Consider the following 113,934-nt stretch of genomic DNA (forward strand, 5'->3'; position numbering starts at 1 on the left):
CGCGGACGACTTCGAGCAGCGCCACGGTGTCCCCGTGGAACGACTTTATGTCGCCAAGTTGCTGTTCGGACTGGTCGCTCTGGCCGGAGAGGGCGCCTTCGCGCACGGGACGACCGTCGCGGCCGTGGTCACGGGCCGGCCCTTTCCCTGACCACGGCCCTGCCCCGGCCTACTCCGCCGCCTCCCGATAGGCCGCCGCCTCCTCCAGGTCCAGTCTGCGCAGCAGTGTGCGGAGCATTTCGTCGTCGATGTAGCGCAGGTCCCGCAGCTTGACGAAGACCGTGCGTTCGGCGCCGATCATCTCGCGGGAGAGGCGGCGGTAGGTGTCGTCGACCGTCTCGCCCGTCAGCGGGTTGGACTGGCCGAGGCGTTCCCAGACGGCGTTGCGGCGGCGTTCCAGGACCGTGCGCAGGCGGTCGGCGAGGGGTGGGGGGAGGGCGTTGCGCTCGTCGGCGAGGAGTTCGTCCAGGCGGCTCTCGGCGGCCCGGGAGGCCTGCGCCTGGGCGTTGGCCTCGGCGAGCGTCTCCGCCTGCCGGTCGCGGCCGGGGAGCTTCAGCATGCGGATCAGCGGGGGCAGGGTGACGCCCTGCACGACCAGGGTGCCGATGACCGTGGTGAAGGTGAGGAAGAGGATCAGGTTGCGGCCCTCGAAGGCCGCGCCGTCGTGCAGGGTCTCCGGGATCGAGAAGGCGATGGCCAGCGAGACCACGCCCCGCATTCCGGCCCAGGCGATGACGAACGGCCCCTTCCAGGTGGGGTTCTCCTCACGATCGCGGATCCGCGCGGACAGTATGCGGGGCAGGAAGGTCGCCGGATAGACCCACACGAACCTCGACACGACGACCACGAGGAAGACGGCGACCGCGTACCAGGCGGCACGTCCGCCCTCGTACTCGCCGAGGCCCTTCAGCACGACGGGCAGTTGCAGTCCGATGAGGGCGAAGACCGACGACTCCAGGACGAAGGCGACCATTTTCCATACGGCGTCCTCCTGGAGGCGGGTCGCGAAGTCGACCTCCCACGCGCGGTGTCCGAGGAACAGCGCCACGACGACCACCGCGAGCACCCCGGAGGCGTGGAAGGACTCCGCGGACGCGTAGGCGACGAACGGGATCAGCAGGGACAGGGTGTTCTGGAGCAGCGGCTCCTTGAGGTGTGTGCGCAGCCAGTGGATCGGCACCATCAGCACCAGACCGACCACGACCCCGCCGACCGCGGCGAGCAGGAACTCCCCGATGCCGCCCGCCCAGGAGGCGCCCTCGCCGATCGCGGCCGCGAGCGCGACCCGGTAGGCGGTGATCGCGGTCGCGTCGTTCACCAGGGACTCGCCCTGGAGGATCGTGGTGATCCGGGAGGGCAGCCCCACCCGCCGCGCGACCGCCGTGGCGGCGACCGCGTCCGGCGGTGCCACCACCGCGCCCAGCACGAGCGCCCCGGTCAGCGACAGCCCCGGCACGATCCGGTACGCCGCCCAGCCGACGACGAGGGTCGCGAAGAGCACGTATCCCACCGACAGCAGCGCCACGGGCCGCAGTTGCGCCCGCAGGTCGAGATAGGAGCTGTCGGTGGCCGCGGTGTGCAGCAGCGGCGGCAGGATGATGGGCAGGACCACCTCCGGGTCCAGCGTGTACTCCGGCACCCCGGGCACGTAGGAGATCACGAGCCCCGCGGCGACCAGCAGCAGCGGTGCCGGCACCGGGGTGCGCCGGGCCGCCGCGGCGACCGCCGCGCTCCCCGCCACCAGCAACAGCAGTGGCATCACGTCCATGACCCTCGCCCGCCCTCGTCCATCGTCGTACGCCCACCCTCGTTTTTCCGCGCCGCCATCCGCGCGACCGTCGTAACCTGGCAATCATGAAACAGTGCACGCACGCCGACGCGCTGCCGCACCCGGAACCCGAGCCGCTCAGCGAGACGTGTCCGGAGTGCCTGAGGGACGGCACCCATCCGGTACAGCTGCGCCTGTGCCTCGACTGCGGTCATGTCGGCTGCTGCGACTCCTCGCCGGGACAGCATGCGACGAAGCACCACAAGGACACCGAGCACCCGATCATGCGCACGCACGAACCCGGCGAGAACTGGCGTTGGTGCTTCGTGGACCACGTCCTTGTGTGACCCTGGACCTGCGGGTTCCAGGACGGTTCGACCGTCTGACGTCTGGGTACGTCAACCCGGCGCGCGTTCTTCCCAATTGGAGCCGCAAACCCCCTAGACACGGAGCGTGTCCACAGATTTACTGTGAGTGACGGCATGGGGTTGGGGTCCCGGGACAGAAAAGCCGAGAGCGCGGTAGCGTCACCGCTGAACCACACTTCGCGTTACTCCGGGGGGCGACCCTCGGCCCCCGAAAAGCTTGTACCACCTTGGAGGTGAGGGTGTCCCAGATCGCAGGCGAGCCCGCGACCCAGGACTTCGTGGAAGTCCGGCTGCCGGCCGCGGGTGCCTACCTGTCGGTGCTGCGGACGGCCACGGCCGGCCTCGCAGCCCGTTTGGACTTCACCCTCGACGAGATCGAGGACCTGCGCATCGCGGTGGACGAGGCCTGCGCGATCCTGCTCCAGCAGGCCGTGCCCGGCTCGGTGCTCAGCTGTGTCTTCCGCCTCGTCGACGACTCGCTGGAGGTCACCGTCTCCGCCCCGACCACGGACGGGCACGCGCCCTCGCGCGACACCTTCGCCTGGACCGTTTTGTCGGCCCTCGCGGGCAAGGTCTCGTCGGCCGTGGACGAGGACAGGACCGTGTCGATCAGCCTCTACAAACAGCGCGGCGCGGGACCCGGGCCGGCGTGAGGAACGGGGACGGTCCGGTGCGGGACGAAGAGCGCGGCACACGGGAGCTGCCGGCCGGGGGCGGACACCGCCCTGACCGCCCGGGCGGCACCGACGGCCTGGGCGACGACGGCCCCGGCGGTTCCCGGCACACGGTGGACGGCATCGACGGCATCCCCGAGCAGGCGCGACCGCACCCCGAGGAGACCGTCGGTGACACCACGGCGACCGGCCTCCTGGACGACGGGCAGGGTGATCGGGAAGGTGCCGTGCAGGACACGCCTCCAGCAGGACCGGCCGGGGTCCTCCCGGCGCGGACGGAGGCGAGGGCTCGTGGAAGGGCGACGGGCGGGACGATGAGCGAGCACGAGCGAAACGCAGAGGACGGCGCGGCGGGCGCGAACAACACGCCGGTCCCGCACCATGATCCACAGGACCGCAGCGGGGCACGCGCGCTGTTCGTCGAGCTGCGCACGCTGAAGGACGGCAGCCCGGAGTACGCGGAGCTGCGCAACCGGCTGGTCCGGATGCACCTGCCGCTCGTCGAGCACCTCGCACGCCGCTTCCGCAACCGCGGCGAGCCGCTGGACGACCTCACCCAGGTCGCCACCATCGGTCTGATCAAGTCCGTCGACCGCTTCGACCCGGAGCGCGGCGTCGAGTTCTCGACGTACGCGACCCCCACGGTCGTCGGCGAGATCAAGCGCCACTTCCGCGACAAGGGCTGGGCGGTCCGCGTGCCGCGCCGCCTCCAGGAGCTGCGGCTGTCGCTCACGACGGCCACCGCGGAGCTCTCCCAGCAGCACGGCCGCTCCCCCACGGTCCACGAGCTGGCCGAGAAGCTGGCCATCTCGGAGGAGGAGGTCCTGGAGGGCCTGGAGTCCGCCAACGCGTACTCCACGCTGTCCCTGGACGTCCCCGACACCGACGACGAGTCGCCCGCGGTGGCGGACACCCTCGGCGCGGAGGACGAGGCCCTGGAGGGCGTCGAGTACCGCGAGTCGCTGAAGCCACTGCTGGAGGATCTCCCGCCGCGCGAGAAGCGCATCCTGCTCCTGCGCTTCTTCGGGAACATGACCCAGTCGCAGATCGCGCAGGAGGTCGGCATCTCCCAGATGCACGTCTCCCGGCTCCTGGCCCGCACCCTGGCCCAGCTCCGGGAAAAGCTCCTCGTGGAGGAGTAGAACGCCGGGGCCCGTCGAGGAGCCGACAGCCCGGGCGTCGCGCCCCAGCGGTCACCGCACGCAGGTGTGCCACCGTCAGCGCCGTGGGGGCCGGGTCGCCCAGGACCCGAACGCCTCGGCCGGTCCCGCCTTCCCGGCGGCCGGCCCCGCGGCGTCAGAGGGCCGGGCACCGCCTCAGCGGCCGGGCCCACCCCGGTTCTACGACCGGCCCTCGCCGTCCTGGGTCCGCCCGGGCCCCCTGATTCCCAGTGCCCGGGTGGTCTCGGAGTTGACCAGGAGGATCAGGGCCGCCACCGCCACCACCGCGAGGGCGATGCCCGCCGGGATGGCCACGCTGTCGGCCTTGAGGAGGTTGTAGGCGACGGGCAGGGCCATGATCTGGGTGATGACGGCCGGGCCCCGGCTCCAGCTGCGGCGGGCGAGCAGTCCACGCGCGGCGAGCAACGGCAGCAGGGCGAGGACGATCAGCGTGATGCCCCCGGTGACCGCGGACTGCCGGTCGTCGGGGTCGCCGACGATGCCCTCCACGAGCAGCCAGCCGCCCCCCACGAGGAGTGCGAGTCCTTCCAGTGCGGCCAGTGCGGCGGCGTACGTCAGTCGCCGCGGGCGCGGACCGGGGATCTCGGCGGTCTCAGCGGTCTCTGCGGTCTCGGCGGGAGAAGGGGTGGCCGGGTTCTGCTTGCTGCTCACTCCTGAAGGGTAGCCCTCGGACCCGGGGCCCCCGTGGGTGAGGCGCGGGCAACGCACACCGCGTCTCACGGGTTGCCTCGCGCCTCCGTGGCAAGGCTCACGGACCGGAGTCTTACGTGATCCCTACCTCGAACTGTGCCCGGTACCACCCAGTAGGTACGCTGCAACCCATGCGTGCACTTCTCGTGGTCAATCCGGCGGCAACCACCACAAGCGCACGTACGCGCGATGTCCTGATCCACGCGCTCGCGAGCGAGATGAAACTGGAAGCGGTCACCACCGAGTACCGCGGCCACGCGCGCGACCTGGGCCGGCAGGCGGCGGAGAGCAAGGACATCGACCTGGTCGTGGCCCTCGGCGGCGACGGCACGGTCAACGAGGTCGTCAACGGCCTCCTGCACGCGGGGCCCGACCCCGACCGCCTCCCCGGGCTCGCCGTGGTCCCCGGCGGCTCCACCAACGTCTTCGCCCGCGCTCTGGGCCTGCCCAACGACGCCGTGGAGTCCACCGGCGCCCTCCTGGACGCCCTGCGCGAGGGCCGCGAGCGCACCGTCGGGCTGGGACTGACCTCGGGCACGCCCGGCACCGAGGACGAGGCCGTGCCGGGACGGTGGTTCACCTTCAACGCGGGGCTCGGGTTCGACGCCGGTGTGGTGGGACGGGTGGAGCAGCAGCGTGAGCGCGGCAGGAAATCCACACACGCTCTCTACGTCCGCCAGGCCTTGCGCCAGTTCTTCGGCGAGGCGCACCGCCGGCAGGGGACGATCACGTTGGAGCGGCCGGACGCGGAGCCGGTGACCGGTCTGGTCCTTTCCATAGTCTCGAACACCTCTCCGTGGACCTTCCTGGGCAATCACCCGATGTACGCGTCGCCTAAGGCCTCGTTCGATAAAGGCCTCGACGTACTCGGCCTGAGCCGCATGACAGCGCCCGCGATCACCCGATATGGCACGCAGTTGCTCACTTCGTCCCCCGAACGCGGCCCCCACGGCAAGCACGCGATCTCCCTGCACGACCTGGACCAGTTCACCTTGCATTCGAAGGCGCCTCTGCCCCTCCAGATGGACGGCGACCACCTCGGACTGCGTACGAGCGTGACGTTCACAGGCGTACGCCGTGCACTGCGTGTGATTGTGTGAGCAGAAGGGGCTAAAGTCCTTTCACTCGAACGTTTAGGCCAGGGTCCACCCCATGGAAGTACGGCTGTGACCTAGTCGACACCGAGGAATCAAAAAAAACTTTCCGGAAGGGGTTGTATCCGCCGCTGAGGTTTGCGAGTCTCTACGTGGCGGTCGGGACAGCCCGCAACACCAGCGTCCACAGGCCACCGGAACCCCTCTTCAATCCACAGGACCACGCCGGGGAAGACTCGGCGATCGGCCCTTCACTTGTTGAGGGATTCGTGAAAGCGTTCACATTCACAAGCAACTTGCACGTAATACCAAGGAGAGGTAGCAGCCATGGACTGGCGTCACAACGCCGTTTGCCGCGAGGAAGACCCCGAGCTCTTCTTCCCCATCGGCAACACCGGTCCTGCGCTGCTGCAGATCGAGGAAGCCAAGGCCGTCTGCCGTCGCTGCCCCGTTATGGATCAGTGTCTGCAGTGGGCGCTCGAGTCCGGCCAGGACTCCGGCGTCTGGGGTGGTCTCAGCGAGGACGAGCGTCGCGCCATGAAGCGCCGTGCCGCCCGCAACCGGGCCCGTCAGGCTTCTGCCTGACATACCCGCCCCGCAAAACAGCCTGAGCTTGGCGGCGCGTACACCGCGTACGCTTCTCCCGCCCCCGAGCCGCAGCGCGCAGTACCCCCGATGCGCAGCACACGCTGGCAACGAGCATGTGAGCCCCGGACCCCTGAACGGTCCGGGGCTTTTTGCTGCCCCCGTCCCCGCCGCCGTTCTACTTGTGCGCCCGTACCGGCACGTCCAGGATCACCCGGGTCCCGCCCTCCGGTGCCGGGACCATGTCGAACGTGCCGCCCAACTCCCCCTCCACCAGGGTCCGTACGATCTGGAGCCCCAGGTTTCCGGCGGTGTGCGGGTCGAAGCCCTCGGGCAGGCCGACACCGTCGTCCTGGACGGTGACGAGGAGACGGGCCTCCTTGGTGGTGCCGCCGCGGACGGCCGAGACCTCGACGGTGCCGGTCTCGCCCTCACGGAAGCCGTGCTCCAGGGCGTTCTGGAGGATCTCGGTCAGGACCATCGAGAGCGGGGTGGCGACCTCGGCGTCCAGGATGCCGAAGCGGCCGCTGCGTCGGCCGGTGACCTTGCCGGGCGAGATCTCCGCGACCATCGCGAGCACCCGGTCGGCGATCTCGTCGAACTCCACCCGCTCGTCCAGGTTCTGGGACAGCGTCTCGTGCACGATGGCGATCGAGCCCACGCGGCGGACCGCCTCCTCCAGCGCCTCACGGCCGCGGTCGGACTCGATGCGCCGGGCCTGGAGCCTGAGCAGGGCCGCGACCGTCTGGAGGTTGTTCTTCACCCGGTGGTGGATCTCCCGGATGGTCGCGTCCTTGGTGATCAACTCGCGCTCACGGCGGCGCAGTTCGGTCACGTCCCGGAGCAGCACGAGTGAACCGATGCGGGTGCCCTTGGGCTTGAGCGGGATGGCCCGGAACTGGATGACCCCGTCGTGGGCCTCGATCTCGAACTCGCGGGGTGCCCAGCCGCTGGCGACCTTGGCGAGCGCCTCGTCCACCGGGCCCCGGGTGGGGGCGAGTTCGGCGGTGGTGCGGCCGAGGTGCTGGCCGACCAGGTCGGAGGCGAGGCCCATGCGGTGGTAGGCGGACAGCGCGTTCGGGGAGGCGTACTGGACGATGCCGTCCGCGTCCAGGCGGATCAGCCCGTCGCCGACGCGCGGGGCCGCGTCCATGTCCATCTGCTGGTTGGGGAACGGGAAGGAGCCGGCCGCGATCATCTGGGCGAGGTCCGACGCGCTCTGGAGATAGGTCAGTTCGAGCCGGCTCGGGGTGCGGACGGTGAGCAGGTTGGTGTTGCGCGCGATGACACCGAGGACGCGCCCCTCCCGCCGTACCGGAATCGACTCGACGCGGACCGGGACCTCCTCGCGCCACTCCGGGTCGCCCTCGCGCACGATCCGGCCCTCGTCCAGCGCGGCGTCCAGCAGCGGGCGGCGGCCGCGCGGGACGAGGTGGCCGACCATGTCGTCCTGGTAGGAGGTGGGGCCGGTGTTGGGGCGCATCTGGGCCACGGAGACATAGCGGGCGCCGTCCCGGGTGGGGACCCACAGGACGAGGTCGGCGAAGGAGAGGTCGGAGAGCAGCTGCCACTCCGAGACCAGCAGATGGAGCCACTCGAGGTCGGAGTCGTCGAGTGCGGTGTGCTGGCGGACCAGTTCGTTCATGGAGGGCACGGGTGCGAGCGTACCTGGGGGTATGTGGATGGCGTGAAACCGCCGTACTCTCCCGGCATTCGGCCCCGAGAACACCCGCGGGCCGCGGCGCCTGGGAAGGACCCTCAACCTTCCCGGCACCGCAGCCCGGAGCAATATCGGCCGCGGGGTGTGCGGTCCCGGTCGGCCGAAGGACGAGGACCCGGGGCAGTCAGGGCAGAGAGCTCCGGTTCCTCGATCCCGCCTTCCTGTGCGGGGAAGACGGAAGTCAGGTTTCAATTGTGGACTAGACCACTAGGTGTGTCCATGCGTGGGAGCCTGTTTGTTGTTGGAGCTTTCCCCCACGGGACCCAACTGGTCGGACGCCCTAGCATCCACCACGCAGCCTAACGCGTGTGGGTTCATGTGCGGGGCGAGATGGCCGGGCAATTTCCGCGACGGCCGTCGGGGACGGGCCCGCTCGGCCATCGGAGGGGGACCCGCTCAGTGCGTCTCCGTGACCTTAGCCAGGGCGCGTGGTGCGTCCGGGTCCTGGCCGCGGGCGATGGTGACCTCGTAGGCCAGGAGCTGGAGCGGGATGATCTCCAGCACGGGCTGGACCTCCTCGGCGACGTTCTCGGTGGGGAGGACGAAGCCGGCCGAGGCGCGCTCGACCTGACCGCGGGGGCCGATCACGACCAGGTCCGCACCCCGGCCGCGCAGCCGGTCGAGGACGGGCCGGAGCGCCTCGCCGCCCTTGCCGTCGGTGACGACCGCGATGACCGGGGAGACGTTGTCGACCATGGCGAGGGGGCCGTGCAGCAGATCGGCGCCCGAGTAGGCGAGGGCGGGGATGTAGCTGGTCTCCATCAGCTTGAGGGCGGCCTCCTTGGCGGTGGGATAGCCGTAGCCGCGCGAGGTGATCACCATGCGTTCGGCGAAGCGGTAACGGGCGGCGAGGGCGCGGACCTCGTCCTGGCGGGCGAGCAGTCCGGCGGCCAGTTCGCGCAGGACGTGGGCGGGGCCTCCGTCGCCGCCGCGCAGGCCCTCGACGAAGAGATAGAGCGCGAGGAGGGAGGCCGTGTAGGTCTTCGTCGCGGGGAGGGCCTTCTCCGGTCCGGCCATGATGTCGATGTGGTACTCGGAGACCCCGGCCAGCGGGGAGCCTGGGTTGTTGGTCACGGCCAGGGTGATGGCGCCGGCCTCGCGGGCGGCCCGGGTGGAGGCCACCAGGTCCGGGGAGCCGCCGGACTGGCTGACGGTGACGACCAGGACGTCGGAGAGGTCGGGACGGGCGCCGTAGGCGGTGGTCGTCGACATGGAGGTGAGGCCGCAGGGCAGGCCGAGGCGTACTTCGAGGAGGTACTTCGCGTAGAGGGCGGCGTTGTCGGAGGTGCCGCGGGCGGTGAGCAGGACGAAGCGGGGGGCGCGGGCGGCGATCTCGTGGGCGACCTTGCGGATGGCCGGGGCGCCCTCGTCCAGGATGCGGCGCAGGACCTCGGGCTGTTCGGCCATCTCGCGGGCCATGATCCGGCCGGGGAGTTCGCTGTGCGGGTCGGGTGTCGTGACGGTGGTCATGGCTCCTATTGCACTACCCGTTCCGCTCCCCCGCGAGGAAGAGGATCCGACCTCGGCGTGACGCGGGGGCGGCGGGGCGATGACGCCCGGGAACTCTGGGCCGGGACGCCCGATTCTGTTAGATTGGTCTAAACCACATGGGCTGTGCCGGGTCCGGTCGAGCCCTCCCGGTGCAGAGCGTTTCTCCAGATCAGATCGTTTCCTCAGATCGGCAGGCTCAGCGTGGAAGTTGTCATCGTTCCGGACGCCAAGGCAGGCGGCGAGCTCATCGCCGAGGCCATGGCCCAGCTCCTGCGGCGCAAGCCCGACGCCCTGCTCGGGGTGGCGACCGGCTCGACCCCGCTGCCGATCTACGAAGCGCTGGCGTCGAAGGTGCGGTCCGGTGCCGTGGACGCCTCGCGGGCGCGGATCGCCCAGCTCGACGAGTACGTGGGGCTGCCGGCCGAGCATCCGGAGTCGTACCGCTCGGTGCTGCGCCGGGAGGTCCTGGAGCCGCTGGGGATACCGATGGACTCCTTCATGGGGCCGGACGGGACCGCGGAGGACATCCCCGGCGCCTGTGCGGCGTACGACGCGGCGCTGGCCGATGCCGGGGGCGTGGACCTCCAGTTGCTGGGGATCGGCACGGACGGGCACATCGGGTTCAACGAGCCGTGTTCCTCGCTGGCCTCGCGGACCCGGATCAAGACGCTCACCGAGCAGACGCGGGTGGACAACGCGCGGTTCTTCGAGGGCGACATCTCGCAGGTGCCGCACCATGTGATCACCCAGGGGATCGGGACGATCCTGGAGGCCCGGCATCTGGTGCTGCTGGCGACGGGTGAGGGCAAGGCGGATGCGGTGGCGGCGACGGTGGAGGGGGCGGTTGCGGCGGTGTGTCCTGCGTCGGCGCTTCAGTTGCATCCGCATGCGACGGTGGTCGTCGACGAGGGGGCGGCTTCCAAGTTGAAGTTCGCCGACTACTTCCGGCACACGTTTGTCAACAAGCCTGACTGGCAGGGGATTTAGGGAACTCGTCTGCCGGGTTCTGTTCGTTGCCGGGCGCGGGTTCGTCGTGGCTGGTCGCGCCCACGCGGCGGAGCCGCACATCGATACAGCCCCGCGCCCCTGAATGCCGAAGTGCCGGTCCCTTCGAGAAGGGACCGGCACCTGTCCTGCCGTAACGCCTAAGCCCCCGCGATTACCTCCGCCGCCGCCCTTCCGCACACCCTTGCCGCGCCGTGGGTCGCGATGTGGAGGGCTCCTCGGGGCGGGGCCTGGGGGAGGCCCATTTCGATGACGACGGTGTCGGGGCGGGTGCGCAGGACCGTGTCCAGGGCTGCTGCCATCCACGGGTGGCGGTGTTCGTCGCGGACCACGGCCACGATGCGGCGGGGGCCGGCCGCGGCCAGGGTCGCGAGGCCCGCGTCCTCGCCGGCGAAGCTTCCCGTCTCCGTGCCGGGCAGGAGCCGGGCGAGTTCGGCGGCCAAGCCCCAGGGCGTCTCGTCACCGACGGCGATGTTGGCCACCGGGGTGAAGGCGGCGACATAGGGGGCCGCGGTCAGGGGGGTGAAGCCGGCGCCGGTGAGACGCAACGCCCGCCGGGCCGCGCGCAGTCCCACCTCCTCGTCGGCCGGGAGCCGGGGGTCGGCCGCGCCGGCCGCCGTCCAGTGGGCCAGGGTGCGGACCCGTTCCGCCGCCTGGGCCAGGCGCTCCTCGGGGAGTTCGCCCGAGCGGACCGCGGAGACCAGGGCGTCCCGCAGCCGCCGTACCGTCTCGTCGTCGGCGAGGCCGCCGCCCACGCAGATCGCGTCGGCGCCGGCGGCGATGGCGAGCACGCTGCCGCGCTCGATGCCGTAGGTGCCGGCGATGGCCTGCATCTCCATGCCGTCGGTGACGATGAGGCCGGTGTAGCCGAGTTCGCCGCGCAGCAGGTCGGTCAGGACCGGCTGGGACAGCGTGGCCGGGCGGTCCCGGTCCAGGGCCGGGACCAGGATGTGGGCGGTCATCACCGCACGGGTGCCGGCGGCGATGGCGGCACGGAAGGGCCGCAGTTCGCGTTCCAGGAGGACCGACTCGTCCGCGTCGATGCGCGGCAGGGCGTGGTGGGAGTCGATCGCGGTGTCGCCGTGGCCCGGGAAGTGCTTGGTGCAGGCGGCGACGCCCGCCGACTGGAGCCCGGTGACGTACGCCGCCGTGTGCCGGGCGACCAGGTCGGCGGAGGCGCCGAAGGAGCGGACGCCGATCACCGGGTTGGCGGGGTTGGAGTTCACGTCGGCCGACGGGGCCCAGTTGAGGTTGACCCCGCAGGCCGCGAGACGGCGGCCCAGTTCGGCGGCGACCGCGTGGGTCAGCTCCACGTCGTCCACCGCGCCCAGGGCGTTGTTGCCCGGGAAGGACGAGCCGGAGCGCACCTCCAGGCGGGTGACGTCGCCGCCCTCCTCGTCGATGGCGACCAGGACGTCGTCACGCTCGGTGCGCAACTGGGCGGTCAGGGCGGCGAGTTGTTCCGGGGAGGTGATGTTGCGGCCGAACAGGCCGACCGAGGCGAGGCCCTCGCCCAGGCGGCGCAGCAGCCAGTCGGGGGCGGTGGTGCCGGTGAAGCCGGGCTGGAGGACGGTGAGGGCGTCCCGCGTCAAGGTGTCGGTGCCGCTGGCGAATGTCGTCATCGGGGGGCGTTATCCCTTCACGGCGCCCGCGGTGAGACCCGCGGCCATCTTGCGCTGGACGAGGAGGAAGAGGACCACGATCGGCACGGCCATCATGGTGGCGCCGGCCATCATCGGGGCGTATTCGGTGCCGTGTTTGGTGGTGAAGTTGCCGAGCCAGACGGTCGCGGTCTGGTTCTTCTGGCTGAGCAGCATGAGGGCGTAGAGGTACTCGTTCCAGGCCTGGATGAAGGCGTAGACCGAGGTGGCGACCATGCCGGGGGCCAGGAGGGGGAAGACCACGCGCAGGAAGGCGCCGGTGGGTGAGCAGCCGTCGACCATCGCCGCCTCCTCCAGCTCCTTCGGGATGTTGACGATGAAGCCGCGCAGCGTCCACACCGTGAAGGGAAGGATGAAGGTCAGGTAGGTGATGATCAGGCCGGACAGCTTGTCGTACTGGTCGAGGTCGTTCAGGAGCAGGAAGACCGGGATGATCATCGCGACCAGGGGGACCATCTGGACCGCGAGGATGCCCACGATCACGACCTTGCGGCCGCGGAAGGCGAAGCGGGAGATGGCGAGGGCGGCCAGGGTGCCGACCACGATGCCGATCGCCACGACCGAGAGGGACACGACGAGGCTGCGGCCGACCGGGCCCCAGAAGTCGGCGATGTCCAGCGCGCGGCTGAAGTTGCTCAGCGTCACGCCCGTCGGCAGCAGGCTCGGGTCCGGGTCGATGGCGTCCTTCGCCGGCTTGAACGCGGTGTTGAGCATCCAGTAGACGGGGAAGCCCGCGGTGACGAAGACGAGGAGTCCGAGGAGGTTCCAGCCCAGCCGGGACCTGCCCCGCACAGTGACCGTACTCATTCGACCTCTCCGATCTTCAGCATCTGGCGCATGTACACGGCGACGACCCCGAGCAGCAGGAGCACGGTGATGAGGGCGATCGCGGAGCCCTGCGCGTAGTCGTTGACCACGAAGGCACGGTCGTAGGAGTACGTCGGCAGGATCTGGAACTCCGGCTCCGGGTGGCCGTTGCGCATCACGAACACCTGCGGGAAGACGCCCATGTCCCAGATGACCGACAGGGTCGTCAGCATCACGATGATGGGCTTGAGGATCGGCAGGGTGACGTACCGGAACACGCCCCAGGCGCCGGCGCCGTCGAGACGGGCGGCCTCCTCCATCTCCTTGGGGACCTGGGTGAGTCCGGCGCTCAGGGTGATCACGACGAAGGGCACCGCGCCCCAGACCACGAGGAGCATGATCACGGCCAGGCCCTGGGGGCCGCTGGCGAACCAGTTGTGGCCGATCATCTCGACCCCGGGCAGCTTGCTGAGCAGCGCGTTGAGGATGCCGTAGTCCGCGTCGAAGAGCCACTTGAAGACCGTGGTGGCGACGATGATCGGCATGCCCCAGCTGGCCACCAGCGCGATGTTGATGAGGGTCTTCACCCAGCCGGACACCCGCTGGAGCAGCAGGGCGATCAGCATGCCGGCGACCATCGTGAAGGTGACGCAGCCGGCCGCGAAGACGAGGGTCCGGACGACGACCGTCCAGAACTCGCCGTCGTCCAGCACGGCGGTGAAGTTGTCGAAGCCGACCCACTGGGCGGGCAGGAAACCCCACAGCTGGGACTGGCCGAACTTCTGGAAGGACAGGGTGACCAGGCGGACCAGTGGATAGCCCATGACCAGGCCGAGGATGAGAAGGCAGGGCGCGAGCAGCAGCCACGGCGTGGCGCCGGGCCCACGCCTTCTGCGGCGGGCCGGCGGGGTGGGCGGCGGTGGTACCGACAGCGGCGGCGGCACCTCGGTGGGGGTGGTGGTGTCTGCGGCACTCATGGCGCGCTCCTCAGCGGTCCCTCTGGTCGTACGAAAGCGAAGCGCGCGTTGTCCACGGGGCACAGCCCGCACGCTCGTCTGTGGAGGCGGGGCCCGCACGCTCGTCTGCGGAAGCGGGGCCCGCACGGCCGTCCACGGAGGCGAAGCCGGCACGTCGTGCGGACGGCGAGGTCCGCGCGGACGCACGAAAGGCGATGCCCGCACGGCCGTACGGGAAGCAGGGCCCCGCCGGTGTCAACGGGGCCCCGCCTTGAGGTCACTTGGTGTTGATGACCTTGTCGATCGCCACGTCGGCAGCCTTGGCCGCCGCTTCGACGGACTGCTTGCCGGTGCCGATGTTCTGGAGCATGTTCTGGAGAACCTGCGCCTTCTCGACCTGGCCCCAGCCGGGTGCCATGGGCACGAACCAGTTGGACTCGGCGGCGGTGGCCGGGACCGCCGTCGCCGGGTCCTTCTTCAGGGTGGCGAGGTCGGTCTTGTTGTTGGGCAGGTTGCCCTTGGCCATCAGGCCCTTCTGGCCGGAGGGACCGGTGAAGGCGTTGATCCACTCGGCGGCGACGGCCTGCGCCTTGGACTTCACCGGCACGGCGAGGTCCGAACCGCCCAGGAACACGGGCATGTTCTTGCCGGACGGGCCGGGCATCACGAAGTTCTCGAGGTTGTCCTTGAGCTTGCCGGTCTTGTCGTTCTTCGGGTCGGCGGAGGTCGCGCCCTCCCAGGCCGCGCCGAAGATCATGCCGGACTTGCCCTGGCCGTAGACGATGTAGCGGTCGGACTCGTCCTTGGTCTTGTCGCCGTGCATGTACTTGTCGACGACGTTCTTGAACTCGGTGAGGCCCTTGAGGGACTCCGGCGAGGAGAGGTTGGCCTTCCAGGTGCCGCCCGAGTCCACCGCGATGGAGCCGCCGGCGTCGTAGACGAAGGACATGGCCGCGTACCAGTCACGGGTGGGCTGGTACCAGGCGGAGAACTTGTCGCCCTCCTTCTTCTGGACCTTGTCGAGGGCGGCGGTGAGCTCCGCGTAGGTCTTCGGGGCGGACTTGACGCCGACCGAGGCGAAGAGGTCCTTGCGCCAGTTGCCGACGCGGCCGCCCGCGTAGTACGGGACGCCGTAGGTCTTGCCGTCGTAGGTCACCGAGGCCTTGAGGCCGTCGAGCCAGGCCGCGGAGTTGGTGAACTTCGAGGCGTCCAGGGGCGCGAAGGCACCCTTCACCATGTAGCCCAGCATCTCGGTGTTGCCCATCTCGACCACGTCGGGGGCCTTGTCGGTGGCGAGGACCGCGTCGAGCTTGGTGTTCTTGTCCGGCCAGCCGTAGTACTCGTGGTTGATCTTGATGCCGGGGTGCTTCTTCTGGACCGCGGCGTCCGCGGCCTTCACCAGCTCGGGCCAGTTGTTCTGGGCGTCGACGGTGAGCCAGACGGTCAGCTCCTTGGCGTCCGCTCCGCTGTTGTCCGAACTTCCGCTGTCGCTGCTCCCACATGCCGCGACCGAGACCATCATGCCCGCGATGCCTATCGCGGCTGCCAGCTTGCGCTTCACGCCACCCTCCTCAGGGATGCCCACACCTCCCGCCCACCAGCCGGGACCTGGACCAATGGTGTAGACCAGTAGGGGGAGCTTGGACCAGACCACAGGGCCTGTCAAGAGCCCGGGAAAAGCCCCTGACCAGCTGTTATGCGAGCTACATATGCAGGAACCATTAGTAAAGAAGGCAGCGAAAACAGCTACGGCGGAGTAGTCTCGTCCGCTATACCACTCACCTCTGTGGACTAGACCAAAAGAGTCGGCGACGGTATACAGAAGGGATCACGATGTGACCCGCATCCGGAGCCGGGAAGGCAGACCATGAGCAGCGACGTCAGCAGTGCGGAGACCGAGGGCGGGGCAGGAGTCCGTACCGCGCGCGTGCCGAAGTACTACCGCCTGAAGAAGCACCTGCTCGACATGACGGAGACCCAGTCGCCCGGCACCCCGGTACCGCCCGAGCGCACGCTCGCCGCCGAGTTCGACACCTCCCGCACCACCGTGCGCCAGGCACTCCAGGAACTGGTGGTCGAGGGGCGCCTGGAACGCATCCAGGGCAAGGGCACGTTCGTCGCCAAGCCGAAGGTCTCCCAGGCCCTCCAACTCACCTCCTACACCGAGGACATGCGCGCCCAGGGCCTCGAACCCACCTCGCAGCTCCTCGACATCGGCTACATCACCGCCGACGACCGGCTCGCCGAGCTCCTCGACATCACGGCCGGCGGCCGGGTGCTGCGCATCGAGCGACTGCGCATGGCGAATGCCGAGCCGATGGCCATCGAGACGACCCACCTGAGCGCCAAGCGCTTCCCGGCGCTGCGCAGGTCGCTCGTCAAGTACACGTCCCTCTACACGGCGTTGGCCGAGGTCTACGACGTCCATCTCGCCGAGGCCGAGGAGACCATCGAGACCTCGCTGGCCACCCCGCGCGAGGCCGGCCTGCTCGGCACCGACGTGGGCCTGCCGATGCTGATGCTGTCCCGGCACTCGTACGACAAGGCCGGAGAGCCGGTGGAGTGGGTGCGGTCGGTGTACCGGGGGGACCGGTACAAGTTCGTGGCCCGGTTGAAGCGGCCGGTCGACTAGGACACCGCCGGGGCCGTACCGGCGGCTCCCGCTGATGCTTCACAGAATCGACATGCCGATACGCCGACGAGGTCTTCCCCTCACGTGACGCGTGACCTAGATTGCCTGCGCGTTACAGGTGATCAACGCTGATCAGTGAGGGGTAGGAGCCACGACATGTCGGACGCACCTGAAGTGAGACCACCGGTGGTGACGCCGGTGCGCGTGGTCATCGCACTCTGCCTGCTCGCGCCCTTCGTGGCGATGCTCTGGGTCGGCTCGTACGCCAAGGTGGACCCGGAGTTCATCGGGATCCCGTTCTTCTACTGGTACCAGATGCTGTGGGTGCTGATCTCCACCGCGCTGACGATGATCGCCTACCAGCTCTGGAAGCGTGACCAGCGCGGCCGCCACGGAGGTGCCAAGTGAACGACGGCGTCAACGGGGTGGCACTCACCGTCTTCATCCTCTTCTTCCTGGCCGTCACGGTCATGGGCTTCCTGGCCGCGCGCTGGCGCAAGGCCGAGAACGAGCACTCGCTGGACGAATGGGGCCTGGGCGGCCGGTCGTTCGGCACCTGGATCACCTGGTTCCTGCTGGGCGGCGACCTCTACACGGCGTACACCTTCGTCGCGGTGCCCGCGGCGATCTACGCGGCGGGCGCGGCAGGCTTCTTCGCGGTGCCGTACACCATCCTGGTGTACCCGCTGATCTTCACCTTCCTGCCCCGCCTGTGGTCCGTCTCCCACAAGCACGGGTACGTCACCACCTCGGACTTCGTGCGCGGCCGCTTCGGCTCCAAGGGGCTCTCGCTGGCGGTGGCGGTCACCGGCATCCTCGCGACCATGCCGTACATCGCGCTCCAACTGGTCGGCATCCAGGCCGTGCTGGACGTCATGGGCGTCGGCGGCGGGGAGAACACCAACTGGTTCGTGAAGGACCTCCCGCTGCTGATCGCCTTCGGCGTGCTCGCGGCCTACACGTACTCCTCCGGCCTCAGGGCCCCCGCCCTGATCGCGTTCGTGAAGGACACGCTGATCTACATCGTCATCGCGGTGGCGATCATCTACATCCCGATCAAGCTGGGCGGCTTCGACGACGTCTTCGGCGCGGCGAGCGAGAAGTACACGGCGGCCAAGGCGGGCGGCCTGGTGCCCCCGGAGGCAGGCCAATGGACCTACGCCACACTGGCGTTGGGCTCCGCGCTGGCGCTCTTCATGTACCCGCACTCCATCACCGCGACGCTGTCCTCCCGCAGCCGTGAGGTGATCCGCCGCAACACCACGATCCTGCCGCTGTACTCGCTGATGCTCGGCCTGCTGGCCCTGCTCGGCTTCATGGCGATCGCGGCCGGGGTCAAGGTCACCAACCCGCAACTGGCGATCCCGCAGCTGTTCGAGGACATGTTCCCGGACTGGTTCGCGGGCGTGGCCTTCGCGGCGATCGGCATCGGCGCGCTCGTCCCGGCGGCCATCATGTCGATCGCGGCCGCGAATCTCTTCACCCGCAACATCTACAAGGACTTCATCAGGCCGGACGCGACCGCGGCCCAGGAGACGAAGGTCTCCAAGCTGGTGTCCCTGCTGGTGAAGGTGGGCGCGCTGGTCTTCGTCCTGACCATGGACAAGACGGTCGCCATCAACTTCCAGCTCCTGGGCGGCATCTGGATCCTGCAGACCTTCCCGGCCCTGGTCGGCGGCCTGTTCACCCGCTGGTTCCACCGCTGGGCGCTGCTCGCGGGCTGGGCGGTCGGCATGGTCTACGGCACGTTCGCGGCGTACGGTGTCGCCTCCCCGACCCAGAAGCACTTCGGCGGCTCGGCGAAGGAGATCCCGGGCATCGGCGAGATCGGCTACATCGGCCTGACGGCGTTCGTCCTGAACGTGGCGGTGACGGTGGTCCTGACGTTCGTCCTGAAGGCGGCGAAGGCCCCCGACGGTGTGGACGAGACCAGCCCGGAGGACTACACGGCGGACGCGGGCGACCCGGGGGTGGAGGTGGAGCTTCCGCCCGCGACAGCGGGGTCGAGCCACTAGGCACACCGTTCACGGGCCGTCGGAGAGGTCGTCCGGCGGCCCGTTGCCGTGCACGTCGTGCACACTCACCCGCATGGACATACTGATCCGCCCCGCAGAACCCACCGACTACGAACCCCTCGGCGAGATCACCGCCCAGGCCTACCTCCGGGACGGCCTGCTCGCCTTCGGCGACGAGGACGACTGGTACTTCCAGGAACTCAGGAACGTGGCCAAGCGAGCGGAGGCCGCGGAGGTCCTGGTAGCCGCCGAGAACGGCCGGCTCCTCGGCGGAGTCACCTACGTTCCCCACGGCGGCCCCCTGGCCGAACTCGCCAGCCCCGCAGAGGCCGAGATCCGCATGCTCGCCGTGGCCCACGAGGCCCGGGGCCGGGGCGTCGGCCAGGCCCTCGTCCAGGCCTGCGTAGACCGCGCGGCGGCAACCGGCACCGACCTCGTCCTGTGCACCCAGCCCACCATGCGCTCGGCCCACCGCATCTACGAACGTCTGGGCTTCACCCGCGTCCCGGAACGCGACTGGAAGCCGATCCCCGGCAACGACTTCACGCTCCTCACCTACAAGTTGACGCTCTGAAGTCACCGCGACACAACATATGGGCCTGCTTCCACCACCTGGCACAAGATGTATGCTCATGCTCGCTGTCGTCGCAGGGGAATCCGGTGTGAATCCGGAACTGTCCCGCAACGGTGTACTCATGCGCGCATAAGCGCACATGAGCGTCAGTCCGAGGACCTGCCGACAGTACGCCCGGCCACCGTGGCCCGGGTGTCATGACGTCCGGGCCTCGTGGAATGGGCCGGTGGACGCGACGCCGTGTGCGCTCGTGTGCTGCCCCCTGCCCTCCGCAAGGCCCCGTGCCAGCGAGGGAGAGCCCCACGTGACCATCGCGCCAGCCGATCCGGCCTCAGCGGCGATCGAGCGGACCGAGCAGCGGACCGGGCAGGAGAACGACGGCCCCGGAGCCGCGTTGCTGCGGACCCTGGCCGAGCTGACCGCCGACCTGCCCGACGCCGACCCCGGCCGCGTCGCCGCCGCCGCGCTCCGCGGCCGGTCCGCGCGGGCCGACGAGTCGGAGCTGCGCGAGCTGGCCACCGAGGCCGCCGCCGGGCTCATCTCCGAGGACCCTGCGTACAGCAGGCTCGCCGCCAGGCTGCTGACGATCTCCGTCGCCGCGGAGGCCGCCTCGCAGGGCGTCACGTCGTTCACCGGCTCGGTCGCGGTCGGCCACCGCGAGGGCCTGATCGCCGACCGGACCGCCGAGTTCGTACGGGTGCACGCCGAGCGGCTCGACGCGCTCGTCGACACCGAGGCCGACGACCGCTTCGGCTACTTCGGGCTCCGCACCCTCCACAGCCGCTACCTGCTGCGGCACCCGATCACCCGCAAGGTCATCGAGACCCCCCAGCACTTCATGCTCCGGGTCGCGTCGGGGCTCGCCGAGGACGACACGACCCGGGCCCTGGACGAAGTCGCCGCGCTCTACGGGCTCATGAGCCGCCTCGACTACCTCCCCTCCTCCCCCACCCTCTTCAACTCCGGCACCCGGCACCCCCAGATGTCGTCCTGCTACCTCCTCGACTCCCCGAAGGACGAGCTCGACTCCATCTACGACCGCTACCACCAGGTGGCCCGGCTCTCGAAGCACGCCGGCGGCATCGGCATCGCGTACTCCCGCGTCCGCAGCCGCGGTTCACTGATCCGTGGCACCAACGGGCACTCCAACGGCATCGTCCCGTTCCTGAAGACGCTGGACGCGAGTGTCGCCGCCGTGAACCAGGGCGGCCGGCGCAAGGGCGCGGCCGCGGTCTACCTGGAGACCTGGCACTCCGACATCGAGGAGTTCCTGGAGCTCAGGGACAACACCGGCGAGGACGCCCGCCGTACGCACAACCTGAACCTCGCGCACTGGATCCCGGACGAGTTCATGCGCCGGGTGAACGCGGACGCCGAGTGGTCCCTCTTCTCCCCCGCCGACGTGCCCGAGCTGGTCGACCTGTGGGGCGAGGAGTTCGACGCCGCGTACCGCGCGGCCGAGGGCAGGGGGCTCGCGAAGCGCACCATCCCGGCCCGTGACCTCTACGGCCGCATGATGCGCACCCTCGCCCAGACCGGCAACGGCTGGATGACCTTCAAGGACGCCGCCAACCGCACGGCCAACCAGACGGCCCTGCCGGGGCACACGGTCCACTCCTCCAACCTCTGCACGGAGATCCTGGAGGTCACGGACGACGGGGAGACGGCGGTCTGCAACCTGGGGTCGGTGAACCTCGGCGCGTTCGTCGACACGAGGACCGGCGACGTCGACTGGGAGCGGCTGGACGAGACCGTCCGCACCGCCGTCACCTTCCTCGACCGGGTGGTCGACATCAACTTCTACCCGACCGAGCAGGCGGGGCGTTCCAACGCCAAGTGGCGTCCGGTCGGCCTCGGGGCGATGGGCCTCCAGGACGTCTTCTTCAAGCTGCGGCTGCCCTTCGGCTCCCCGGAGGCGCAGGCCCTCTCCACCCGGATCGCCGAGCGCATCATGCTCGCCGCCTACGAGGCCTCCACCGACCTCGCCGAGCGCAGCGGCCCGCTGCCGGCCTGGGAGAAGACCCGTACCGCTCAAGGTGTACTGCACCCGGACCACTACGCCACGGACCTCGCCTGGCCCGAGCGCTGGGCGGCGCTGCGCGAGCGCATGGCCACGACGGGTCTGCGCAACAGCCTGCTGCTGGCCATCGCGCCCACCGCGACCATCGCCTCGATCGCCGGGGTGTACGAGTGCATCGAGCCGCAGGTCTCCAACCTGTTCAAGCGCGAGACGCTGTCCGGGGAGTTCCTCCAGGTCAACTCGTACCTGGTGAACGACCTCAAGGCGCTGGGCGTCTGGGACGCCCGCACCCGTGAGGCGCTGCGCGAGGCGAACGGCTCGGTGCAGGACTTCGCGTGGGTCCCGGCGGACGTACGGGCGCTGTACCGCACGGCGTGGGAGATCCCGCAGCGCTCCCTGATCGACATGGCGGCGGCGCGGACCCCGTTCCTCGACCAGTCGCAGTCCCTGAACCTGTTCCTGGAGACGCCGACCATCGGCAAGCTCTCCTCGATGTACGCGTACGCCTGGAAGTCCGGGCTGAAGACGACGTACTACCTGCGCTCGCGCCCGGCGACCCGTATCGCCCGCGCGGCCCAGGCCACCGTCCCCGTCCAGCAGGCGGCCCCGGAAGACGCCGTCGCCTGCTCCCTGGAAAACCCCGAGTCCTGCGAGGCATGCCAGTAATGACCACCGAAGCCAAGAACCTTCTCGACCCGGGCTTCGAGCTGACCCTCCGGCCCATGCGCTACCCGGACTTCTACGAGCGCTACCGGGACGCCATCAAGAACACCTGGACCGTCGAGGAGGTCGACCTCCACTCGGACGTCGCCGACCTGGCGAAGCTCAGCCCCGCCGAGCAGCACCTCATCGGCCGGCTGGTGGCGTTCTTCGCGACGGGCGACTCGATCGTGGCGAACAACCTGGTGCTGACGCTGTACAAGCACATCAACTCCCCCGAGGCGCGGCTCTACTTGAGCCGTCAGCTCTTCGAGGAGGCCGTGCACGTCCAGTTCTACCTGACGCTGCTCGACACCTACCTCCCCGACCCCGAGGACCGGGCGGCCGCCTTCGACGCCGTCGAGAACATCCCCTCGATCCGCGAGAAGGCCGGGTTCTGCTTCAAGTGGATCAACGAGGTGGAGAAGCTGGAACGCCTGGAGTCCCAGGCGGACCGGCGTCGCTTCCTGCTCAACCTGATCTGCTTCGCCGCGTGCATCGAGGGCCTGTTCTTCTACGGCGCCTTCGCGTACGTCTACTGGTTCCGCAGCCGGGGTCTGCTGCACGGCCTCGCCACCGGGACCAACTGGGTGTTCCGTGACGAGACCATGCACATGTCGTTCGCGTTCGACGTGGTCGACACCGTCCGCAAGGAGGAGCCGGAGCTCTTCGACGAGGAGCTCCGGCAGCAGGTCACCGACATGCTGGCGGAGGCCGTGGAGGCGGAACTCCAGTTCGCCCGGGACCTGTGCGGCGACGGACTGCCGGGCATGAACACCGAGTCGATGCGGCAGTACCTGGAGTGCGTCGCCGACCAGCGCCTGACGCGGCTCGGCTTCGCGCCGGTGTACGGCTCCGAGAACCCGTTCTCCTTCATGGAGTTGCAGGGCGTCCAGGAGCTGACGAACTTCTTCGAGCGCCGTCCGTCGGCCTACCAGGTCGCGGTGGAGGGCACGGTCGACCTCGACGAGGACTTCTGACCACAAAGTAAGGAACGGCCAGTGGACGGCCCATGGAGCTTCCATGGGCCGTCCATGAGGCTGCTATGGGGCAGCAAAGTTCTCCTCCGGCTTCTTCTCCCGCCTTCACACCCGCCGCTAGCTTCTGGCACGTCATGCTCATGACTGCGTGATCTGCCGCCGCTACGCGCGTCACGGGCCTGCCTGTAACCCCACCGATGGAGGCAGTACCCCATGCGTGAAATGCCCCGACGGAGCCTGCGAAGACTCCTGACCGCAGCAATACCCGCCCTCGCCCTCGGCCTCGCCGGATTCGCGGCCGTACCGGCGCACGCGGCACCGGCGGCCACCCACACCTCCCGGGTGACCCAGAACAGCAAGGCCCTCACCTCCCCCGAGCGGCAGACCTTCCACACCACCGGCAAGGCCGGCCAGAAGGTCCCGACCACCCACCTGTGCGCCACCGCGGCCCCCGGCGAGGCCTCCTGCTTCGCCCAGCGCCGTACCGACATCAAGCAGCGCCTCGCCACCGCGCTGGCCGCCGCGGCCCCCTCCGGCCTCAGCCCGGCCAACCTGCACAGCGCGTACAACCTGCCCTCGACGGGCGGTTCCGGCCTGACCGTCGCCGTCGTCGACGCCTACAACGACCCCAACGCCGAGTCGGACCTGGCCACGTACCGTTCGCAGTACGGCCTCTCCGCCTGCACCAAGGCCAACGGCTGCTTCAAGCAGGTCAGCCAGACCGGCTCCACCACCTCGCTGCCCACCAACGACACGGGCTGGGCGGGTGAGGAGGCGCTGGACATCGACATGGTCAGCGCGGTCTGCCCGAACTGCAACATCACGCTCGTGGAGGCCAATTCGGCCAACGACACCGACCTCGGCATCGCCGAGAACGAGGCCGTGTCCCTGGGCGCCAAGGTCGTCTCCAACAGCTGGGGCGGCGACGAGGCCTCCTCGCAGACCAGCGAGGACACCTCGTACTTCAAGCACCCGGGTGTGGCGATCACCGTCTCCGCCGGCGACTCCGCCTACGGCGCCGAGTACCCGGCGACGTCCCAGTACGTGACGGCGGTCGGCGGTACGGCCCTGTCGACGTCCTCCACCTCCCGCGGCTGGACCGAGTCCGTCTGGAAGACCAGCTCCACCGAGGGCACCGGCTCCGGCTGCTCCGCCTACGACCCGAAGCCGAGCTGGCAGACCGACACGGGCTGCTCGAAGCGCATGGAGGCCGACGTCTCCGCGGTCGCCGACCCGGCCACCGGTGTGGCGGTCTACGACACCTACGGCGGCTCCGGCTGGGCCGTCTACGGCGGCACCAGCGCCTCCGCCCCGATCATCGCCGGCGTCTACGCCCTCGCGGGCACCCCGGGCTCCAGTGACTACCCGGCGAAGTACCCCTACTCCCACACCGGCAACCTGTACGACGTCACCAGCGGCAACAACGGCTCGTGCTCCCCGTCGTACTTCTGCACCGCGACCACCGGCTACGACGGACCGACCGGCTGGGGCACCCCCAACGGCACCACCGCGTTCACCGCCGGCACCAGCACCGGCAACACGGTGACCGTCACCAACCCGGGCAGCCAGTCCACGACGACAGGCGGCACGGTCAGCCTCCAGATCAGCGCCACCGACGGCGCGGGCGCGGCCCTGACCTACAGCGCGAGCGGCCTGCCGACCGGGCTGTCGATCGCCGGCTCCACCGGCAAGATCACGGGTACGGCGTCCACCGCGGGCACCTACCAGGTCACCGTCACCGCGAAGGACTCCACCGGCGCCTCCGGCTCCACCTCCTTCACCTGGACCGTGGGCTCGACCGGCGGCACCTGCACCTCGTCCCAGCTGCTCGGCAACGCGGGCTTCGAGTCCGGCAACACCACGTGGACCGCGTCCAGCGGGGTCATCACCAACGGCACCGGCGAGTCGGCGCACAGCGGCTCCTACTACGCCTGGCTGGACGGCTACGGCTCCGCGCACACCGACACGCTCTCCCAGTCGGTGGCCGTGCCGAGCGGCTGCAAGGCCACCTTCACCTTCTACCTGCACATCGACACCAAGGAGACCGGCAGTACCGCCTACGACAAGCTGACGGTCAGCGCCGGTTCCACCACCCTGGCCACCTACTCCAACGTCAACGCGGCCTCCGGCTACGTCCAGAAGTCGTTCGACCTCTCCTCGTACGCCGGCTCGACCGTCACGCTGAAGTTCAGCGGGGTCGAGGACTCCTCGCTCCAGACCAGCTTCGTCCTCGACGACACGGCCGTCACGACCAGCTGACCCGGATCCAGGAGGAGGTGTCGTACGTCCAAAGGGGGAGAGGAGATCCCCATGCGTCGTACGACCCACCGCAACGCCCTGGCCCTCGCGGCACTCACCCTGCTGCTCGCGGGGTGCGGCACCGAGGCCGGAAGCGAAGGGGGCGGCGGCAGCGACTCCGCGTCGCCGTCGCCGCCCCCCTCCGCGTCCCCGTCCCCGTCCCCGTCATCCGGTTGCACGACGGTCACGGGCGACCTCGAGGCCACCGACAGCGGCGACACCGTGTGCCTGGCCGTCGGGGACACGGTCCGTATCTCCCTGGACGGGACCAAGAGCCGCCCCTGGAAGCCGGTCACGGTCGAGGGCAGCGGGCTGGAGGCCACCAACAGCGGCATCGTCCTGCTGCCCGGTGACGCGAGTTCCGCTTACAAGGCGGTCTCGGCGGGACAGGTGCGCCTGACTTCGACACGCCCGCTGTGCGCCACCGGGACCGGCAAGGTGTCCTGCAAGGGCATTCAGGAGTGGCGGGTGACCGTGCGGGTCACTTGAGCTTGACCGCGTCCCCGGCCGACGCCTTCAGCGAGGTCGTGGTGGTACCCGGGAAGTACCAGCGCCAGCTGCCCGCCTGCGTGGCGGTCACCTTGGTGCTGAGCCGGCCCACGTTGTCCGTCTTCACGGTCTTGACCGTGCGGTAGTGGGCGGCACCGGCGGCGCGGAACTGGAGCCTGACCGACTGGCCCGGGTAGCCGTGGTACTTCAGGTCCTCCCAGTTGGCCCGGGACAGCTTGCCCTTCACGGTGAGCCGGGCACCCTTGGCGACGGGTTCGGGGGTCGCGTCCGTGGTGAGCTGCGCGGCGCGCTTGACCTTGTACTGGGCGATGTCGTCGTAGATCCAGTAGTCGCCGTCATTGGCCTTGACGGTGGCGGCGACCGCCCAGACACCGGCGAGCCGGTTGCTGTCGATGTCGTCGCTGTCGGCGATCCAGGCGGGGTCGACCGTCATCGTGCCGGTGCACACCGAGGTCGTCGAGCTCTTCCTCACACAGGACGAGTCGTCGTTCCAGGTGAAGAAGCCGTAGGGCGTGGTGTGGTTGAACGTGCTGAGGTGCGTGATCTTCTTGGCGCCCGAGTCGTCCTTGATGGTGACCGCGATCGGAAACGTGATCGTCCGCGCTGTACCGACGATGACGTTCCCGCCCCTGTTCACGACGGTCTTGGTGACCCTGACGTCACCCTCGCCCTCGGCGTGGGCCCCGGTGGCCGTGAGCAGGGTCAGGGCTGCCGCCCCGCCTGCCACGGCCCACAGTCTGTGTCTCATGGTCCTCCCCTGTTGTTGATCAGGAGAGGTTAGACCGTTCGAGTCGCCCCGTGTGCGGCCCGGAACTCGCGCGCCCGCCGGATCTGGCGGTCGACGCGCTTGTCGTGGACGATCCCGATCACGGACGGGAGCACCAGCAGGGCGAAGGTTGCGAGAACAATCAGCATTCCGATCAGTCCTTCTGTCTGTGCGGTCGTCATGTCACTACTGTCGCGCCGTAGACTCCTGACAAACAGTGGCAGGACTGCCGCACACCCTCGATTTACTGCCAACCCTGAGGCACACTGGCAGCATGCTGAACAACGTGGCCGCCGTCGTCCTGGACGGCGTGAACCCCTTCGAGCTCGGAGTCGTCTGCGAGGTCTTCGGCACCGACCGCAGCGACGACGGACTGCCCGTGTACGACTTCGCGGTGGCCTCGGCCGAGGGCCCCACCCTGACCTCGCGCTCGGGCTTCTCGCTGGGCGTCGAGCACGGTCTGGAGCGGCTGGAGTCGGCCGACCTGATCGCCGTGCCGGCGGGCGCCTGCTATGAGACGCGGGAGTTCCCGCCCGAGCTGCTGGAGGCCCTGCGGCGCGGGGTCGAGCGCGGCGCCCGGGTGCTCAGCGTGTGCTCCGGCGTCTTCGTGCTGGCCGCCGCCGGACTGCTGGACGGCCGGCGCTGCACCGTGCACTGGCACCACGCGGAGGAACTGGCGCGCACGTATCCCCGGCTGACGGTCGAGCCGGACGTCCTGTACGTCGACGAGGGCCCGGTGATCACCTCCGCGGGAACCGCCGCCGGCATCGACGCCTGTCTGCACATCGTGCGCACCGAGCAGGGCCCCGAGATCGCCAACAAGATCGCCCGGCGCATGGTCGTACCGCCGCACCGGGACGGCGGCCAGGCCCAGTACATCGAGCGGCCGCTGCCCCGGTCGAAGTGCGACACCGTCGGCGAGGTCCTCGTGTGGATGGAGGGCCACCTGGACGAGGACGTCACCGTGGAGCAGCTCGCCGAGCGCGCGCACATGTCCCCGCGCACCTTCGCCCGCCGCTTCCAGCAGGAGACGGGCACGACTCCCTACCGCTGGATCCTGCGCCAGCGGGTGCTGCTGGCCCAGCGGCTGCTGGAGGCGACGGACGAGACGGTGGACGCGATCGCGGGCCGGACTGGGTTCGGCACCGCGGCCGCGCTGCGCCACCAGTTCCTCCGGGCGGTGGGCACCACCCCGAACGCCTACCGGCGCACCTTCCAGGGCCCCGAGGCGGTCGCCTGAGCCGTCACCTGGGCACCGGCCGCACCAGGAGCCGGTTCGGCCGCAGGGTGATGCCGGGGCGTGGGGTGTCGTCCGAGCCGGGCACCTGCTCGAAGCGGTACCTCCGCGCCAGGGCCGCCGTGAGCAGCGTCAGCTGGGCCATCGAGAAGTGGTCGCTGGGGCACTTCCGGTTGCCGGTGCTGAACGGACTCATGGCGTGTTTGGGAACCGCCTTGGCGCGCTCCGGACTCCAGCGCAGCGGGTCGAACTCCGCACTGTCGTCGAAGGACTTCGCGTCCCGCTGGATCGCGTAGGGGCTGTAGACGATGTCGGATCCGGCCGGAATGCGATAGCCACCGAGTTCGGTGTCGCGTACCGCCCGCCGCGTCAATATCCATACCGCGGGCCACAAACGCATGGTCTCGACCACCAGATAGTTCGTGTACGTGAGCGACCGCACGTCCTCGAATGCCGCAGGACGGCCACCGGTGACGGATTCAACTTCCGCGCACACCTTGTCCGCGTGTTCCGGGTGTTCGGCGAGTACCTGAAGCAGCCACATGATCGTGGACGCCACGGTTTCACCGCCGGGGGTGAGTATCGCGACGACCTGGTCGTGGATCTCCTGTTCGCCGATCGGATCGCCATTCGCATCCTTGGCCGCCAGCAATGCCGTCAGCAAATCGTCCGGCTTTTGGCCGGATGCCCGGCGTTCGGCGATGATCTCGTCGACCACGAGATGCAGATCGGCGAGCGCCCGGTTGAATGCGAGGTTGGCCGGAAGGGGCAGTTTGTACAGCGGCCCCGCCGGTATCACCATCCGCCGGTACATGCCCCGGAAGACGGTCGTCAGCGCGACGCACAGCCGCTCGGCGCGCTCGTCCATGTAGTCCCCGCGCAGCAGGCACCGGGCCGCGATGCGCACGGCGACCCGGAACGACTCCAGGGTGGCGTCGACGGTCTCGCCGGGCCGCCAGCGCTCGGCCAGCGCCTCGGCCTCCTCCTCCATGATCGGCCCGTACGCCGGTATCGCGTCGAGCCGGAACGCGGGCTGGATGGTGCGCCGCTGACGCCGGTGCTGCGGGCCGTTGGCGGTGGCCACGCCCTCCTTGCCGACCAGCCCCTCCAGGGACTCCCAGAGCGGCCCGGCGATGATGAAGTCGGGGTTGAGCGCCACCGCTCCGGTCAGTTCCGGGGTGGTGGGCGCGTACACCGTCTTGGGGCCGAGCCTGAGGCGCACGACGTCGCCGTAGGCCCGCAGGCCGGACAGGAAGGTCAGCGGATCGCGTGCGAGTCGCAGGCCGTGCCCGAGGAGCGGCACCCGGCTGCCGGCGAGGGGCGGCTCACCCGGCTCGGGAACCACCGGGGTGTCGGGTTTCACGGATTCGACGGTCATTTCTCACCTGCCGCTTCGTTGTTGACGTACGGGGGCGTGGACCGGTCGTCCCAGCTGTCGACCTGGTAACGGCCGGACTCGTGGTGGAACCAGTAGACGGTGCTGAACCAGTTGCGCATATTGCGGACGCAGGTCCTGACGGCCGCGCTCAGTTCCTTTCCCCGCGCGGTGCCGTCGTCGAGTCCGAGGGCGAACTGAAGGGCGTCGGCCTCGGCCACCAGGAAGGCGTCCACGCATTTGGCGACCAGTCGACGCATTTCCCGGATCGCCTCTTCGAGCGTCAGTCCCTCGTGCTGGATGAGGCTGATTCCGAGATTGTGCACCTCGTCGCCCGCGATTTCCTTGGGGAGCGAACACAGGTCGTTGTACCAGGCGGCGAATTCCTGACTGAGCAGGGCGGCCCGCCGATAGGAGGAGTGTTTCCTGACCGCATCCGGGAGTTCGCATCCGGCGCCGGCCTCCAGAAGGTCCGTCCATATCCAGTGGGCGAACGTCAGGCGGCGCAGTGCCAGATACTCCTGGACCGGGGGGACGACTCCGTCGGCACGATTGCGGAATTCCCGGTCGTAGGCCTCGATCACGTCGTGGAAGTGCCGGGCGAACCGGGTGTTCCACGTCGGCGGCAGGAACGAGTACAGCCGTGTGAGGGTGTCGGCGAAGGCGGCGACCAGCGGATCCTCGTGGTGCAGGTGGTCCCGCGGGGCGTCGAGCGCCGCGTGCAGCCGGCGCCTCAACCGCCGCCAGGCCGCCGGGCGGTGGTGGACGATGTCACGGTCGTGCCGGTCGTCCCAGACGAAGAACCAGGCGCTGAAGTCCGCTATCGCCTGGAGGACCTCGTCGGGGGCGTCGAGGTAGTACCCCGCCATGAGGTCCGTGTAGCACAGTCCGTCGGCATATTCTGCGACCGCGTCCGCCGACATGAGCCGCTTTTTCAGAAGCCAGGTGCGGGTCCTCTCCTGGAGCCTGGGCCAATACGGATGCAGTTGCCTGGGAAACGCTGCCTCGATCACCGGGAGAGAGAGCGACGGTGGAACCGCGATCGCCGTCGGCGACGGCGCCGACGACGTGATGCTGTGTGGGAAAGCAGGCACGAACAAACCCCTTCCAGCCGCCAGTTGACACACGCCCTCCGCTGAACCGGGCGTGCGCCGTTGCGTATCCCCGCACTTCCCATTCAGCACCACAACTGACCGTTTTGAGAACGGATTTGCTTCCTTCACTACCCCAAGGTGCCGAGATTCTCCCCGTGCGCGACCGGAAACGGATCACCGCATGAGCACATCCGATCGAACGTGCGACGCACATGCGAACGGCGCCTGTTGGGGAGGTGCTCCCCGAACAGGCGCCGTGCGGACGGGCGTTGTACGACGTCAGTCGTTCGCGACCACGGGGTAGCGGGGCTCGTTCTCGGCCATCTGCCGCAGCGCGTCCTTGCGTTCGCGCTTGGAGAGACGGTCGATGTAGAGGTAGCCGTACAGGTGGTCGGTCTCGTGCTGGAGGCAGCGGGCGAAGTAGCCGGTGCCGCGCACCTTGACCGGGTTGCCCTTCTCGTCCTGCCCGGTGACCTCGGCGTAGTCGGGACGGGCGAGCGGGGCGTAGGCGGTCGGCACCGAGAGGCACCCCTCGTTGCTCTCGTCCAGCTGGCGCCGGTCGGCGGGCAGGTCGACGAGCTTGGGGTTGCAGACGACACCCACGTGCCGCTTGCCCTCGTCGTCCTGGCAGTCGTACACGAAGACCTTCAGGTCGACGCCGATCTGGTTGGCGGCGAGGCCGACGCCCTCGGCGGTGCGCTGGCTGGCGAACATGTCCGCGACCAGCTGGTCCAGCTCCGCGCCGAACTCGGTGACGTCCTTGCACTCCTTGTGCAGCACGGGGTTCCCGACGACGGTGATGGGCCGCGAGGTGCCGCGCTCACGCCAGGCGTTCTCCCGCTCCTCGGTCTCCTCGGTGTCGACGACGAACCCGTCGTCGTCGACGGGGAGCACGCCCGCGTGCTGCTGATCGGTGTCCTGCTGGGCCATGACCTACGGATGCCTTCCTAAAACAAGAACAGGGGGTGACTGCGCATACAGGGTACGGGGAGCTTGCTTTCAGGGGCGCGGGGAACTGCGCGACCAGCCACGACGGCGCCGCACCCGGCCGACGACCTAGCAGACCTCTTCCAAATCCCGCCAATCACGAGAATCCGGACTGTCCGCAACCCACCCGTCCAGCAACCCCCGTACCAGCGAAGCCGGCGCAGCCACCCCGCACTCCCGCTCCGGCACCCACAGCTGCCCGTCCGTCCGATGCCCCAGCGGCCCGGGATGCCCCGGCTCACTGTGGTCGTGCGGATCCAGATGCTCCCCGTCGCCCTCGTCCGACGGCATCCGGGACTCCGAGCACATCCGGCACAGCAGCCGTACCGACGACGACCAGTCCTCCGCCGCGAACCCCGCGTCCGCGGCCAGCTGCTCCAGCGCGTCCCGGTCCGCCTCGGTGGCCGCCTCGAGCAGCACCACCCAGGTCGGCACCGGCGACGGCGCCCACAGCTCGATCTCGTCGAACACCGGGTAGGCATGGCCGGACGCGGTCGTCCGCTCGCCGTGCGGCACGCCGTCGTGGAGCACGACCTCGCCCCAGCGCCGCCCCGAGGACGGCAGCGGGATCGACAGCACCTCGATGCGGGCGGGGTCCAGCCGCCGCCCCCAGACCACCTCGGCCTCCCCCTCCGGGGACAGCCGTACGGCGGCACTGCCCAGGTCCATCCCCAGCGGCTCACCCGAGGCGGTGGCACCGCCCGGCACCCGCAGCCCGTACGCCTGCCAGGCCCGCCGGGCCAGCGGCCAGTCCTGGAGGGCGGTCGCGGCGATGCCGACGTTCCACCAGTCGGGCGCCCCGGCCTCCCGGTCGAGCAGCGCGACGGCCCGCAGGCCCGCGGCCCGCGCCTGCTCCCAGTCGTGCCGGAACTTGTGCAGCAGGGCGAGGTTGAACCAGGACTCGGACAGCCACGGCTCCAGGTCCGCGGCACGTGTCAGCAGCGCGCCCGCGTCCTCGTACCGGCCGTCGCCGATCAGCGTGAACGCACGGTCCGTGGCCTGCCGCCAGGAGGCGGAGGGCCGGTGCCGTCCCTTGCCGAAGATCCTCACGATTCCCGCCTGCCAGTTCCGTCGAGTGGGCTGGCTGTGCCCCCGGACACCCTCTCTCTCGCATCCAACCACGTGTGGTCGGAAGGGCGCTCATTACCCATGGGTTACCCCGTCACGGGCGAGGTCAGACAGTCTCTCGACAGCACTCTGGCCAGCGCCTCCACGACCTCCGGAGCGTAGTCCCCCGCGGTGCCCAGGCGCAGCTCCTCGAGCGCGGTCAGGGGTCCGCCGGGACCGGCGTCCCGCACCTTCTCCTCGTACGCGTTCACCGCCCGCACGATCCGGGCCGCCGTCGGCTGCTCCCGGCAGGGGTCGGCCTGCCGCTCCACGACCACCGCGACGGCCGGATCCACGCCCGTCTGCCGTACGACGGCCCCGCCGAGCAGGGCGATACGGCGCTGTTCGGCGACGGGCAGCGACGCGGTGGCGCCCGCGGGCACCGCGTCGACGAGACTGAGCTGGCCGATGTCGTGCATCAGGGCCGCGTACTCCAGGACGGTGAGCTCTGGCCGGGTGAGCCCGAGGTCCCGGCCGACCTCCCGGCAGAGCGCGGCGACCCGGCGCGCGTGCCCGGCCGGGGTGTAGCCGGCGATCTCGGTGGCGCGGGCGAGGGAGGCGATGGTCTGCCGGTTGGTGGCCCGGACGGCGGCGTACCGGCGGACCGAGAGCTGGGTGAGCAGCAGCGGCACGGAGAACACGGGCAGCGCCCACAGCCCCGCGACGGCCACCGCGAGCGCCATCACGGCCCCGGTGGCGACGACGGCGGACCCGATGCCGAGCAGCGCCCGCAGCTCGTCCCTGAGCAGCGGGGCGAAGGGCCAGCGGGTGCGGGAGTGCGCGAGCGCGGCGGCGAGCACGGCGTCGCACAGCGCGGTCAGGGAGAGCAGCGCGAGCAGGAGCAGGGCGTAGGCGGGGCCGCCCCAGCGCTCGAACGTCCCCTGGTTGTAGAGGGGTTGGAAGCACACGGCGGCGAAGCCGACGGTGAGCACCCGGCGGGCCAGCTGGTCGGTGGTGGGGCCCTGGCCGCGTCCGACGTGCGGCACGCTGCCGACGAGGGAGGCGGCGAGGACCACGGTCACGACCTGGCCGGCGCCGTGATGGGTGGGCGCGCCGGCGTTCTCCCCGAGCAGCGCGTACGACAGCGCCCCGGCGGCCCCGAGCGGCGCGGCCTCCCGGACGTGGGACCCACCACGGCGGTTGAGCTCGCCGACGGCGATCAGCACCCCGAAGGCGAGAGCGGTCCCGCGCTCCTCCAGCCCGCCCCAGAGGGAGCAGGCGAGGCAGCCGAGCGCGAGGAGGAGGGCACAGGTGTGGACGAGGACCCGGAGCCAGGAGCACCGGCGGGACGCCCTCGGCACCTGTCGGCCGTTCATCGGCGTGCTCCCTGCCGCCCGGCGACTCCCGGCCGCGGCTGCGGCACGTCCGTCTCGTCGGCCGTGACCGCGGGATGCCAGCCGTGCCGGGACAGGGCGCGGACGAGTGCCGTCACCATGCGCGGGTCGAAATGGCTGCCCGCGCAGCGCTCCAGCTCCTCCAGCGCGGCGCCGACCGGCCGGGCCCGGCTGTAGGACCGGGTGGAGGTCATGGCGTCGAAGGCGTCGGCGACCGCCACCACCCGTGCGGACTCCGGGATCTGGGCCCCCCTCAGTCCGTACGGGTATCCGCTGCCGTCCAGCCGCTCGTGGTGGTGGAGCACGGCGGCCCGGGCCTCCCCGAGGAAGGAGATGCCGCGCACCATCTCGTGCCCGTACTCGGGATGCAGTTCGATGACCCGCCGCTCCTCGGGCGTGAGCGGCCCGTCCTTGCGGAGCAGCCGCGTGGGCACCCCGAGCTTGCCCACGTCGTGCAGGATCCCGGCGAACCGCAGCACCTCGGTCCGGGCGTCGTCCATGCCGAGCTCCCGCGCGATCATCATCGACGCCTGTCCGACCCGCTCGCTGTGCCCGCGCGTGTACTCGTCCTTGATGTCGACGGCCTGCACCAGGGCCCGGATGGTGGCCTGGTGCGCGGCCCGCTCCCGGTGGTACTGCGCGAACGCCCACCACGACACGCACATCGGCAGCAGCACGAGCAGCGCGGCGACGGGGCCGTAGGGACTGCGCCACAGCACGGCCATCATCAGCCCGGCCAGGCCGTGGACGGCGACGGGAGCGAGGGAACGCAGGAAGAGACCGCGCCAGGCCCGCCGTACCGGAATCCGGTCGGCGAGCGTCAGGATGCCGCCGTCCAGCAGGCTCAGCACCAGGCAGAAGGCGAGCACCGCGGCCCCGGCCGGGACCAGCGCGTACGGGAAGTCGGAGGCGCCGACGGCGTCCCGGCCGCCCAGCGCCCCGTGCACCCGTGCGGCCGCCCACACCCCCACGGCCAGCTGCGCTCCCCGCCAGAGGCGCCTGAGCCGGCGGGGGCGCTGACCGACCGGGGACAGCAGCGCCCCCGGCAGGGCCACGAGGGCGGCGGCGGAGGGCGGCAGCAGAAAGGCACCGGCGAGCAGCACGGGATGGAAGGTGCCGGCGTACCGCCACCGGGCGGCGGCCTGCTCGCATCCCGCGTATAGCACAGCGAGCAGGAGGACCGCCCACCAGGTGGCGCGGACGGCGGTCAGCGGCAGCAGACAGAGCAGTGCGGCTACGGCGACACAGGCGACGTACGCACGCGCGCGTACCGGTACCGCCTCCACGCCAACGCCTCCCCCGGCCGCGCCTGCTACGGCTCCGGAGCGTAGAACGCGGGGCGGGCCGCGGGGGTCGCCATGGGGGAATCTGCGGGCCTACGGCCTCAGGATTAGCCCGATCGGGTGATTACGGGATGCATGTTCCCGTGTGCGGCCTCGACCGCGGGTCCCCGTGTCAGTGGGAGACGTCCGCGGCGAGCACCTTGCCGAGTTCCTCGACGACGGCGGGCGACTCGCGTTGCAGCGCGGCGAGGTCGAGCCCGTCGTCGCAGATGAGCGTGAGCAGTGCGCGGTCGCCGACGGCCGTCACGACGACGTGTCCGGTACCGCCCCGCACCACCACCTCACGCAGCGGTCCCGCACCGCACTGGTCGGCCATCCGGCGGCCGACCCCCAGGGTCGCGGCGGCCAGGGCGGCGACGGACTCGGGGTGCACGGAGTCGACGTCGGCGACGACCAGCAGTCCGTCCGCGGTCGACAGGACGCTCTCGCTGACGCCCATCACGCGGTCGCGCAGGGAGGTGAGGATGTCGGTGAGGGTGGTACCGGAGTCCTGCGGTTCGCCGTCCGGCCGGGGCGAGGGGTTTTCGGTCATGGACACGTGCTCCTTGGTCCGGACGCCGACGGGGGCTCGGTCGGGCTCCTGTGCTCGGGAAGGGCCCCGAGCCCCTGACGGACGCGCCGCAGTGTTTCGATCGAGGGTTGTTCGGCGGCCAGTTCCTCGGGCGAGGGAACCGGAAAGGCGAACGGAGGCGCGGTGGCGGGGGAAACACCGCGCACGGGGAGGGGTGGATGCGCCGACGGACGGTCGGCGGGCGGTCGGGGAGAGCGCTCGGCGGAGGGGTCGCCGCGGCTCTCCGAGCAGGGTGCAGCGGGGGTGTTCGAGGTGCCGGTGGTGCTCGAAGTCCTGTCCTCTTCCGCGGGGTTGGGCGGACGTAAGCGCACGGTCCCCGCATCAGGATCCGACGGGACGGTCCCCGTATCCGCATCCGTGAGTTCGGCGGATCTCCCCGCCCTCCCGGAACCCGCGGACTCCCCCGCACCCCGTCGTCTCCGCCGTCTCGCGGGCTCTTCGGCTGCCGGGCTCACCGGTCGGCCTTCTCTCCGCGCTCGCCGGAACGCGTGCCGCCGCCCGGCCTGCGTCGGGGCAGGGGGCCGCCGGTGGGGGTGGGCCCGTCGGCGCTGCCCGGCAGGACACGGGGCGCGGTGCTCGGCCGGTCGCCCGGCGCGGTCCTGGCCTCCCGGCGGATCAGGCCCTGCGATTCCAGGCGGTCGAGGTCCAGCATGACCGCGTACAGCCCCCGCCCGAGAGCGAAGGCGAGATCGCGGGGAGTACGGCGCCCGTTGACCGCGTCGAGCAGGTGCCGGAGCCGCGGCGGCACCCACGGCCCGCCCCGGTGCCCCTCGCGTGCGGCGGCGCCATGTACCCCGGGCTCCCCCACCGCCGCGGGGCGCGAGCGTGCCAGTTCGCCCGCCGTCACCCCGGCCCGCCCCAGCAGGCGCACGCGGCGGGCGACCTCGTCGGTGAGCGCCCGGGGTTCCACCCCCGGCGAGGCGACCAGCGTCGGCTCGCGGTCCCCCGTGTTCCAGTCGCCCGCCGCCCCGAGGGACATCGCGAAGGCGCCGTCGTGGACCGCGGCCGTACAGACGACCTCCAGTTCCGCGGCGCCGATCAGGCCGGCGGCGACCAGGTGGGCGCCGAGCCGGTCGGCGTCCGGTTCGGTGGCGCAGGCGGTGAGCCAGGCCTCGTCGTCGATACGGCCCGTGGTGAGCAGGGCCGAGGTGGCGGTCGGCGCACCGGGCGTCTCGATCGCGCCGACCAGGCCTTTCCGGAGATGGATCGTTCCGCCGGGGGAGCCGGAGACCCGGACCGTGCCGGTGAACTCCTCTTCCCGCAGCGCCTGGAGGAGCCCGGGGACGTTCCGCGCGGCAGGCGCTTTCACGCCAGCACCTCGGTGACACGGTCGCCCAGGCTGCGCAGGGCGAGCGCCACGTTGGCCCGGTCGCGGTCCAGTCCGGCCGCGAGGAGCAGGGGGTCACCGGCCGGCCGTACGACGGAGAACAGCATCTGATGGCGGCGCCGGCTGGTCAGGACCACGCTCTCCAGATCGCCCTCGGCCCCGGCCTCGCCGAGCCGCTGCGCGATGAGGGCGGCGAGTTCGCTGCTCTCGGCGCCGCCGCCGGCCTCACCGACATCGCCCGCGGCGCCGTAGACGAGTCCGGTCACCGCGTCGATCAGGGCCACGCCCGTGACTCCGGGCGAGTCGAGCAGTCGGTCCAGGGAGGTCTGGAGCGCCGTCGCGTTTTCCCCCATTGGCCCTCCACGGTCGGACACCACGCACTACTTTGAACGACAAGTTTCGGCGCACACGCCAAAGTTGGCGCTAAGTGACCCCTGAGTCGCTTGCTGTCGATCGTAGTTGTCCGAGCATCGACCGGTCAGCAGCACGGAAGAATTGAGGAAACCGGTGAACATCGAGACCGCACTCAAGGAAGCCATGAGCCTGGACGGCGCGATCGGCGCCGCCGTCGTGGACTATGACAGCGGCATGACGCTCGGTTCGCTCGGCGGCGGCCAGGGTCTTGACCTGGAACTCGCGGGTGCGGGCAACACCGAGGTGGTACGGGCCAAGATGCGCACCCTGGCCTCGCTGGACATGGACGACGTGATCGAGGACATCCTCATCACGCTCGGCAAGCAGTACCACCTGATCCGGCCACTGACGAGCAGCCAGGGTGCGCTCTTCTTCTACGTCGCTCTGGACCGGTCCCGCAGCAATCTGGCGCTGGCCAGACATGGCCTCAAGCGGATAGAGAGCGGTCTGGAGATCTGATCCCGCGGCGCTCCGCGGGCCGCACGGCGCGCGGCGGCGCTCAGGACTCCTGCGGCGTCGCCGGCGCGGCGGTCACGTCGTGCTCGGGCACCGTCTGCCCGGAGCGGATCAGGTCGAGCCGCCCCAGGACCTTGGCGCGCAGGTCGGTCGGGACGTCGTCCTGACCGCAGCAGCGCTTGACGAGCTTCTTCACGGCCTCTTCCAGGCCGTACTTCTCCAGGCACGGCGAGCACTCCGTGAAGTGCTGCTTGAACTTGGCGCGGTCGACGTCCGGCATCTCACTGTCGAGGAACTCGTAGAGATGGTCCAGGACTTCAGAGCAGTCCGTCTCGTGCGGCTCTCCGCAGCTCATGAGCCCGAGCCTTTCGCTTCGTTCGACTCCCCTGCACCGGCCGGGACGAGCCCGCGCTCGCGGGCGTAGTCCTCGAGCATGCCGCGCAGTTGACGGCGGCCGCGGTGCAGGCGGGACATCACCGTACCGATGGGTGTCCCCATGATGTCCGCGATCTCCTTGTACGCAAAGCCCTCTACGTCAGCGAGATAGACGGCGATGCGGAATTCCTCGGGGATCGCCTGGAGCGCTTCCTTCACGTCCGAGTCGGGCAGGTGGTCGAGCGCCTGCGACTCGGCGGAGCGCAGACCGGTCGACATGTGCGACTCGGCACGGGCGAGCTGCCAGTCCTCGATCTCCTCGGCCGCGGAGCGCTGGGGTTCGCGCTGCTTCTTGCGGTACGAGTTGATGAAGGTGTTCGTGAGGATCCGGTACAGCCACGCCTTGAGGTTGGTGCCCTCACGGAACTGGTGGAAGGACGCGTACGCCTTGGCGTACGTCTCCTGCACCAGGTCCTCGGCGTCGGCCGGGTTGCGTGTCATGCGCAGAGCGGCCGAGTACATCTGGTCGAGGAATTCGAGCGCGTCCCGCTCGAAGCGCGCGGTGCGCTCCGCGGTGGTCTCCGTGCTCGTGCCCTGGCCCTCGGGCTGCTCCGCCTGGCCGTTGTCGGTCCCTGCGTCGATCCCAGTGACCGGACCCACCTCCTCAAGATTCCTGGCAGCAACGAAACCGGTGCCACCGGAATTGGAGGATAGACGACTACCCGTCCCGGCCGCCCCTCGAATCGGGGTGGTCTTGGCCGCACGCAGTACCGTCCAGTCCAGGTCAGCACGGCTGCTACGGCTCGGGCAGAAGGTCGAACCCATGCGGCGGACTTCCTCTCCACGACGGTCGGTGCTGGGTGTTCAGCACTTCTGTCCGCCTCAACAGAGGGTCGCGGCTCAACATTCCCGGAGCTTCACCCCAGTGACCGGGCCCACGTCACGACGGCGTCCGTGATGACCGTCACGGCCTCCTCCTGGGTGATCCCGGCCCGCTTCGGCACCGCGAAGCCGTGATCGCCGTAGGGGACCTCGACCAGCTCGAACGAGCCGTCCGGGAACTCCTCCGGCTTCCCGAAGGGATCGTTGCCGCCCTGCACGACCAGGGTGGGCACCCCGGATCCGAGCAGTTCGTCGGCACGGGACTTCTCCGGCTTGCCCGGCGGGTGCAGCGGAAAACTGAGGGCGAGCACGGCATGGGCGCCCAGCTCGACGGCCGTACGGCAGGCGACCCGGGCGCCCGCGCTGCGCCCGCCGGAGATCACCGGCAGGCCCCCCTTCGCCAGGGCCGGCCAGATGCCCCGCCAGCCCACGTCCAGCGTCTTCGGCGCGGGTGCGAGCTTCTTGCCCGCCACCCGCCAGGGCTGCTCGACGAGGGCGACGGTCACCTGGTGCCGCGGGAGGACCTCGGCGAGGGCCTGGAGGTCCCGTGCCTCGATGCCGCCGCCCGCTCCGTGGCTCACCGCCAGCACGAGCCGTGCCCTGCTCGCGCGATGCCAGGTGATGCGGGCGTCCCCCGCGTCGGTGCCGATGATCTCGGAGGTCTCTTCGGAGGTCGCTTTGGTCACGTCAGAAGAGTGTGCCCTCTTCCGGCCCCTCCAGCTCCTTCAGCAGCTCCGGGCCGTTGTTGCGGACGTTGCTGACGGCCGTGCTCACCGGGTACGCGCGCATGAGCCCCTCGGGCGGCGGCGCGAGCAGGGAGCGCAGGTCGTCCACGTCCGTGCGGGACGGGTCGAGCCAGGTGTCCCAGCGGTCCGGGGTGAGCATGAGCGGCATCCGGGGGTGGATGTCGGCGAGGGAGCGCGGTCCGTCGGCCGGGGAGACGGCCAGCGAACCCGTCTCCGCCTCGGTCGTGATCACCGAGCAGGTGACCCACCAGGCCCCCGGGTGGTCGTCGGGCAGGGTCTTGTCCCGCCAGAACTCGTACAGCCCGGCCATCGCGAAGACCGAGCCGTCGGCGGGCAGCACGAAGTAGGGCTGCTTGCGCGGCCGCTTCTTCTTCCCCTCGACCTCCAGGTCGCGCTCCTGGGTGCCGGTGACCCACTCGTAGTAGCCGTCGGCCGGGATGATGCACCGGCGGGTGGCGAAGGCCCTCTTGTACGACGGCTTCTCGTGCACGGTCTCCGCGCGGGCGTTGATCATCCGGGCGCCGCCCTCGGGCGTCTTCGACCAACTCGGCACCAGTCCCCACTTCAGCTTCCGCAGCTGCCGAACCGGCCGGGGATCCTCCGCGTCCTTGAGAGGACGGTCCAGGACGGCGTAGACCTCCTTGGTCGGGGCCACGTTGTAATCGGGCTCCAGGGTCTCCTCGGGTTCCCACTTCTCGATCTCAAAGATTCCTGCGAGATCCTCGGGCCCACGACTCGCTGCATACCGTCCGCACATACGTGCCACACTGCCAGACTCCGTACGAGGAGAGGGAGCCACCCGGAAACATGGACACCAGCACAGCGACCTCTCTCTGGGACGAGCTCACCGGCCTCCAGCCCGATCCCGACCTGTGGGTGGTGCTGGCCACCCTGGTGGCGGCGCTGGCCGTCGTGGTCCCGCATCCGCTGTGGCGCCTGTCGCGCAACGCGATCACCATCGCCCACGAGGGTGGACACGGCCTGGTCGCCCTGTGCACCGGCCGGCAGCTGACCGGCATACGGCTGCACTCCGACACCAGCGGCCTCACCGTCAGCCGCGGCAAGCCGCACGGCATCGGCATGATCCTCACGGCCGCGGCCGGCTACACCGCTCCCCCGCTGCTGGGCCTGGGCGGCGCGGCCCTGCTGGCGGCGGGCCGGATCACCCTGCTCCTGTGGGCGGCGACGGCCCTGCTGGTGGCGATGCTGGTGATGATCCGCAACGCCTACGGGGCACTGACGGTCGTGCTCACCGGCGGCACCTTCGTGGTGGTCTCCTGGCTCACCGGCCCCCAGGTCCAGGCGGCCTTCGCCTACGCGGTCGTGTGGTTCCTGCTGCTCGGCGGAGTACGTCCCGCTTTCGAGCTACAGGCGAAGCGGTCGAGGGGCGGCACGGGCGACTCGGACGCGGACCAGCTCTCCCGCCTGACCCACGTCCCGGCGGGCCTGTGGCTGTTCCTGTTCCACGCGGTGAGCCTGTGCTCGCTGATAGGCGGGGGCAGGTGGCTACTGGAGGTATGACGCGCCCCGAAGGGGCAGGCGTCAGGGGCGCGGGGAACTGCGCGACCAGCCACGACGGCGTCGCACCCGAAAGACCACCCCCCACTAAAGTGGACCCCATGGCTTTGAACCCCGCAGACACCGCTCTCTGGCCCGCCCCTCAAGCAAGCGGAGCCGTCGACGCAACGGTCCATGTCCCAGGGTCAAAGTCGGTCACCAACCGCGCACTGGTACTGGCAGCCCTTGCGAGCGAACCGGGCTGGCTCCGCCGCCCCCTCCGCTCCCGAGACACCCTCCTCATGGCCGCCGCCCTCCGCGAGATGGGCGTCGGCATCGAGGAGGGAGTGGGCCCCGACGGCACCGGCGAGACCTGGCGCGTCCTGCCGGCAGGCCTCCGCGGCCCCGCCACCGTCGACGTCGGCAACGCCGGCACCGTCATGCGCTTCCTGCCCCCCGTCGCGGCCCTCGCCGACGGCCCCGTCCGCTTCGACGGGGACCCGAGGTCGTACGAACGCCCCCTGCACGGCGTGATCGACGCGCTGCGCGTGCTCGGCGCCCGGATCGACGACGACGGCCGGGGTGCCCTGCCCCTGACGGTCCACGGCAGCGGCGCCCTGGACGGCGGCCCGGTGGAGATCGACGCCTCCAGCTCGTCCCAGTTCGTGAGCGCCCTGCTGCTGAGCGGCCCGCGCTTCAACCAGGGCGTCGAGGTCCGGCACATCGGCTCCTCGCTGCCGTCGATGCCCCACATCCGCATGACCGTCGACATGCTGCGCGCGGTCGGCGCCCAGGTGGACACCCCGGAGTCGGGCGGCGAGCCGAACGTCTGGCGGGTCACGCCGGGCGCCCTGCTGGGCCGGGACCTGACCATCGAGCCCGACCTGTCCAACGCCCAGCCGTTCCTGGCGGCCGCCCTGGTGACCGGCGGCCGGGTCGTGATCCCGGCCTGGCCGGCCCGCACCACCCAGCCCGGCGACCGGCTGCGCGAGATCTTCACCGAGATGGGTGGTTCCTGCGAACTCACCGACTACGGCCTGGTGTTCACCGGTTCGGGTGCCATCCACGGCATCGATGTCGACCTCGGCGAGGTCGGCGAGCTGACCCCGGGCATCGCGGCGGTCGCCGCCCTGGCGGACTCCCCCTCCACCCTGCGCGGGGTGTCCCATCTGCGTCTGCACGAGACGGACCGGCTGGCCGCGCTCACCAAGGAGATCAACGAACTCGGCGGTGACGTCACCGAGACGGCCGACGGACTGCACATCCGCCCGCGCCCGCTGCACGACGGGATCTTCCACACCTACGAGGACCACCGCATGGCCACCGCCGGCGCGATCATCGGCCTCGCGGTCGAGGGAGTGCAGATCGAGAACGTCGGGACGACGGCCAAGACCCTGCCGGACTTCCCGGATCTGTGGACGGGGATGCTCGGGAGCGACAGGCCGTAGGGACCTAGACGATGCGCCGCTACGGCAAGCACACCGACGAGGACGACATCCGCAGCCGCCCCAACCGCAAGGGGAACCGGCCGCGCACCCATATTCGGCCCAAGCACGAGGACGCCTCCTGGGGCATGGTTCTGACCGTCGACCGGGGCCGGCTGACCGTCCTGGTGGACGACCGGATCGTCATGGCGATGAAGGCCCGCGAGCTCGGCCGCAAGGCGGCGATCGTCGGCGACCGGGTGGCCCTCGTCGGTGACCTGTCGGGCCAGAAGGACACCCTCGCGCGGATCGTCCGGATCGAGGAGCGCACCTCGGTGCTGCGCCGTACGGCCGACGACGACGACCCGTACGAGCGGGTGGTCGTCGCCAACGCCGACCAGCTCGCCATCGTCACCGCCCTCGCCGACCCGGAACCCCGGCCGCGCCTCATCGACCGCTGCCTGGTCGCGGCCTACGACGGCGGGCTGACCCCCCTGCTGGTCATGACCAAGTCGGACCTCGCCCCGCCGGACAAGCTCCTGGAGCTCTACGGCGACCTGGACATCCCGTATGTCGTCACCAGCCGCGAGGAGCTGGAGAACGGCGATGCGGCGGCCCGGGTGCGCGAGCAGCTGGACGGCAGGATCACGGCGTTCGTCGGCCACTCGGGCGTGGGCAAGACCACCCTGGTGAACGCGCTGGTCCCGGAGGACCGCCGGCGCCTGACCGGTCATGTGAACGCGGTGACAGGCCGCGGCCGCCACACCACGACCTCGGCGCTGGCGCTGCCCCTGGCGGGCGACGACGGCTGGGTGATCGACACCCCGGGCGTACGGTCGTTCGGGCTGCACCACGTGGACCCGTCCCGGGTGATCCACGCCTTCCCCGACCTGGAGCCGGGGACCGAGAACTGCCCCCGCGCGTGCAGCCACGACGAGCCGGACTGCGCGCTGGACGAGTGGGTGGCCGAGGGCCACGCCGACCCGGCCCGGCTGTACTCGCTGCGCCGGCTGCTGTCGACGCGGGAGCGCACGGAGGGGGACTGACCGGGGGCCCGGGCGACTGACCTCCGCGTTGTTTGGGTGTACGCGAGTTCGGTAAGTGCATACTCGCACCGAGCCGGACATACGGGAGGACAGCACATGGCGTGGCTGCTGGTGGTGGTGGCCGGGTTGCTGGAGACCGGTTTCGCCGTGTGTCTGAAGCTCTCCCACGGGTTCACCCGGCTGTGGCCGACCGTCGCGTTCTGCATCTTCGCGCTCGGCAGCTTCGGCCTGCTGACCCTGTCACTGAAGAAGCTGGACGTCGGCCCCGCCTACGCCGTGTGGACCGGTATCGGTGCGGCGGGCACCGCGATCTACGGAATGATCTTCCTCGACGACCTCGTCTCGACGCTGAAGATCGTCTCGATCAGCCTGGTGATCATAGGTGTGATCGGCCTCCAGCTGTCGGGCTCGCAGCACTAGGTCCCGCCGCCGGTCGCGCGAACTGCCGGTCACGCGAGCTGCCGGTACAGCGCGCTGCGGACCAGGTCCGCGACCCCGCCCTCGCCCGGCGGGGCGGACACGCAGGACAGGGCGAGCCGGACCGCCAGTTCGCAGGAGCGGGCCAGTTCGGGGACGTCCGCCTTGTGCACGCCGGGTCCGGCGAGGACCGAGACGGCACGGTCGCGGACCAGGGCCACGAAGTCACCGGGCGACGGCAGCGGCCCGTCCGCCCGGCGCTGGGCCGGCACCGCGGAGGAGGACGGCACCGCGGAGAGCGTCGGCGAGGGCAGCCGTTCACCCCAGCAGCCGGTGAGCATGGCCCGTACCAGCGCGTTCTCCCGGGCGGAGACCGTGGTCCACTCGGCGGCCGCCGTCAGCCGCTCGCGGGCGTCGCCGTGCGCGGTGAGCGCCCGCTCCACACCGAGGAGATAACCGTCGGCCTCTCGTCTCACGAGTGCGCGGGCCAGCCCTTCCTTGCTCCCGAACTCGTTGTACAGCGTCTGCCGGGACACCCCGGCCACCACCGCCACGTCCACCATCCTCACGGCGGACCACGGCCGACGCGCCAACGCCGCGTAAGCGGCATCCAGCAGCGATTCCCGCGCAGCAGGCATCATCGCCTCCCAGGGAGCAAGCAGCTCTGCGCCCAGATTTGACGCGCCCGCGTGCACTGTCAAGGGTGCGCGGGGGCATCGTGGGGGAGGCGTCCACACTCCGGCCCCTGTAGCACCGTGCCGACAGCGGCAGATACCGTTCGCCCCATGCCGGACTACCTCGACGACCTCCGCCTCGCCCACGTCCTCGCCGACGCGGCCGACGCGACCACCATGGACCGCTTCAAGGCGATGGACCTCAAGGTCGAGACGAAACCGGACATGACCCCGGTCAGCGAGGCCGACAAGGCGGCGGAGGAACTCATCCGCAACCACCTCAAGCGGGCCCGCCCGAGGGACGCGATCCTCGGCGAGGAGTACGGCGTGGAGGGCACCGGCCCCCGCCGCTGGGTGATCGACCCCATCGACGGCACCAAGAACTACGTGCGGGGCGTCCCCGTGTGGGCCACCCTGATCTCCCTGATGGAGGCCGCGGAGGGCGGCTACCAGCCCGTCGTCGGGCTGGTCTCGGCCCCCGCCCTCGGCCGCCGCTGGTGGGCCGCGAAGGGCCACGGCGCCTTCACCGGCCGCAGCCTGTCCTCCGCCTCCCGGCTGCACGTCTCCAAGGTCGGCAAGCTCACCGACGCGTCCTTCGCGTACTCCTCGCTCACCGGCTGGGAGGACCAGGGCCGCCTTGGCGGGTTCCTGGACCTGACCCGCGAGGTCTGGCGCACGCGCGCGTACGGCGACTTCTGGCCGTACATGATGGTCGCCGAGGGCTCGATCGACATCTGCGCCGAGCCGGAGCTGTCCCTGTGGGACATGGCGGCGAACGCGATCGTCGTCACCGAGGCCGGCGGCACCTTCACCGGCCTCGACGGCCGCCCCGGCCCGCACAGCGGCAACGCCGCCGCCTCCAACGGCCTGCTCCACGACGAGCTGCTGGGATACCTCAACGAGCGCTACTAGGAAGCACATCTGAGCGCACGCGCCCTCAATCGGCAGCGCGCGCCCTCTTGTTGACCCCCGCTTTACCTGGGACTCTGAGAGCACCCTCATTTGTGAACTTGTGAACCACTGAACTTTCTCAGTGGCCCACCAGGAGGTGACTCCGAACCCATGCTCGTCCGCGACGCCATGAGCACGGTGGTCCTGACCATCGGCCCCGCCCACACCCTCCGCCAGGCCGCCGCCCTGATGTCCGCCCGCCGGGTGGGCGCGGCCGTGGTCCTCGATCCCGACGGCACCGGCACCGGCATTCTGACCGAGCGCGACCTCCTCAACTCCGTGGGCCTGGGCCAGAGCCCGGACACGGAGCACGTCCACGCCCACACCACCACCGACGTCGTCTTCGCCACCCCGACCTGGACGCTGGAGGAGGCCGCGCAGGCGATGGCGCACGGCGGCTTCCGGCACCTCATCGTGCTGGACCGCGGTGAACCCGTGGGCATCGTCTCGGTCCGCGACATCATCCGCTGCTGGGCACCGGCACGGCAGCGCGTACCGGCCGGCACCGGATCGCCCCACTAGAGCACACCGGAAAAGTCACACTGGACTCAGTCCAATTCGAGTAGCCATCCAATCTCACACCCGTTCGGATTCTGGTCTCCAGCTGTTAGGCTGGTGCACATGAGCGACCTACTGGAACGACTGCGCGGCCGCGGATGGCGGATGACCGCGCAGCGGCGCGTCGTGGCCGAGGTCCTCGACGGCGATCACGTCCACCTGACGGCCGACGAGGTCCACGCGCGCGCCGTGGCCAAGCTGCCCGAGATCTCCCGGGCGACCGTCTACAACACCCTGGGCGAGCTGGTGACCCTCGGCGAGGTGCTCGAGGTCGCCACCGACAAGCGCGCCAAGAGGTACGACCCCAACGCGCACCGGCCGCACCACCACCTGGTCTGCGCCCGGTGCGGCGCCATCCGGGACGTCCACCCCACGGGCAACCCGATGGCCGACCTGCCCGACTCCGAGCGCTTCGGCTTCACCGTCTCGGACGTCGAGGTGACCTACCGCGGCGTGTGCCCGAACTGCGCGGCGGCCTAGCAGCACCCCGCACCTGAGCCCCGGCGTCCTTCCAGGACCCCGGGGCTTCGCACTGCCCACGAAGGCACGGGGGCACGAGGGCTTCCTGAATCTGACGGACCGTCATATCGTCGTGCGGCCACCCTCTCCGTACCGAACTCCTGACTCAGGGAGCAACCGTGGGAGACCCGCACCCCGAACCCACCACAGCACGGCAACCGCCCCCGGACCGCCCGCACCCCAAGCTCCACGCCACCGGCCTGACCCGCGCCTTCGGCCGCCCGCCCCGCTCCGTCGACGCCCTCGGCCCCCTCGATCTCACCGTCGCCCCGGGCGAGTTCGTCTGCCTGGTCGGGCCCTCCGGCTGCGGCAAGTCGACGCTGCTGCGCATCGCGGCGGGCCTGCTGCGCCCGAGCGGCGGCACCCTGGAGATCCGCACCTCGGCGGCCCGCCCGGCGGCCATGATCTTCCAGGACTACGGCATCCACGACTGGAAGCAGGTCCGCGCCAACGTCCGCTTCGGCCTGGACATCCAGCGCGTCCCGCGCCGCGAGGCGAACGCCCGGGCCGACGAGTGGCTGGCCCGCATGGGCCTCACGGAGTTCGCCGACGCCTACCCGGCGGCCCTGTCGGGAGGCATGCGCCAGCGCGTGGCCATCGCCCGGGCCCTGGCCGTGGAGCCCGAACTCCTGCTGATGGACGAGCCCTTCGCCGCTCTGGACGCCCAACTCCGCATGATCCTCCAGGACGAGCTGCTGGAGATCACCCAGACCCTGCGCACCACCACGCTGTTCATCACCCACAGCCTGGAGGAGGCGATCGTCCTCGGCGACCGCGTCCTGGTGATGTCCGCCCGCCCGGGCCGTCTGATCGCCGAGCACCGCCCGCCGTTCCCCCGCCCCCGCACCGGCGACATCCGCGCGGCACCCGATTTCACCTCCCTCAAGAGCGAGTTGTGGGACCTGCTGAGGAAGGAGGCGGTACCGGCATGACGACAATCGCTCCCGAGAAGCCGGAATCCGTCCTGGTCCGCCGCCCGGGCCCGGAGGAACTGCACCCCGTCCGCACCCACCGCCGCAGACGCGCCCTGGAACTGGCCCTGGCGACCGCAGTCCCCCTGCTCCTGATCCTCCTCTGGCAACTGGCCGCAGCTCAGTCCTGGCTGGACGCCCGCGTCTACCCGGCCCCCTCCACGATCCTGGCCGACGGCTGGGACCGCGCGGCGGCCGGCGAGCTCTGGCCGGACGTGTGGGCCACCACGAAGCGCGTCCTGGCCGGCTACGCGGTCGGCACGGCCACGGGCTACGCGCTGGGCCTGCTGATGGGCTCGCTGTCCCTGGTGAGAGCGGCCCTGGAACCCCTCCTGGACGCCCTGTACGTGGTCCCGAAGCTGGCCCTGCTCCCGGTCTTCCTGAACATGTTCGGCCTCGGCGAGGGCCCCCAGATCGCCCTGGTGGCGACGACGGTCTTCTTCTTCGTCTGGATCCAGACGATGTCCGCCGTCGTCTCGATCCCCGCCGGCCACCGCGACGCCGGCCAGGTCTTCGGCGCCTCGCCGTGGCAGACGTTCCGCCACATCCTGCTCCCCGCCTCCCTCCCGTCCGTCCTGGTCGGCGCCCGCATAGCCGCGGGCGTGGCGGTCCTGGTGATCGTCGCCTCGGAACAGATAGCCGCCACCGACGGCCTGGGCCACCTGATCTTCGACTCCCGCGCCCTCTTCCGGAACGACGTGATGTTCGTCGGCATCGTCTGCGTGGCCGTCCTCGGCGTCCTCTTCTCCGAACTGGTCCGCGTCCTGGGCCGCCTGCTCACCCCGTGGGCCCCGAAGGACCGCGGAAGGGGCCAATCATGAACACCCGCCTCTACGGCACCCTCCTGACCGCCCTGACCCTGCTGGCCACGGCCTCCTGCACGGCGTCCCACCCCACAGGAAGCCCGGAGCCGGACGCGGCCGGGACCCGGACCGTCCGCCCGGTGCCGGGCTGCGGGACCGGCTCCTGGACGGACCCCGCCGACCTCTCCCCCACCCGCACCCCGGCCCGCTGCGACAAGGGCGCTCCCGCCCCACGCCCCCTCGCCGGACCCCGCAAGCTGACGATCGCAACGGGCACCCTGAGCGCTGAATACGTGGCCCCCCTCCAAGTGGCCGTGGACAAGGGCGAGTTCAAGAAGGAGGGCCTGGACGTCACCCTGAAGGTCCTGCCGACCCCGGACTCCCTCCCGCTTCTCGCGAAGGGGGACATCGACGCGCTGTGGGCGGCCCCCGAGGCAGCCGTCATGAACGGCATCAGGGGCGGTTTCGACATCCGCTGGGTCGCGGCGAACTTCTCCCCCGACCCGGCGTCGAAGAGCGGCCTGTGGGTGCGGCTGAAGGACGGCGAGAACGCCGGCCAGGTGAGGATGGCCGGGCGCAGGATGGGCACGATGATCGGCAAGGGCTCGGTGATCGCGTACCCGATGGAGAAGGCCCTGGAGAAGCACGGCGGCGGCCTCGACGAGATCCAGTACCAGCAGCTCGGCTCGGCGGACGTCCTGACGGCCCTCCAGAACGGCGGCGTCGACTCGGCCTGGCTCCTGGACCCGGTCTGGCGCAGGGTCGACGGCAGCTCCGACTACGCCTTCCTCGGCGGCCAGCCCCTCGGTGAGCCCCTGGGCGGCATGCTGTACGGCCCCGGCCTGCTCGACGACGACGTGGACGCGGGGGTGGCCCTGCTGCGGGCGTACATCCGCACGGTGAACACGTACTTCCCGGCCGGCTACAAGTCCGACGCGACCTTCGTCACGTACCTGGCGAAACTCCTGAAGACCGACGAGGCGATCCTGCGTTCCACCCCGTCCCTGCGGATGGACTGGGAGATCAGATCGGGCACGACGGACCGCTTGCAGGCGGCGTACAGGGCTCAGGGCGTGGCGGAGGGTGACCCGCTGCCGGAGTCGAGGACGGTGAACAGGTCCCTCTACGAGGAAGCGGTGGGTCATCGGCCGTAAACGCACCGAGGGCCGGAACCCTTTCGGATTCCGGCCCTCGGCCTTCAGTAGCGGGGACAGGATTTGAACCTGCGACCTCTGGGTTATGAGCCCAGCGAGCTACCGAGCTGCTCCACCCCGCGTCGATGAATGCAACGTTACGTGAAGGATGAGTCCAGAAGCAAATCGCTTCACTGCACCCACTCAGGGGCGCGGGGAACGGCGCGACAAGCCACGACGATCCCGCAGCCGCCGTGCCACCGGACCCGCCACCCCCTTAGGCGGACAGCTCTTCCCGCAGCGCGTCCCGCAACCGCGCCGCCCGCTCCGACACCTCCGCAGGCCCCAGCGCCACCGCCCGGTCGGCCCACCGCTGCCCTTCCGCCAGCTCTCCCCGACGCGCGTAGACGAGGGCCAGCCGCAACGCCGCCCGCCCGTGCCCCGCGTCGGCGGCCCGGGCCCACCACACGGCGGCCTCCGGCTCACTCCCCTCGCGGGCGAGCAGCAGCCCCAGGTTGAAGGCGCCGTTGCGGGAGCCGGCCTCCGCGGCCTCCCGGTACCAGCGGGCCGCCTCGACGACATCGCCCCGGGACGCGGCGAGCATCCCCACCCGCACCTGGGCCCGCCGGTGCCCCTGCGAGGCCGCCCGCTCGTACCACTCCTCGCACTCGCTCTTCTCCTCGTGCACCGGCTCCCCGAGGGTGTGCGCGGGCACCGGCGGGCGCCGGGCGTCGAGCACGGTGGCGAGCCGGTACGCGGCCTCCGCGCTGCCGCCCCCCGCCGCGCACCGCAGATGCCGTTCGGCGGTGGCCTCGTCGCCGTCCCGCAGCCGGGCGATGCCGACCTGGAGCGCCGCCTCGGTGTGCCCGGCGGCGGCCGCCCGCTCGTACCAGCGCAGTGCGACGGCCTCCTCGCCGCGGCCGGCGAACAGGATGCCGAGGTTGAAGGCGGCGTCGACGCTCCCGGCCTCGGCGGCCTTGGAGAACCACGGCTCCGCACCGGCCGTGTCGCCGCCCTGGAGCAGCAGGATGGCGAGCGCGTTGGCCGCCTCCCGGTGCCCCGCGTACGCGGCCCGCCGGTACCACTGCTCGGCCTGCGCGGTCCGTCCCTGCTCGGCGCAGAGCAGCCCGAGGTTGTACGCGCCGTTGTCGTCACCGGCGTCCATCGCGGCCCGGTACCAGCGCTCGGCGGTCTGTGGCTCGCCGCGCTCGGCGTGCAGCGCGCCCAGCGCATTGGCCGCGTTGCCGTCGCCGTCCTGGGCGGCGCGCAGCCACCACACGGCGGCGCTCTCGGTGTCGCCCGCGTCCCGCAGCAGGAACCCGAGCGCGCAGGCGGCCCGCGCCTCGCCGTCCTTCGCGGAGGTCAGATACCAGCGGCCGGCCTCCTTGAGCGCACCGCGCCGCTCCAGGATGGCCCCGAGGTGCAGCGCCGCACGCCGGTGCCCGCGCGCGGCCGCCTGCCGGTACCACTGCTCGGCGTCGGCCCCGGCGCCGTGGTCCTCCCCGACGTCCCCCTCGGGCACCAGCCGGCGGTCGAGGGCGCGGGCCAGCCGGTAGGCGGCCTCGCGGTGTCCCCGCTCGGCGGCGGTCCGCATCCACGGCTCGGCGTCCGCGTCCCCGCGGTGCTCCAGCAGGTCGGCGAGGGCGTAGGCGCCCAGCGCGTGGCCCTGCTCGGCGGACTGGCGCAGCCAGTACTCGGCGGCGGGCTCGTCGCCCCGCTCGCGGTGGTGGCGGCCCAGCGCGTGGGCGGCCGCGGCGGATCCGGCGACGGCGGCGATCCGCCACCAGCCGGCCGCGTCGTCGGCATAACCACGCTGGTGGAGCAGGACGCCCAGGTTGTTGGCGGCGGCCCGGTCGCCGGCGGCGGTGGCGGCACGCAGATGGGGCTCGGCTCCGTCGAGATCACCGCGGCGCAGCAGCAGGGCGCCGAGGACGCTCATCGCCTCGACGTCACCGGCTTCGGCGGCGAGCCGCTGCCGGACCTCCTCGGCGGCGTCGTCAGGCGCCTCCCCGACCCCGTCCCGCCCGGAAGGTTGCACAAAACGCCCTGTCTCGAACAGAGTTGCCTTGTCCCCCATAACGTCCATCGTCGCACCACCTGCAACCTGGGTACACCTGGTATACCGCAGCCAGTGAGGTCACTTCAGCGTTTTGTCGACATGCCCACAGAACGACAAGTGAAACACAGTTCCCGCCAACTGCCCCCGGCGGCACGGCCGTCGATTCCTCGGCACATGCGTTCGCACATCACGAAGGCCCGGATCCTGAAGAGGATCCGGGCCTTCGATTCCAGTAGCGGGGACAGGATTTGAACCTGCGACCTCTGGGTTATGAGCCCAGCGAGCTACCGAGCTGCTCCACCCCGCGCCGTTGTGTTGCAACCGTATCACGGCGCGGAGGTGGGCTTTTACCAGCGGCTGCTCAGCCGCTGGGACTGCTGCTCGGGCTGCTGCCGGGCTTCGGGCTGCTGCTGGGCTTCGGGCTGCCACTGGGCTTCGGGCTGCTGCCGCTCTTGTTCGCCGCGGCCTGAGCGTCCTCCGCACGCTTGAGTGCGTCCTGGAGGTCGTCCTGGGCCCGGCCGTACGCCTCCCAGTCGCCCTTCTTGAGGGCTTCCTGGCCGGCGTCGAAGGCCTTCTGGGCGTCGTCCAGCGCCTGTTGGACCGTCGGGTTGCTGGACGTCGGCGGCGGCTTGGTCCCGCCGTCGTCGTCCGGTGGCGGAGTGGTCGTGGCGTCCGCTCCGAAGACCTTGTTCAGGGCCTGGTCGAGGGTGTCCTCGAAGGCGGTGTTGCCTCCGTAGGTCACCAACACCTTCCGCAGCAGCGGGTACTTGAGTCCCCCACCGCGTACGTACACCGGCTCCACGTAGAGCAGTCCTCCGTCGAGCGGCACCGTCAGGAGGTTGCCGTACTCCACATTGGAGTCGCCTCTGTTGAGGAGGCTGATGGTCTCGGCGATGTCCTGTTCGGAGTTGAACTGGCTCTGCACCTGTTTGGGCCCGTTGACCGTGGTGTTGGTCGGCAGTTTCAGAATTCTGATCTTGCCGTAGTCAGGGGTGCCCGCCTCCGCGTCGACCGACATGAACGCGCTGAGGTTGTCCCGGCCGTTGGGCGTGAACGTCGTCGTGAGCGAGAACGCCTGCGCCTTCTGGTCGGGCATCTTCATGCTCAGGTAGTACGGCGGCACCGCGTCGCCCGACTTGTTGGTCGGGTCGTCCGGCACCTGCCACACCTCGCTGCCGCTGAGGAAGGTGTCCGCGTCCTCGACGTGGTAGCGGGCCAGCAGTTCGCGCTGGACCTTGAACAGGTCCTGCGGGTACCGCAGATGGGCCATCAGGTCGGTGGAGATGTCCTTCTTCGGCTCCACCGTGCCCGGGAACGCCTTCATCCAGGTCTTGAGGACCGGGTCCTGGGTGTCCCACTGGTAGAGCTTGACCTGGCCGGTGTACGCGTCGACGGTCGCCTTCACCGAGTTGCGGATGTAGTTGACCTGGTTCTGCTGGGCCACCACCGCGCGCTGGTTGTTCGTCGCGGTCAGCGAGTCGGCCGTGGTGTCACCGAGGGTCGTGCGCGAGGAGTACGGGTAGCCGTTCGTCGTGGTGTACGCGTCGACGATCCACTGGATCCTGCCGTTCACCACCGCCGGATAGGCGTCGCCGTCGATGGTCAGCCAGGGGGCGACCGCCTCGACGCGCTGCTTGGGCGTGCGGTTGTACAGGATCCGCGAGCCCTCGCCGATCGCTCCGGAGTAGAGGATCTGCGGCTCGCTGAACGCCACCGCGTACGCGGCCCGGTTGACCGGGTTGGAGAGGTTGACCCCGCTCTTGTCCTTGTAGCTGTAGGTCTTCTCGCCGTCGTCGTCGGAGTAGTCGATCTCCTTCTGGGGACCGCCGACGATCGAGTAGGTGGTGGTCTTCTCGCCGTAGTAGACGCGCTGCTGGTACTCGCCGAGGTCGCCCTGGGACGGCAGGTTGGACTCGGTGAAGACCGGGCGGCCCTCGTCGTCGGCCTCGGTGCCCTTCGCGGCGACCACGCCGTAGCCGTGGGTGTAGCGGAAGTGGTCGTTGATCCAGTTGTTCTTCGGGATGCCCGCGAGATTCAGCTCACGCAGCCCGATGACCGTGTCCTGATCCTTGCCGTCCTTGCTGTAGCGGTCGACGTCCAGGTTGGTCGGGAACGCGTAGTAGTTGCGCATCTGCTGGAGCTGCTGGAACGTCGGCGAGACGACGTTGGGGTCCACGACCCGGATGCTGGCCGTGGCGTCGACGTCGTCGCGTAGCTTGGTCTTGTCCGTGGTGGTGGACTTGCCGTCGTACTCCTTCACGGAGGCGTCGTCGATGCCGTACGCCTCGCGCGTCGCCTTGAGGTTCTTCTCGACGTATGGCGCTTCCTTGGCCTGCTCGTTCGGCTGGACCTGGAACTTCTGGACGATCGCCGGGTAGAGGCCGCCGATGAGGATCGCCGAGAGCACCATCAGGCCGAAGCCGATCACGGGCAGCTGCCAGGTGCGCCGCCACAGGGTGGCGAAGAACAGCAGGGCGCAGATGACGGCGATGCAGAAGAGGATGGTCTTCGCCGGCAGATAGGCGTTGGCGTCGACGTACCTCAGGCCCGTCCAGCTGTCGGTGGCCTTGAAGTCGCTGGACTTGACCGCGAGGCCGTACCGGTCGAGCCAGTAGGCGACCGCCTTCAGGGTGACGAAGACGCCGAGCAGCACCGAGAGGTGTCCGGTGGCCGCGGCCGTGGCCCGCGCGCCCGGCGAGGTGATCCTGAGGCCGCCGTAGAGGTAGTGGGTCAGGGCCGCGGCGATCACGGAGAGGATCGTGGCGGCGAACCCGAAGCCGAGCAGGAACCGGTACCAGGGCAGGTCGAAGGTGTAGAAGGAGATGTCGAGGTGGAACTGCGGGTCCTTCTGGCCGAAGGAGACGCCGTTGACCCACATCAGCCAGGTCCGCCACTGACCGGCCGCCGAGGCGCCCGCGATCAGGCCCACCAGGGAGACGATGCCGAGCAGCAGCCACTTCTTGTACGGCGCGATGCCCATCCGGTAGCGGTCGAGGTTCTGCTGCTCCATCGACATGGCGCTCAGCGGCGGCCGGAGCCGGTGCGCCAGCCAGATGTTGAGGCCGACCGCGAGGGCCATCAGCACACCGAAGACGAAGAACAGCCCGATCTTGGTCCACAGGGTGGTGGTGAACACGGACGAGTAGTTCACCGAGCGGTACCAGAGCCAGTCCGTCCAGAAACCCGCGAACATGGTGAACGCCATGCCGAGGACGGCAAGGACGCCCAGCGTCATGAGCAGGGTCCTGGCACGCCGGGACGGGCGGCCCACTCTCATCCGCGGCCCTGTCGGGCCTCCGCCGCGGTCCGGCATCTGGAAAGCCAAGGTGCGCACCTCGAAGTTCGCTGTCGATCCATCAGACCCCCGGGTTCGCGGGCCCTGGGTGGCCCCCCGTGATCGCGGGCCCACACCTATGCAACTTACTCACCGTTTACTCGGTTCCCGATTCCGGTGATGAACGAGGCAGGATTGTGACCATGTCCAACACCCCCATGGCGGCGAGCCCGCTCACCCGGGCCGTGCTCGAGATCGACGAGTACGCCTCCGGCCTCGGCTGGGACCAGCCCGCCCGTCTCTTCGCCCTCGTAGACACCGCCCGGCTGCGCGCCCAGGAACCCGCTCTCGCGAGCCAGCTAGGTCAGGGGGGCGCGCAGGAGTCCGCGGCTCTGACCCCCGTCGAGCAGGAGGAGATTCCCGCGGGCAAGCCCCTCGACGAGTTCCTCGGCACCATCGCCTGGCCGGACGCGGTCGTCGGCTGCGCGCTCACCGTGGAGCGCCTGATGCTGCCGCCGTCCGCCGAGGCGTCCGTCCCGCAGGGGCTGAGCGAGGCCAGGCTGGCGAAGTGGGTCGCCGAGCACCCGGACCGCCAGGAGGTCCGCATGACGGTCGGGGTGCTGCGCGACGGCACCCGCGACTCGGCGCTGCGGCTGCGTGAGAAGGACTCCCCCACGGAGGTCCTCACGGGCGGCGACCTGGTCCCGGGCCTCGCGGAGGCGTTGTCGGCGACGTTCGAGGAGTAGCCCGCGCAGCTAGCTCTTCGTGCACTTCGGCAGGTCGGACGTCTTGCCCTCGCGGAGGTCCTTGAGCGCGCCGAGGGCGTCGTCGATGGTGTTCACCTTGATCAGGGTGAGTCCGCTCGGGGTGTCCTTGGCGGCGGCCGCGCAGTTGTCGGCGGGCGTCAGGAAGTACTGGGCGCCCTTGTCGCGCGCGCCGACCGTCTTCATCTCGATGCCGCCGATCGGGCCGACCTTGCCGTCGTCGTCGATCGTGCCGGTGCCGGCGACGAACTTGCCGCCGGTGAGGCTACCGGGGGTGAGCTTGTCGTAGATGCCGAGCGCGAACATCAGGCCGGCGCTCGGGCCGCCGACATCGGCGAGCTTGATGTCGATGGTGAACGGGAAGGTGTGGTCGGTCCCGGCGGCGATCCCGACGATGGCCCGCTGGGCGCCGTCGTCGTCGGACTGCCTGGTGGTGATGGTGATCTTCTCTGTCTTCGTCGCCGGCTTGTTCGCCTTCTCGGCGGCGGCCTGCTCCTTGGCGGGCACGATCGTGAAGACGACCTTCTCGCCCGGCTTGTGCCTGGTCACCAGCTTGGCGACGTCGTCGGGCGCCTTCACCGCCGTCCCGTCGACGTCCTTGATCACGTCACCGGCGTGCAGTCTGCCCTCGGCCGGGGAGTCCTTGACGACGGTCGAGACGATCACCCAGGACTGCACGGGGACGTGCAGCTCCTTCAGGGCGGCGACCTTGGCGCTCTCCTGGGACTGGCTGAACTCCTCGGCGTTCTCCTGGGTCGACTGCTCCTCGGTCTTGCCGTCCGGGTAGAGCGTGTCGTGCGGGACGATCTTGGCGTCGTGCGCGAGCCAGCCGTAGACGGCCTCGACGAGGTTCATCCTGAAGTCGGCGCTGGTGACCCGGACGGTGGTCATGTTCAGGTGACCGCTCGTCGGGTACGTCTTGCGTCCGGAGATCTGGAGCACCGGCTCGCCGCCGTGGTCCCCGAGGGTGTTCACCGTGGGGCCCGGTGACAGCTCGGAGTAGGGCACTTTGATGAAGACTCCCGCGCAGAGAAGCGCGATCAGCATCAGGGTGGAGGCGAGCATCGTCGCGGTGCGGCGTGGCATGGCACGACAGTACGGGACGTATCTGTCAGACCAGCGTCTGGGCGCCGTACCCGGCCGAGGTCAGGTACCGGAGTGGGACTTCTCCATGGCGGCACGGAAACGGGCGTATCCGTCGAGCTCGGGGCCGTCGCTGCGGACCTTGTGGTTGCGGTTGGCCCAGCTGCCCCACAGCCCGGCCGCGACCGCGGCCACGAGTGGAATCACCAACCAGATGAGCGCCCCCATGCCGACCTCCGACCCCGCACCGAGCGACCGCCGAGCGATCGCGGAAAACTGACTGATCAGCAGATTAACCATCCGCACTGACAACGCTCGTGCCAGGGGTGCGGTTACGCAACCGGAGGGGTGAAGGAAGGGTTCAGCAGGCGCCGACCCATTCCTCCGTACCGTCAGAAAACGTCTGGTGCTTCCAGATCGGCACCTCGTGCTTGAGATCGTCGATCAGCTTCCGACAGGCCTCGAAGGCCTCGCCCCGGTGCGGGCAGGACACGGCGACGACGACGGCCAGGTCACCGACTCCGAGATCCCCCACTCGGTGCACGGCGGCGAGCGCCCGCACCGGGAACTCGGCGACGACCTTCTCCGCGACCCTTCGCATCTCGGCCTCGGCACTGGGGTGGCAGGAGTACCCGAGCCTGTCGACGTCGACACCCCCGTCATGATTCCTGACGGTCCCGACGAACAGCGCGGTCCCTCCGGCGGCATCGTCCCCGACGGCCCGGAAGACCTCGTCGAGGGAGAGGGGGGTGTCGCGGACGGCGAGGAGCTTGATGGGCTCGTCGGCGGTCCGCTCACCGGGGTGATCGAAAGTGGGTGCCATACGTCCATCGTGCCGCACGCCGCGATCGACCAGGAATAGAGCTTTCCTACAGGCGGCCACCTCCTGTCACCGGCGCATGCGCCAACCCAAGGGGCGCGGGGAACGGCGCGGTCAGCTCCCACCGGCCCGCAGCCGCCCCACAACCTGACCCGGCACCCCGAGGCGCCCCCTCAGATCCTCCGCCGAGCCTTCCGAGCCCGCCGCACCACGGCAGCCGCACCGAGCAGCGCAACCGTCGCCCCCGCCGCCCCCGCCGCCGTCGCGTCCTTGCGCCCCAGCCGCCGCCCGGCCACCGTGTGCCGCCCGGCGACCTCCTCCAGCAGCTCCGCGAGCACCTCCTCGTTGGTCCACCGCGGCCGCCACCCCGCGTCGTGCAGCCGGCTCCCGCTCACCACCCAGGGGTACATGGTGTACGCGAGGTCCCCGGCAGGGGACGGCGTGAGTCCGATCCGGTGCAGCCGGGCCGCCGCGCCCAGCGCCACCGCCGACGGCAGCTCCATCCGGCGGATTCCGCTGAGCTCCTCGATCTCCTCCTGCTCCAGCCACCCGTCGCAGCCCACGGCGAGCTCCCCGTCGACCTTCTCCAGGACGGCGTGCTCCAGAGCGGCACACAGGTCCTCGACGTGGCAGAACTGCCAGGCGGGCCGGGACCCGGCCACCACCAGCAGCCGGGGCGACTCGAAGTACCGGGTCAGCGCGGTGTCGGTGCCCCCGCCCACCAGGACGGCGGGCCGTACGACGGTGACGTTGAGCCCCGGGTGCGCCCTGGGGGCCCGCCGCGCGAGCCGTTCGATCTCCAGCAGGTCCCCGACTCCGGTCGCCTCGGCGGTGGCCCGCAGCTCGGCGTCCTCCGACAGGGGCAGCTCGTTGTCCGGCAGCGCGCCGTAGACCATCGCGGAGGTGCACAGCACGACCCGGTGGACGCCCGCGGCCGCGGCCGCGGTCAGCACGGTCTGCGTCCCCCGGACGTTGTAGGCCGTGCGCGCGGCGGGATCCGTCTCCAGATCGAGGTCGAGGGCCAGATGCACCACGACATCGGCCCCGCGGAGCTTGTCGGCGATGGCCGGATCCCGCACGTCCAGGATGTGCCACTGCGCCGCCGCGCACTCGCCGCGCCGCTCGTCCAACGCGATGACCTGCTTGATCTCCGCCGAGGCGGCGAGCCGCTCGACGAGCAGTGCTCCGACGCCGGACGCGGCACCGGTGACCGCGACGACTGGCCCGCGCGTGGCGGGATTGGTTGACTGGTTTCGCGCTGCGCGAACCTGCGGATCAGGGGAACTCACCGGGCGTCTCCAGCGGTTGTCTTCAGTAGGAACGCGAGTGACGCGTACGTACCAGGTGGCATCCATCCTGCCGCAGGCGGAGAGTCGGCGGAGCACCGAGGCCCTCACGGCCCGCGGTGTCTACGCTGGGGGGTGTTATCGGGCAGCCGCGCCACCGGGGCAACCGGTGGCCTTACCAGCCGAGGAATCCCGTGAGTGACACCCCATTCGGATTCGGCCTTCCGCCGGAGGAGCCGGACGACGGCGACGAGGGCAAGAAGAAGGACCAGCAGAGCGGCGGTGGTCAGGGACCGAACAACCCGTTCGGTTTCGGCGGCCTGCCCGGCGCCGGAGGCTTTGGCGGCCCCGGTGCGGACAATCCGCTCGCTGCCATGTTCGGATCGCTGAACCCCACCGACCTGGGCGCCGCCTTCCAGCAGCTGGGCCAGATGCTCTCCTACGAGGGCGGCCCGGTGAACTGGGACATGGCCAAGCAGATCGCCCGCCAGACGGTGTCCCAGGGCACCCCGGACGGCACCAAGGACGCGAGCGTCGGCCCCGCCGAGCGCACCGCGGTCCAGGATGCCGTCCGCCTCGCCGACCTGTGGCTCGACGACGCGACGTCCCTGCCGTCCGGCGCGGGCTCCGCGGTGGCGTGGTCCCGCGCGGAGTGGGTCGAGGCGACCCTGCCCGCGTGGAAGGAGCTCGTCGACCCGGTGGCCGAGCGGGTCGGCACCGCGATGGGCGATGTCCTGCCGGAGGAGATGCAGGCCATGGCGGGCCCGCTGATCGGCATGATGCGCTCGATGGGCGGCGCCATGTTCGGCACCCAGATCGGGCAGGCCGTCGGGGTGCTCGCGGGTGAGGTCGTCGGCTCCACCGACATCGGCCTGCCGCTGGGCCCGGTCGGCAAGGCCGCGCTGCTGCCGGCGAACATCGAGGCCTTCGGCAAGGACCTCGGCGTCCCCAAGGACGAGGTGCGGCTGTACCTCGCCCTGCGCGAGGCCGCCCACCAGCGCCTCTTCGCGCACGTGCCGTGGCTGCGCTCGCACCTGTACGGCGCGGTGGACGGCTACGCGCGCGGGATCAAGGTCGATACCGCCAAGCTGGAGGACGTGGTCGGCCAGTTCGACCCGCAGAACCCCGAGCAGCTCCAGGACGCCCTCCAGCAGGGCATGTTCCAGCCGGAGGACACCCCGGAGCAGAAGGCCGCCCTGGCCCGTCTGGAGACGGCTCTGGCGCTGGTGGAGGGCTGGGTGGACGCGGTGGTCCACGCGGCCGCGAAGCCGCGTCTGTCGTCCGCCGACGCGCTGCGCGAGACCCTGCGCCGCCGGCGTGCCTCGGGCGGCCCGGCCGAGCAGACCTTCGCCACGCTGATCGGCCTGGAGCTGCGCCCGCGCCGTCTGCGGGACGCCTCCCGCCTGTGGGCCTCGCTCACGGACGCGCGCGGTGTCGACGGCCGTGACGGCCTGTGGGCCCACCCGGACATGCTGCCGACCGCCTCCGACCTGGACGACCCGGACGGCTTCGTGCACCGCGAGCAGCTGGACTTCTCCGAGCTGGAGAAGATGCTCGGCGAGACGGGCAGCGGCTCGGACGGCTCCGACGGCTCCGACGGGAAGCCGGACCTGAAGAAGGACGACGACACCGAGTGAGCCTCCATGACGACGCGGTCCTCGTGATCAAGGGGTACGAGGACCAGGAGGAGCTGCGCCAGGCCTACCTGGACCATCTCGCGGCCCACCCGGACGGCATCTGGAAGGCCTGTCACGCGGGGCATGTCACGGCGAGCGCGCTGGTGATCGACCCGTCACGCGGGCAGGTCCTGCTCACCCTTCACAAGAAGTTGCGGATGTGGCTCCAGATGGGCGGCCACTGCGAGCCGGCCGACACGTCCCTGGAGGCGGCGGCCCTGCGCGAGGCGACGGAGGAGTCGGGGGTCGCCGGTCTGACCCTGCTGCCCGGCGGCCCGGTCCGCCTGGACCGGCACCCCGTCCCGGCGCCCTGCAACTGGCACTTCGACGTCCAGTACGCGGCTCTCGCCCCGGCCGGCGCCGTGGAGACGATCAGCGAGGAGTCCCTCGACGTGCGGTGGTTCCCCTACGACGAGGTGGCGGAGGTCGCCGACGAGTCGGTCGTACGACTGCTGGAAGCGACGCGCGCGAGGCTGTGAGCGCCTCCTCAGCGGGGATGTAAGGGGCGCCCGGCTATGGTGGGCGCCCCTTACCCGTGCCTAGCTGTTGCTTCCCCCGAGGGAGTTGCCGCGCATGCCGAACTGGCCGAGGACCCCGCCGTTGCGCATGCCCTGCGGCGGCAGGAGTTCACTCGGCTGGACCAGGACGTGGCCGGTGCCGCCGAAGTGCATCTCCCAGCCCTCGCCGGTGGTGCCGCGGCGGCGCCACACTCCGGAGGTGGAGGTGGGTGCCTGGAGCTGGGTGCGCAGGGACGTGGACCAGGCGATGACGGCGTCGGAGTCGACGCAGACGTTCTTCTCCGGGCTCACCTCGAGGACCAGCGGCTCGCCCGAGGTCATCAGGACGACCTGCCCGGAGCCGGACAGCTCCAGGTTGTAGGCGCCCGCGGCGGCCACCTCGACGGCGCTGTCCACGGCGACGATGCCGACGCCGAGGGAGCCGTCGAAGGCGAGCACATAGGCGCTGTCGACGGTGATGCCGCTGCCGACCTCCATGATGTGCAGGTGCTGGGCGACGCTGGCCAGGTAGACGATGCCGTTGCCCTTGCAGCGCATGAGGTCGAGGCCCTCACCGGTCATCCGCTGGACGTTGCGCCAGTTGCGGTTGCGGTACTGGCTGTCGAACTCGACCTGTCCCTCGAAGGCCACCATGGCGCCCTGCCGGGCGAGCACGGGGCTGCTGCCCTGGGTGACGTCGGTCTTCAGGAGCTGCGGGTTCTGGAGTGTGTAGCGGCCGGTCGACTCGACCGGGACGTGTGCGAAGAGTGTGCTGTGCATGATGTGCCTGGTGCTCCCCTCAGCCCCGGATCTTGAATCGGTCGCCGGTGTCCTCGCTCGGCTGGACGACGACGAAGCCCTGTCCCTTGAAGCCGATCTGGAAGGCCTCGCCGCTGCCGCGGCCGATGAGGGCGCTCGCCTTGATGGTGCGGCGGGCCTTCATCTCCAGGCCGGCCGTCCAGGCGACGAGGGCGTCCGGGTCGACGTACGTCTCGCGTTCGGCGCAGTCCAGGGCCATCGGGATGCCCCGGCTGACCAGGGCGACCCAGCCGGTGCCCTTGACGACCAGGTTGGTCAGGCCGGAGCCGGACAGCTTCGCGAGTCCCTTGACCGGCTCGATGGCGAGTTCCAGGGAGGCGTCGCAGGCCAGCAGGGTGGCGCCGTTCACGGACAGCGCCTCGCCGTTCAGGTGCAGGACGAGGATGTCGCCGCCGTAGTCGGCGAGGTACAGGTCGCCGTCGCCGCGGGCCAGCATCAGCCGGCCGCCCTCTCCGGTGACCATCTCCTCCGCCGAGCGGCGCAGGCTCGCGGGCGCCGCGTCGAACTGCACATAGCCGTCGTAGGCGATCATCGAGCCGGCCTTGGCGATCAGGTCGTGGCCGGTGACCATGGTGACCTTGAGCGTCTTGGAGCTGTGCACACTCATCCGGACGCCGGTCGCGGCGGCGCGGTGCGCACTCAGAGTCTGGGTGTCCATGGCCTCACACCTCGAAGGGCTGTACGACGACGAAGTTTCCGGGAGCGCCGCGGAACTGGAGGTTCACGGCCTCGGTGGTCTGCCGGGCGTACCCGGAGCGGCGCAGCCTGAGCGAGGTCGTGGTGACCGCCTGCGCACCTGCCGACCAGGCGATGACGGCGTTGCCGTCGACATAGGTGGCCGGACCGACGGGCAGCACGACGGGCACGCCGCGGGTCTTGACGACGACCGCGCCGGTGCCGGAGAAGAGCATGCTGAAGAAGCCTCCGCCGGGCAGTCCCGCGCCCTCGATGCGCCGGACCTCGGTCTCCAGGGTCTCGTCGAAGGCGAGCACGCCCTGGGCGCTGGTGTAGAGCTGCTCGCCCTGGAGGCGGATCACGAAGACCCGGCTGGCCTCGTCGGCGAGGAACACCTCGCCGTTGCCGGTGCAGCGCATCAGGGACATGCCCTGGCCGGTGAGCGCTCCGGTGAGCTTGCCGAGCAGCCCCGAGCCCTTGTGGGCGAAGTCGATGTCGCCCTGGTAGGCGACCATGCTGCCCTGCTTGGCGAGGATGGGCGCGTCCTTGGTGAGGGTGGCCCGCACCAGGTTGGCGTTCTGCTCCGTCCAGCGGTCCCCGACGGGCGCTTCCGCGTACTTGGTCAGGACGACCCGGACGTTGGCCTCCGGCGGGACGGGGGCGAGCTGGGTCCCGCCGCCGAAGGGCTGCGCCTGGCCGGGGAAGGCGCCGGGCGCGCCGGGGGGCGCGAACTGACCGGCGACGGCACCCGGAGGGGTGAACTGGCCGGCGGGGGCGCCGGGAGGGGCATATGGGGCGGCCGGGGCGCCGGGCGGCGCGTACTGGCCCGCGGGAGCGCCCGGAGGGGCGTATTGGCCCGCCGGGGGTGCTCCTGGTGGCGTGAAGGTCTGCCCTGGAGGAGTGAAGGCCTGCGGGCTCGACGGCGCGGGAGACGGAGCGGCGGGAGCCGGTGCGGGAGCCGGTGCGGGCGCCGGGGGCGCGCCGAACGACGGCGCGGGCGGGGCGGCCTGCGGGGGCGGCGCGAAGGCCGGGGCCGGGGCCGGGGCCTGCGCCGGGATGCCGGGCTGGGGGGCGGGCTCGGGAGCGGCCTCCTCCTCGGCGACCTCGCCGCCGAAGTTCTTCAGCAGCGCCTCAAGACCGCCGTCGAAGCCCTGGCCGACCGCGGCGAACCGCCAGACGTCCTTCAGGTAGAGGTCGCCCACCATCAGGGCGCGCTCGGTGGAGAACTCGCTGCCGTCGAACGAGTACCGGGCGACTTCCTCGCCGCCGGCGACGATCCGGAGGTAGCCGGGAGCGATCTGCGACATCTGGCCGTCGCCGTCGATCGTCGCCGTGAACGACAACTTCTGGATCTGCGGCGGAATCTGGTCGAGCGTGACCCGGAACGACTCCGTGTCGCCCGATTGCGCCCCCAGGAGCTGGACGGAGTCCTCGGGGGACTTGGGCTGGTTGAAGAAGATGAAGTACCGGTCGTCGGAGAGCCGTTCGTCGGCGTCGAGGCCGAAGCAGCTGATGTCGAAGGTCAGCCCGGGGCCGGAGATCTGTACACCTACGTACAGATCCGTGCCCGCGGTCAGGTCACTGATCTTGGCCTTGTGGCCGCGCTGGAATTCCCTGGCCATGCGTTACGACCGTCCCCCATCCCGAATGCGAGTGCGTCGCGACAGGCTAACGGCAAATTCGGACACCGGCTCAAGCCGGTACGGATCCGGTACAAAAACCCGTTCGGGTCGACCGTCACTCTCCGCGTCCGGGCGGCAGGTGCGGCAACCGGTCGGCGGCCACCACGCCCTCCAGGTAGCCCTTGGCCCGCTCGGTGCGCGGATACGCCTCCAGCAACCGCCAGAACCGGGGGCCGTGACCGGGTACGAGCAGATGCGCCAGCTCGTGGAGCAGGACGTAGTCGACGACGTACTCCGGCATCCCCTGGAGCCGGTGCGACAGCCGGATGCTGCCCTCGGACGGGGTGCAGGAGCCCCAGCGCGTGTTCTGGTTGGTGACCCAGCGCACCGAGGCGGGCCGGGCCCGGCCGTCGAAGTACTGGGCCGACAGTCGCTGTGCCCGCTCGGAGAGCTCGGCGTCCCCGAGAACCCGTTTGCTTTCCTGCGCGGCCAGCTTGTCGAGCATGACGCTGACCCAGCGCTGCTCCTCGGCCTCGGACATCCGGGCAGGGATGAGCACGACGGTGCGATCGCCCTCGCGGTACGCGGAGACCGTCCGGCGTCGGCGGCTGCTCCTGCGTACCTCGATCGCGCTCGCCCCCGAGCCGCTCGGCGGCTGGCTCGTCGTGCTGCGCTGTGGCGTTCCGGCGCTGTGCAGTGGATCGGCGGGCACGCCCTGACGTTACCCGCTGCACACGGGGGAAGTCCCGACTCCGGGACGGTTCGGTTCCGATCCCCCTCCATGCGTCTGATTTGTACGACGAACAGCCCTCACCTGTGGACAACTTTCGGCACATGATGTCGGGCTCCGGGCATGCTGGCACCGCCGCCGGAACCGCGACCCGACCGTCGCCGGGTTCCGATGGCGGACGGGGACGTTCTACGAGGGCTACGGGGGCCTGTCATGGAAGCAGTGGTTCCGCCGGCACACACCATGGTTCCGCGGATGAAGCCCGCGCTGCGGCGCGGCTGGCGCGATCTGAACACCGTGCAGTTCGGGATGACCCCGGCGCATGCGATGACGCTGGGCCCGATGGACCCGGCGACGGGCAACTTCCTGGATCTCCTCAACGGCACGCGCGGCCTAGCGCTGCTGCGGGAGGAGGGAAGCAGGATGGATCTTCCCGAGGGTCATGTCGACGCGCTTGTGGACCGGCTCGCCCGGGCCGGACTCGTCGAGGACGCGAAGGGCGGCGGACCGGCCGCGGACGCGCTGCGCGGGAGGAAGGAGGTCATGGACCGGCTGGCGCCCGACCTGGCGTCCCTCTCCCTGACCACGTCCGGACCGGATGACGCGATCGGACTCCTGGCCGCCCGCCGCTCGCTGCGCGTGCAGGTCAGAGGTGCCGGCCGGGTGGGCGCGGTGCTGGCCGCACTGCTCTCGGGCGCCGGGGTGGGAGAGGTGGACGTGCGGGACTGGGGCCGGGTCGAGCCGGGGGACGTGGCCCCGGGCGGACTGCCCGCCGGCTCCGTCGGCGAGCGCAGGGACACGACCGCACGCCGCGCGGTGTCCGCGGCGGCTCCCGGCCGCCCGCCGCGCCGCGCCTCCCGGACGGCGACAGGAGGGGACGACCCCGGTTTCGCCCTGGTGATCCTCGCCCCGCGCGACGACGTCGACGTGCACGCTCCCGCCATGGCGGCGGCCGAACCCCTGGTGCGGTCCGGGACGCCTCATCTGTACGCGGGCGTGGTCGAGGCGACCGGGGTGGTCGGCCCCTTCGTCCTTCCGGGCGAGACGGGCTGCGCGGGCTGTCTGCACGAGACGCGGACCGATCGGGACGAGGCCTGGCCCCGGCTGGTCGCCCAGTGGCGCTCGGGCAGCGGGCCCCGGCCGGCCCGCCCCTGCGACCTGGCGCTGGCCACGACCGTCGCGGGGCTGGCGGCCGCGCACGCCCTCGCCTTCCTGGACGGCCGGGTCCCGTCGAGCGCCGGTGCCCGCTGGGAGGTCTCGCTGCCCGGCCTGAACTGGCACGCCCGGCCGGTGTGGCCGCATGCGGCATGCCCGTGCGGGGCCGCGGAGAAAGGTAAGGGAGAACACACCTCCAAGGAGGAGGCTGCGCACGAGACAATGGCAGTGCAAGGGTCGTCGGAGGAGTCGTGCCGCAAGGCAACCGCACCACGGCCTGCTGGGACCTGGAGGGCGCATGTCTGATCTTCCCCGGAAGGCGGTCACCCGGACCGCCAAACTCGCCGCGCTCCCGCTCGGCTTCGCCGGGCGGGCCACCTGGGGACTCGGCAAGCGGATCGTGGGCGAGTCCGCGGAGATCGTCGGCCGCGAGCTGCAACAGCGCACCGCCGATCAGCTCTTCAAGGTGCTCGGGGAGCTCAAGGGCGGCGCCATGAAGTTCGGCCAGGCCCTGTCCGTCTTCGAGTCGGCGCTGCCCGAGGAGGTCGCGGGACCCTACCGGGCGGCCCTGACGAAGCTCCAGGAAGCGGCGCCCCCGATGCCCACCCGCACTGTGCACACGGTGCTTGAGGAGCGGCTGGGCGCGGACTGGCGGACGCTGTTCGCCGAGTTCGACGACAAGCCTTCCGCGGCGGCCTCCATCGGCCAGGTGCACCGGGCCGTGTGGCATGACGGACGCGAGGTCGCGGTCAAGGTCCAGTACCCGGGGGCCGGTGAGGCCCTGCTGTCCGACCTGAACCAACTGGGGCGCTTCGCCCGCCTGTTGGGGCCCCTGGTGCCCGGTATCGACATCAAGCCGCTCATCAACGAGCTGCGCGACCGGGTCTCGGAGGAACTCGACTACGGTCTGGAGGCCCAGGCCCAGCAGGCCCACGCCGAGGAGTTCGCGGACGACCCGGACGTCGTGGTGCCGGCGGTGGTCCACCAGGGCGAACAGGTCCTGATCACGGAGTGGATCGACGGCGTCCCGCTGTCCGAAGTGATCGCCGACGGCACCCAGGAGCAGCGCGACCGCGCCGGCCAGTTGCTGGCCCGTTTCCTCTTCTCCGGCCCCGCCCGCACCGGCCTGCTGCACGCGGACCCGCACCCCGGCAACTTCCGTCTCCTGCCCGGCGGACCGGAGGGCGAGGAGGACTGGCGCCTGGGCGTCCTGGACTTCGGCACCGTCGACCGGCTCCCCGGCGGGCTGCCGGACACCATCGGCGCGTCCCTGCGCATGACGCTGGAGGGCGACGCCGAGGCGGTCTACGAGCTGCTGCGCACCGAGGGCTTCGTCAAGGACTCGATAGAGCTGGACCCGGACGCCGTCCTCGACTACCTCCTGCCGATCATCGAACCGGCCGTGGTCGAGGAGTTCACCTTCACCCGGGGCTGGATGCGCAGCCAGGCCGCCCGGATCGCCGACCCACGCTCCCCCGCGCACCAGCTCGGCAAACAGCTCAACCTTCCGCCGGCGTACCTGCTGATCCACCGGGTGACCCTGAGCACCATCGGTGTCCTGTGCCAGCTGGGCGCCGCGGTCCGGCTGCGCGAGGAACTGGAGGAGTGGCTGCCGGGGTTCCTGCCGGAGGACGACGGCGGGGAGGACGAGTCGGCCGCGGAGGCGTGACGTGACGTGGTCTACCACCAGGCCGAGTCGAGCCGCCCCTCGATCGCCCTGAGGTGCTCCCGGGAGCAGGTGTCGCAGAAGTACTGGCGGATGCCGTTCTCCATGGAGAGAGTCCAGGTGGGCTCGGGTCCCGCGGCCCGTTTTCCGCAGCGGGCGCACACGAGAGGCCGCGTCTCCGCCTCGGCGTCCCCGTGCGGGAAGCCACCGTCGTCGCTGTCTCCGGAGGGACTCGTCACGCGCCGACGATAACGCCGGGCCAACCCGTTCGGCGCGCGGAACGCACCGCGGGAGCCGGTCCGTTCCGACGGACCGACCCCCGCGGGGAACTACCGGGTCGTGTTACTGCATGACGGCCATGGCGAGCGCGCGACGGGCGCGCAGGGAGGCGCGCTCCGCCCGGCGCTGCATCCGGCGAGCGGTCGCGAGGCGGATGGCCCTGCGTTCCTGCTCGGCCTCTTGCAGCCGGTCGTGCATATGCGCACGAGCCAGGGCTTCTGGGATGAGTTGCATCTCTCGGGTCCTGTTCTGACGCGAGTCGATCGCGCCGGTGGTGGTGAAGTCTGGGATCGCGGAGCCTGCGGGCTCGCTGGTGGACGGCTTCATCGGGGCCTGCTTCTTGGGGTCGTTCGTGAGGGGGCGGTCGATCGTTCCTGCGATGGTGTTCATGCCGTGACCGGGTTCTTGCGCGGGCGACCACGGGGCCGCTTGCGGGCTACGACGACACCCTGGACGAACAGCTCGCCACCCCAGACGCCCCAGGGCTCACGCCGCTCCTTGGCGCCGGCGAGGCAGGCCTCCATCAGCGGGCAGGTACGGCAGAGGGACTTGGCGTACTCGACGTCGGCCGGCGACTCGGCGAAGAAGACCTCCGGGTCGTAGGAACGGCAGGGGACGGGTACGCCGAGGTTCTCGATGGCGTCGTCGAGCGCGGTGAGCGCAGTGAGGGGGATCAAGGTGGAGTCCTCCGTGGAACCGGGCGGGGGGAGCGTTGCGGAAGGCGGTACGGACGGGGCGTGCGCTTCGAGTTGCACGGTTCGTCTTCCTCGTCTGGTCGGTCCGGCCCTGTGGGACCGGTTGTCGGCTTGGTACCGGGTTCTTTTCTTGTCCCGAGGCCCCTTCGCTCCGCCGTCCCCGTTCGGGGAAAACAGAAGGGCCGCGGATCCCGGATGGGGTTCCGCGGCCCTGAAGGCGCCGGCCTGAGTCGATCAGGCTGGATCACTCCAGGGTTCTGGCCCACGGAAGGCCCACATCTGGTGGTGCTGCGTCGTCAGCTTCCGGAATCCGGCACCGGTAGCCGCAAAGGCATAGGCCTGCGCCTGTGCCGCTACTGCTTCCAGTGCCTTGGTCGGTCGCTCATTGCGCTCACGGACGGGAAGGACCGCGAGAGACAGGGAGGACGCCGGACGCACGGCAGAGATGCCGGACAGACCAGTGCCCAGGTTCGAAACGCCGAGCATGCACGCGGAGACGACCGAGCGATCGGTCATTTTGGCGGTGCTGATGGCCTTGGTGCTGTTGATGCTGATCACTTCAATCGCCTCCTCTCGGCGTCTAGGGGGACCGCGGCGCGAGCCGCTGTCCGACGGATATGCAAGTAGAGCACGGAATCGGGGCCTCCGAGAAGGCCTCCGTCCCCGTGGCTAAGAACCTATGGGGATTCCCGGGGCATGCGCAAACTATTTTTTCGACGAGTTGGGATCAGTCCTCGTCTTCTTCCTGCGCGACCTCCTGGCCTGCGCAGATGGCCAGGACATCGGCTCCGTAACGGTTGAGCTTGCGCATCCCGACGCCCGGGATCCGGGTCAGTTCGTGCTCGTCGTCGGGGACGGCCTCGGCGATCGCCATCAGGGTCTTGTCGGTGAAGACGCAGAACGCGGGCTGTCCGCTGCGCTCCGCCTGCACGGCCCGCCACTCGCGCAGCCGCTCGTAGAGCCCCTCGTCCATGTCGGAGGGACAGTCCTCGCAACGCATCAGCTTCATCTCGCCCGCGTCGGTGAGCGTGCGCCCGCAGACCCGGCAGCGCGCCGGGGTGCGCCGGGTGCGTCTCGGGACCTCGCCGGCGGGGCTCGTGAAGCCGCGCTCCACTCCGCCGGGACCGCCCGCGGCCGCCCGCCCCGCGGTGGCGGTGGAGCCGGGGCGCAGTCCGTCGAGGAAGCGGCTGGGGCGGCGGTTGGGGCGGCCGCCGGGCGAGCGGGAGAGCGACCAGGAGACATGGAGGCGCTCACGGGCGCGGGTGACGCCGACATAGAGGAGCCGGCGCTCCTCCTCGATCTGCTCGTCGGTCTTGGCGTAGGTGATCGGCATCATGCCCTCGGCGACCCCGACCAGGAAGACGGCGTCCCACTCCAGGCCCTTCGCGGAGTGCAGGGAGGCCAGGGTGACGCCCTCGACGGTCGGGGCGTGCTGGGCGCCGGCCCGCTCGTCGAGTTCGGCCACGAGGTCGTTCAGCGTGGCCCCGGGGCGGGCGGCCGCGAAGTCCTGCGCGAGGTTCACCAGGGCGGCCAGCGACTCCCAGCGCTCTCTGACGGCGCCGGACCCGGCCGGCGGTTCGCTGGTCCAGCCTTCGCCCGACAGCACGGCGCGGACCTGGGAGGGCAGGTCGACGGCGTCGTCCAGCCGGGCGTCGTTGCCGCCGAAGCGGGCCGCGCCGCGGAGGTTGACGATGGCCCTGCGGACCTCGGGCCGGTCGAAGAACCGCTCGGCGCCACGCAGCTGGTAGGGCACTCCGGCGTCGGCGAGGGCCTGCTCATAGGTCTCGGACTGGGAGTTGGTGCGGAACAGGATGGCGATCTCGCTCGCCCGCACGCCCGCGTCCATGAGATCCCGGATGCGCCGGGCGGCGCCCTCGGCCTCGGCGGGCTCGTCGGTGTACTCGGTGTAGACGGGCTCGGGGCCGGGGCGGCGCTGGGAGATCAGTTCCAGCCGGTGGTCGGCGGCGCGGCCGTGGGCCTGGGCGAGCAGGCCGTTGGCGAGATGGACGACCTGGGGGGTGGAGCGGTAGTCGCGGACCAGCTTGACGACGGTGGCCCCGGGGTGGCGGGTGCGGAAGTCGAGCAGATGGTCGGGAGTTGCTCCTGTGAAGGAGTAGATCGTCTGACTGGCGTCGCCGACCACGCACAGGCTGTCCCGCTGCCCGAGCCACAGCTCCAGCAGGCGCTGCTGGAGGGGGCTGACGTCCTGGTACTCGTCGACGACGAAGTGCTGGTACTGCGAACGAACCTGGTCGGCGATGTCGTGCCGGTCCTGGAGGATGGCGACGGTCAGCAGCAGCACGTCCTCGAAGTCGATGACGGACCGCTCGCGCTTGACGTCCTCGTAGGCGGCGTACAGCTGGGCGATCTCCGCCGCGGCGCGGGGTGTCTCACGTCCGGCCTTCGCGGCTGCGAGCGCGTAGTCGGAGGGCACGGTCTGGGTGACCTTGGACCACTCGATCTCGCCCGTGACGTCCCGCAGCTCGCCCCGGTCGAGGCGGATGCGGCACGCGGCGGCCGCGTCGGCGACGAGCTGGATCTTGCGGTCGACGAGCCGGGGCATGGACCCGCCGACGGCTTTCGGCCAGAAGTACTGGAGCTGGCGCAGGGCGGCCGAGTGGAACGTACGCGCCTGGACGCCCGCCGCTCCGAGCTGACGCAGTCGCCCGCGCATCTCCCCGGCGGCGCGGTTGGTGAAGGTGACGGCGAGCACGCTGGAGGGCTGGAGGATCCCGGCCCGCACTCCGTAGGCGATGCGGTGGGTGATGGCCCGGGTCTTGCCGGTACCGGCACCCGCCAGCACGCACACCGGCCCGTGCAGGGAGGTGGCGACCTCGCGCTGCTCCGGGTCGAGCCCTTCGAGCACGGCGTCGGCCGAGTCCGGTGTGCGCGGGAAGAGCGTGGAATGCGTTGCTGCTGTCACACCGCCATGCTGCCAGGTCGGCGGAGACGGATGAGCCGGTTGTCCACAGGCAGGTAGTCGCGGTCGTACTAATGCGGCAGGTGTCACCGGGCCGGGAACCCCGCATCGGGAATGGCGCCCCGCTCGCGTACGTTCCCTCTTCGGACGGCCTCATCCCCGAGCCCCCGAAGGAGCGCGCGAGACATGCAGGGCACTGTGACGATGTACAGCACCACCTGGTGCGGTTACTGCCAGCGGCTGAAGAAGCAGATGGACCGCGAGGGCATCGCGTACACCGAGATCAACATCGAGCAGGACCCGGCGTCCGCGGCGTTCGTGGAGAAGGCGAACGGCGGGAACCAGACGGTTCCGACGGTGCTGTTCGGAGACGGTTCGACGCTGACGAACCCGTCGCTGGCGCAGGTCAAGCAGAAGATCGGCGCGTAAGGCTCCGCAGGGTACGGGCGGTTCCTGAGACGACTCAGGAACCGCCTTTTTGTGTCTGGGCCGGACAGCCGGGCAGGCCGTGGGCCACCTCTCAGACGAAGCTCCTCGTAGGAAGCGGCTTGCCGTACCAGAGTTCGATCAGGCGGGCCGCGATCGAGATGCCGTACGGCGGGAGGACCTCGCCCGCCTCGAAGGCGGCCTGGAGTTCGTCGCGGGAGAACCAGCGGGCCTCGTGGATCTCGTCTCCGTCGACATTGATGTCGGTGGAGGTGGCGCGGGCCATGAAGCCGAGCATGAGGCTGGACGGGAACGGCCAGGGCTGGCTGGCCACGTACTCGACCGGGCCGACGGTGATGCCGGCCTCCTCGAAGACCTCGCGGCGCACCGACTGCTCGATGGACTCGCCCGGTTCGACGAACCCGGCCAGCGTCGAGAAGCGGCCCTCCGGCCAGTGCACCTGGCGGCCGAGCAGGATGCGGTCCTGGTCGTCGGTGACGGCCATGATCACGGCCGGGTCGGTGCGCGGGTAGTGCTCGGCACCGCAGGCGGGGCAGCGGCGGATGTGGCCGGCCGCGGCGATGACGGTGCGCTCGCCGCAGCGGGAGCAGAAGCGGTGGGTGCGCTGCCAGTTCTCCAGCCCGACCGCGTGCACCATGAGGCCCGCCTCGCGCGCGGACAGCAGCAGACCGGCCTCCCGCAGCCCCGCGGGGCGCGCGGACTGGTCGATCCGCCCGGGCAGGGCGTCCTTCTGGAGGGCGAAGTAGCGGACACCCTCGTCGTCGATGCCGAGGAAGTAGCGGTGCGCCTCGGTGAGCGGGGCCTCGAAGGCCGGGGTCATGACGAGTTCGGTACGGCCGTCCGGCGTCTCGTCTATGAGGACCTGGCCGCCGGAGACCACGAAGCAGCGGGTGGTGGGGTGGCTCCACGCCGCCGCGAGCCAGGCCTCGTCGAGCCGGTGGTGCGCGGCGCGGTCGATGCCGCTGGGGGCGGTGAGTGAGACGGGACGGTCGGCGGTGTGGTCGGTCCAGGTGGTCACGGGTGCTTCCAACTCCCCCGGTGCAGCGGATTGTTTCGGCGGACGGTTCGGCGGACGTACGACGCGGGACTCTCAGGGCGCATGGCTGAAGTGCTCGCCGAGATCACCCCACAGGTACGCGGAGGTCTCGACGCCCTTGAGGAGCAGGTCGAGTTCGACCTTCTCGTTCGGCGCGTGCCAGCCGTCGGAGGGGACGGAGATGCCGAGGAACAGCACGGGTGCGCCGAGGACTTCCTGGAGGTCGGCGGCGGGGCCGGAGCCGCCCTCGCGGGTGAAGCGGATCGGTTGGCCGAAGGCGCGGCCCATGGCCCGGACGACGGACTGGAGGGCCGGGTGGTCGAGCGGGGTGAGGCACGGGCGCGTGGCGGCGCCGAAGGTGATCTCCTGGCGGATTCCGTCGGGCACCTGCCCGGCGGCCCAGTCGCGGACGGCCTTCTCGATGTGGTCGGGGTCCTGTCCTGCGACCAGCCGGAAGGAGAGCTTGACCATGGCGGAGGACGGGACGACCGTCTTGCTGCCGGGGCCCTGGTAGCCGCCGCCGATGCCGTTGACCTCGGCGGTGGGGCGGGCCCAGACGCGCTCCAGGGTGGTGTGTCCGGCCTCGCCCAGGGTGGCGTTCGACTTTGCGGTGCGCAGCCACCGCTCCTCGTCGAAGGGCAGCTCGGCGAAGAGCTCCCGCTCGCGGTCGGTGAGTTCGACGACGCCGTCGTAGAAGCCGGGGATCGCCACCCGCGCGTGTTCGTCGTGCAGGGCCGCGACGAGGCGGGCGACGGCGGTGGCCGGGTTGGGGACGGCACCGCCGAAGGAGCCGGAGTGGATGTCCTGGTCGGGGCCGTGCAGGACGATCTCGCACTCGGCGAGGCCGCGCATGCCCGTGCAGACCGTCGGGGTGTGCTCGTCCCACATACCGGTGTCGGAGACGATCACGGCGTCGGCGGCGAGCCGCTGCTCGTGCTCCTCGACGAGGGCGCGGAAGTGCGGGGATCCGGACTCCTCCTCGCCCTCGATCAGCAACTTGAGGTGCACCGCCGGGGCGGTGCGGCCGGTGGCCGCGAGATGGGCGCGGACGCCGAGCGTGTGGAAGAAGACCTGGCCCTTGTCGTCGGCGGCCCCGCGCGCGTAGAGGCGGTCGTCCCAGACGACCGGCTCGAAGGGGTCGCTGTCCCAGCCGTCCTCGCGGGCGGCGGGCTGTACGTCGTGGTGGCCGTAGACCAGGACCGTGGGCGCCCCGGGGTCCTCCGCGGGCCACTCGGCGAAGACGGCGGGTGCGCCGGGCGTCTCCCACACCTCGGCCGTGGGGAATCCGGTCTCCCTGAGCTTGGCGGCGAGCCAGTCGGCGCTGCGGCGTACATCGGGTCCGTGGTCGGGCTGGGCCGAGACGGACGGGATGCGCAGCCATTCGGCGAGGTCGTCGAGGAAGGCGGCGCGGTGCTGCTGGATGTACGAACGGACGGCGCTGTCCGGGGTCGGGCTCATGGTCATGAGCCTATCGGCCCGCACCGACATCCTCGTTGGGCGGTTCCTCACAGTTTGCTTGCGCGGAACCGTCCGGTTCCTGGGTCAGGAGCCGTTCCAGGGCGGCCCGGCCCGGCAGGTTCCCGGGGCGTACGACCTCTCCGGTGCGGACGTACAGGAAGGCCGCCGTGACCGATTCCACAGGCACTCCCTGCCGCTCGGCCCAGGCGAGCCGGTACACGGCGAGCTGGAGCGGGTCGGCGGTGCGGGTGCGGCTGGTCTTCCAGTCGACGATCTCGTACGTCGTCGTCTCCCCGTCGGTCTGCCGGTAGACGGCGTCGATACGGCCCCGGACCACCCGTCCGGCGATGGCGAGCTGGAAGGGCGTCTCGACGCGGTAGGGGGTGCGGTGGGCGTACGCGCTGCGCTCGAAGGCGTCCTTGAGGGTTTCCAGGTCGCGCTCGTCGGCGATCTCGGCGTCGCCGCCGGGGAGGTCGTCCGGTTCCAGCATGGGCAGGGTGAGCGCTTCGAAGCGGGCCTCCACCCAGGCGTGGAAGCGGGTGCCCTGACGTGCGGCGGGTTGCGGCGGGCGCGGCATGGGGCGCGCGAGTTCCTGCGCGAGCCCGTCCGGGTCGGCGGCCAGGCGCAGCACCTGGGACGCGGTGAGCGACGCGGGCAGGGGTACGTCGGTCACGGCGGCCCGCGCGCGCAGGAGCTCGCCGGTGAGGGCGTCGAGGTCGCGGTCCCAGGAGGCGATGGTGCGGGCTTCCTCGGGGGTGAGGCCTTCGGGCTCCGCGGGGTGCGGCCGGGCCGGCACGGGGGTTTCCGGTGGCGCGGGACGGTGTCGGGCCGGCGCGTCGGTGGTGTCCGGTGCCGTGGCCTGGTGCGGGACGGACGGGCGCTCTGTCGTCCAGGTGTCCCAGTTCCCGTCGGGGTCCTCGCCGACGGGCTCGTCCTCGAAGGGGGGTTCCTCGGCGTAGGGCGCCTCGTCGTCGTCCGGCGGCGGGGGCCAGTCCGGGTCGTCGTAGGTGTCCGGGTCGTGTACGGCCGCGGGGTGCGGGTCGGTGTGGTCGACGGGCCCGGCGAGGTCCTCCAGGTGGTCCAGGACCGTCTGCGCGGCCGCCCGGCGGCGGGCCAGGGCGTTGTCGTCCAGGGGCAGGGGCCAGACCTGGTCCTCGGTCCGGCTGTGCAGCGCCGGGTTCTCCTCGTCCTCGGCCGGCTCGTCGGCCCATGCCTCGATCTCGCCGTGGCCGGCCGCGCAGTGGTCGTAAAGCTCCTGGAGAAAGTCCGACGGTCCCCTCGGCTTCTTCTGCGTCGGGCCCCACCAGTGGCCGGAGCCTAGGAGCAGGGAGCGGGGACGGGTGAAGGTGACGTAGCCGAGGCGGAGTTCCTCGGTGTGCTGGTGGTCCTTCATGGCCTCGTGGAAGGCCTTCATGCCGCGGGAGTCCCAGGAGGGGATGTCGGGCAGGGTCTCGGCGTCGCCGCGCAGGGCGTGCGGCAGCACCTTGCTCTGCGCGGTCCACTTCTCGCGGCCCTTGGCGCTCGGGAAGGTGTCGGTGACCAGGCCGGGGACGGCGACGACGTCCCACTCCAGGCCCTTGGACTTGTGCGCGGTGAGCACCTTGACGGTGTTCTCGCCGCCCGGGAGGGCGTTGTCGAGGCCCTTCTCGTACTGGGCGGCGGTGCGCAGGAAGCCGAGGAAGGCGAGCAGGGTCGCCTCCTGGTCACCGGCCGCGAAGGAGGCGGCGACGTCGAGGAAGTTGGACAGGGTCTCGCGACGGCGGGCGGCCAGCGCGTGCGGGGACGCCGACAGTTCGACCTCCAGGCCGGTGACGGCGAGGACGCGGTGCAGGACGTCCATGAGGGGGTCGGCCAGCGCGCGGCGCAGGTCGCGCAGTTCGGCGGCGAGGCGGGCGAACCGCACGCGCGCGTCCGGCGAGAAGGGCAGCCCGTCGTCGTCCTCGTCGCTGTGGAGGGGTGTCTCCAGGAAGGTCTCCAGGGCGTCGGCGAGCGATATCACCTCGGCCGGGTCGACCCCCTCGACGGCCTCGGCGAGCCGGCGGTCGGGATCGTCGTCGGCGTCCACGCGCGCGTAGGACACCAGCCGACGGGCCCGCCGCCCGAGGAGTGCGAGGTCGCGCGGGCCGATGCGCCAGCGCGGGCCGGTCAGCAGCCGGACCAGGGCGGCGTTGGCGCCGGGGTCCTGGAGGACCTCGCAGACGGCGACCAGGTCGGCGACCTCGGGCAGGTGCAGCAGGCCCGAGAGGCCCACCACCTCCACCGGCACGTCCCGTTCGACCAGGGCGCCCTGGATCTCGGCGAAGTCGGTCGCGGTGCGGCACAGGACGGCGATCTCGCCGGGCTCCTTGCCGGTCCGTACGAGATGGGCGATCGAGTCGGCGAGCCAGTCGATCTCCTCCGCGTGGGTGGGCAGGAGAGCGCAGTGCACCACGCCGTCGCGTTCGGCGCCGGGGGCCGGGCGGAGGGCCTCCACGCCCGCGTGCATGGCGCGCAGGGGCTCGGCGAGGCCGTTGGCCAGGTCGAGGAGACGGCCGCCGCTGCGGCGGTTCTCGCTGAGCGCCTGACGGGTGGCGGGCCGGCCGTCGGGGTGGGCGAAGTGCTCGGGGAAGTCGTCGAGGTTGGCGACGGAGGCGCCGCGCCAGCCGTAGATGGCCTGGCAGGGATCGCCGACGGCGGTGACCGGGTGCCCGGTGCCGCCGCCGAACAGGCCCGCCAGCAGGACGCGTTGGGCGACCGAGGTGTCCTGGTACTCGTCGAGGAGCACCACCTTGAACTCCTCGCGCAAGGTGTGGCCCACCTCCGGGATTCCCGCGAGACGTGCGGACAGGGCAATCTGGTCGCCGAAGTCCAGCAGGTCGCGTTCGCGTTTGGCGGCGCGGTAACGGACGACCAGGTCGGCGAGTTCGCGGCGGGCGGCGGCCGCCTCGGGAACCTTGCGCAGGGTGTCGTTGGTGAGCTTGGCGCCCTGAAGGGTCAGCAGCAGCTCGGCGTCGTACGCCCGCAGCCGCTCGGGGCGGACGAGGTGCTCGGAGAGTTCGGCGTCGAGGGTGAGGAGGTCGCTGACCAGGTCGGCGAAGGAGCGGGTCAGGGCCGGGTAGGGGCCGGGGGCTTCGCGCAGCACCCGCGCGGCCAGCTGGTAGCGGGTGGCGTCGGCGAGCAGCCGGGAGGTCGGCTCCAGGCCGATCCGCAGGCCGTGGTCGGTCAGCAGGCGGCCCGCGAAGGCGTGGTAGGTGGAGATCACGGGCTCGCCGGGCGGGTTGTCCGGGTCGATGACGTCGGGGTCGGTGACGCCCGCCCTGACGAGCGCCTTGCGGACGCGCTCGGCGAGTTCTCCGGCGGCCTTGTTGGTGAAGGTGAGGCCGAGGACCTGTTCGGGGGCGACCTGGCCGGTGCCGACCAGCCAGACCACGCGGGCCGCCATCACCGTCGTCTTGCCGGAGCCGGCACCGGCCACGATCACCTGGGGGGCGGGGGGCGCGGTGATGCAGGCCGTCTGCTCCGGGGTGAACGGGATGCCGAGGAGCTCCTTGAGCTGATCGGGATCGGTGATACGGGCGGCCATGTCGGAGAGGCTAGCGGCGCGCACTGACAACGGAGGACGAATCACCCCCGGGGTCAGGACGAAACGCAGGTCAGCACGTGGGGTGCGACTGATCACACCGGCCGCGCCGCTCACTCCACGACGTGCCGTCCCTCCGGCTGCGCGCTGCACGAGGCCCGGAACGCGCAGTGGGAGCAGTGCTGTCCCGCGCTCGGCGTGAACCGTTCGTCGAGGACCTTGCCGGCGGCCGTGGCGAGCAGGTCGCCGACCCACTCCCCCTCCAGCGGTTCCTGGGCCTGCACCTTGGGCAGGGTCTCGCCGCCGTCGCGCTTGGGGGCGCCCTGGCGCAGCTGGACGAGTTCGGCGCCACCCGGTTCGGGCCGTACGCCGTCGAAGGCCTCGTCCACGGCACCCTCGCGCACGGCGAGCTGGTAGACGGCGAGCTGGGGGTGGCGTTCCACGTCGGCCGAACTCACCGGCTGCTTGCCGGTCTTGAAGTCGACGACGTACGCGCGTCCCTCGCCGTCGGCCTCCACACGGTCCATCTGGCCGCGGATGCGCACCTCGACCTCGCCCGCCTCCAGGGTGACGTCGAAGTCGTGCTCGCTGGCCACCGGGGTGCGGCCGGCGCGGACGCCGTTGGAATCGACATGCCACTTAAGGAAGCGTTCGAGCGCCACGCGCGCGTTCTCCTTCTCCTGCGCCGACTTCCAGGGCGCGTCGAAGGCGAGCGCGTTCCACACGGAGTCGAGGCGCTCCATGAGGACGTCGAGGTCGGCGGGGGTGCGTCCGGAGGCGACCTCGTCGGCGAGGACGTGCACGACGTTGCCGAAGCCCTGGGCGACGGTCGCGGGCGCGTCGGCCTTCACCTCGCGGCCCAGGAACCACTGAAGGGCGCAGGTGTTGGCGAGCTGGTCCAGCGCGCTGCCGGAGAGCACCACGGGCTGGTCGCGGTTGCGCAGCGGCACCTTGGACTCGGTCGGCTCGAACATGCCCCACCAGCGGTACGGGTGGGCCGAGGGGACCAGCGGACGGCCGTCGTCGTCGGCGAGGGCGGCGAGCCGCGCCAGGCGGCGCGCGGCGGCCTCCCTGAGGGTGTCCGAGACCCGCGGGTCGACGGTCGTGGCACGGAGTTCGGCGACGAGCGCGGAGACCGACAGGGGGCGGCGGGGGCGTCCGGTGACGTCCTTGGGTTCGACGCCGAGCTCGGTCAGGAAGCGGGAGGGCTGGTCGCCGTCGTCGGCCGGTGCCTTCACCGCGGTGACGACCAGGCGCTCACGCGCGCGCGTGGCGGCGACGTAGAACAGGCGGCGCTCCTCTGCGAGGAGGGCGCCCGGGGTGAGCGGTTCGGCGAGTCCGTCCCGGCCGATGCGGTCGGCCTCCAGGAGGGAGCCGCGGCGACGCAGATCGGGCCACAGGCCCTCCTGGACGCCCGCGACGACGACCAGCCGCCACTGAAGGCCCTTGGAGCGGTGCGCGGTCATCAGGCGGACGGCGTCGGGGCGTACGGCGCGCCGGGTGAGGGTGTCGGCGGCGATGTCCTCGGCGTCGATCTCCTCCAGGAAGTTCAGGGCGCCCCGGCCGCCGGTGCGCTCCTCCGCGCGCGCGGCCGTCGCGAAGAGGGCGCACACGGCGTCGAGATCACGGTCGGCGTTGCGGCCCGCGGCGCCGCCGCGCCTCGCCGCCCGCTCCAGCCGTCCGGGCCAGGGGGTGCCGTCCCACAGGTCCCACAGCGCCTCCTCGGCACTGCCGCCGCCCGCCAGGCGCGCGCGGGCCTTCCCGAGCAGCGCGCCGAGCCGCTGCGCCCCGCGCGCGTACGCGGGGTCGTGCGCGGCCAGCCGCTCGGGCTCGGCGAGAGCGCGCGCGAGCAGTTCGTCCGAGGGCGGCGGAAGGGCGTTCCCGCCGGCCCGCTCCTCGTCCCGCAGGGCCCGCCCGAGGCGCCGCAGGTCGGCGGCGTCCATCCCGGCGAGGGGGGAGGCGAGGAGGGTGAGAGCGGTCTCGGTGTCGAGCCAGGAGGTGACGGATGCCGGGGCCTCGACGGCGGTGTCCTCGGCGGCACCTTGCTGATCGGAGGCGGCCGCGTCCGCGGTAGGGCCTTGCTCATCGGCGTCGGCGTCCTCGGAGGCGCCCCGCTCATCGGCGGCACCCGCGTCCTCGGAGGCGCCCTGCTCATCGGAGGCGCGCGCTGTCTCCTCGTGCCGTACGACGCTTCCCTCGGCCTCCGCCGTGGCCACCGCCCGAAGAGCCGTCAACAGGGGTGCCACCGCCGGTTCGTGCCGCAGCGCGAGGTCGTCGCCGTCGATGTCGAGCGGCACTCCGGCGGCGGTGAGAGCGCGCCGGACCGTCGGGATCGTGCGGGAGCCCGCGCGGACCAGCACCGCCATCTCGCCCCAGGGGACGCCGTCCTCCAGGTGCGCGCGGCGCAGGATGTCCGCGATGTTGTCCAGTTCGGTGCCCGGGGTCGGATAGGTGAAGACCTCGACCCGGCCGCCCTCACGGACCGGGGCGAGCTCCCGGTGGGCGCGGACCTTCTCCGCCGGCAGGCGTGTCAGCGGCATGCGCTGGGTCACCAGCCGGGTCGCGGTCAGCAGGGCGGCACCGGAGCGGCGGGAGGTGCGCAGGACCTCCACGGGGGCCGGTCGGCCGTCCGCGCGCGGGAAGGCGTACGGGAAGTCGAGGATGCCGTTCACGTCGGCGCCGCGGAAGGCGTAGATCGACTGGTCGGGGTCGCCGAAGGCGACGAGGGTGCGGCCGCCGCCGGCGAGGGCGTCGAGCAGCCGTACCTGGGCCGGGTCGGTGTCCTGGTACTCGTCGACGAACACGGCGTCGTACTGGGCGGCGAGCTGCTCGGCGACCTCGGGGCGGCGGGCGAGGAGCACCGCGCGGTGGACCAGTTCGGCGTAGTCGAGCACGCCCTGGAGGTCGAGGACGTCGAGGTACTCAGCGAGGAAGGCGGCCGCGGCCCGCCAGTCGGGGCGGCCGATGCGGCGGGCGAAGGCGTCCAGGGCGCCGGGGCCGAGACCCAGTTCGCGGCTGCGGGCGAGCACCGCGCGGACCTCGTCGGCGAAGCCTCGGGTGGTCAGGCAGGCGCGCAGTTCGTCCGGCCAGCGCACATGGGCGAGGCCGAGCCGCTCCAGGTCCGGCTGGCCGGCGAGCAGCTCGCGCACGGTGACGTCCTGTTCGGGACCCGACAACAGCCGCAGCGGCTCCACGAACAGGTCGCTGTCCTGGTGGGCGCGGACGAGGGCGTAGCAGAACGAGTGGAAGGTGGTCGCCTGCGGGGCGCGGGCCGCTCCGATGCGCAGCGCCATGCGGTCGCGGAGCTCGACGGCCGCCTTGCGGCTGAACGTCAGCACGAGCACGCGCGCGGGGTCCCCTCCACGGGCGATTCGTGAGGCGACCGACTCGACGAGGGTCGTGGTCTTCCCGGTGCCCGGACCTGCAAGAACGAGCAAAGGCCCGCTTCGGTGCTCAACCACGGCGCGCTGCGCGGCGTCCAGATGAGGGGGATCCACCCGGCCCGGCGGGGTACGGACCAGCCGGTAAGCGCCACGGGCCCCCTGTCGCACCTGGGCGTGCGACGGGTGCCTGGTGGAGGAAGAGGAGCTCACGTGGTTCGCCGGTCCTGGTGGGTGTGCTGTCGGTCGGGCCGCCGCGCGTGCAGGGCGGTGGACGGGGGGTGAGGGGGACGCGTGCAGCCGACGCTACGCCGAGGAGTGGAGCGGAAGCAGGACTTCCCCTTCTTCCCTCGGACCACTCACGACACCACGGCCCCGTGCGTCCCTCGCCTCACGAACGTACGCCATGCCTCGGACATGCCCCGATTCCCCCGTACGGGTCGCGGGGTGTCCCCGGGGCGGCCGGATGGCGGAAGCTGTCAGGTGTGACCCTCCGCGCGTTCGTCGCCGTCCCAGCGCGCCCGTCTCATGTCGAGTCGCGGGAGATGGCCCTCGGCGGCCCTGCTCGCCTCCTTCAGGGGTGTGCCCTCCGCGCGGTAGCGGCCCAGCGCCTCCAGCTCGTGACCGGGCAGCAGCACGCCGTCCGCGCGGACGACACGCCACCACGGCACCGGCGAGCCGTACAGGGCCATGACCCGGCCCACCTGACGGGGCCCGCCCTCCTCCAGCCACTCGGCGACGTCGCCGTACGTCATGACGCACCCGGGCGGGATGCGTTCGGCGACGTCGAGGACCCGCTCGGCGTACTCCGGCAGGGTGTCCGCGTACTCCGGGTGGGCGTCCTGAGGAAGGCTCTGCTCGCTCATCCGCCCCATCCTGCCCCACCCCACCGACAATGTGACGGGCTCGCGACGGTGCGTATCCCTCGCCCGGCAAGGGCGCTTCGGGCAGACTGTGCGCCCCCGCATGTGCACCCTGACACCCCCGTGTGTCGGTGGGGCATGCCACCATCGTGCGGGCGGTGACTGGTGATACGAGATCAAGAAGAGACGATGAAGCCACAGGGTGTGCACCCGGAGGACGCCGAGAGCACCTCTGCCGCCTCGTCGCGCCCTGACGCCGCCGACGGGGACGACGACCGGGCCCCCGGCGCGGACGCCGCCGCCGAAGCCGAGGAGACGCACTCCGAAGAGGTCGAGGGCGACGAGCCCCTGCTCCCCGCGCGCGTGCACCGGCCCTCCGACCTCATGCGGCTGCTGGTCGGTGTGCTGGCCGTCGTCGTGCTGCTCGCGATCGCCGCGTTCGCCCACGGCACCACCTCGGGCCTCGAACAGGACATCAACAAGGGCACCGGGCAGGCGCCCGACCTGCTCATCAAGATCGCCGGACTCGCCTCCAGCATCGCGATCCTCCTGGTCCCGGTCGCGTTCGCGATCGAACGGCTGATCAAACGCGACGGGCTGCGGATCGCCGACGGTGTGCTCGCCGCGGTCCTCGCCCACGGTGTGACGCTCGCCACCGACCTGTGGGTCGCCAAGGCCGCCCCGGACTCCATCCAGGAGGCGCTCACCCAGCCCTCCCCCGGTGACATCCACGCCCTCACCGACCCCGTGCACGGCTATCTGGCGCCCGTCATCGCCTATATGACGGCCGTCGGCATGTCCCGCAGGCCGCGCTGGCGGGCGGTGCTGTGGATGGTGCTGACGCTCGACGCGTTCTCGATGCTCGTCACCGGCTACACCACCCCGTTCTCGATCATCCTGACCGTGCTGATCGGCTGGACGGTCGCCTACGGCACGCTGTACGCGGTCGGCTCGCCCAATGTCCGGCCGACCGGGCAGACGCTGATGGCGGGCCTGCGGACCGTCGGCTTCCACCCGGCGGGCGCGGCCCGCGAGGAGGCCCCGGAGACCGCGGAGAACGGCGACCGCGGCCGGCGCTACTTCGTCACCCTGGAGGACGGCCCGCCCCTGGACGTCACCGTGGTCGACCGCGAGCAGCAGGCACAGGGCTTCTTCTACCGGGTGTGGCGCAATCTCACGCTGCGCGGCTTCGCCACCCGCAGCAGCCTCCAGTCGCTGCGCCAGGCACTGGAGCAGGAGGCCCTGCTCGCCTACGCCGCCATCGCCGCGGGCGCCAACGCGCCCAAGCTGATCGCCACCTCCGAACTCGGCCCCGACGCCGTGATGCTCGTCTACGAGCACACCGGCGGCCGTACGCTCGAATCGCTGTCCGAGGACGAGATCACCGACGAACTGCTGCGCAACACCTGGCGCCAGGTGCAGGCGTTGCAGTCACGGCGCATCGCGCACCGCAGGCTCGCCGGAGACGCGATCTTGGTGGATCGTTCCGGCTCGGTGATCCTCACCGACCTGCGCGGCGGCGAGATCGCGGCCAGCACCCTGCTGCTGCGCATGGACGTCGCCCAGCTGGTGACGACCCTGGGGCTGCTCGCGGGCGCGGAACGCGCGGTCGCCTCCGGCGTCGAGATCCTCGGACCCGACGCCGTCGCCGACTGCCTGCCGATGCTCCAGCCCATCGCGCTGACGCGCTCCACGCGCGCGACGCTGCGCAGACTCGGCCGGGAGCGCGCCCAGCGCGAGCGCGAGGCGGTCCTGGAGGCCTCCCGGCAGGCCAAGCAGGCCCGGCTGGACGAAGCGGCACAGGACGACGCCGGGCCCGTACTGGACAAGCCTGACAAGAAGGCCGAACGCGCGGAGGCGCGGGCCGAGAAGCGGGCCATCGACGAGGCCCTGGAGGAGGCCCGCGAGGAGGATCTGCTGAGCCAGATCCGCAACCAGGTCCTGCTCATCAGGCCGCAGGCACCGGTGGAGCCGGCCCGGCTGGAACGGGTCAAGCCGCGCACCCTGATCAGCGTCTTCGCGGGCGCCATCGGCGCGTACTTCCTGCTGACGCAGCTCACCCACATCGAGTTCGGGCCGCTCATCGAGAACGCCGAGTGGGGCTGGGTCGCCGCGGCCGTGCTGTTCTCGGCATGCAGCTACTTCGCCGCGGCCATGGCCCTGCTGGGGTTCGTGCCCGAACGGGTGGGCTTCCTGCGGACGGTCGCCGCCCAGGTCGCCGGGTCGTTCGTGAAGATCGTGGCACCGGCCGCGGTGGGCGGCGTCGCGCTCAACACGCGCTTCCTGCAACGCCAGGGCGTGCGGCCCGGCCTCGCGGTCGCGAGCGTCGGCGCCTCGCAGCTCTTCGGGCTCGGCTGCCACATCCTGATGCTGCTGTCCTTCGGCTATCTGACCGGCACCGAGAAGACGCCGTCGCTGTCGCCGTCCCGGACGGTCATCGCGGGTCTGCTGACGGTCGCGGTGCTCGTGCTCGTGGTCACCTCGGTGCCGTTCCTCAGGAAGTTCGTCGTCACGCGCGTGAGGTCGCTGTTCGCGGGTGTCGTGCCGCGCATGCTGGACGTGCTCCAGCGGCCGCAGAAGCTGGTCACCGGCATCGGCGGCATGCTGCTGCTGACAGCCTGCTTCGTGATGTGCCTGGACGCCTCGATCCGCGCCTTCGGCCAGGAGGGCACCTCGCTGAGCATCGCCAGCGTCGCGGTCGTCTTCCTCGCGGGCAACGCGCTCGGCTCGGCCGCCCCGACGCCGGGCGGTGTGGGCGCCGTCGAGGCGACGCTGACGGTCGGGCTGATCGCCGTGGGGCTGCCCAAGGAGGTCGCCGCGCCCGCCGTCCTGCTGTTCCGTCTGCTGACGCTCTGGCTGCCGGTGCTGCCGGGCTGGCTGGCCTTCAACCACCTGTCCCGCAAGGGCGCCCTGTGACGCGGTAGGGCGTACCCCTTACGGCGCCTGCCCCGAGCGCACCCGCGCGCGCGAGCGCAGGATGGGGTCATGCCGAACCCCCCCAGCCTGCGTGTCGCCGCCCTGACCGCCACCGCCCTGCTGCTGTCCTGCGCGCTGGCGGGCTGCGGCGGCGACTCGCAGCACGAGGACCTGTCGGCCCAGGAGCTGAGCTGGAAGGACTGCCCGGCCCCGTCCCGGGCCGAGGGCGGCGGTGACGCCCCCTCCCCGCTGCCGGGCGGCGCCGAATGGCAGTGCGCCACCCTCAAGGCCCCACGCGACTGGGCGAAGCCCAAGGGCGACACGATCGACCTCGCACTGATCCGGGCGAAGTCCAGCGGGCCGAAGGACAGGCGCATCGGCTCGCTCGTCTTCAACTTCGGCGGCCCCGGTGGCTCGGGCGTCACCACACTGCCCGCCTTCGGCACGGACTACGCGACCCTGCGCACCCGCTACGACCTGGTGAGCTTCGACCCCCGCGGAGTCGGCCGCAGTGCCCCCGTGGAGTGCCTGAACGACCCCCAGCTCGACTACTACTTCGAGCAGGACTGGACCCCGGACGACCCGGCCGAGCGCACCGCGCTGCTGACCAACACCAAGGAGTTCAACGCGGCCTGCGAGGACAACTCCAAGAAGATGCTGCCGCACGTGCGCACCACCGACGCGGCTCGGGACATGGACCTGATGCGCCAGGTCCTCGGCGACGACAAGCTGTACTACTTCGGCATCTCGTACGGCACCGAACTGGGCGGCGTCTACGCGCACCTGTTCCCGAAGCACGTGGGGCGGGCGGTCTTCGACGCGGTCGTCGACCCGACGCAGAACAGCGAGCAGGGTTCGCTCGGGCAGGCCGAGGGCTTCCAGCTCGCGCTGGACAACTTCGCCGAGGACTGCACCTCCAAGACCGAGGACTGCCCTGTCGGCGACACCGCCCAGGACGTCAAGGACCGCATCGCCAAGCTGCTCGCGGACCTCGACCGCAAGCCCATCCCGGGAATCGGCCAACGGCTGCTGACGCAGACCGCGGCGACCAACGGCATCGCCCAGTCGCTGTACTCGAAGGACTTCTGGGAGTACCTCGTCGAGGGCCTTCAGCAGGCGTACGACGGCGACGGCAGGATCCTGATGCTGCTGTCCGACTCGCTGAACGGGCGCAGCGAGAACGGCGAGTACAGCAACATCACCGCGGCCAACATCGCCATCAACTGCGCCGACGACAAACCGCGGTACACCGCGGCCGACGTCGAGCGGAGGCTGCCCGAGTTCCGCGCCGCCTCCCCGCTGTTCGGGGACTTCCTGGCCTGGTCCATGCTGAGCTGCACGGACTGGGCGGTGGCGGGCGCCGCCGACCATCCCGACGTGAGCGCCGCCGGCTCGGCCCCGATCCTCGTGGTGGGGAACACGGGCGATCCGGCCACCCCCTACGAAGGCGCCCGGAGGATGGTGGAGGCGCTCGGCCCGGGCGTGGGCGTCGAGCTGACCTACAAGGGCCAGGGGCACGGGGCCTACGGCAGCAAGAACAGGTGTGTGCAGAAGGCGGTGGACGGCTATCTGCTGAACGGAACGGCACCTGCGGCGGGCACCGTCTGTTCTTAGCCTGACCGGCTGCGAATTCCCAGGTCACAGCGTTATCCACAGGCTCTGACGGGCTTCGCGCACTCGGCCTACCATGGCCGGACCGGCGTTCGTGGATCGGCACGGACGGCTTCGGGAGGGGGACTGTCATGGGGCGTTTCTCACGGTGGGCGGCGGTGGCCGCCACGGCCGCGCTGCTGGCGACGGGTTGCTCCGGCGGCTCGTCCGGGGGCTCGTCCGGCGGCGGGGGCCGGGACGAACGGGCCGGGAGCACGGCACCCGCCACGAGGGACGCGAAGGCGCTGCCCGCCTCGCTGACCTCGCAGCGGCTCGACTGGGGGCGCTGCAAGGCCACCGGGGACTTCTCGCCGCCCGGCAACGACTGGCGGTGCGCGACGCTGAAGACGCCCCTGGACTGGTCGAAGCCGGACGGCCAGACGATCGACCTCGCGCTGATCCGCACCAAGGCCCGCGGCGGCGACCGCATCGGCTCGCTCCTCTTCGACTTCGGCGGCCCCGGCCTCACCGGAGTGGGCACGCTGCCCGCCTACGCCGCCACCGCCTCCCTCCTGCGCGAGCGGTACGACCTGGTGAGCTGGGACCCGCGCGGGGTCGGCGCCAGCGAGGGCGTCCGCTGCCGCGGCGACAAGGAGGTTCGGGCCGCCGAGTCCGTCGACGCCACCCCGGACACCCCGGCCGAGGAGCGGGCCTACCTCCGGGACGCCACCGACTTCGCGCGGGGCTGCGAGAAGGACGCGGGCAAGCTGCTGGCCCACGTCTCGACCACGGACACCGCGCGCGACATGGACCTGATGCGCCAGGTCCTCGGCGACGACAAGCTCTACTACTTCGGCATCTCGTACGGCACCCAGCTCGGCGGTGTCTACGCCCACCTGTTCCCGCGCAGGGTGGGGCGGCTGGTGCTCGACGCGGCCGTCGACCCGAGCGCCGACGCGGTGGGCCACCGCAAGAACCAGGCCCGGGGTTTCCAGCGCGCGCTCGACAACTACCTGAAGTCCACCGGGCAGGATCCCGCCCGGGGCACCCGGAGGATCGCGGACCTGCTGGAGCGGATCGACGCGAAACCGCTGCCCACCTTCTCGGGGCGGAAGCTGACCCAGCTGCTCGCGTTCACCGGCATCGTCTATCCGCTGTACCGGGAGGACAGCTGGCCCTCACTGACCAGCGCTCTCCGGACGGCCGAACGGGGCGACGGCTCCGAACTGCTGGCTCTCGCCGACGGCTACAACGAGCGGGATCCGTCCGGGCACTACGGCCTGCTTCCGCAGTCCCAACGGGTCATATCGTGCTTGGACGACAAGCAGCGGCCCACCCTCGCGCAGGCGAAGAGACTGCTGCCGGAGTTCGAGAGGATCTCGCCGGTGTTCGGCCCCTTCCTCGGCTGGGACGCGGCCGGCTGGTGCCACGACTGGCCGGTGGCCGGGCAGTTCGAGACACCGGAGGTGAGCGCGCCGGGTGCGGCGCCGGTGCTGGTGGTCGGCAACACGGGCGACCCGGCGACGCCGTACGAGGGCGCCCGCAAGATGGCGGACGAGCTCGGCAAGGGGGTCGGGGTGGAGCTCACCTGGGAGGGCCAGGGGCACACGTCGTACGGGAACGGGAGCGACTGCGTGGACTCCACGGTGAACGCGTACCTGCTGAAGGGCGCGGTGCCGAAGGACGGCAAGGTCTGCGCCCAGGGCCGGTGACGGAAAGGGGCCCGGCACACGTGGTGCCGAGCCCCTTCCGGGAAGGCGTGGGCCCGAGTGAAGGCCTGGGCCTAGTAGACCGGCTTGTCCGGCTCGATCTGGTTGACCCAGCCGATCACACCGCCGCCGACGTGGACCGCGTCGGAGAAGCCCGCGGACTTCAGGACCGCGAGGACTTCCGCACTGCGGACACCCGTCTTGCAGTGCAGGACGATCTTCTTGTCCTGCGGAAGGCTCTCGAGGGCGGTGCCCATGAGGAACTCGTTCTTCGGGATCAGCTTGGCGCCCGGGATGGAGACGATCTCGTACTCGTTGATCTCACGGACGTCGATGATCTCGATGTTCTCGCCGTCGTCGATCCACTCCTTGAGCTGCTTGGGAGTGATCGTCGAACCGGCCGCCGCCTCCTGGGCCTCCTCGGAGACGACGCCGCAGAAGGCCTCGTAGTCGATGAGCTCGGTGACGGTCGGGTTCTCGCCGCAGACCGCGCAGTTCGGGTCCTTGCGGACCTTGACCTGGCGGTACTGCATCTCCAGGGCGTCGTAGATCATCAGGCGGCCGACCAGCGGCTCGCCGGTGCCGGTGAGGACCTTGATGGCCTCGGTGACCTGGATGGAGCCGATGGACGCGCACAGCACGCCCAGCACGCCGCCCTCGGCGCAGGAGGGCACCATGCCGGGGGGCGGGGGCTCCGGGTAGAGGCAACGGTAGCAGGGGCCGTGCTCGGACCAGAACACCGAGGCCTGGCCGTCGAAGCGGTAGATCGAGCCCCAGACGTAGGGCTTGTTCAGCAGCACGCACGCGTCGTTGACCAGGTAGCGGGTCGCGAAGTTGTCGGTGCCGTCGACGATCAGGTCGTACTGGCTGAAGATGTCCATCACGTTGTCGGCCTCGAGCCGCTCCTCGTGAAGGATCACGTTCACGTACGGGTTGATGCCGAGGACGGAGTCACGGGCGGACTCGGCCTTGGAGCGGCCGATGTCGGCCTGGCTGTGGATGATCTGCCGCTGCAGGTTCGACTCGTCGACCTCGTCGAACTCCACGATGCCGAGCGTGCCGACGCCCGCCGCGGCCAGGTACATCAGCGCCGGCGAGCCCAGGCCGCCGGCGCCCACACAGAGCACCTTGGCGTTCTTCAGCCGCTTCTGCCCGTCCATCCCGACGTCGGGGATGATCAGGTGGCGGGAGTACCTGCGGACCTCGTCTACGGTGAGCTCGGCAGCCGGCTCGACCAGGGGTGGCAGCGACACGGGGACTCCGTTGGTCGGTCAATCACTACAGTTGTTCTCCCCGTAACACTGCCATGGGCTTCTTCATTCCGAGACACCCGTTCCGATCCGCGAGACGATTTCGTCCCAGTAGCCGGGCATGGTCTCCCAGGGGTCGACGCGGCCGCCGCGGTCCGTGCGGTCGGTGAACCAGATGGTGGACGCGCCCTGCCAGCGGGCGATCCGCAGCGCCTCCTCGAGATGCGGCCCCGGCAGTCCGTGGACCAGGTGGCAGAAGGTCTCGGGCGGGTAGTCGGCGGTCCACTCGGCCACCTGCGACCAGCGGTAGTCGCTCCAGGGGCCGGAGAAGGTGATCAACTGGTCGGCGTTCTCGGCGTATCCGGGGTAGGGATGGGTGCCGTGCCCGAAGACGATGTGAGCGTCGTCACGGAGCGCCCGGAGCGTGGTGACGGCGCGGCGGATCTCGGGAAGCGCGGCGCGTCCGGTCGGACAGCGGTCCAGGAGGAAGCCGTCGACCTGGTACCAGTCGAGGTAGCGCTGCCCTTCGGAGATCAGCTCGCCGAAGGTCCGGGCCCCGTACGTGGTGTCGAGGTGGCCGAGGACGCGGACGCCCGCGTTGCGCAGTCGGCCGGCCGCTTCGAGGCAGTGCGGGTCGGGGCGGGCGCCGGGACCGTCGGCGATGTTGAGGACGGTCCAGTGCAGCGGGGTGCCCGGGCGGGTGAGTTCGGCCCATTCGGCGGGAGCGACCAGGGGGTGGGCGAACCCGGGGACACCGAGGCCGGTATGGAGTTCGGTGCTGGGCGTACTGCTCTTCGTGCTGGTCAGATGCGGCATGCCGCCTCCATCCAGATATCGGCGAGGGACTCTTCGAGGTTGATCCGGGGGCGCCAGCCGAGCCGGTCGCGTGCGGTGCGCACGTCGGCCTGCTGCCAGCTGCCGCAGCCGTCCGGGTACGGGTACGCGACCGGGGCCGCGTGGTCGGGCTCGGAGCGGGGATGGCCGATGGATGCCCGCAACGGGCCGGGAGGGCCGTCGAGTTCGTGGAGGGCGCCGCCGTATCCGGCGACCCGGGCGAGCACCGCGGCAGCGTCCCGGAGGCGGACCGCGCGGCCCGAGCCGATGTTGATGACGCCCTGCGCGGCGGAGAGCGAGGCGGCGTGGACGGCGCGGGCCACGTCGCGGACGTCGACGAAGTCGCGCTGGGCGCCGAGGCCGCCGAGCTTCAGCTCGCCGTCGCCGGACTGCATGGCCCGGCGCATGGCCTCGGCGAGCCGGCCGAGCGGGGAGCCGGCCGGGGTGCCGGGCCCCGCCGGGGAGAAGACGCGCAGGACGACCGCGTCCAGGCCGGAGCCCAGGACCAGTTCGGTGGCGGCGAGCTTGCTGACGCCGTACGGCCCGCCGGGGCGCGGGATGGCGTCCTCGGCCGTCGAGGAGCCGGGCTGGCTGGGCCCGTACTCCGCGCCGCAGCCGATCTGCACCAGCCGGGCCCCGCAACCGCTGCGGCGCAGGGCCTCGCAGACGGTGGCGACGGCGACCGTGTTGTGGCGGGTGAGTTCGCGGGCACCGCCGCGGGTGGCGCCGGCGCAGTTGACGACGACACCCGGGTGGACCGCGTCGAGGAAGCGGGTGAGGGCGCCGGGGCTGCCGGACGCGAGGTCGAAGCGGACGTCGGCGTCGTCGCCCCGGCCGAGGGCGGTGAGCTGGACGGCGGGGTCGGCGAGCAGACGGTCGGCGACGAAGCGGCCGAGGTAGCCGTTGGCTCCGATCAGCAGGACTCTCATCGGGCTGCTCCCGGGGCCTTGCGGGCGGGTCGGGAGGTGGTCATTGCGGGTTCTCCTTCGGGAGGGGCTTGCGTGGTGCTTCCGGCGGTCGGGCCGGGGGCGTGCTGCCTCCGGCTGGGGGCCGGGATGCCTGCGGCGGACGGGGTGCGCCTGGGGCGGGTTCAGGGGCGGGTGGTGTGGCCCGGACCGGTGGGTGGCCGGGGCCGCGACCGCGACCGCGACCGCGACCGCGGCGAGAGTGCACCGGCTGAGGCCGGCCGCAGCCGGGTGCGGGCCCCCGCTCGAGCGGGTGGCCACTGGCGCCAACGGCCCTGAAGGGGGCGCTCGCTCACGCGGCGGTCGCTCACGCGGGTGGTCGGCGCTACGGCGGATGCGCGGGGCGGCGGAGTCGGGTCAGCACGGCTCCTCCTGGGCGTGTGCCGATGCCCGGGTGAGCTTGCGGGTCGCGTGGATCAGCAGGGCCAGAGCGCCGATTCCGCAGGAGAGGGTCTGAATGCCGGCCGCGCCCCAGAGGTCCACGAGGGCGTTCACCGGCGTGGCCAGGAAGCCGCAGCCCGGCAGACGGGAGGCGAAGCTGGTGGCCAGGGCCGTCGCCTGGGCCGTCGTGGCGGCGATGAGGACCACCACGGGGGCGTGGGTGAACCCGTGGGTGGTGAGGAGGCGGGCCAGGAAGAGGAGGGCGCCGAGGGTGAGGGTCTGCGCGTAGGGGGCGGGTTCGTCCAGGGCCGCGGCGGAGGGGGCGAGGAGGGCCGTCAGGGCGCACAGGTACAGGGCGAACGTGCCGAGCAGCAGGGGTCGTACGGAGGCCGCGAAGTCCTCCAGGCCCCGGCTGGCGGTCAGTTTGCGACGGGCCCGGGCCCTGAGGAGGTGGGCGGACCAGGCCGCGGGGGCGCAGGACAGGGTCAGGGCGAGGAGGGGGGCGGTGGCGACGGGCCAGGGTGCGTCGGCGGCGCCGGTGGGCAGCGCGTCGGGGCCCCCGGTCACGGCAGCGCCGAGCAGGCCGTCTCCGAGGGCGGCGTAGGCGAGCAGCCAGTAGGTCCAGGTGGAGGGGGTGGTGGTGCCGGCGCGGTCAGGGGCGCCGAGTGGGCCGCGGGACAGGGCCGCGCGGACCGCGAAGGAGATGACCAGGGCGCCGATCAGTGCGGTGACCAGGCGGGACCGGCCGTCGGTGAGGCGGATGCCGACGACCGTGGCCGCGCACAGCACGCCGGGAAGGAGGGTGAGCAGGGCCCAGGCCGCGCGGGGCCGCGGTGTCCTGTCGACCGCGGGGGGCGGCGGTGTCTCGCCGTCTCTCGGGATGCGGGCGTACATCTCCTCGGCGAGTGAGAAGACGTCCCGGTGGCGGAAGCGGACGGCGGTGCGGTCGGTGACGCCGTGGGCCTCCAGACCGGCCGCGATCTCCAAGGGGTCGACGGCCCGTTCGCACAGCTCGCGGTGACGGTGCATCAGGGCCTTCACCGGGTCTGCCGCGGTACGCCGGGCGGAGCTGGTGGTGGAGGTGGAGGCGCGGCCGGTGGCGATCTCGGGGGCGCGGGGGGTGGGTGCCGGCGGGGTGGGAGCGTCCGCCTCCGTGGCTGCCTGTCCCGAGGAGGCGGCGGCCCGCTGCGGGCGTTCGGCCGACTTCGGAGACGCGTCGGCGGGCGCGTCCGGGTTGCCGAGCTCTCCACCGGCGCCACTCACCTCGTGCTCGCCGAGCTTCCCACCGGCGTCCACGGTCTCGTGCTCGCCCAGTGCGCCGGAGGTGTCGGTGTCGCTCATCCGGGCGCTCCTTCCGTGGCGGCGAACGGGGGTGTCGCGCGGACCGGGAGCCCCGCGGCCCAGCCGGGGCCGCCGCGGGCCGCGACCCGGGTGCTGCGCTCGGTCCAGCGGCCGGGGACGTGTGCCTCGGCGGGGGTGGCGAAGGGCAGGGGTTCACCGGTGCCGTCCAGGACGACCCGGCGGACCGGGGTGCGCGAGACGATCTCCAGGTAAATGCCGTGAAATGCCGCGATGTTCTGTTCCACGGTGAACAGTTCGAGTGCGCGGGCGCGGGCGGCGGCTCCCAGGCGCTCACGGCGCTCGGGGTCGCGCAGCAGGGTCAGGCACGCCTCCGCGAGCGCCTTGGGGTTGCGCGGCGGGACGACGAGCCCGGTGCCCCCGATGACCTCCACGACCGCACCCACGTCGGTGGACACGGTCGCCCGGGCGCAGAACATGGCCTCGACCAGGCTGATCGGGAAGCCCTCGACGACGCTGGACAGGACGGTCACCGCCCCCGAGCCGTACGCGTCGGCCGCACTCGGCAGTTCCGGACCGCCGATCTCCTCGAAGGAGACCGGGTTGTCGCCGACGGCGTGCAGCCCCTCCGCCTCGTCGGGGAAGAGCTGCGCGGCCAGCGCCTTGCAGTGCCCCAGATAGGCCGCGCCCTCGGGGCCGGAGGGCGCGCCGATGATCCGCAGGCGGGTCTTGGGTTCCTCCTTGCGGATCTCCGCGAAGGCGTGGAGCAGCGAGATCAGGTCCTTGGCAGGTTCGACCCGGCCGACCCACACCAGCGTGTCCGGGTCCACGCACTGCGCCGACTCGCCGACCTCGGCGAAGTGTCCGGCGTCCATGCCGGGGTAGACCGTGCGGATCTTCTCGCGGTCGGCGCCGCAGCGTTCCTGCCAGCGGCGGGCGTGGGTGTTGCCGGGCGTGACGACCGCGGCCCGCCGGTAGGTCTCGGTGGCGAGCCGGCCGTGGAAGGCGGCGAGCAGGGCGCGAACGGCGGGCGGGGAATCGCTGTCGGCGAGGTAGTGCGTCCGCAGCCGTACGCCGTACTCGGTCACGAGCAGGGGCACTCCGCAGAAGTGCTGGGCGAGGAGTCCGGGCAGGGCGGCCGGGCCGCCGGAGGCCGCGTGGCAGAGGTCGACCGCGCCGAGGCCGTCGTCCTCGTACCAGTCGAGGGACAGGGGGCGCAGGGCGCGCTCCAGGTGTGCGGCCACGGCGAGGAGATCCGGTACGCGCGCCTCGCGAGCCGTCTGCCGGGCGCCGGGCGCACGACAGGCGCGCTCCAGGGCTCGTACGGCGGTCTCGGAGCGGAGCGCTCCCACCAGTCCGCCCTCGTCGCGGGCGAGTTCGGCGAGCCCGTACAGAGCGCTGGCGAAACGGTCCGCCTCAACGCCGAGGGCCTCCCCCGAGCCCCCCTCGCACAGCGCCGCCGCCAGCTCCCCGTAGGACTCGGCGAACCGGCGCCGCGCGCGCCGCCCGTACACCACGCCGTCGTCCTCGGCGGTCCACAGCGGGGCGGTGATCACCCTGTCGACCTGCGGCGGCAGGGGAACCCAGCCCTCGTCGTCCTGCTGCTCGCTGCGGCTGAGCGCGTAGATGTCGAACTCGTGCTGCTCGAGCCCGCGCACGAGCCGGTCGCACCAGAGCCTGGCGTCACCGCTCACATACGGATAGCCACCCTCCGTAAGCAGTCCGATGCGCACGAGTGCACCCCCGATCTCCCGTATGAGGAGCCGCCGTTGGCCCGGCGGCTCGCAGCGGGACGAACGTATGCGGACAAGGCGGTGGCGCGACGGACGGTTGTCCATCGCGCCACCAAAAGGGGTGAACGCTCGTAACTTTCCTGTGCGGGTCGCGTTCGGTCGCGCTAAGAGATCATCCGGACACGGAACGTCAGCTCACGGCCACTGCCCCGCGTTCGGCCCGGCGCCGGGCCGCGATCTCTGGATCGAGTGCCGGTACGGCGGTCAGGAGCTGCTTCGTGTACGCGTCGCGCGGACTGTCGTAGACCTCGTCGGCCGGGCCCTCTTCGACGATCCGGCCGCGCCGCATCACGGCGACCCGGTCGCTGACCTGGCGGACGACGGCGAGATCGTGCGCGACGAAGACCAGGGCCAGTCCGAGTTCGCGTTGCAGTTCGCCGAGCAGGGCCACCACCTGGGCCTGGGTGGTGACATCGAGGGCGGAGACGGGTTCGTCGCAGACGATGACCCGCGGGTCGGCCGCGAGCGCCCGCGCGATGCCCACGCGCTGGCGCTGGCCGCCGCTGAACTCGTGCGGGTAGCGGTCGTAGTGCGCCCCTTCGAGCCCCACGCGCTCCAGGAGTTCCCGCACGCGCCCCCTGATCCGCTGCTCATCCCTCCCCCACTCTCGGCTTCGCTCGAGCGGGGGGACCCCCATGCCACGCGCGCGTAGCGGGTCCGCTATGGACTCGCCCACGCTGCGGCGGGGGTTGAGGGAGGAGACGGGGTCCTGGAAGACCATCTGCACGGCCGGGTCGACGCCCACACGCGGGTGGCCGTCGTGACGGACCTCCCCCGCAGTCGGCTCCAGCAGTCCGACGAGCATCCGGCCGAGTGTGGTCTTGCCGCTGCCGCTCTCGCCGACGACGCCGAGGGTCTCGCCCCGGCGGACGGTCAGCGAGACGTCGTCCACGGCCGCGAAGGCCTTCTTGCCACGGCCGAACTCGCGCCTGAGGCCCACCGCTTCGAGGACCACCTCGTCGGACGCCCGGGAAGATGCCCTGACCGCGTCCACGCGCGGGACCGCCGCGAGCAGTTCGCGCGTGTAGGCCTCCGCGGGCGCCCCGAGGACCGTGCCGACCGGCCCGTGCTCGACCGTCCGCCCGTGCCGCATGACGAGCACGTCGTCGACGCTCTCGGCGGCGACACCCACGTCGTGCGTGACCAGCAGCAGGCCCATGCCGGTCTCCTGGCGCAGCGTGTGCAGCAGGTCGAGGATCTGGGCCTGGACGGTCACGTCGAGCGCGGTGGTCGGCTCGTCGGCGATCAGCAGCTCGGGCTCGCAGGCCAGCGCCATCGCGATGAGGGCGCGCTGGCGCATGCCACCGCTGAACTCGTGCGGACGGGACCGGGACCGGCGTGCGGCGTCCGGGATGCCGACCCGGTCGAGCACCTCCACGGCACGCGCGCGTGCGGTTCGACGCGACACACGCGTGTGCACGCGGTACACCTCGGCGATCTGGTCGCCGATCGCGTAGTACGGGTCGAGGGACGACAGCGGGTCCTGGAAGACCATGGCGGCCTTCGCGCCCCGCAGCCGGCGCAGTTCGTCGTCCGACGCCTGCTGTACGTCCACTCCGGCGACGCCGACCGAACCGCGCACGCGCGCGCCCGTGCCGCGGTGCAGCCCGAGCAGGGCCGAGGCGACGGTGGACTTGCCGGAGCCGGACTCGCCGACCAGGGCGAGCGCGGCACCCGGATCCAGGGTGAAGGAGAGGCCGTCGACGGCACGCAGGCCGCCGAACTCGACCGTCAGGTCCGTCACATGGACGAGACTCATGCGAGCACCACCCGTCGGTCGGCCACCGCGTACAGGACGTCCGCGACAGCGTTGGCGAGCACCACGAAGAAGCCGATGACCAGGACCATGCCGACGACGACCGGGAGGTCGACGACGGTGACGGCGTGCACCAGTTCCTGGCCGATGCCGGGCAGTCCGAACAGCGACTCAATGAGGACGGCACCGCCGACCGCGCTGCCGAAGTCGTTGGCGTTCAGGGCGATGATCGGCGCGAGGGCGCCGCGCAGGGCGTGCCGGCCGACGATGGAGCGCTCGCCGACGCCGTAGGCGCGGAAGGTGCGAATGTGGTCCTCGGCGAGCGTCTCCAGCATCGACGCCCGGGTGAGCCGCGCGAAGTAGGCCGCCTCGCCCAGGGCGAGCGTGACCCAGGGCAGCAGCAGGCCCCACATCCACTGCTCGGGGTCGTCGCAGAAGGGGACGTACTCCGGGAAGGGCAGCAGTTCCAGCTGTCCGCAGACCACGATCATCAGGACCAGGCCGATCACGAACACGGGCGTGGCGACGCCGGCGAGGGTGAGGCCGGTCAGGGCGCGCTCGCTGAAGCGGCCGCGCCGCCAGGCGGACAGCACGCCGGTGCCGACGCCGAGCAGCAGCCAGAGCACCATGCCGCCGATCACCAGGGACAGGCTGACGGGCAGCTTGTTCAGGATGATCTGCGTGACCTGCTGGTCGCTCTGGTACGACAGCCCGAGGCAGGGCGCCGGGCAGTGCTCGACGGAGGTGCCGGTCGAGTAGTCGTGGCCCACGACGATGCCCTGGAGGAAGTGCCAGTAGCGCAGGTACAGCGGGTCGTCGAGCCTGAGTTGCTGGGCGACCTGGTGGACCTGTTCCGGCGAGCAGCGCGGGCCGCAGGTGATCTGGGCGACGTTGCCGGGGGTGGCGTAGAAGACGACGTAGATGATGACCGAGAGGGCCAGCAGCGTGAGGACGGCGCTCACGGTCCGGCGTACGGCGAATCCCGCGAAGCCGCTCATGAGGTGGCCTCCATGCCCGCCTTGGACTCGCCCGCCTTCGCCTCGCCCATCTTGGACTCGCCCGCTTTGGACTCGCCCGCCTTGGACTCCTGCCTGCGGCCCGTCCCGATGCGCAAGCGGGAGGCCGCGCGCGGGTCGAGGGCGGTGCGGACGCCGTCGCCGAGGACGGTGAGGGCGAGCACGGTCACGAAGAGCGCGGTCGCGGGCAGCAGGAGGTACTGCGGGGCGGCCTGGTACCAGACGTTGGCGGAGGAGAGCATCTGTCCCCAGGACGCGGTGGGCGGCTTCACGCCCACGCCGAGAAAGGACAGGGACGCCTCGATGCTGATGTTCGCCGGGACCATGAGCGCCGCGTAGGTGATGACGGGGGCGGCGAGGCCGGGCAGCAGTTCGCGGCGGGCGATCCGCCAGGTGCCCCAGCCGCTGAGCCGGGCGGCGGCCACGTAGTCGAGTTCCTTGAGGGTGAGGGTCTGGGCGCGGGCGATCTTGCCGATGGTGCCCCAGGCGACGAAGCCGATGACGAGGGCGACCAGGACCGGCCTCGGGAAGTTCTCGGGCACGATCGCCAGCAGGGCCAACGCCATGATCATCAACGGCATCGCCACGATGATGTCGGTGACCCGGCTCAACAGTTGATCAACCCATCGGTTGCCGAGCGCGGCGGCGACGCCCACGACGACGCCGAGCAGGACCTGGACGGCGGTGGCGCCCAGCGCGACCCCCAGGGAGACCCGGGCGCCGTACACCAGGCGGGCGAACAGGTCGCGTCCGGTCTGCGGTTCGACGCCGAGCCAGTGCTCCCCGCCGGCGCCCCCGAAGGAGCCGATGGGGACGCCGCCGCGCGCGGAGTCGACCAGGGAGGGGTGGTAGGTGGTCGGGTCCTGGCCCTCCAGCGCGGTGAGCAGGGGCGCGGCGAGCGCGACCAGGACGAGCAGCGCGACGACGCCCGCCGCGACCATGGCGGCCCGCTGCGCCCGCAGCCGCCGCCAGAACTGACGGGCCCCCGAGACCCCCGGGGCGACTGCCTCGGGGATCTCGGTGGTGACAAGTGCCTCGCTCATCGGGTTACTTGACCGCGACCTGCGAGATGTCCAGGACGCCGGTCCAGTCGCTGATCACGACGTTCCTGATGTCCTTGCCGACCAGTCGCTTGTAGACCGGGTGGAACAGCGGCACGGTCAGCGCCTGCTCACCGATCTTCTGGTCCAGAGCGCCCCACCTCTTGGCGGCCGCGTCAAGGTCGGTCAACTTGTTGATCGCGTCAATCTCGGCATTGACCGACTTGTCGTCGAGCAGGCCCGAGTTGAAGTTCGCGCCGTCCTTGACGATCTGCCGGCCGTCGAAGATCGGGGCGAGGAAGGGGCCGCCGGAGGGCCAGTCGGCACCCCAGGCGGAGAGGAAGAAGCCGGGCTCCTTCTTCACGTCGTGGATCGTGTCCGAGTAGTTGTTGTCCTCCAGGCCCTGGAGCTTGACCGTGATGCCGGCCTTCTTGAGCGCGTCCTGGATCGCGGTGGCGATCTCGGGGCTGGTCTTGAAGTTCTGGGCGTTGTCGTGGGTCAGCGTGACGGTCAGGCCGTTCGGGTAGCCGGCCTCCTTCAGCAGCTCCTTGGCCTTGGCCGCGTTGCCGGTGGCACCCGCAGGGAAGAGGTCGTACGGCTCGTAGCCGAAGGACTTCTGGTTCGGCAGGAAGGTGGTGGCGGCCTCGGCGAGCGCGGAGCCACCGGCCGCGTTGACCACGGAGGAGCGGTCGACGGCGTAGGAGATCGCCTGGCGCACCTTGACGTCGTTGAACGGCTTGACCGTCGGGTTGAACGCTATGTAGTTCGTGTAGCCGAAGTGGCCGGTGCCGACGCGGGCCGCGAGTTCCTTGTCGCCGGTCACCTTGGCGAGTTCGGCCGGGCCGAGATTGGTGTCGGTGGTGACGGCGGCGGCATCGGCGCCCTGGGACGCGGAGAGCCGCTGGTTGATCACCGAGGAGTCGAGGCCGGACTTCACGGCGATCCTGTCCGGGTAGGCCTTGCGCTCGGGGTCCGTGGCGGCGGACCAGTACGAGTTGCGCTCCAGGAGGAGCGTCTCGCCGTCGTTCTCGTTCTTGACGACCTTGTAGGGGCCGGACGAGACCGGGTGCTCCTCGTACTTGGTGCCGGTGTCCTTGGCCTTCGGGACGGGCGTGAACTGCGTCTGCGTGGCCAGGTACGGGAACTCGCCCTCGGGCTTGTTCAGGTGGAAGACGATGGTCCGCGCGTCCGGCGTCTCGATCGCCGGGAGGCCCTTCTTGTCCTTGTACGGCCCCTGGTAGTCGGCCGCACCGACGAGCCAGTCCCGCAGGTAGGGGGCACCGCCGGACAGCTCGGGCGCGAAGGACCGCTCGATGCCGTACTTGATGTCGGCCGAGGTGATCGCGGTGCCGTCCTCGTACTTGAGGCCCTTCTTCAGGGTGTACGTCCACACGGTCGCGTCCTTGTTGGGGCGCCCGGTGTCGGTGGCGAGGTCGGGGACGACCTTGGTGCCCTCGGCGCCGCTCTCGCGGTTGCGGGTGGTGAGGGTGCGGAAGACGAGCGAGGGCACGTTGCCGCCGCCGGAGGTGTAGAGCCGGGCCGGGTCGAAGTCCGACTGCGGGTCGGAGTTCAGGACCGTGAGGGTGCCGCCCTTGTGGGGCGTGGAGTCGCCACCGGAGCTCTTGGCATCGTTGTCCTCAGGACCGCAGGCGGCTGCGCCCGCGGCCAGAACAAGGCTTACGGACACCGCGGCCACGCGGCGCTTCGTGAGGGACGGTTGACGCATCGGAGACGACCTCTCGAAATGACGAGTCTCGAATGGCGAGACGAATTGACGAAGGGTGAGACAAAGGTGGACGGACGTCTGCCCCGGCGTCAGGTCGTCGAAAAGCCGTGACCGAGGTCACGGAAGGTGATCGGAAATCGCGACGCGCGCGCCAGAGGGGGCGGGCGTCAGCGACAGAGAATGTCGGCCACGCAGAGCGGAGTCACGCCGATGAGCGCCAGCTCAATGGCGGCGCTGTTCTCGACGGCATGACTAGACCACATGGGCAGCAATATGTATGACCGGATCAACCCATGTCAATCCGGCCTCTGCGCCGTTCGTCAACTCCCCGGGTAGGGCCAGGGATTGGGCCGGCAGTGGATTCCGTCGTGGTCGAGGAACTTGGTCTGCTGCTGCATCACGGGCGCGAGCTCGCCGTTCTTGTCGCACGTCACATGGGAGTAGCCGAGACGGTGGCCGACCTCATGGTTGATCAACATCTGCCGGTACGCATGGATCCGATCACCGTACGTGGTTGATCCCTGCGCCCATCGATACGCATTGATCATCACTCGTTCGGTGGCGGCCGAGTCGCAGGAGACGTTGTCCTCGGTGGTGTCGAGGCCGGACTTGGCGCACCAGTCTGCCGTGGTGCCGGGGCTCGCGAGCGTGATGACGAAGTCGGGCTTGCCGGTGTGGACGCGCTCGAAGGTCCGGGCACCGCCGTGGGCCCAGCTGCGGTCGTCGTTGAGGGTCTTCTGGACGGCCTCGGCGAAGAGCGCGCCGTCGAGCCCGAGTCCCTGCTCCACGTCCACGCGGTAGGTGTACTTCTGCCCCTTGCCGGGCGCCTTGTCGAACCCCGGGACCGCGTCGAACTTCCCCGAGCCGTCGAGCTTCGCGCTCAGCGGGTACTTGGTGCCCATCGCCTGCTCGTACGTCAGCGTCGCAACACTGGGCGAGCCGGACGGCGTCGGCTGCCCGGCCGTGACGGAGTCCCGGGCGTCGCGCGCCTGGTCGGTCGCCGTCGAGGAGCCGGCAGCGGTGTCGCGTTCACCGGTGACCTGCCCGGCCACGACGACCGCGAGCACGGTGACGACGGCCGCTGCGGCGATGCCGGTGAACGTCCGGCCCTTGCCGCCCTTGGCCGACGGCGGGGCGTCGAGGGGCGGTGCCTCGTCGGAGCCGGGGCGGGTCCCGGCTCCGTCGCGGGTGTCGTCCGGCCAGTCGGTGACAGAGCCGTAGGAGCCGTAAGGGTCGGAGGGGTGCGCGGCGACGGACAGCCCGGCGCCTCGGCGAGGCGCATGACCTTCGGTGAACGCGTCGAGGTAGTCCTGCCGGGGCCCCTGCCGAGTCCCCGCCGACTGCTGCCGCCGGCGCGGAGGAGCGCCTGCGGGCCCGGCGGCGGCCTGTCCGCCCGGACCGCGGCCGTCCAACTCCCCCCAGCCGCCCCCGGATTCACGCTGCTCGGGATGCCCGCCGCGCGCCCTGGGGGTTCCTTGGGCCGGGGTGCCGTCGGAGATGCGGGGGAAACCGTGCGCGGGCGTGCCGTCCGGCAGCCGGGGCAGCCCCCGCGCGGGGGTGCCCTCAGGAAGCCGCGGGAAGCCGTGCGCCGGCGTGCCCTCGGGCAGCCTCGGGCCACCTTGCGCGGGAACCCGGTGTCCGGCGCCGCCCGGCGCGGGCGCCCCGCCCCCGGGACCGCGCCCCTGCGGCCCACCCCGCCGCGGCAGCGACGACATCTGGGGCGAGGAAGCCTGGGTCAGGTTCCGCGCCCGGCCGCCCGGCACCTCCGCGCCCGCACCGGGACCCGGCTGCCCCGGCCCGCTGCTGCCGTCACTCGAACTGCTGTTGTCGGACCCCTTCTTGGGGGCGGGCCCGCGTCGACTGTGGCGTCCCACGCCCCGCCTCAGCTCCCCACGGCCGTGGCATCGGCGCCGCCACCGGAGGCCGTCCCGGCCTCACCCCGGCCCCCTGGACCGGTCGCACCACCGACCCCGCCGGCAGAAGCCACCGCCTTGTCCGGGGCGTAGTCCTTGTCCGGAGCGAAGTCCTTGTCCTGGGCGGAGTCCCTGTCCAGGGCGGAGTCCTTCGCCGAGACGAAGTCGCGGAACGCGCCCGCCACCGTCTCCGGGTACTCCATCATCGCCACGTGCCCCGCCTCCGGCAGGGTCAGCAGCCGGGAGTCGCGGAAAGTGCGGGCCGCCTTCTGGGCCATGCGGAAACCGACGAGCTGGTCCTTGCCGCCGTAGACGAGCAGGGTCGGGGCGAGGACGCGCTCGGCCTGACGCCACAGCGCGTGCTGGCCGCCCAGCGTGTACGCGTTGACCAGCCCGCGCGCGGAACGGGCCATCGCGTCCCAGAAGTACGGCAGTTGCAGCCGCCGTTCCATCTCCTCCACGGCGTGCTGGAAGCCCTCGGGGGTGACCCGGCCGGGGTCGCCGTAGCAGAGGGCCGTGACCCCGCGGACGCGCTGCTCGGCCGTCCAGTTCCTGCTGTACCGGGTGAACAGACCGGCCACACCCGGCAGCGCCAGCAGGCCCGTGGGCACGGCCGTGCGCTGGACGCGGATCTCCGGGAGGGCCGGGGAGACGAGGGTGAGGGTGCGGACCAGGTCCGGCCGCACCGCGGCGACGCGCGTGGACACCGCGCCGCCGAGGGAGTTCCCGAAGAGGTGGACGGGCCCGCGGCCGGAGGCGTCGAGAAAGCGGATCACCGCGCGCGCGTGCGCGGTGACCGAGTAGTTGCCGTCGTCCGGCGGCGGGGAGTCGCCGAAGCCGGGCAGGTCGAGGGCCTCGCCGTCGAGATCGCCCTCCAACTGCTCCATCAGCGCCGACCAGTTCTGCGAGGAACCGCCGAGGCCGTGGACGTACAGGGCGGGCGGCAGGCCCTCGCGCGCGGGCGGTCGTGAACGCACCGTCAGGGTGATGCCCTGAAGGCCCACCGAGCGGAGCCGCTCGCCCTCACCGACCCTGACGGGCGACACCTTCGGAAGCACGTTGGCGGGCGGCACGAAGGGCACCTCGGTCGAAGACATGCGGCAATGTTACGAGACGATCACGCACTGGTTCATGTGTTCGCCGTCACAGAGCACATGTACGGGGCGCCGCCACCGGGGCCCACGGGGCACATTCCTCCCACATCCACCGCACGCGCACCGCATGGCGTCCGGATCGGGTGTCTCCTAGGCTCGTAGGCAGGGCACCCGCATGTGGCCCCCTGTGCGCATCAGGGACGTTCTAGGAAGGGAGCCCGCCATGGCCTACGACCCCACCGACCCCGAGGCCTTCGAGGAAGAGTCCGAAGCCGTCGAGCTCGACGTCGAGGCTCCAGAGGTGGACGCGGCCGAGCAGCACACCGACATCGCGCCGGACCGCGACGACCCGCTGACCGGCGTGGACCCCGGCCGGGCCAGCGAGGCCGACCTCATCGAGCAGGCCAGGGTGGTCTCGCTCGACGAGGAGGACTATCGGTGACGCCGAGCCATTCCGAGCAGGAACAGGACAGAAACGGAGCGGGCTCTGCCCGTCGGATCCCTGTTTGAAACCTTTGCGTGGCTTTCGTCACTGTCCGGTCCGTGAAATTCTGCGTCGGCACCGCGCACAGCACGGTTACCGAAAAGTACGATGGCGGCGCGGCGCACACCGCATGTGGACGACATTGGGAGGCGGCGTGACAGCCATCGAGCAGACAGAGGCGGCGCGCCCGCGAGGGACGCGACTGCCGCGCCGTGCCCGACGGAACCAGCTGCTGGGTGCCGCGCAGGAGGTCTTCGTGGCGCAGGGCTACCACGCGGCCGCGATGGACGACATCGCCGAGCGGGCCGGCGTCAGCAAGCCGGTGCTCTACCAGCACTTCCCGGGCAAGCTCGACCTCTACCTGGCGCTGCTGGACCAGCACTGCGAGTCGCTGATCCAGGCCGTGCGCAGCGCGCTGGCGTCCACGACCGACAACAAGCAGCGCGTCCGCGCGACCATGGACGCGTACTTCGCGTACGTCGAGGACGACGGCGGCGCCTTCCGTCTCGTCTTCGAGTCGGACCTGACGAACGAGCCCGCGGTCCGTGAGCGCGTCGACAAGGTCACCAACGAGTGCGCGGAGGCCATCCGCGACGTGATCGCCGAGGACACCGGCCTCTCGCCCGCGGAGGCGATGCTGCTGGCCTCCGGCCTCGGTGGCCTGGCCCAGGTCGTGGCGCGCTCCTGGCTGCACAGCGACCGCAGCGTGCCGCGCGACCAGGCGGTGCAGCTGCTGACCTCGCTGGCGTGGCGGGGCATCGCCGGCTTCCCGCTGCACGGCACCGACCACCACTGAGGCCGCCGGCGGTGCACCGCCGGGAACACCATCCGACCCGCACGCGCGCGTGCGGGTCGTTTGTTCCCGTCCGGTGTTCGCTGTTGGCGTTGTCACGCGGAGCGTGTACGTCCCCTCACCGGGCTAATGTGTGCTGGGTACGGCGCGGAAGGTCGCGCACTTCACTGACCGTCGGAGGGACATAGCCGTGGAGGTCAAGATCGGCGTGCAGCACGCGCCCCGCGAGATCGTTCTGGAGAGCGGTCAGAGCGCCGAGGATGTCGAGCGGGCGGTGGCGGACGCGCTGGCCGGCAAGTCTCAGCTGCTGAGCCTGGTGGACGAACACGGCCGCAAGGTCCTCGTCCCGGCCGACCGTCTCGCGTACGTCGAGCTCGGTGAGCCGGCTCCGCGCAAGGTGGGCTTCGGCGCGCTGTAGGCAGACGACGAGGAAGGGCCCGGCGACAGGAAGTCGCCGGGCCCTTCCTCGCGTTGTGCCCGGAATCTCCCCTCCCCGTATGGAGCACGACTCGCGCCTCGGGGAGGATTGCATTCCGCAGGTCACGGGTATGACGGGCTACGACCGTGATGCGCAGTGTGGCCGTGTGGGAGGGACTCCATGATGTTGTTCGAAGCGCTCGGCTCCGCACTGCTCGGTCTGGTGCTGGCGGGGGTGGCGCTGCGCCGCCTCTCGCACCGTCTGCCCGCCCGCTCCCTGGTCCTCGTGACCGGCCCCGCGGGAGCCCTGTTCGGCGCCTTCGTCACCCACACCGCCCTGGACCCGGGCAATGTCCTGCCGATCCTCCTGGGCGCGGCGGTCGTCTCCGTCGCCTCGCTGTCCCTCCTGCTGCGCCCGTCGGGAAGACTCCGCCGCTCAGCCACGGCGTGACGAGCGGCAAAGGGGACGTCGAGTAGGGCAGCGGCAGCAGGGCCTGCTTCACGTGGGCCTTGCCGGTCTCATGCCGGGAGCCGCTGGGGCCTGCCTGATGGGACCGGCCTCTCGCCGGAGACACCGCCCTGGCAGCCCTGACGGGAGACGAGCAGCCTCCCCCGGGCGGCCCCGACCGGAGACCAGCAGCCTCCGCTTGGCGGCCCCGACGAAAGACCAGCAGCCGCCCCCGGTCAGGCGCCCCCGCAGAAGCCCCAGCCGGTAGCCGAGCCCTCGGCCAGGCGGCCCCGGCAGGACCCCGCGGTCCGACAGGACCCCACGACTCCGGCAGGACCCCGCGGCTCGCGACAGCTACGCCGCCAGCCCCAGCGCGGCCATCCGCTTGGTGTGGGCCTCGGTGATGCGGGAGAACATCCGGCCCACCTCGGCGAGATCGAAGCCGTCGGCCACGCCGCCCACGAGCATCGTCGACAGGGCGTCCCGGTCCGCGACCACCCGCTGCGACTGCGACAGCGCCTCCCCCATCAACCGCCGTGCCCACAGGGCGAGTCGACCGCCCACCCGCGGCTCCGCGTCGATCGCCGCCCGCACCTTCTCGACGGCGAACCCGGCGTGCCCGGTGTCGTCGAGCACGGCCAGGACCAGCTCGCGCGTGTCCGTGTCGAGCCGTTCGGCGACCTCGCGGTAGAAGTCACTGGCGATCGAGTCGCCGACGTACGCCTTGACGAGCCCCTCCAGCCAGTCCGAGGGCGCCGTCTGCCGGTGGAAGCCGTCCAGGGCCGCGACGAACGGCTCCATGGCGAGCGTCGGCTCCTCCCCGATCTCGGCCAGCCGGTCGCGCAGCTTCTCGTAGTGGTGGAACTCGGCCGACGCCATCTTCGCCAGCTCCGCCTTGTCCGCGAGGGTCGGCGCCAGCTTGGCGTCCTCCGCGAGCCGCTCGAAGGCCGCGAGCTCGCCGTACGCGAGTGCGCCGAGGAGATCGACGACCGCGGCCCGGTACTGCGGTTCCGTGGCGGCCTGGGCCCAGTCCTGGGCGGCCACTCCGGTGCGTTCGGCGGGTGCGTCAGAGGTGTTGTCAGGCGTCGTCATGAAGCGCACAATAGTCCGCTCGCCGCGCCTCGGAAGTCCCTGGTCAATCAGTGTGACGACGACTACGTGACCAAATCGGCCATCACATGTGCGCGATTCCGAGGTATGGTGGTAATGCGCCTGCTGGTACGACGGCACTTTCCTAGTGCGCCGTGCCTCGACAGGCCGCACGTATGAGGATGCCCGGTCGGTGGCCCGATCGGCTCCGACCCGACAGCCCTCCTCGCCCGTACGGCACAGTGCGTACGGAGTTCGGAGGGGGACCCTCAGCGGTACGAGCGCTAGAGCGTCGGCAGTGGTCCCGTGCCATTACGGCTTCGCCCGTAAGGCAGCCGACGTCCCCAGCACGGTTATGACGACCCCCCGCGCTCGCCTCGCACCGCGCACACAGAAGAGGCAGCACCCTGACTACGACTTTCCGCGATCTCGGGATTCTCACCGAGACGGCCGAGGCCCTCGAAGCCGTCGGCATCATCAACCCGTTCCCCATCCAGGAGATGACGCTCCCGGTGGCCCTCTCGGGCTCCGACGTCATCGGCCAGGCCAAGACCGGCACGGGCAAGACGCTGGGCTTCGGCCTCCCGCTTCTTGAGCGCGTCACCGTCCCCGCCGACGTCGAGGCCGGCCGCGCCAAGCCCGAGGACCTCACCGACGCCCCGCAGGCGCTCGTCGTCGTCCCCACCCGCGAGCTGTGCACACAGGTCACCAACGACCTGCAGACCGCGGGCAAGGTACGCAACGTCCGCGTCCTCGCCATCTACGGCGGCCGCGCCTACGAGCCCCAGGTCGAGGCCCTCAAGAAGGGCGTCGACGTCGTCGTCGGCACCCCGGGCCGGCTCCTGGACCTCGCGGGCCAGAAGAAGCTCAACCTGGGCCACATCAAGGCGCTCGTCCTCGACGAGGCCGACGAGATGCTCGACCTGGGCTTCCTGCCCGACGTCGAGAAGATCATCAACATGCTGCCGGTACGCCGTCAGACGATGCTGTTCTCGGCGACCATGCCGGGCGCCGTCATCAGTCTCGCGCGCCGCTACATGTCGCAGCCGACCCACATCAACGCCACGTCGCCCGACGACGCGGGCCGGACGGTCGCGAACACCAAGCAGCACGTGTACCGCGCGCACAACATGGACAAGCCCGAGATGGTCGCGCGGATACTGCAGTCCGACGGCCGGGGCCTGGCCATGGTCTTCTGCCGTACCAAGCGCACCGCGGCCGACCTCGCCGACCAGCTCAAGCAGCGCGGCTTCGCGGCCGGCGCGGTCCACGGCGACCTCGGCCAGGGCGCCCGCGAGCAGGCGCTGCGCGCCTTCCGCAACGGCAAGGTGGACGTCCTCGTCTGCACCGACGTCGCCGCCCGCGGCATCGACGTCGAGGGTGTCACCCACGTCATCAACTACCAGTCGCCGGAAGAGGAGAAGACGTACCTGCACCGCATCGGCCGTACCGGCCGCGCGGGTGCCAAGGGCATCGCGATCACCCTCGTCGACTGGGACGACATCCCGCGCTGGCAGCTGATCAACAAGGCGCTGGAGCTCGACTTCAACGATCCGCCGGAGACGTACTCCACCTCCCCGCACTTCTACGAGGAGCTGGGGATCCCCGCGGGCACCAAGGGTGTCCTGCCGCGGGCCGAGCGCACTCGCGCCGGGCTCGACGCGGAGGAGCTCGAGGACCTGGGCGAGCCGGGCGGACGCGGTGCGCGTGGCCGCGGCGACCGGGACCGGGGTCGTGGCCGGGGTGGCCGGGACGAGTCCCGCTCCGCCGACCGCGAGCGTTCGGAGCGTACGCCGCGCCGTCGCCGCCGCACCCGTGGCGGGAGCGCGCTGGACGCCACGGCCCCCGCCGAGGCCGTCGCCCCGTCGGAGACCTCCGCGCCCGCCCCGGCCTCCTCGGCCGAGGACGTCACCGCTCCCCGCACTCCGCGCCGCCGTCGCCGTACCCGTGGCGGAGCGGCCGACTCCGCGCCGGCCACGGCGTCCACGGCGGCGGTGACCGTCGAGCCGACCGTTTCCGAGGCCGCCGAGGCCGCGGTCACGACGGCGGAGGGCCCGTCCCTGGACACCGAGGCCCCGGCCAAGCCGCGCCGCCGCCGGACCCGCAAGGCCGCGGAAGCGCCGGTCGAGCAGGCCCCGGAGACGGTCGTCGAGACGACGGTCACCGAGACCGCGCCGGTCACGGAGGTGGTCGCGGAGACGCCGGCCACCAAGCCGCGCCGTACGCGCAAGAGCGCCGCCGCGGCTCCGGCCGCCGACGCCGCCGAGGTGGCCGTGGACACGGCCGAGGCCACGGAGGCCAAGCCGCGCCGCCGTACCCGTAAGGCCGCGGAGCCCGCCGTGGCAGCAGTGGCCGCGGTGGAGACGGTGGAGACCCCGAAGGTCACGGAGGCCACGGACGTCACGGAGGTCGCGGAGACCAAGCCGCGCCGCACCCGCAAGACGGCTGCGACCAAGGCCGCCGAGGCCGCTGTGGACACCGCGGAAGGCACGGCCACCGCACCGCGCCGCCGTACCCGCAAGACCGCCGCTGCCGCCCCCGCGGAGACCGCCGCGGTCGAGGCCACCGAGGCCGCCGTCGAGGCCAAGCCGCGCCGCACGCGCAAGACGGCCGCGACGACGGCCGCCGAGGCCGCGGTGGACACGGTCGAAGCGACCGAGGCCAAGCCGCGCCGTACCCGCAAGACGGCCGCAAGCAAGGCCGCCGAGGCCGCGGTCGACACGGCCGAGGCCACGGTGACCACGCCGCGCCGCCGTACCCGTAAGGCCGCCGAGCCGGCCGTGGCCGCCGAGATCCCGGTCCAGACGGTCCAGGAGCCGGAGGTGGCCGAGGCCGCCAAGCCGCGCCGCACGCGCAAGACGGCCGCGACCAAGGCCGCCGAGGCCGCTGTGGACACCGCGGAAGGCACGGCCGCCAAGCCGCGCCGCACCCGCAAGACCGCCGCTGCCGCCCCCGCGGAGACCGCCACGGACGAGGTCGTCGAGGCCAAGCCCCGTCGGCGCACCACCCGCAAGGCCGCCGAGCCCGCGGTGACCGCCGACATCCCGGCTCAGGCCGACCAGGAGCCGGCCGCCCCGCGGCGCCGCACCCGCAAGACGGCTGCCGCGGAACCCGCGGACAGCTGACCCCACACCGAACGGCCCGGCCCACCTCACGGGGGCCGGGCCGTCGGCGTTCCTCCCCGGCGAACCCACACCAGGAGCGCCGGAGCACACATCACAGTCCCGCCGCACCCACCCAGGGGCGCGGGGCTATGTCGATGTGCGGCTCCGCCGCGTGGGCGCGACCAGCCCACACCCACCCGCACTCCGCAGATGCCCCCGACCCCCCGTACCCTCACCCCGTGAGCACCCGAGCCGTCTTCGCCCTGCCCCCCGGCGCCCGCGCCTACCCCCTGCACACCGCCCGCGGTGACTTCGCGGTCGTGGAGTCCGACGTGCCCGCCGGTGTCGCCAGGAAGGGCACCGCCCTGTTCGTGCCGGGGTTCACCGGGAGCAAGGAGGACTTCACGCTGCTGCACGAGCCGTTGACGGCACGCGGGTACCGGGTCGTGGCCGTGGACGGGCGGGGACAGTTCGAGTCGGACGGCCCGGAGACCGACGAATCCGCCTACGCGCAGGACGAGTTGGCGCGAGACGTGCTCGCCCAGGCCGCCGCCGTGGGGACACCCCTTCACCTGGTCGGGCACTCCATGGGCGGCCAGGTCTCCCGTGCGGCCGTCCTCCTCGACCACTCCCCCTTCCTGTCCTGCACCCTCGTCTCCTCGGGCCCGGCGCAGATCTCCGACTCCCAGCAGCAACGCGTCAAGCTGCTGCGGGACGCGCTCGGGACGATGACGATGGCCGAGGTGTGGGACGCGATCCTGGCCATGGGCCCGCCGGAGGAGGTCGGCGGCCCCGCGCAGGGCATCGGGGACGTCGTACAGCTCCGCCGCCGCTGGCTCGGCAACAAGCCCGCCCAACTCCTCGCGGCTGGACGTCAGTTGTGCACGGAACCGGACCGGGTCGCGGAACTGGCCGCAGTCCCGCTGCCGTTCCACGTCCTGTCCGGCTCCCAGGACGACACCTGGCCCGTCCCGCTCCTGGACGACATGGCCGTACGGCTCCGGGCGCGGCGCACGGTGATCCCGGGCGCCGACCACTCCCCCAACGCCGACGAGCCGCTCCCCACAGCCCGCGCCCTGGCCGACTTCTGGGACGGCCGCGCCGCGGGCGGCGGCAACTGAGACGTCAGTACTGCGCCTGCACGTGCTCCCAGAACCCGTCCCGCAGCGCCCGTCGCAGATCCGACTGGCCGCGCAGCGAGTACTGGAGCAGCCCCTCCGCCTCCACCAGAAGGTCCTGGTCCACCGAGCCCGGTAGATAGGGGTGGCCGGGCAGGAGTTCCCGGAGCGACTCCCGGCCCCGCTCCGCCAGCCACTTCGCCGCGATCTGCGCGCCCACGAACCGGACGTTCTCACGGGTGGGCCGGGCGGCCGTCGACTCGTAGGCGGCCGCGGTGCGCCGGGCGACGTACGGCTTGAAGAAGTCGAGGTCGAGGGTGCGCTGGCTGTCGACCTCCCAGAGCAGGGGCTCCGCCTGGTTGCGGCCCTCGGGTGCCTCGATGCCCCACAGGTGGACGCGGGCGCCGTAGCCCTGGGCGGCCTCGACCGCGGAGACCAGGTCCTCGTCGCCGCCGAGGAGTGCCGCGTCGCTGATGGCGCGGTGGCGGGCCAGTGACTCCAGGTCGCTGCGGATCAGCGAGTCGACGCCCTTCTGCTGGTTGTTGGCGTTGAGATTGCCCAACCGGACCTTCACGTCCGGGAGTTCGGCGATGGACTGCTGCTCGGCGGTGTGGATACGGCGTCTCGCGCCGTCGTACCAGTAGACCCTCAGCAGTCTGCTGTCCGCGAAGATGGTGCGGGCCCGGTCGATGAGGGCCTCGATCAGGCCCTCGGCGTCGAGGTCGAAGGCACGGCGGTCCTCGGTGCCGGCGACGAGTCGTCCCGCGGCCGCGTAGAGGTATCCCGCGTCGACGAAGATCGCATGGGTCGAGGGCGTCTTCGCCACCTCGGCGAGCATGCGCTGGAGCAGCTCGTTGGTGCGGTCGATGCGGGCGCTCAGGGGCGCGAGGTCGTCGTTCATCGCCTCCATTGTCCCGGCGGTCACGCTGCGAACACAACCGGTCCCAATGAGTTCCCGAGGACTCACTTACCGGTCAGTAGTTAGTCGTTCGAAAAATTTCTTTAGCGTAGGGAATGTTTGTAACACGCACCCCGTTGACTACCTACGTACGCAGCAATTCTCCGCAGGAGGATGACCAGACGAAGGGAGAAGCCTGTGCGCTTCGAAATCATGCGACTCGACGACGTCGACGGCACGCCCGTGGACAGCACCGTCGTGGACGCCGCCTCCGTCAACCGGATCGTTCAGCAGGCCGCCGCCATCGGGCAGCGGCTGTGGATCCGTCCGGCCGACACCACGGCCTCGTAACACTCACCGACACTCACCACAGACGACTCGCGCGCGATCACGGCACACGCTACGGACGCGGCTCACCGCACAAGCTTCAGGGCCCCGGTCTCCAGGACCGGGGCCCTTTCGGCTTCCCGGACCGCGCTCAGCTCGCCCGTACGACCTGGGTGATCCCGTTGATGATCTGCTGTACGGCGATCGCGGAGAGCATCATGCCCGCGAGCCGTGTCACCAGGACCACCCCGCCGTCCTTGATGACCCGGATGATCAGCAGCGAGTACCGCATGACCAGCCACAGCACGACATGGATGGCGAGGATGGCGACCCACACCGAGACCTGCGTGGCCACGCTGTCGGCCTTCTGCACGGCGAGGATCACGGAGACGATCGCGCCGGGGCCGGCCAGCAGCGGCATGCCCAACGGTACGAGCGCCACGTTCACGTCCTTGGTCTGCTTCGGCTCGTCGGTCTTGCCGGTGAGCAGGTCCAGGGCGATGAGCAGGAGCAGCAGCCCGCCCGCGATCATCAGCGCGGGCACGGAGACGTGCAGGTAGTCGAGGATCTGGTGGCCGAGGAGCCCGAAGACGGCGATGACACCGCCCGCCACACAGACGGCCTGGAAGGCCATCCGCTTCTGCACCTTGCCGGGCCGGCCGGCGGTCAGGGCGAGGAAGATCGGGGTGATCCCGGGGGGATCCATGATGACGAACAGGGTGAGGAAGAGCGAGCCGAAGACGGCGACGTCGAACATGACAGCCTTGCAGGAGAAGAGAGGTGAACGTGGGGGCCGGGACTGACCTCAGACCCCGCCGGTCCCCGGCACCGGGAACGCGCCCGTCGCCCGCCGCGTGATCTCGCCGTACACCTCGGGATCCGTCGTGTACGCGCCGAGGGCGACCGTCTTGCGGCTGCCGTGGTAATCGCTGGACCCGGTGACGAGCAGCCCCAGGTCCGCGGCGAGCCCGCGCAGCCGTGCCCGCGTCTCCTCGTCGTGGTCCATGTGGTCGATCTCGATGCCGTCGAGCCCGGCGGCGGCCATCTCGGCGATCGCGGACTCCGGGACGGTGCGGCCGCGCTTGCTCGCGCCCGGGTGGGCGAACACGGTGACGCCTCCGGCCGCCTTGACCAGCCGTATCGCCTCGAAGGGGTCGGTCTCGTGCTTCGCCACGTGGGCCCGCCCGCCGTCGCCGAGCCAGTCGGCGGTGAAGGCCTCGTCCACGCTCGCCACGACGCCGAGCTCGACGAGCGCCGTGGCGACATGCGGCCGCCCGACCGAGCCGTCCCCGGCGATCCGTGCGACCTGCTCCCAGGTCACCGGCACCCCGATCTCCTGGAGCCGCGCGACGATGGCCCGCGCCCGCGGCACCCGGTCGTCCCGCACCAGCTCCCGCTCGGCGAGCAGCGCGGGCTCCTCGGGGTCGAACAGGTAGGCCAGCATGTGCAGGGAGATCCCGTCGATCCGGCAGGACA

The 113,934-nt window shown here is 71.2% G+C and carries 103 protein-coding genes, 2 tRNA genes and 1 riboswitch (2 of these 106 cut by a window edge); of the genes, 43 read left to right on the top strand and 62 right to left on the bottom strand.

What is annotated here, in order from left to right; translation table 11 throughout:
* Positions 1–151, top strand: the 3' portion of a protein-coding gene (locus tag H295_RS0117615; RefSeq protein ID WP_020136653.1) for a 1-aminocyclopropane-1-carboxylate deaminase/D-cysteine desulfhydrase. The gene continues 743 nt to the left of window position 1, outside the view; only the last 151 of its 894 coding nucleotides appear in the window; its start codon lies off the left edge, out of view; its stop codon occupies positions 149–151.
* Between the two features lie 18 nt (positions 152–169).
* On the opposite strand, the gene H295_RS0117620 is transcribed toward H295_RS0117615, so the two are convergent.
* On the bottom strand, positions 170–1,768 hold the full coding sequence (locus H295_RS0117620) for a Na+/H+ antiporter (protein ID WP_020136654.1): 1,599 nt from the start codon (positions 1,766–1,768) through the stop codon (positions 170–172).
* Positions 1,769–1,854: 86 nt separating this feature from the next.
* Between H295_RS0117620 and H295_RS0117625 the strand changes: the two genes are divergently transcribed.
* From H295_RS0117625 to H295_RS0117635, 3 genes are all read left to right on the top strand, one after another.
* Entirely contained in the window at positions 1,855–2,115 is a 261-nt protein-coding gene (locus H295_RS0117625) for a UBP-type zinc finger domain-containing protein (RefSeq protein ID WP_020136655.1), read from the top strand.
* A gap of 260 nt (positions 2,116–2,375) precedes the next feature.
* Positions 2,376–2,789 carry an anti-sigma factor gene (locus tag H295_RS0117630; RefSeq protein ID WP_006136266.1) on the top strand — a complete coding sequence of 138 codons (414 nt, stop codon included), beginning with the start codon at positions 2,376–2,378 and terminating at the stop codon, positions 2,787–2,789.
* Positions 2,790–2,806: 17 nt separating this feature from the next.
* Positions 2,807–3,952 (top strand): RNA polymerase sigma factor SigF, encoded by a 1,146-nt coding sequence (locus tag H295_RS0117635; RefSeq protein ID WP_020136656.1) that lies wholly within the window; start codon positions 2,807–2,809, stop codon positions 3,950–3,952.
* A 198-nt stretch (positions 3,953–4,150) separates the two neighbouring features.
* On the opposite strand, the gene H295_RS0117640 is transcribed toward H295_RS0117635, so the two are convergent.
* Positions 4,151–4,642: a hypothetical protein gene (locus tag H295_RS0117640; RefSeq protein WP_020136657.1), complete on the bottom strand. Its 492-nt coding sequence runs from the start codon at positions 4,640–4,642 to the stop codon at positions 4,151–4,153.
* A 170-nt stretch (positions 4,643–4,812) separates the two neighbouring features.
* Here H295_RS0117640 and H295_RS0117645 point away from each other — a divergent pair, with 170 nt between their 5' ends.
* Both H295_RS0117645 and H295_RS0117650 read left to right on the top strand, forming a co-directional pair.
* Complete coding sequence (locus tag H295_RS0117645) at positions 4,813–5,781, top strand: diacylglycerol/lipid kinase family protein (RefSeq protein ID WP_020136658.1); 969 nt, start codon at positions 4,813–4,815, stop codon at positions 5,779–5,781.
* A 321-nt stretch (positions 5,782–6,102) separates the two neighbouring features.
* Positions 6,103–6,360 carry a WhiB family transcriptional regulator gene (locus tag H295_RS0117650; RefSeq protein ID WP_006142322.1) on the top strand — a complete coding sequence of 86 codons (258 nt, stop codon included), beginning with the start codon at positions 6,103–6,105 and terminating at the stop codon, positions 6,358–6,360.
* 178 nt (positions 6,361–6,538) lie between these two features.
* Here H295_RS0117650 and H295_RS0117655 read toward each other — a convergent pair whose 3' ends face one another.
* Both H295_RS0117655 and H295_RS0117660 read right to left on the bottom strand, forming a co-directional pair.
* Positions 6,539–8,005: a sensor histidine kinase gene (locus tag H295_RS0117655; protein WP_020136659.1), complete on the bottom strand. Its 1,467-nt coding sequence runs from the start codon at positions 8,003–8,005 to the stop codon at positions 6,539–6,541.
* A gap of 471 nt (positions 8,006–8,476) precedes the next feature.
* Positions 8,477–9,550 (bottom strand): SIS domain-containing protein, encoded by a 1,074-nt coding sequence (locus tag H295_RS0117660; protein ID WP_020136660.1) that lies wholly within the window; start codon positions 9,548–9,550, stop codon positions 8,477–8,479.
* Between the two features lie 222 nt (positions 9,551–9,772).
* Between H295_RS0117660 and nagB the strand changes: the two genes are divergently transcribed.
* Positions 9,773–10,558: a glucosamine-6-phosphate deaminase gene (gene nagB, locus H295_RS0117665; protein WP_020136661.1), complete on the top strand. Its 786-nt coding sequence runs from the start codon at positions 9,773–9,775 to the stop codon at positions 10,556–10,558.
* Positions 10,559–10,716: 158 nt separating this feature from the next.
* Here the strand turns inward: nagB and H295_RS0117670 are convergent, their stop codons facing one another.
* From H295_RS0117670 to H295_RS0117685, 4 genes are all read right to left on the bottom strand, one after another.
* The gene (locus tag H295_RS0117670; protein ID WP_020136662.1) at positions 10,717–12,198 is read right to left on the bottom strand and encodes a glycoside hydrolase family 3 protein; all 1,482 of its coding nucleotides are present in this window, start codon (positions 12,196–12,198) and stop codon (positions 10,717–10,719) included.
* Between the two features lie 9 nt (positions 12,199–12,207).
* A complete protein-coding gene (locus tag H295_RS0117675; RefSeq protein ID WP_028809461.1) occupies positions 12,208–13,044 on the bottom strand; it encodes a carbohydrate ABC transporter permease in 837 nt (278 codons plus the stop codon).
* Complete coding sequence (locus tag H295_RS0117680) at positions 13,041–14,021, bottom strand: carbohydrate ABC transporter permease (RefSeq protein WP_020136664.1); 981 nt, start codon at positions 14,019–14,021, stop codon at positions 13,041–13,043. The genes H295_RS0117675 and H295_RS0117680 overlap by 4 nt, the downstream gene beginning before the upstream one ends.
* A 256-nt stretch (positions 14,022–14,277) precedes the next feature.
* Positions 14,278–15,561 carry an extracellular solute-binding protein gene (locus H295_RS0117685; protein ID WP_020136665.1) on the bottom strand — a complete coding sequence of 428 codons (1,284 nt, stop codon included), beginning with the start codon at positions 15,559–15,561 and terminating at the stop codon, positions 14,278–14,280.
* 306 nt (positions 15,562–15,867) lie between these two features.
* Here H295_RS0117685 and H295_RS0117690 point away from each other — a divergent pair, with 306 nt between their 5' ends.
* The 8 genes from H295_RS0117690 to H295_RS0117725 all read left to right on the top strand — a co-directional run bounded on the left by H295_RS0117690 (position 15,868) and on the right by H295_RS0117725 (position 25,707).
* Positions 15,868–16,632 (top strand): GntR family transcriptional regulator, encoded by a 765-nt coding sequence (locus H295_RS0117690; protein ID WP_020136666.1) that lies wholly within the window; start codon positions 15,868–15,870, stop codon positions 16,630–16,632.
* Between the two features lie 156 nt (positions 16,633–16,788).
* Positions 16,789–17,040 (top strand): DUF3311 domain-containing protein, encoded by a 252-nt coding sequence (locus H295_RS0117695; RefSeq protein ID WP_030320507.1) that lies wholly within the window; start codon positions 16,789–16,791, stop codon positions 17,038–17,040.
* Complete coding sequence (gene mctP / locus H295_RS0117700; protein WP_020136668.1) at positions 17,037–18,647, top strand: monocarboxylate uptake permease MctP; 1,611 nt, start codon at positions 17,037–17,039, stop codon at positions 18,645–18,647. The genes H295_RS0117695 and mctP overlap by 4 nt, the downstream gene beginning before the upstream one ends.
* A gap of 73 nt (positions 18,648–18,720) precedes the next feature.
* Entirely contained in the window at positions 18,721–19,221 is a 501-nt protein-coding gene (locus H295_RS0117705; protein WP_020136669.1) for a GNAT family N-acetyltransferase, read from the top strand.
* Positions 19,222–19,256: 35 nt separating this feature from the next.
* Positions 19,257–19,403, top strand: a riboswitch (cobalamin riboswitch).
* A gap of 122 nt (positions 19,404–19,525) precedes the next feature.
* Entirely contained in the window at positions 19,526–21,907 is a 2,382-nt protein-coding gene (locus H295_RS0117710; protein ID WP_020136670.1) for a ribonucleoside-diphosphate reductase subunit alpha, read from the top strand.
* The gene (locus tag H295_RS0117715) at positions 21,907–22,920 is read left to right on the top strand and encodes a ribonucleotide-diphosphate reductase subunit beta (protein WP_020136671.1); all 1,014 of its coding nucleotides are present in this window, start codon (positions 21,907–21,909) and stop codon (positions 22,918–22,920) included. The genes H295_RS0117710 and H295_RS0117715 overlap by 1 nt, the downstream gene beginning before the upstream one ends.
* A gap of 213 nt (positions 22,921–23,133) precedes the next feature.
* A complete protein-coding gene (locus H295_RS0117720; protein WP_028809462.1) occupies positions 23,134–25,179 on the top strand; it encodes a putative Ig domain-containing protein in 2,046 nt (681 codons plus the stop codon).
* 51 nt (positions 25,180–25,230) lie between these two features.
* Positions 25,231–25,707, top strand: a complete 477-nt coding sequence (locus H295_RS0117725) for a hypothetical protein (protein WP_020136673.1) — start codon at positions 25,231–25,233, stop codon at positions 25,705–25,707.
* Here H295_RS0117725 and H295_RS0117730 read toward each other — a convergent pair.
* Both H295_RS0117730 and H295_RS47535 read right to left on the bottom strand, forming a co-directional pair.
* Positions 25,700–26,476 (bottom strand): hypothetical protein, encoded by a 777-nt coding sequence (locus H295_RS0117730; protein WP_199788594.1) that lies wholly within the window; start codon positions 26,474–26,476, stop codon positions 25,700–25,702. The genes H295_RS0117725 and H295_RS0117730 overlap by 8 nt on opposite strands.
* A 29-nt stretch (positions 26,477–26,505) precedes the next feature.
* Complete coding sequence (locus H295_RS47535) at positions 26,506–26,643, bottom strand: hypothetical protein (protein WP_020136675.1); 138 nt, start codon at positions 26,641–26,643, stop codon at positions 26,506–26,508.
* A 125-nt stretch (positions 26,644–26,768) separates the two neighbouring features.
* On the opposite strand from H295_RS47535, the gene H295_RS0117740 reads away from it, so the two are divergent.
* Positions 26,769–27,734: a GlxA family transcriptional regulator gene (locus H295_RS0117740; protein ID WP_020136676.1), complete on the top strand. Its 966-nt coding sequence runs from the start codon at positions 26,769–26,771 to the stop codon at positions 27,732–27,734.
* A gap of 4 nt (positions 27,735–27,738) precedes the next feature.
* Here the strand turns inward: H295_RS0117740 and H295_RS0117745 are convergent, their stop codons facing one another.
* From H295_RS0117745 to H295_RS0117785, 9 genes are all read right to left on the bottom strand, one after another.
* The gene (locus tag H295_RS0117745; RefSeq protein ID WP_020136677.1) at positions 27,739–29,109 is read right to left on the bottom strand and encodes a cytochrome P450; all 1,371 of its coding nucleotides are present in this window, start codon (positions 29,107–29,109) and stop codon (positions 27,739–27,741) included.
* Entirely contained in the window at positions 29,106–30,200 is a 1,095-nt protein-coding gene (gene cyc1 / locus H295_RS0117750) for an epi-isozizaene synthase (protein ID WP_106960885.1), read from the bottom strand. The genes H295_RS0117745 and cyc1 overlap by 4 nt, the downstream gene beginning before the upstream one ends.
* A 279-nt stretch (positions 30,201–30,479) precedes the next feature.
* On the bottom strand, positions 30,480–31,130 hold the full coding sequence (gene def, locus H295_RS0117755) for a peptide deformylase (RefSeq protein ID WP_020136679.1): 651 nt from the start codon (positions 31,128–31,130) through the stop codon (positions 30,480–30,482).
* A gap of 126 nt (positions 31,131–31,256) precedes the next feature.
* A complete protein-coding gene (locus H295_RS0117760; protein WP_020136680.1) occupies positions 31,257–32,237 on the bottom strand; it encodes a tetratricopeptide repeat protein in 981 nt (326 codons plus the stop codon).
* A gap of 104 nt (positions 32,238–32,341) precedes the next feature.
* Positions 32,342–33,610, bottom strand: a complete 1,269-nt coding sequence (locus tag H295_RS0117765) for an HD-GYP domain-containing protein (protein WP_020136681.1) — start codon at positions 33,608–33,610, stop codon at positions 32,342–32,344.
* A complete protein-coding gene (locus H295_RS0117770; RefSeq protein WP_020136682.1) occupies positions 33,607–34,914 on the bottom strand; it encodes an HD-GYP domain-containing protein in 1,308 nt (435 codons plus the stop codon). The genes H295_RS0117765 and H295_RS0117770 overlap by 4 nt, the downstream gene beginning before the upstream one ends.
* A gap of 169 nt (positions 34,915–35,083) precedes the next feature.
* Positions 35,084–35,503 carry a roadblock/LC7 domain-containing protein gene (locus H295_RS0117775; RefSeq protein WP_020136683.1) on the bottom strand — a complete coding sequence of 140 codons (420 nt, stop codon included), beginning with the start codon at positions 35,501–35,503 and terminating at the stop codon, positions 35,084–35,086.
* Positions 35,504–35,993: 490 nt separating this feature from the next.
* Complete coding sequence (locus tag H295_RS0117780; RefSeq protein WP_020136684.1) at positions 35,994–36,851, bottom strand: DUF4388 domain-containing protein; 858 nt, start codon at positions 36,849–36,851, stop codon at positions 35,994–35,996.
* On the bottom strand, positions 36,848–37,222 hold the full coding sequence (locus H295_RS0117785) for a hypothetical protein (RefSeq protein ID WP_020136685.1): 375 nt from the start codon (positions 37,220–37,222) through the stop codon (positions 36,848–36,850). The genes H295_RS0117780 and H295_RS0117785 overlap by 4 nt, the downstream gene beginning before the upstream one ends.
* 154 nt (positions 37,223–37,376) lie before the next feature.
* On the opposite strand from H295_RS0117785, the gene H295_RS0117790 reads away from it, so the two are divergent.
* Complete coding sequence (locus H295_RS0117790; protein WP_020136686.1) at positions 37,377–37,742, top strand: hypothetical protein; 366 nt, start codon at positions 37,377–37,379, stop codon at positions 37,740–37,742.
* Between the two features lie 40 nt (positions 37,743–37,782).
* Here H295_RS0117790 and rsrA read toward each other — a convergent pair whose 3' ends face one another.
* From rsrA to H295_RS0117810, 4 genes are all read right to left on the bottom strand, one after another.
* A complete protein-coding gene (gene rsrA / locus H295_RS0117795; RefSeq protein ID WP_020136687.1) occupies positions 37,783–38,094 on the bottom strand; it encodes a mycothiol system anti-sigma-R factor in 312 nt (103 codons plus the stop codon).
* Complete coding sequence (gene sigR, locus H295_RS0117800; RefSeq protein ID WP_020136688.1) at positions 38,091–38,774, bottom strand: RNA polymerase sigma factor SigR; 684 nt, start codon at positions 38,772–38,774, stop codon at positions 38,091–38,093. The genes rsrA and sigR overlap by 4 nt, the downstream gene beginning before the upstream one ends.
* A 257-nt stretch (positions 38,775–39,031) precedes the next feature.
* A complete protein-coding gene (locus H295_RS0117805; protein ID WP_020136689.1) occupies positions 39,032–39,682 on the bottom strand; it encodes an alpha/beta family hydrolase in 651 nt (216 codons plus the stop codon).
* Between the two features lies 1 nt (position 39,683).
* Positions 39,684–40,499 carry an SOS response-associated peptidase gene (locus H295_RS0117810; RefSeq protein ID WP_078616676.1) on the bottom strand — a complete coding sequence of 272 codons (816 nt, stop codon included), beginning with the start codon at positions 40,497–40,499 and terminating at the stop codon, positions 39,684–39,686.
* 50 nt (positions 40,500–40,549) lie between these two features.
* Between H295_RS0117810 and H295_RS0117815 the strand changes: the two genes are divergently transcribed.
* The 4 genes from H295_RS0117815 (at position 40,550) to H295_RS0117830 (ending at position 44,129) form a co-directional block, all read left to right on the top strand.
* A complete protein-coding gene (locus tag H295_RS0117815; RefSeq protein WP_020136691.1) occupies positions 40,550–41,263 on the top strand; it encodes a M50 family metallopeptidase in 714 nt (237 codons plus the stop codon).
* Positions 41,264–41,361: 98 nt separating this feature from the next.
* Positions 41,362–42,687, top strand: a complete 1,326-nt coding sequence (gene aroA, locus H295_RS0117820) for a 3-phosphoshikimate 1-carboxyvinyltransferase (RefSeq protein WP_028809464.1) — start codon at positions 41,362–41,364, stop codon at positions 42,685–42,687.
* Positions 42,688–42,698: 11 nt separating this feature from the next.
* A complete protein-coding gene (gene rsgA, locus H295_RS0117825) occupies positions 42,699–43,709 on the top strand; it encodes a ribosome small subunit-dependent GTPase A (protein ID WP_020136693.1) in 1,011 nt (336 codons plus the stop codon).
* A 96-nt stretch (positions 43,710–43,805) separates the two neighbouring features.
* A complete protein-coding gene (locus H295_RS0117830) occupies positions 43,806–44,129 on the top strand; it encodes a DMT family transporter (protein WP_007384590.1) in 324 nt (107 codons plus the stop codon).
* Between the two features lie 29 nt (positions 44,130–44,158).
* On the opposite strand, the gene H295_RS0117835 is transcribed toward H295_RS0117830, so the two are convergent.
* Positions 44,159–44,767 (bottom strand): TetR/AcrR family transcriptional regulator, encoded by a 609-nt coding sequence (locus H295_RS0117835; RefSeq protein WP_043217592.1) that lies wholly within the window; start codon positions 44,765–44,767, stop codon positions 44,159–44,161.
* Between the two features lie 144 nt (positions 44,768–44,911).
* Here H295_RS0117835 and hisN point away from each other — a divergent pair, with 144 nt between their 5' ends.
* From hisN to H295_RS0117865, 6 genes are all read left to right on the top strand, one after another.
* The gene (hisN, locus tag H295_RS0117840; RefSeq protein ID WP_020136695.1) at positions 44,912–45,712 is read left to right on the top strand and encodes a histidinol-phosphatase; all 801 of its coding nucleotides are present in this window, start codon (positions 44,912–44,914) and stop codon (positions 45,710–45,712) included.
* A gap of 150 nt (positions 45,713–45,862) precedes the next feature.
* Positions 45,863–46,273, top strand: a complete 411-nt coding sequence (locus H295_RS0117845; protein ID WP_020136696.1) for a cyclic nucleotide-binding/CBS domain-containing protein — start codon at positions 45,863–45,865, stop codon at positions 46,271–46,273.
* 99 nt (positions 46,274–46,372) lie between these two features.
* Positions 46,373–46,789: a Fur family transcriptional regulator gene (locus H295_RS0117850; protein WP_028809465.1), complete on the top strand. Its 417-nt coding sequence runs from the start codon at positions 46,373–46,375 to the stop codon at positions 46,787–46,789.
* A 158-nt stretch (positions 46,790–46,947) separates the two neighbouring features.
* Positions 46,948–47,760, top strand: coding sequence for an ABC transporter ATP-binding protein (locus H295_RS0117855; protein WP_020136698.1), 813 nt, complete (start codon positions 46,948–46,950; stop codon positions 47,758–47,760).
* Positions 47,757–48,620, top strand: a complete 864-nt coding sequence (locus H295_RS0117860; protein WP_020136699.1) for an ABC transporter permease — start codon at positions 47,757–47,759, stop codon at positions 48,618–48,620. The genes H295_RS0117855 and H295_RS0117860 overlap by 4 nt, the downstream gene beginning before the upstream one ends.
* Positions 48,617–49,756, top strand: coding sequence for an ABC transporter substrate-binding protein (locus H295_RS0117865; protein WP_020136700.1), 1,140 nt, complete (start codon positions 48,617–48,619; stop codon positions 49,754–49,756). The genes H295_RS0117860 and H295_RS0117865 overlap by 4 nt, the downstream gene beginning before the upstream one ends.
* A 48-nt stretch (positions 49,757–49,804) precedes the next feature.
* Here the strand turns inward: H295_RS0117865 and H295_RS0117870 are convergent.
* The 4 genes from H295_RS0117870 to H295_RS0117885 all read right to left on the bottom strand — a co-directional run bounded on the left by H295_RS0117870 (position 49,805) and on the right by H295_RS0117885 (position 55,107).
* Positions 49,805–49,878, bottom strand: a tRNA-Met gene (locus H295_RS0117870).
* 134 nt (positions 49,879–50,012) lie between these two features.
* Positions 50,013–51,821, bottom strand: coding sequence for a tetratricopeptide repeat protein (locus tag H295_RS0117875; protein WP_051135567.1), 1,809 nt, complete (start codon positions 51,819–51,821; stop codon positions 50,013–50,015).
* A 206-nt stretch (positions 51,822–52,027) separates the two neighbouring features.
* Positions 52,028–52,101: transfer RNA gene (locus tag H295_RS0117880), tRNA-Met, on the bottom strand.
* Positions 52,102–52,155: 54 nt separating this feature from the next.
* Positions 52,156–55,107 carry a UPF0182 family protein gene (locus tag H295_RS0117885; protein WP_234021636.1) on the bottom strand — a complete coding sequence of 984 codons (2,952 nt, stop codon included), beginning with the start codon at positions 55,105–55,107 and terminating at the stop codon, positions 52,156–52,158.
* A 164-nt stretch (positions 55,108–55,271) separates the two neighbouring features.
* Here H295_RS0117885 and H295_RS0117890 point away from each other — a divergent pair, with 164 nt between their 5' ends.
* Positions 55,272–55,814 carry a PPA1309 family protein gene (locus tag H295_RS0117890; RefSeq protein ID WP_020136703.1) on the top strand — a complete coding sequence of 181 codons (543 nt, stop codon included), beginning with the start codon at positions 55,272–55,274 and terminating at the stop codon, positions 55,812–55,814.
* A gap of 9 nt (positions 55,815–55,823) precedes the next feature.
* On the opposite strand, the gene H295_RS0117895 is transcribed toward H295_RS0117890, so the two are convergent.
* From H295_RS0117895 to H295_RS0117910, 4 genes are all read right to left on the bottom strand, one after another.
* Positions 55,824–56,918, bottom strand: a complete 1,095-nt coding sequence (locus H295_RS0117895) for a PDZ domain-containing protein (protein ID WP_020136704.1) — start codon at positions 56,916–56,918, stop codon at positions 55,824–55,826.
* Between the two features lie 60 nt (positions 56,919–56,978).
* A complete protein-coding gene (locus tag H295_RS47540; protein WP_020136705.1) occupies positions 56,979–57,143 on the bottom strand; it encodes a hypothetical protein in 165 nt (54 codons plus the stop codon).
* 133 nt (positions 57,144–57,276) lie between these two features.
* Positions 57,277–57,738, bottom strand: coding sequence for a molybdenum cofactor biosynthesis protein MoaE (locus H295_RS0117905; protein ID WP_020136706.1), 462 nt, complete (start codon positions 57,736–57,738; stop codon positions 57,277–57,279).
* 170 nt (positions 57,739–57,908) lie between these two features.
* A complete protein-coding gene (locus H295_RS0117910; protein WP_020136707.1) occupies positions 57,909–59,024 on the bottom strand; it encodes an SDR family oxidoreductase in 1,116 nt (371 codons plus the stop codon).
* A 191-nt stretch (positions 59,025–59,215) separates the two neighbouring features.
* Here H295_RS0117910 and H295_RS0117915 point away from each other — a divergent pair, with 191 nt between their 5' ends.
* The gene (locus H295_RS0117915) at positions 59,216–60,658 is read left to right on the top strand and encodes a zinc-dependent metalloprotease (protein ID WP_020136708.1); all 1,443 of its coding nucleotides are present in this window, start codon (positions 59,216–59,218) and stop codon (positions 60,656–60,658) included.
* Complete coding sequence (locus H295_RS0117920; RefSeq protein ID WP_020136709.1) at positions 60,655–61,176, top strand: NUDIX hydrolase; 522 nt, start codon at positions 60,655–60,657, stop codon at positions 61,174–61,176. The genes H295_RS0117915 and H295_RS0117920 overlap by 4 nt, the downstream gene beginning before the upstream one ends.
* 60 nt (positions 61,177–61,236) lie before the next feature.
* Here the strand turns inward: H295_RS0117920 and H295_RS0117925 are convergent, their stop codons facing one another.
* The 4 genes from H295_RS0117925 to H295_RS0117940 form a co-directional block, all read right to left on the bottom strand.
* Positions 61,237–61,974 carry an AIM24 family protein gene (locus H295_RS0117925; RefSeq protein ID WP_020136710.1) on the bottom strand — a complete coding sequence of 246 codons (738 nt, stop codon included), beginning with the start codon at positions 61,972–61,974 and terminating at the stop codon, positions 61,237–61,239.
* Between the two features lie 19 nt (positions 61,975–61,993).
* Entirely contained in the window at positions 61,994–62,671 is a 678-nt protein-coding gene (locus H295_RS0117930; RefSeq protein ID WP_020136711.1) for an AIM24 family protein, read from the bottom strand.
* 4 nt (positions 62,672–62,675) lie between these two features.
* Positions 62,676–64,310 carry a TerD family protein gene (locus H295_RS0117935; RefSeq protein WP_020136712.1) on the bottom strand — a complete coding sequence of 545 codons (1,635 nt, stop codon included), beginning with the start codon at positions 64,308–64,310 and terminating at the stop codon, positions 62,676–62,678.
* Positions 64,311–64,425: 115 nt separating this feature from the next.
* Entirely contained in the window at positions 64,426–65,022 is a 597-nt protein-coding gene (locus tag H295_RS0117940; RefSeq protein WP_063741191.1) for a M48 family metallopeptidase, read from the bottom strand.
* 261 nt (positions 65,023–65,283) lie between these two features.
* Here H295_RS0117940 and H295_RS0117945 point away from each other — a divergent pair, with 261 nt between their 5' ends.
* Both H295_RS0117945 and H295_RS0117950 read left to right on the top strand, forming a co-directional pair.
* Entirely contained in the window at positions 65,284–66,501 is a 1,218-nt protein-coding gene (locus tag H295_RS0117945) for a TOMM precursor leader peptide-binding protein (RefSeq protein ID WP_020136714.1), read from the top strand.
* Positions 66,494–67,864: an ABC1 kinase family protein gene (locus H295_RS0117950; protein ID WP_020136715.1), complete on the top strand. Its 1,371-nt coding sequence runs from the start codon at positions 66,494–66,496 to the stop codon at positions 67,862–67,864. The genes H295_RS0117945 and H295_RS0117950 overlap by 8 nt, the downstream gene beginning before the upstream one ends.
* Positions 67,865–67,875: 11 nt before the next feature.
* Here H295_RS0117950 and H295_RS43325 read toward each other — a convergent pair whose 3' ends face one another.
* The 5 genes from H295_RS43325 to H295_RS0117970 all read right to left on the bottom strand — a co-directional run bounded on the left by H295_RS43325 (position 67,876) and on the right by H295_RS0117970 (position 71,758).
* Complete coding sequence (locus H295_RS43325; RefSeq protein ID WP_043217595.1) at positions 67,876–68,100, bottom strand: hypothetical protein; 225 nt, start codon at positions 68,098–68,100, stop codon at positions 67,876–67,878.
* 103 nt (positions 68,101–68,203) lie between these two features.
* Positions 68,204–68,530 (bottom strand): hypothetical protein, encoded by a 327-nt coding sequence (locus tag H295_RS0117960; RefSeq protein WP_020136717.1) that lies wholly within the window; start codon positions 68,528–68,530, stop codon positions 68,204–68,206.
* A complete protein-coding gene (locus H295_RS0117965) occupies positions 68,527–68,895 on the bottom strand; it encodes a WhiB family transcriptional regulator (protein ID WP_028809468.1) in 369 nt (122 codons plus the stop codon). The genes H295_RS0117960 and H295_RS0117965 overlap by 4 nt, the downstream gene beginning before the upstream one ends.
* A gap of 174 nt (positions 68,896–69,069) precedes the next feature.
* A complete protein-coding gene (locus H295_RS45525) occupies positions 69,070–69,393 on the bottom strand; it encodes a hypothetical protein (RefSeq protein WP_078616677.1) in 324 nt (107 codons plus the stop codon).
* A gap of 169 nt (positions 69,394–69,562) precedes the next feature.
* The gene (locus tag H295_RS0117970; protein ID WP_199788595.1) at positions 69,563–71,758 is read right to left on the bottom strand and encodes an ATP-dependent DNA helicase UvrD2; all 2,196 of its coding nucleotides are present in this window, start codon (positions 71,756–71,758) and stop codon (positions 69,563–69,565) included.
* 183 nt (positions 71,759–71,941) lie between these two features.
* Here H295_RS0117970 and H295_RS0117975 point away from each other — a divergent pair, with 183 nt between their 5' ends.
* The gene (locus tag H295_RS0117975; protein ID WP_020136719.1) at positions 71,942–72,184 is read left to right on the top strand and encodes a mycoredoxin; all 243 of its coding nucleotides are present in this window, start codon (positions 71,942–71,944) and stop codon (positions 72,182–72,184) included.
* A gap of 91 nt (positions 72,185–72,275) precedes the next feature.
* Here H295_RS0117975 and nudC read toward each other — a convergent pair whose 3' ends face one another.
* The 5 genes from nudC to H295_RS0118000 all read right to left on the bottom strand — a co-directional run bounded on the left by nudC (position 72,276) and on the right by H295_RS0118000 (position 82,501).
* Positions 72,276–73,220 (bottom strand): NAD(+) diphosphatase, encoded by a 945-nt coding sequence (gene nudC, locus H295_RS0117980; protein WP_020136720.1) that lies wholly within the window; start codon positions 73,218–73,220, stop codon positions 72,276–72,278.
* A gap of 72 nt (positions 73,221–73,292) precedes the next feature.
* Positions 73,293–74,702, bottom strand: a complete 1,410-nt coding sequence (locus H295_RS0117985) for a dipeptidase (protein ID WP_020136721.1) — start codon at positions 74,700–74,702, stop codon at positions 73,293–73,295.
* Between the two features lie 4 nt (positions 74,703–74,706).
* Positions 74,707–78,258, bottom strand: a complete 3,552-nt coding sequence (locus H295_RS0117990; protein WP_020136722.1) for an ATP-dependent DNA helicase — start codon at positions 78,256–78,258, stop codon at positions 74,707–74,709.
* 110 nt (positions 78,259–78,368) lie between these two features.
* Positions 78,369–81,848 (bottom strand): ATP-dependent helicase, encoded by a 3,480-nt coding sequence (locus H295_RS0117995; protein WP_078616678.1) that lies wholly within the window; start codon positions 81,846–81,848, stop codon positions 78,369–78,371.
* Between the two features lie 266 nt (positions 81,849–82,114).
* Positions 82,115–82,501 (bottom strand): MGMT family protein, encoded by a 387-nt coding sequence (locus H295_RS0118000; RefSeq protein WP_020136724.1) that lies wholly within the window; start codon positions 82,499–82,501, stop codon positions 82,115–82,117.
* A gap of 186 nt (positions 82,502–82,687) precedes the next feature.
* Here H295_RS0118000 and H295_RS0118005 point away from each other — a divergent pair, with 186 nt between their 5' ends.
* The 3 genes from H295_RS0118005 (at position 82,688) to H295_RS0118015 (ending at position 88,716) form a co-directional block, all read left to right on the top strand.
* Complete coding sequence (locus H295_RS0118005; protein ID WP_028809471.1) at positions 82,688–85,414, top strand: lysylphosphatidylglycerol synthase domain-containing protein; 2,727 nt, start codon at positions 82,688–82,690, stop codon at positions 85,412–85,414.
* Positions 85,415–85,483: 69 nt separating this feature from the next.
* Positions 85,484–87,028 carry an alpha/beta hydrolase gene (locus tag H295_RS0118010; protein WP_020136726.1) on the top strand — a complete coding sequence of 515 codons (1,545 nt, stop codon included), beginning with the start codon at positions 85,484–85,486 and terminating at the stop codon, positions 87,026–87,028.
* A gap of 128 nt (positions 87,029–87,156) precedes the next feature.
* Positions 87,157–88,716, top strand: coding sequence for an alpha/beta hydrolase (locus H295_RS0118015; protein ID WP_020136727.1), 1,560 nt, complete (start codon positions 87,157–87,159; stop codon positions 88,714–88,716).
* Positions 88,717–88,787: 71 nt separating this feature from the next.
* Here the strand turns inward: H295_RS0118015 and moeZ are convergent, their stop codons facing one another.
* From moeZ to H295_RS0118070, 12 genes are all read right to left on the bottom strand, one after another.
* Positions 88,788–89,966, bottom strand: coding sequence for an adenylyltransferase/sulfurtransferase MoeZ (moeZ, locus tag H295_RS0118020; RefSeq protein WP_020136728.1), 1,179 nt, complete (start codon positions 89,964–89,966; stop codon positions 88,788–88,790).
* 63 nt (positions 89,967–90,029) lie between these two features.
* A complete protein-coding gene (locus tag H295_RS0118025) occupies positions 90,030–90,779 on the bottom strand; it encodes a spherulation-specific family 4 protein (RefSeq protein ID WP_020136729.1) in 750 nt (249 codons plus the stop codon).
* Positions 90,767–91,726 (bottom strand): NAD-dependent epimerase/dehydratase family protein, encoded by a 960-nt coding sequence (locus H295_RS0118030; protein WP_020136730.1) that lies wholly within the window; start codon positions 91,724–91,726, stop codon positions 90,767–90,769. The genes H295_RS0118025 and H295_RS0118030 overlap by 13 nt, the downstream gene beginning before the upstream one ends.
* A 393-nt stretch (positions 91,727–92,119) precedes the next feature.
* Positions 92,120–93,484, bottom strand: a complete 1,365-nt coding sequence (locus tag H295_RS43330; protein WP_020136731.1) for a hypothetical protein — start codon at positions 93,482–93,484, stop codon at positions 92,120–92,122.
* The gene (locus tag H295_RS0118040; protein WP_078616692.1) at positions 93,481–95,175 is read right to left on the bottom strand and encodes a DUF3492 domain-containing protein; all 1,695 of its coding nucleotides are present in this window, start codon (positions 95,173–95,175) and stop codon (positions 93,481–93,483) included. Before H295_RS0118040 ends, H295_RS43330 begins: the two co-directional genes overlap by 4 nt.
* A 190-nt stretch (positions 95,176–95,365) precedes the next feature.
* A complete protein-coding gene (locus H295_RS0118045) occupies positions 95,366–96,994 on the bottom strand; it encodes a dipeptide ABC transporter ATP-binding protein (RefSeq protein WP_028809472.1) in 1,629 nt (542 codons plus the stop codon).
* Positions 96,991–97,989, bottom strand: a complete 999-nt coding sequence (locus tag H295_RS0118050) for an ABC transporter permease (protein WP_020136734.1) — start codon at positions 97,987–97,989, stop codon at positions 96,991–96,993. The genes H295_RS0118045 and H295_RS0118050 overlap by 4 nt, the downstream gene beginning before the upstream one ends.
* Positions 97,986–99,050 (bottom strand): ABC transporter permease, encoded by a 1,065-nt coding sequence (locus tag H295_RS0118055; protein ID WP_020136735.1) that lies wholly within the window; start codon positions 99,048–99,050, stop codon positions 97,986–97,988. The genes H295_RS0118050 and H295_RS0118055 overlap by 4 nt, the downstream gene beginning before the upstream one ends.
* Positions 99,051–99,054: 4 nt before the next feature.
* Positions 99,055–100,773, bottom strand: a complete 1,719-nt coding sequence (locus H295_RS0118060) for an ABC transporter substrate-binding protein (protein ID WP_028809473.1) — start codon at positions 100,771–100,773, stop codon at positions 99,055–99,057.
* A gap of 167 nt (positions 100,774–100,940) precedes the next feature.
* Positions 100,941–101,036 carry an Ms4533A family Cys-rich leader peptide gene (locus tag H295_RS48580; RefSeq protein ID WP_324606064.1) on the bottom strand — a complete coding sequence of 32 codons (96 nt, stop codon included), beginning with the start codon at positions 101,034–101,036 and terminating at the stop codon, positions 100,941–100,943.
* A gap of 57 nt (positions 101,037–101,093) precedes the next feature.
* On the bottom strand, positions 101,094–102,647 hold the full coding sequence (locus H295_RS0118065; RefSeq protein WP_028809474.1) for a DUF3152 domain-containing protein: 1,554 nt from the start codon (positions 102,645–102,647) through the stop codon (positions 101,094–101,096).
* 8 nt (positions 102,648–102,655) lie between these two features.
* Entirely contained in the window at positions 102,656–103,783 is a 1,128-nt protein-coding gene (locus tag H295_RS0118070) for an alpha/beta fold hydrolase (protein WP_020136738.1), read from the bottom strand.
* Positions 103,784–104,003: 220 nt separating this feature from the next.
* Between H295_RS0118070 and H295_RS0118075 the strand changes: the two genes are divergently transcribed.
* The 4 genes from H295_RS0118075 to H295_RS0118090 all read left to right on the top strand — a co-directional run bounded on the left by H295_RS0118075 (position 104,004) and on the right by H295_RS0118090 (position 105,925).
* Entirely contained in the window at positions 104,004–104,222 is a 219-nt protein-coding gene (locus H295_RS0118075) for a hypothetical protein (RefSeq protein ID WP_020136739.1), read from the top strand.
* Positions 104,223–104,418: 196 nt separating this feature from the next.
* Entirely contained in the window at positions 104,419–105,060 is a 642-nt protein-coding gene (locus H295_RS0118080; protein WP_028809475.1) for a TetR/AcrR family transcriptional regulator, read from the top strand.
* 187 nt (positions 105,061–105,247) lie between these two features.
* Positions 105,248–105,475: a DUF3107 domain-containing protein gene (locus tag H295_RS0118085; RefSeq protein ID WP_020136741.1), complete on the top strand. Its 228-nt coding sequence runs from the start codon at positions 105,248–105,250 to the stop codon at positions 105,473–105,475.
* A 183-nt stretch (positions 105,476–105,658) separates the two neighbouring features.
* Positions 105,659–105,925 (top strand): hypothetical protein, encoded by a 267-nt coding sequence (locus tag H295_RS0118090; RefSeq protein ID WP_028809476.1) that lies wholly within the window; start codon positions 105,659–105,661, stop codon positions 105,923–105,925.
* A 351-nt stretch (positions 105,926–106,276) separates the two neighbouring features.
* Here the strand turns inward: H295_RS0118090 and H295_RS0118095 are convergent, their stop codons facing one another.
* Positions 106,277–107,014, bottom strand: coding sequence for a ferritin-like fold-containing protein (locus tag H295_RS0118095; protein ID WP_020136743.1), 738 nt, complete (start codon positions 107,012–107,014; stop codon positions 106,277–106,279).
* 497 nt (positions 107,015–107,511) lie between these two features.
* On the opposite strand from H295_RS0118095, the gene H295_RS0118100 reads away from it, so the two are divergent.
* Both H295_RS0118100 and H295_RS0118105 read left to right on the top strand, forming a co-directional pair.
* Positions 107,512–110,136: a DEAD/DEAH box helicase gene (locus H295_RS0118100; RefSeq protein WP_020136744.1), complete on the top strand. Its 2,625-nt coding sequence runs from the start codon at positions 107,512–107,514 to the stop codon at positions 110,134–110,136.
* A gap of 218 nt (positions 110,137–110,354) precedes the next feature.
* Positions 110,355–111,236 carry an alpha/beta fold hydrolase gene (locus H295_RS0118105; RefSeq protein WP_020136745.1) on the top strand — a complete coding sequence of 294 codons (882 nt, stop codon included), beginning with the start codon at positions 110,355–110,357 and terminating at the stop codon, positions 111,234–111,236.
* Positions 111,237–111,240: 4 nt separating this feature from the next.
* Here the strand turns inward: H295_RS0118105 and H295_RS0118110 are convergent, their stop codons facing one another.
* Entirely contained in the window at positions 111,241–112,134 is an 894-nt protein-coding gene (locus H295_RS0118110) for an NYN domain-containing protein (protein WP_020136746.1), read from the bottom strand.
* Positions 112,135–112,329: 195 nt separating this feature from the next.
* Between H295_RS0118110 and H295_RS46735 the strand changes: the two genes are divergently transcribed.
* The gene (locus tag H295_RS46735) at positions 112,330–112,482 is read left to right on the top strand and encodes a hypothetical protein (protein ID WP_020136747.1); all 153 of its coding nucleotides are present in this window, start codon (positions 112,330–112,332) and stop codon (positions 112,480–112,482) included.
* Positions 112,483–112,609: 127 nt separating this feature from the next.
* On the opposite strand, the gene H295_RS0118120 is transcribed toward H295_RS46735, so the two are convergent.
* On the bottom strand, positions 112,610–113,215 hold the full coding sequence (locus H295_RS0118120; protein ID WP_020136748.1) for a MarC family protein: 606 nt from the start codon (positions 113,213–113,215) through the stop codon (positions 112,610–112,612).
* 48 nt (positions 113,216–113,263) lie between these two features.
* Positions 113,264–113,934, bottom strand: the 3' portion of a protein-coding gene (locus H295_RS0118125; protein ID WP_020136749.1) for a PHP domain-containing protein. It continues 187 nt past the right edge of the window; the window shows 671 of its 858 coding nt (coding positions 188–858); the start codon falls outside the window, past its right edge — the gene reads right to left on this strand; its stop codon occupies positions 113,264–113,266.

It is taken from the genome of Streptomyces sp. 351MFTsu5.1 (assembly GCF_000383655.1).
Lineage (GTDB): Bacteria > Actinomycetota > Actinomycetes > Streptomycetales > Streptomycetaceae > Streptomyces > Streptomyces griseorubiginosus.

Excerpts from the sequence above, each read along its gene's own strand:
- H295_RS0117620 (WP_020136654.1), bottom strand. The coding sequence starts at position 1,768 with ATGGACGTGATGCCACTGCTGTTGCTGGTGGCGGGGAGCGCGGCGGTC.
- H295_RS0117625 (WP_020136655.1), top strand. The coding sequence starts at position 1,855 with ATGAAACAGTGCACGCACGCCGACGCGCTGCCGCACCCGGAACCCGAG.
- H295_RS0117645 (WP_020136658.1), top strand. The coding sequence starts at position 4,813 with ATGCGTGCACTTCTCGTGGTCAATCCGGCGGCAACCACCACAAGCGCA.
- H295_RS0117650 (WP_006142322.1), top strand. The coding sequence starts at position 6,103 with ATGGACTGGCGTCACAACGCCGTTTGCCGCGAGGAAGACCCCGAGCTC.
- H295_RS0117655 (WP_020136659.1), bottom strand. The coding sequence starts at position 8,005 with ATGAACGAACTGGTCCGCCAGCACACCGCACTCGACGACTCCGACCTC.
- H295_RS0117660 (WP_020136660.1), bottom strand. The coding sequence starts at position 9,550 with ATGACCACCGTCACGACACCCGACCCGCACAGCGAACTCCCCGGCCGG.
- H295_RS0117670 (WP_020136662.1), bottom strand. The coding sequence starts at position 12,198 with ATGACGACATTCGCCAGCGGCACCGACACCTTGACGCGGGACGCCCTC.
- H295_RS0117675 (WP_028809461.1), bottom strand. The coding sequence starts at position 13,044 with ATGAGTACGGTCACTGTGCGGGGCAGGTCCCGGCTGGGCTGGAACCTC.
- H295_RS0117680 (WP_020136664.1), bottom strand. The coding sequence starts at position 14,021 with ATGAGTGCCGCAGACACCACCACCCCCACCGAGGTGCCGCCGCCGCTG.
- H295_RS0117690 (WP_020136666.1), top strand. The coding sequence starts at position 15,868 with ATGAGCAGCGACGTCAGCAGTGCGGAGACCGAGGGCGGGGCAGGAGTC.
- H295_RS0117695 (WP_030320507.1), top strand. The coding sequence starts at position 16,789 with ATGTCGGACGCACCTGAAGTGAGACCACCGGTGGTGACGCCGGTGCGC.
- H295_RS0117705 (WP_020136669.1), top strand. The coding sequence starts at position 18,721 with ATGGACATACTGATCCGCCCCGCAGAACCCACCGACTACGAACCCCTC.
- H295_RS0117715 (WP_020136671.1), top strand. The coding sequence starts at position 21,907 with ATGACCACCGAAGCCAAGAACCTTCTCGACCCGGGCTTCGAGCTGACC.
- H295_RS0117720 (WP_028809462.1), top strand. The coding sequence starts at position 23,134 with ATGCGTGAAATGCCCCGACGGAGCCTGCGAAGACTCCTGACCGCAGCA.
- H295_RS0117725 (WP_020136673.1), top strand. The coding sequence starts at position 25,231 with ATGCGTCGTACGACCCACCGCAACGCCCTGGCCCTCGCGGCACTCACC.
- H295_RS0117730 (WP_199788594.1), bottom strand. The coding sequence starts at position 26,476 with ATGAGACACAGACTGTGGGCCGTGGCAGGCGGGGCGGCAGCCCTGACC.
- H295_RS47535 (WP_020136675.1), bottom strand. The coding sequence starts at position 26,643 with ATGCTGATTGTTCTCGCAACCTTCGCCCTGCTGGTGCTCCCGTCCGTG.
- H295_RS0117740 (WP_020136676.1), top strand. The coding sequence starts at position 26,769 with ATGCTGAACAACGTGGCCGCCGTCGTCCTGGACGGCGTGAACCCCTTC.
- H295_RS0117745 (WP_020136677.1), bottom strand. The coding sequence starts at position 29,109 with ATGACCGTCGAATCCGTGAAACCCGACACCCCGGTGGTTCCCGAGCCG.
- def (WP_020136679.1), bottom strand. The coding sequence starts at position 31,130 with ATGGCCCAGCAGGACACCGATCAGCAGCACGCGGGCGTGCTCCCCGTC.
- H295_RS0117765 (WP_020136681.1), bottom strand. The coding sequence starts at position 33,610 with ATGAACGGCCGACAGGTGCCGAGGGCGTCCCGCCGGTGCTCCTGGCTC.
- H295_RS0117775 (WP_020136683.1), bottom strand. The coding sequence starts at position 35,503 with ATGACCGAAAACCCCTCGCCCCGGCCGGACGGCGAACCGCAGGACTCC.
- H295_RS0117785 (WP_020136685.1), bottom strand. The coding sequence starts at position 37,222 with ATGGGGGAAAACGCGACGGCGCTCCAGACCTCCCTGGACCGACTGCTC.
- rsrA (WP_020136687.1), bottom strand. The coding sequence starts at position 38,094 with ATGAGCTGCGGAGAGCCGCACGAGACGGACTGCTCTGAAGTCCTGGAC.
- H295_RS0117810 (WP_078616676.1), bottom strand. The coding sequence starts at position 40,499 with ATGTGCGGACGGTATGCAGCGAGTCGTGGGCCCGAGGATCTCGCAGGA.
- H295_RS0117815 (WP_020136691.1), top strand. The coding sequence starts at position 40,550 with ATGGACACCAGCACAGCGACCTCTCTCTGGGACGAGCTCACCGGCCTC.
- aroA (WP_028809464.1), top strand. The coding sequence starts at position 41,362 with ATGGCTTTGAACCCCGCAGACACCGCTCTCTGGCCCGCCCCTCAAGCA.
- rsgA (WP_020136693.1), top strand. The coding sequence starts at position 42,699 with ATGCGCCGCTACGGCAAGCACACCGACGAGGACGACATCCGCAGCCGC.
- H295_RS0117830 (WP_007384590.1), top strand. The coding sequence starts at position 43,806 with ATGGCGTGGCTGCTGGTGGTGGTGGCCGGGTTGCTGGAGACCGGTTTC.
- H295_RS0117835 (WP_043217592.1), bottom strand. The coding sequence starts at position 44,767 with ATGATGCCTGCTGCGCGGGAATCGCTGCTGGATGCCGCTTACGCGGCG.
- hisN (WP_020136695.1), top strand. The coding sequence starts at position 44,912 with ATGCCGGACTACCTCGACGACCTCCGCCTCGCCCACGTCCTCGCCGAC.
- H295_RS0117845 (WP_020136696.1), top strand. The coding sequence starts at position 45,863 with ATGCTCGTCCGCGACGCCATGAGCACGGTGGTCCTGACCATCGGCCCC.
- H295_RS0117850 (WP_028809465.1), top strand. The coding sequence starts at position 46,373 with ATGAGCGACCTACTGGAACGACTGCGCGGCCGCGGATGGCGGATGACC.
- H295_RS0117860 (WP_020136699.1), top strand. The coding sequence starts at position 47,757 with ATGACGACAATCGCTCCCGAGAAGCCGGAATCCGTCCTGGTCCGCCGC.
- H295_RS0117865 (WP_020136700.1), top strand. The coding sequence starts at position 48,617 with ATGAACACCCGCCTCTACGGCACCCTCCTGACCGCCCTGACCCTGCTG.
- H295_RS0117875 (WP_051135567.1), bottom strand. The coding sequence starts at position 51,821 with ATGGACGTTATGGGGGACAAGGCAACTCTGTTCGAGACAGGGCGTTTT.
- H295_RS0117885 (WP_234021636.1), bottom strand. The coding sequence starts at position 55,107 with ATGCCGGACCGCGGCGGAGGCCCGACAGGGCCGCGGATGAGAGTGGGC.
- H295_RS0117890 (WP_020136703.1), top strand. The coding sequence starts at position 55,272 with ATGTCCAACACCCCCATGGCGGCGAGCCCGCTCACCCGGGCCGTGCTC.
- H295_RS0117895 (WP_020136704.1), bottom strand. The coding sequence starts at position 56,918 with ATGCCACGCCGCACCGCGACGATGCTCGCCTCCACCCTGATGCTGATC.
- H295_RS47540 (WP_020136705.1), bottom strand. The coding sequence starts at position 57,143 with ATGGGGGCGCTCATCTGGTTGGTGATTCCACTCGTGGCCGCGGTCGCG.
- H295_RS0117905 (WP_020136706.1), bottom strand. The coding sequence starts at position 57,738 with ATGGCACCCACTTTCGATCACCCCGGTGAGCGGACCGCCGACGAGCCC.
- H295_RS0117925 (WP_020136710.1), bottom strand. The coding sequence starts at position 61,974 with ATGCACAGCACACTCTTCGCACACGTCCCGGTCGAGTCGACCGGCCGC.
- H295_RS0117930 (WP_020136711.1), bottom strand. The coding sequence starts at position 62,671 with ATGGACACCCAGACTCTGAGTGCGCACCGCGCCGCCGCGACCGGCGTC.
- H295_RS0117935 (WP_020136712.1), bottom strand. The coding sequence starts at position 64,310 with ATGGCCAGGGAATTCCAGCGCGGCCACAAGGCCAAGATCAGTGACCTG.
- H295_RS0117945 (WP_020136714.1), top strand. The coding sequence starts at position 65,284 with ATGGTTCCGCGGATGAAGCCCGCGCTGCGGCGCGGCTGGCGCGATCTG.
- H295_RS0117950 (WP_020136715.1), top strand. The coding sequence starts at position 66,494 with ATGTCTGATCTTCCCCGGAAGGCGGTCACCCGGACCGCCAAACTCGCC.
- H295_RS0117960 (WP_020136717.1), bottom strand. The coding sequence starts at position 68,530 with ATGAACACCATCGCAGGAACGATCGACCGCCCCCTCACGAACGACCCC.
- H295_RS0117975 (WP_020136719.1), top strand. The coding sequence starts at position 71,942 with ATGCAGGGCACTGTGACGATGTACAGCACCACCTGGTGCGGTTACTGC.
- H295_RS0117985 (WP_020136721.1), bottom strand. The coding sequence starts at position 74,702 with ATGACCATGAGCCCGACCCCGGACAGCGCCGTCCGTTCGTACATCCAG.
- H295_RS0117990 (WP_020136722.1), bottom strand. The coding sequence starts at position 78,258 with ATGGCCGCCCGTATCACCGATCCCGATCAGCTCAAGGAGCTCCTCGGC.
- H295_RS0118000 (WP_020136724.1), bottom strand. The coding sequence starts at position 82,501 with ATGAGCGAGCAGAGCCTTCCTCAGGACGCCCACCCGGAGTACGCGGAC.
- H295_RS0118005 (WP_028809471.1), top strand. The coding sequence starts at position 82,688 with ATGAAGCCACAGGGTGTGCACCCGGAGGACGCCGAGAGCACCTCTGCC.
- H295_RS0118010 (WP_020136726.1), top strand. The coding sequence starts at position 85,484 with ATGCCGAACCCCCCCAGCCTGCGTGTCGCCGCCCTGACCGCCACCGCC.
- H295_RS0118015 (WP_020136727.1), top strand. The coding sequence starts at position 87,157 with ATGGGGCGTTTCTCACGGTGGGCGGCGGTGGCCGCCACGGCCGCGCTG.
- H295_RS0118025 (WP_020136729.1), bottom strand. The coding sequence starts at position 90,779 with ATGCCGCATCTGACCAGCACGAAGAGCAGTACGCCCAGCACCGAACTC.
- H295_RS0118030 (WP_020136730.1), bottom strand. The coding sequence starts at position 91,726 with ATGAGAGTCCTGCTGATCGGAGCCAACGGCTACCTCGGCCGCTTCGTC.
- H295_RS43330 (WP_020136731.1), bottom strand. The coding sequence starts at position 93,484 with ATGAGCGACACCGACACCTCCGGCGCACTGGGCGAGCACGAGACCGTG.
- H295_RS0118045 (WP_028809472.1), bottom strand. The coding sequence starts at position 96,994 with ATGAGTCTCGTCCATGTGACGGACCTGACGGTCGAGTTCGGCGGCCTG.
- H295_RS0118050 (WP_020136734.1), bottom strand. The coding sequence starts at position 97,989 with ATGAGCGGCTTCGCGGGATTCGCCGTACGCCGGACCGTGAGCGCCGTC.
- H295_RS0118055 (WP_020136735.1), bottom strand. The coding sequence starts at position 99,050 with ATGAGCGAGGCACTTGTCACCACCGAGATCCCCGAGGCAGTCGCCCCG.
- H295_RS0118060 (WP_028809473.1), bottom strand. The coding sequence starts at position 100,773 with ATGCGTCAACCGTCCCTCACGAAGCGCCGCGTGGCCGCGGTGTCCGTA.
- H295_RS48580 (WP_324606064.1), bottom strand. The coding sequence starts at position 101,036 with ATGTGGTCTAGTCATGCCGTCGAGAACAGCGCCGCCATTGAGCTGGCG.
- H295_RS0118070 (WP_020136738.1), bottom strand. The coding sequence starts at position 103,783 with ATGTCTTCGACCGAGGTGCCCTTCGTGCCGCCCGCCAACGTGCTTCCG.
- H295_RS0118075 (WP_020136739.1), top strand. The coding sequence starts at position 104,004 with ATGGCCTACGACCCCACCGACCCCGAGGCCTTCGAGGAAGAGTCCGAA.
- H295_RS0118090 (WP_028809476.1), top strand. The coding sequence starts at position 105,659 with ATGTTGTTCGAAGCGCTCGGCTCCGCACTGCTCGGTCTGGTGCTGGCG.
- H295_RS0118095 (WP_020136743.1), bottom strand. The coding sequence starts at position 107,014 with ATGACGACGCCTGACAACACCTCTGACGCACCCGCCGAACGCACCGGA.
- H295_RS0118100 (WP_020136744.1), top strand. The coding sequence starts at position 107,512 with ATGACGCTCCCGGTGGCCCTCTCGGGCTCCGACGTCATCGGCCAGGCC.
- H295_RS0118110 (WP_020136746.1), bottom strand. The coding sequence starts at position 112,134 with ATGAACGACGACCTCGCGCCCCTGAGCGCCCGCATCGACCGCACCAAC.
- H295_RS0118120 (WP_020136748.1), bottom strand. The coding sequence starts at position 113,215 with ATGTTCGACGTCGCCGTCTTCGGCTCGCTCTTCCTCACCCTGTTCGTC.